Raw genomic sequence first — 94401 nt, 5'->3', positions numbered from 1 at the left:
CCGGCGCCGTGCCCTGGCCCTCCTGGAAAATTCTCCGAGAGAACCTTCGTGAGGAAGTCAGGGAGCAAGCGTTATGCGCCGAATAGCACAGAATTCGTGGGGATCCTTCAGGAGTGATTCCCCCTGTGACAGCCGCGCATCCAGGGCAGCCGCGGAAATGGAGCCCGTGTTGCCACCGCTGGTGCCACCGCTAAAGCCGGACGCACGCCGGTTTCGGCCATTGGGCTTCTGCTGATAGGCCAGTCCGGTACCGGGAATACCGGCATGGCCATGCACGCCGCTCGGTCCCACGCTGAGGCTGGCACCGCGTGGACCCACCGAGAGGCCCAGGCCCCGCTTGCTCAGATTCAGCCGGATTCCCGGTGCGAGCATGATACGACGTCGAAAGCGAAAGCCCACGGCAGCCTCTCAAGACGGTAGATGCAGACAGCTCAACAGTGTAGCGAGTTCAGAAGGCCGAAGGCAGGTATCCCCTTTGCGCCGCTGAGCCTGGAAGCTCTTTTTGAATCCGTGGCTCAAAGGCGACATCATTCCTCGCTCTGTCGTCGGTGATCTGCAAGGTGAGGGTCTGCCACTCATCGTGACCGATGCCTGGGATGCCCAGGGGGACGTAAACACGATCGTCTAGGATGAAGTCATCGAGCGGCAGTTAGCGGAGTTGCGAGGTATCTTCCAGAGTGTCGGTGGCGGCGTTGTAGACCGCGCACAGCTCGGTGTCGTGGAAGCGATTTAACACTTGGGCTGGGGTGAATCTCCAGCGGATGCTTTCGATTCCCGGCGGTTGCCGGGGGCTTAGGCATGCTGCGGGAGATTGAGACGGGTATCGAGGGCAAAAGGCTCTTCTAAAACGACTTCAAACAACACTTGGGCTAGAGTCGGGCTCATCACGATATTTTGGCTGTGCCGTGACACGGTAGACGGCACGATGATGAAGGGGTGTAGATCCAAAAGTGAATCCCCATACGTTTGTTGCCCCTGTCCCGGCGACCCCGGGATCAGCCAGTTTGGATTCGGCAACGACGCTGGCGTTACTACATGCACCTGAGATGTGTCGAGGATGCGCAAGCACAGGAGCACATGCGGGACGGTATCCAGGGACTTGAACCCCTTGTGCGCAGCGACCTCCAGAATGGCCGTAGCCGGGTCAATCGATCCGTACACTGCAGGCTTGCCCTTCGAGTTCCAGCGACCGCCGCCCAACTCGGCACCGATACCGCTGTCCCAGGTCTCAATGTGACGCTTACGCTCCAGTCGCCACAAATGGATATCACCGGCTGGCGCGTTGTCAACCATCAGGTGTAGACCCCGTAGTCCATGCGGGTCAGGAAATCATCAACAAGCTCGTAGCCCACTTGGGTAGTGATCAGGTCAATCGGCTTGCGCCCTTCCAGCCCCATGGCCGGCGTGTTCATCCAACGCTGGGCTTCCTCGCGATCGCCGAAGACATCCTCCGCCTTGGTGAGGATCTTGGCCAGCCGCCAGGTCCGGCTGCTTTGCTCCGCAGTGAGCGGCGCTGGGTTCTTCACGCGGCGATACAGGGTTCGCTCGGAGATGCCGATCACCTTGAGGGTCATTTCCTTGTTGTAGTGCGTAGTGAGCGACTCGACGAAGTAGATGATATCTTGAGACGGCAAGCCTTTCTCGATCATTTCGTGGATCTCGAAAGCCGTGTGCGTATTGGTGGCTCGGCCGCCCGTCAATCGCTTCAGCGTCCGCTCCAGGATGTTGAGCTCTTGTTCTTCATGTTTGTCGGCGACAGTCATGGTGTTGCCCTCCTGTCTCTGCCATTTGACACAAATATAGCGCCACAGGGCGGGCACGTCGAGCTTGCCCGACTCGTTTTCCAGGCTTGATGAGCCAGGCCCTGTGCTTGTGGCGTATCAATCGGGGCGAGCCCCAGCCTCGGCGCTGCCGACAGGACTTTATGTCGCTGCAGACACATCTACGCTATACTTGTTTCTACAGACACAGATCGGGAGACGGGAGCCATGGCGGTCCTGGAAGCTCAAGCCCAAGACAAGGCGAAATGCGCAGCCGGCCTAAAGGCCGCCGTCGCCATCCTCGAAAAGTGGGGGGCCACTGGCGAGCAGACCACAGCGATCCTGCGCGTCTCCCGCAGCACCTATGCCCGGGCCAAACGTCGCGATCCTGAATGGCGGGTCAGCTTGGATGAAGACCAGCTCACGCGGATCAGCCTGATACTGAATATCCATGCCGCTCTGCGGGTGATTTTTGACAACCCCGAGAACATCTATGGCTTTATGGCAATGGCCAACCATAACGCCTACTTCAATGGCCGCTCACCCCTGTCGATCATTGCTAACGGCGGGATTCTCGAGCTCTATGAGGTATTCCAGCGCATCGACAGCTTGCGGGGCGCTCAGTGGTGAGACGTGGGGATCTACCGCGCCTGCCGCCCAGTGCTTGCCAAGGGTATCGGCTGGCGAACTCCAAATACCCGCCGATCGAATTGTTCGATGACGTCTCAAGTGCCGAAGAGTTCGAGATGCTCTACCAAATCCAGGCGATAACGAACCCTCGGCTGAAGGCCGAAGTGGGTGAGATTGGGCTTATACCGACCACTGAAATCCCATTTGGGATTCCAGGCTGCTCCTATGCCACTGCGCCCTTCACCCATCTGGCTCAGGAGGGCTCTCGGTTCAGCCATGGTCGGTACGGGGTGCTCTATATCGCCGACAAAATAGACACAGCCTTAGCTGAAGTTCGGCATCATCAGGAGGCCTATTGGCGGAACCTGCCGGATCTGAGCTATGACCGCTTCGTCTTCCGTGGCCTACTGTGCCACTTCAATGAAGACGGGTTGATAGATTGCCTGACGGTCCCAAAAGAAGACCCCATCTATGCCCCTGATGACTATCACGCCTCCCGAGAGCTGGGAGAGGCCGCAAAGGCTGCCAACGCCCCAGGGCTTCGCTATCACTCTGTGCGACACCCCGGGGCTGTCTGCTGGGGGCTGATGACTCCCAGACCCGTAACGTCCATCGTCCAGACTGCTCACTACGAGATGGTCTGGAATGGGTCAATCTCCGCAATAAGCCACCTCTCCTATCCGTGACAGGCACGCTTGTCTTATGAACGAATACAACTATACGATAGCTAAACCGATGCACTAGTCGAACCCGCCAGCATCGTCGTTGGTGATGAACATCAGGCAGTCGATAAACACCATAAACTGGTCATTAATGTCATCTGCCAATATATTTCTTCTATTCATTCCCATTTATCAATTGACTGTGAGAATCAACGAGGACGCCACTGGACGGCAATGAAGATCGCCCCAACGATGGATAAAGTCTGGCCGATCGAAAGCTTTTGAAGATTCACGACGTCACCGATTGCAGTATCTGTGCCAGGGCTAATCAGTAGCAGATAAAGGCCTATCGCCATACAAGTGATGCCAAGGACGCCCAGCACAAAGTTTTCCGGCTTGCCGGCATGAGAAGAGTGCGCAGTAGATGCCTGCTCAGCCATGGACTGAACTTTCTGTGACGCAGTCTGCCCGGATGGCAGACCTACTTTCCCTGTAGTGTTGACAAAGGGGGCGCCATTGAGTGTCTCTATCTGGCCAATGTCGACAGTCGGCGCCTTCAAGCTGAAAGCCTTTAGAGCTTTCTTTTTATTGTCAGCACGTGTTCTCACCTCCACCAGTTCGTCTGTTGTTTTATCACGGTATTCAAATAAAAAGACCCGCATATATTCTCCATAGATCGATTTTCAATTATTCGCTAAAGCTTACGGTTCGACTGGCGCCACTCCCACCGTCTTTCCCGCCCCGACCTCATACCCGCTGACCAGCACATAGCGGCTGCCGCGGCGGTGGCTGGCCCACTTGCCGCGGTAGAAGCGCTCGTCGCGCAGCTGCCGCCAGTAGGGCGAGACCGTGTGTGGGGCGGTCATGGCAACCCGCAACTCCCTGTCCTCGCGGTCGACGCCGACCTGGGCGAAGGGCACGCCGCGTCGCGCCTCGGGATGCTTGTTCTTCATCCACGCCGGCACGCCGCTCGACAGCGCCTCGGGATAGGCGGAGAGGTACATGCCCAAGGAGAGCACGTAGCGCACCACCTCGCGCAGGATCATGCCCTCCTCGTCCGCCAGCGGCTGGGCCCGCCCGCCGGCATACGCGATGGCCTCGCGGTTGATGAAATCGGTGATCTGGCTGGGCTTGAAGGCGCCGCGCAGCATGGTGGGGTTGAGGCTCGGCTTGTCATCCAGCGGGTTATGGATCGCCACGATCAGCCAGGGATCGCCGATGCCCTTCATGTCCACGCCGTGCGGATTGTTGTGGGCGCTCAGGAAACTCTCGTAGCGGTCGGGCAACGTGGTCGAGTCCACCCAGGCGACCAGGGCACCATCGACCTGGTGACCGTGGAAGGTCTGCCTGGCCGGGAACGACAGCGTGCTGAACTCCCAGGGCCACGACCAGGCGTCGCCCTGAACCTTGCTGAGCTGCACCGTCTGCAGCCATTCCGACAGCGACGGCTCCGGCACCACCACCCTGCCCTCGCGGCCGTGATGCCACTCCAGCATCAGGATCTCGCCGTTGATGGAGTGCACCATCTGCTCGTCGTGCACCATTTCACGAAAGATCTCGGCCTCGACCTTGGGTTTCTTCGGCAGGCCCAACATCTTCATCACCGAGCGGACGTAGCGTCGGGTGAAGCTGGGGTAGTGGCGGTAAGTGGCCTGGGTCATGCGCAGCTCGTCGATCGTCTCGCCCCATCAGCACGCAGGCGGTCAGGTGGCCTGTGTCATGCGCGGCTCGTCGAGGGGGCTCATGCCTTCGCCACCTTCACGGCCGTGCCGGTAGCCACCAGGAACAGCATCGACTTGCCGCCGCCGGAGATCTCGCTGTAGTCGAGGTCGATGCCGATCACCGCATTGGCGCCCATCTCCCCCGCTTCTCGACGCAGCTCGTCCAGGCAGGCCACCCGCGCGTCACGCAGGGCGTCCTGGGACGACTTGTTGCGGCCACCGAAGAAGTCCCGGAAGCCGGCGAACATGTCCTTGAGGATGTTCATCCCGAACACACACTCGGCGGAAACGATATCGATGTGCTCGGTGACGCGGTAGCCCTCGAGGTGCGAGGAGGTGGTGAGGATCACGCGATCCGACATGAGGGGCTCCTTTCGTAGTTACGTTACCTGATCCGGTCGAGCGACAACCGCTGACCCGACCGAAAACTCATGACTAGCATGGCGGTTTTAAAGCCATGTGCAAGGCTCATCCCCCCGAGAAACTTCACAGCGCCTCCCCCCGTGGCCTGCGGCGTCCCACTCCATGAAGCGGATAACACTTCACTGGAACTGACGCGCATCTCCTGGCGCGGCCACACAGGAGCAAGCGAAACAGTCGAGTTGACTACTCTTGTCAGCGAGCTTGGCTGAAACAAACCGGACCACTGATTGAATCATTGGAATCTTACCACCATAATTGGCGCCAATACTCACCAAGGCAAGGTACCCCATGTCAATTCTCAGCACCTACTTGCAGAAAGAACAGCAGCTCAAGCAGCTTCAGGAAGAGCTGGACAAGCTGAAGAACGACGAGCGCCTCAAGACCGAGCTGGACTTCAAGCACCACCTCGAGACGCTGATGCGCGAATTCGACAAGTCCGCGGCAGATGTCATCAAGCTGCTGGACCCCACCCTGGAGGCTGGCCAGGACTCCAGCACTGCCAAGGGCTCGGGTCGTGCCAAGCGCAAGCTGAAGATCTACCAGAACCCCAACACCGGCGAAACCGTCGAGACCCGTGGCGGCAACCAGAAGACACTGAAAGCGTGGAAGGAAGAATATGGTGCCGAAACCGTCGAGAGCTGGCTGGTGAGGACTGAGGACTAACGCCCCCGCTCCCCTTCCTGCCACGGATGACAGGAAGGGCACTTGTCGGAGAAAATTGGGAATTTGGCAGATGCAGGTATAGCACCTGCACTCTGCAAAAAATTTTAGAGAAAAGCGAGAAATTTTCTCGACAGCCGTGCGTTGTTAGGCAACTTAATCACTCAAATCCGACCACTCAGAATTCACCCACTCAAGTAATTTTTTCTCCCTTTCTTCTATTTCTTTTTGAGACCAGTCATCACAAACCAATATCTCTTGAACCATTCGTAGACCTTCAGACTTTCTATAAACACCTTTCTTTGCTATAAAACCCTGTATTTTAGCTTCGCTATTTATCGATTGAGGCAATAGTATAAGATTTCCAATCCCATTAACGATTAATTCATAACGACCGTCAGGATCAGTCTTTCCATCCCATGCGCCACCTGGTTCAGGATTCTGAGGCATAACATGTTCAATACTTTCATTTGCTGATCTTGCCTGCCATATTGCAGCTTTTATTTCCTCGTTTACGACTGCTTTCACACCTGCCTTCTTCGCCAGATGCTCTTCATAACGCCATAGAAGGTAGCGCACTACTTCTTGATTCCCATCATATATATCTTTTCCTTTTAGTTCTTCCTCAACTGCACGTTCAATGGGGTAGTCAAAACCAATATCCCGAAGCGCAGACATTATTTCACTATATCTTGATGCGCCACCAGACTTATTCATGATCTTATTTGCTAAACGAACATAGTCTCCCACCTTAGATCTCGAATCTTTAGCAAAGAGCCCATATATCCTAAATGTAACTTTCTCCCATTGCTCTAAAAGTTTTAATCTTTCATTCTCTGTGACCGAATCTGTTAGTGAAATTGCTACAGCTAAAACTCTAGCCTGCAATACATCTGTTACGGGGCCAAGATGAATGTTGGACTGAAGCTTAACAAGCTTCTCTGCGACACCCAGAATCCTGTTACTTATTTTTACAGTGTCGTCAGATGAAGAGCATGCATTGGTCAAGGATGCCAGTGCAGACTCTGCTTTTTGGGGCTTTCCCGATTCCGTGCCCGTGTAAAGTGTCGCAGTGACTCTTAGGATTTCTTGGCCTGGAACTGGGTATCTTGAAAGTTCTTTATATATGTTTCCCCAAAGATCATTCAGCTCTTCAATGTAACTCGCACGAGACTCATCGGTTTTAGCTTTTTCGAACGCTATACCCATCAAGGAGCTTTTACATTTATCCAGCCAGTCCACTGCCAGCCCACGTGAATTTAAGACTTCAAAAAGACTATACACCACTCTTGAGTCGTCGGTATCAAAAACAACAAACCCCAGCTTGTTCCTGATTATTCGCAAAAGAGAGAGTGAATCACCATAATCTTCCGTCCATTTTTCAACGAATTGATTGCACTCCCTGACCCCTTGAAATATATTTCTATCTGCGTGAGTGGCAACCTTGTCTTTAGCAGGAAAAACCCCATCACGAATAAAGTTATTGAAAATATGCTTGTTCGTATTATTCGTTTGAAGCAGGATGAGATTTCCATCAGATTTTACAATTATTTTTCCGAGCTCATCCTTCTCCTCACCTACCCCCAAAGCCAGGTGGACACACTTAAGCAAAATTATAAGCGTGGTTAACCTTTGTTGACCATCTACAATATCATAAAGCCTATACTCCTTAGATCCGATTTCTTTTACTTCATCTGTTTGATAGCAAACAACCGTTGCCATAAAATGATCACGATCCACATCTTTTTCTTTCAACTGTTTTATATCGGCAAACAAGTCGTTACGTTGCTTCGCCCCCCACGAATAGTACCTTTGGTACTTGGGTATTCTAAATACTCTATCAGCGAACAATGCGTTCAAATTTTTATATTTTGGCTCTATCATTTACATCCCTTAATTTCTATCAATTAGCATCGAGTAGTCTTGAAAGATATCAGACTGCGCGCTCCATAATTGGATAAGCGTGTTGGCACGTTCATCCAGAAAAATGCAACCTCCCACTATCCTCGCAAGGCTTTGACCTTGAATAACATTCACTAGAATCAGGCTATATAACCAAGATTCATGAGTCTGCTGGGTTTTTTAGAAAGTGGGCTTTGCGCTGAGTCTCTTCAGCCAGTGCCTCACACCTTCACCCTGACCAGCTCTTCCCACCGCGTCGTGTACCTCGGCGTCCTCCGTTCACACCTTAGCGCCCAGGCGTTGCCTTGTCTCGGTAAACCCAGGCGCACCGTATCCCGGCCCAGCTAGCGGTTCAGCTTGTCCACGGTGGCCATCAGCCGCTGGCTGCGCTGCCGTTCGGCCTCACTCTGCGGCGTCTCGTCCAGGGAGAGCTGGCGATTGGCGTCGGCGGTGAGGTCGAGCAGCATCACGCCGGCCTTCTGGTAGCGGTAGCCTGCAAGGAAGATCGCCTGCAGGCCTTAAGCGGCGGCCTCGGCGATCTCGCGGGTGTCGTCGGTGGGCCGTGCCAGCGGCACCACCATGCTGTTCCGGTATTGCGGCTGATCGAGCTGGAAGCGGTTGGTGTTGACGAACACCTTGAGATTAGCCAAGGGATAGGGCATGGGCTGAGACGCTACTTCAAAATACGCAAAATCCGCAGAAGGCTCACAAGCGAGACGCCCGCCAGCAGGGCGACGGCGCCGGCGAAGGCCATGCCGGCCGTCGCCAGGCCGAAGGCGCGCGCCGCCAGCCCGATGCCCACCACCGGAATCGACAGGGCCAGGTAGGCGACGATGAAGAAGGTCGCGGTGACGCTGCCTCGCTGATTGGCGGGACTGGCCTGCACGACGGCTCCCAGGCCGGCACGAAAGGCCATGCCCTGGCCGAGACCGCCGATCAGCGCGCCAAGCATGAAGAGCGCCAGGCACGCCATCCCGATGCCGACACCCACCAGCGAGGCACCAAGGATCACCCCGACGCAACCCAGCGGCAGCCGCCAGGAGGCCGGGAAGCGCTCTTGCAGGAGCTGCCCGAGGGTCGAGGCGAAGAACACCGAGCCTGCCACCAGCCCGGCAAGCGCCAGGTTGTCGTGGCCGAGCACGCCAATCATGAAGGCCGGTGCGGTGGCGGAGAAGAAGCCCAGCAGGGCAAAGCCCGCGAAGCCGGCGATCGCCGCCGGCAGGAAGATCGCGCGAACCTCCTGCGGCACCTGCAACCGCTGCAGCCGGAGGCTCGGCCGCGCCGGCCGAATCACGGTCTCTGGCGCCTTGAGCACCATCAGCATCGCGAGCACGGCCAGCACCAGATGCACCCCGTAGGCCAGGTGCAGCGGCCAGGGCAGGGTCTCGACCAGCAGGCCGGCGAGGATCGGCCCCAGCCCCAGGCCGCCCATGTTGACCGCGGTGGCCACGAAGGCCGCGCGTCGCGGCCAGGCCGAGGGGGCCAGCTCCATCACCGCCACCGTGGCGGTCGCGGTGAAGATGCCGGCGGACACCCCCGAAATGAAGCGACCGACCAGCAGGCTCGATAGGCCGTCGCTGGACAGGAAGATCAGGTCGCTGATCACCGCCGCCGCCAGCCCGGCGCCCAGCATCGGGCGACGCCCGAGCTGATCCGACCAGCGCCCGGTGGTCACCAGAGCCCCCATGACTCCCAGTGCATAGAAGGCGAAGATCACCGTGATGGTCAGCTGGGAGAAACCGAAGCGCGCCTGATAGATCGGGTACAGGGGCGTGGGCAGGGTGGTGCCCAGCATGGTGATCAGAAAGGTCAGTGCTATCCCCAGGAAGGGCAGCGCCGATTCCGGGGCGCGGCGATCGCCGGCAGTGGTCATGGTCTCTCCTTGGATGAACAGGATCGGCGCCACTTCAGGCAGACACCGGCGCCACGCGTCCCCGCCAGCGCGATGAGGAAGATCGACAGGCCGGCGCTGCCAACGGGCGATGCGAAAACGGGCGATGCAAAAAAGGAGCGCCATTATTCCAGAGACCGGCCGGCAATGCGCGGATCGTTGCTGGTGGGGCAGACGACGGCCGGGGTGGCTACAGTCGCACCATCATTGTGTGCGATACTCCGCCCTTTCTGCCGCCGCTCACCATCCGTTGTAACGTCAGGGACCCCTGCTCATGGCCCAAGGTACGCTGTTCATCGTTTCCGCTCCCTCCGGCGCCGGCAAGACCAGCCTGGTGCGCGAGCTGATCGAAAGCCTCGACGGCATCCAGGTCTCGGTCTCCCACACCACCCGCGAGCGCCGCGCGGGCGAGGTGGACGGGGTCAACTACCACTTCGTGGACGTGCCGGCCTTCGAGGCGATGATCGAGCACGGCGACTTCTTCGAGTACGCCCGGGTCTTCGACAACTACTACGGCACCTCGCGCCGCACTGTGGAGGCGATGCTCGCCGCCGGCCAGGACGTGATCCTGGAGATCGACTGGCAGGGCGCCCGCCAGGTTCGCCAGCAGCTGCCCGATGCCGTCTCGGTGTTCATCCTGCCCCCCTCCCGAGAAGAGCTGGAGCGTCGGCTGGCCAGCCGCGGTACCGACGAGCACGCGGTGATCGCCCGGCGCATGCGCGATGCGGTGGAGGAGATGACACACTACGACGAGTACGACTACCTGGTAATCAACGACGACTTCACCACCGCCCTGCGCGAGCTGCAGGCGCTGGTCATCGCCCGTCGCCTGACCCGCGAGCGGGTGAACGAGCACCACGCCCCGCTGCTCGCCGAGCTATTGTCTTAACTTCAGCCGCGGCACTTGTCTTGACTTCAGCCGCGGCGCTTGTCCTGACCCCGCCGCGGCGCTTGTCAGGGCAACCGGGCGTCGCGTAATCTATCTGGTCTACCCATTGGTGGAATTCCCGGGGCGTTCCCACGTCGGCCGGGGTTTTGCCCGTCAGCATCATTCAGGAAGGCATCCATGGCACGTGTTACCGTCGAAGATTGTCTGGAAAACGTCGAAAACCGCTTCAAGCTGGTGATGATCTCCACTCACCGTGCCCGCCAGTTGGCCCGCGGCTCCCGCGACGCCCTCTTACCCTGGGAGAACGACAAGCCCACGGTCATGGCCCTGCGCGAGATCGCCGAGGGGCTGGTCGACGCCAGCGTGCTCAACGAGCCCATCGAGGCGGCGCCGGTGCGCGTGCGGACCGAGTTCGAGCCGGGCACCCACGTCGAGGAGTGATCCTGGCCGCATGTTCACCATCGATGACCTGGCCGACCGACTCGGCGGCTACCTTCCCCAGGACGAGATCCGGCAGGTCAGGCGTGCCTTCTACTATGCCGAGCAGGCCCATGATGGCCAGCGCCGCCGTTCCGGCGAGCCCTACGTCACGCACCCCCTGGCGGTAGCGAACATCCTGGCCAACATGCACATGGACCATCAGAGCCTGATGGCCGCCATGCTGCACGATGTCATCGAGGATACCGGCGTCTCCAAGAAGGCGCTGGGCGAGCAGTTCGGCCAGCCCGTCGCCGAGCTGGTCGACGGCGTCTCCAAGCTGACCCAGATCACCTTCGAGGACAAGGCTGTCGCCCAGGCCGAGAACTTCCAGAAAATGGTGCTGGCGATGTCCCGGGATATTCGGGTGATCATCGTCAAGCTCGCCGACCGCCTGCATAACATGCGCACCCTGGGCGCCCTGCGCCCCGAAAAGAAGCGCCGCATCGCCCGCGAGACCCTGGAGATATACGCCCGCATCGCCAGCCGGCTGGGCATCAACACCATCCGGGTCGAGCTTGAAGACCTCTCCTTCCAGGCCCTCTACCCGATGCGTGCCGAGCGCATCAAGCGCGCCGTCTCCAGCGCCCGGGGCCATCGCCGCTCGACGATCCGCCAGCTTCAGACCAGCCTGCAGCAGAGCCTCGATGACGAGGGTCTGCCGGGAACGGTGATCGGTCGACAGAAGCACCTGCTGTCGATCTACCGCAAGATGCGCGACCAGCGCAAGTCCTTCGCCGAAATCATGGACGTGTTCGGTTTTCGCATCATCACCGAGGACGTCGACAGCTGCTACCGGATCCTCGGTGTGGTGCACAACCTCTACAAGCCGGTGCCGGGTCGTTTCAAGGACTACATCGCCATTCCCAAGGCCAACGGCTACCAGAGCCTTCATACCACCCTGTTCGGTCGTGGCGGCATGCCCATCGAGGTGCAGATCCGCACCCGCGAGATGGAGGCCCTGGCCAACAACGGTATCGCCGCCCACTGGCTCTACAAGGCCGGCCAGACCGAGCATCCCATCGCCCAGGGCAGCCATGCCAGGGCCCGCGCCTGGGTCAAGGGCTTGCTGGAGATGCAGCGCCACGCCGGCGACTCACTGGAGTTCATTGAGCACGTCAAGAACGATCTCTTTCCCGACGATATCTACGTGTTCACGCCCAAGGGCGATATCATGGAGCTGCCCCAGGGCGCCACGGTGATCGACTTTGCCTACAGCGTGCACACCGATATCGGTAACAGCTGCATCGCCTGTCGCATCGACCGCCACCTGGCCCCGCTCTCCACCCGCCTGGAAAGCGGCCAGACCCTGGAGATCATCACAGCGCCGGGAGCGCGCCCCAACCTGGCCTGGCTCAACTTCGTGGTCACCGCAAAGGCGCGTTCGGCGATCCGCCACGCACTCAAGCATCAGCAGCACACCGAGGCGGTGCAGCTAGGCCGGCGCCTGCTCAACAAGGCGTTGGCCAGGTTCGAAACCAGCCTGGAGGAGTTGCCCGAGGGTCTGCTCGACAGCCTGCTGGAGGAACATTCGCTCAAGAGCGCTGAGAGCCTGCTGGAATCCATCGGGCTGGGCACCCGGGTCGCTCATGTGGTGGCCCGACGGTTGGTCGACCTGCAGCAGGGCGAAACAGGCGAACCCCTGGAGCATCCGGAGCGCACTCAGAGGCCAATCATGATCAGCGGCGCCGAAGGCATGGTGATCAAGTTCGCTCGCTGCTGCCGTCCGCTGCCCGGCGATCCGGTAATCGGCCACCTCTCGGTGGGCAAGGGTATCGTGGTTCACCGCAGCGATTGCCGCAATATCGCCGAGCTCAGAAACGATCCCGACAAGCTGTTCCCCCTGGAATGGTCCGATAACATCACCGAGGACTTCCCCGCCGCCCTGCGCCTGGAGATGGAAAGCCGCCGCGGCCTGGTGGCGGAACTCGCCGCCCTGGTCACCGATGCCGGCGCCAACATCGAGCGCATCGGCATCGAGGAGCGCGACGCGCGGCTGTCGATCGTCAACCTCATCCTCTCGGTACGCAACCGCGTGCACCTGGCGCGCATCATCAAGCGCCTGCGCAACCTCGCCCATGTAGGCCGCATCACCCGCCTCGGCAACTGAACCCTTTCCGTCCGCCGGCCGCATGAGGCGGCAGGCGGGCTGCTTTCCCATTTCGCGATGCTGGACTGAAAGGAGCACCACCATGAGCAACAAGGCCGTGATCAACACCGACCAGGCGCCCGCCGCCATCGGCCCCTACTCCCAGGCCATCAAGGCCGGCAACACCATCTACCTCTCCGGCCAGATACCCCTGGACCCGGCCACCATGGTGCTCGTCTCCGACGACGTCGAGGCCCAAGCGCGCCAGGTCTTCACCAACCTCAGGGCCGTCTGCGAGGAGGCCGCCGGCACCCTGCAGGACGTGGTCAAGCTCAACCTCTACCTGGTCGAGCTGGACAATTTCGCAGTGGTCAACAAGGTAATGGAGGAGTTCTTCGAGAAGCCCTACCCGGCCCGCGCCGCCATTGGTGTCAAGGCGCTGCCCAAGGGGGCGCAGTTCGAGGCGGAAGGGATCATGGTCATCGGCGACTAAGGCGAAGCAGTGAGGCTCTTCCTGGCGCTGGAGCCACCCGAGACGCTGCGCCAGCGGCTGGGCGAGCTGGCCGAACTTGCCCAGGCCCGCTGCGGCGGGCGGCGCGTGTCGGATGCGAGCCTGCACCTGACGCTGGCCTTTCTCGGCGAGGTCGAGGAAGAGCGAGCCAGCGAGCTGGCCGAATGGGTTGGCGCCGTGGCGATACCACCTGGCGAGTGGGGCCTGGACAACTGGGGCTGCTTTCGTCGCCCCGGCATCGTCTGGGTAGGAGGCCAGTCGCTAGCGCTGGAACGGCTCCATGCCTCACTGTGGGATGGGCTGGCTTCGTTCGGTTTCAGCAACAGGCCAGAGCACTTCGTGCCCCATGTCACCCTGCTGCGCCGCGCCCGCCGGCTGGAGACCCTGGGCCTGCCCGCACTCGACCTGGCCTGGCCCTACCGACGGCTCTCGCTGGTGCGCTCCTTCACCGAGAACGACGGGCCCCGCTACGAGACCCTGGCCCGTTCGCCGGCGGCCTGATCAGCCGTCGTTTCTATCACGCCCTTTCGGGCAGGAAGCCCCCTGCCTTCAGCACCTGGGCATAGCCCTCGCGGAAGCTAGGATAGCGGAAGCGATAGCCGCTCTCGATCAGCCGGGCATTGTCGCAGCGCTTGCTGGCGCGGCGGCGCAGTGGCGACTGGATGGTCTCGGTGGCCTCGACCCTGAGCTGCTTCGCCAGCCAGGCCATCACCTCGTGCAGCGGGGCCGGCTCGCAGTCGCTGGCAAGGTAGAGCGCCTCGAGCGGCTCGCCAGCCAGCTGCCGGCCGATCAGATGCGCCAGCACCCCGGCGCAGTCGTCACGGTGGATGCGGTTGGAATACATGACGGGGCTCGACGGGGCGATGCGTCCCTCGCCCACCTGGCGAATCAGGCGGTCACGACCCGGGCCGTAGATGCCCGAGAAGCGCACCACGGTGCCCGACAGGTCATGCTCGATCAGCGCCTGCTCGGCCTCGCGCATCAGCAGGCCCGAGAAGCCCGAGGGCTCGGCGGGGCTGGTCTCCTCGACCACCTCACCTTCGCGCTGGGCGTAGACGCTGGTCGAGGAGACGAAGAACACCCGCCCGGGCGCCGTGTCACGGCGGGCGAACTCGGCCAGTACCGCGGTCAGACCATCGAGGTAGGCGGCGCGATAGGCCGCCTCGTCGAAGCGGTCGGCGCTGACCGCGTAGACCAGGGTATCGGCGTCCGGCAGCCCGGCCAGGGTGGCCGGGTCGCTCAGGTCGACCGCGACGGCCTCCAGCCCGCTGCCTTCCAGTGCGCGCGGATTGCGTCGCGCCCCGATCACCCGGTGCCCCGCCTCGCGCAGCTCGCGCCCCAGGGCCATGCCGATGTCGCCACAGCCCAGAATCAGTGTCGTCGTCTTCACCTTTCCCTCGCCCCCTGATAAAAAGTCCCTATTGGCATTATTGTGTCCCTGTGCATTGAGCGAGGTCACTGGGACCTTCACCCGTTTCGGAAGAGGATGCCTGTCGGCACCACCATGACTCTAACAGAACTCCGCTACATCGTGACACTGGCCCAGGAGCGCCACTTTGGACGCGCCGCGGAGCGCTGCTTCGTCTCCCAGCCGACGCTGTCGGTGGCCGTCAAGAAGCTCGAGGAAGAGCTCGGCGTGGCGCTGTTCGAGCGCTCGAAATCCACCGTGCAGGTCACCCCGATGGGGGAGCGGATCGTCGAGCAGGCCCAGCGCGTGCTGGAACAGAGCAGCGTGATCAAGGAGCTGGCCACGGCCGGCCGCGACCAGCTGGCGAGCCCGCTGCGCATCGGTGCCATCTACACCATCGGCCCCTACCTCTTTCCGCACCTGATCCCGGAACTCTCCCGGCGTGCGCCGCAGATGCCGCTCTACATCGAGGAGGGCTTCACCGGCAACCTGCGTCGCAAGCTCAGGAGCGGCGAGCTCGATGCGATCATCATCGCGCTGCCCTTCACCGAGACCGACGTGGTCACCAAACCGCTCTACGAGGAGGCCTTCGAGGTGCTGCTGCCGGCCGACCACCATTGGGCCGAGCGCGAGAGCATCGACAAGGAGGACCTGCTGGAGGAGCGCCTGCTGCTGCTCGGCGAGGGCCACTGCTTCCGTGACCAGATCCTCGAGGCCTGCCCGGCGATCAGCCACCAGCTCGCGAGCCCCTCCAACACCCTCACCGCCGAGGGCGGCTCACTGGAGACCATCCGCCACATGGTCGCCTCGAAGCTCGGCATCACCGTGCTGCCCCGCTCTGCCATCGGCACCGGCCACTACGAGAGCGGCATGCTGATCAGCCGCCCCTTCACCGCCCCGGCACCCGCGCGGACCGTGGCCATCGCCTGGCGCGCCAGCTTCCCGCGGCCCCGGGCCATCGATGCCGTCACCGACGCCATCGCGCGCTGCCGCCAGGCAGAGCTCGAACCGGCATGAGTGAGCTCGACGCACCCATCACGGAGCTCAAGGGCGTCGGCGAGGCGCTGTCGCTCAAGCTGGCCCGGCTGGGCGTCGAGCGCGTCAGCGACCTGCTGTTCCACCTGCCGCTGCGCTACCAGGACCGCACCCGCATCACCCCCATCGCCACCCTGCGCGCCGGCCACGAGGCCGTGGTGGAGGGCGAGGTGGTGGCCGGCGAGGTGGTGCGCGGTCGGCGCCGCAGCCTGCTGGTACGCCTGCGCGACGGCTCCGGGATCCTCAGCCTGCGCTTCTTCCACTTCTCCCCGGCACAGCAGCAACAGTTCCAGCCCGGGGTGCGCGTGCGCGCCTTCGGCGAGGCCCGCGCCGGCGCCACCGGCCTGGAGCTCTATCACCCGGAGTACCGCCTGCTGGCCGGCGGCGAAGCGCCGGTAGAGGACCACCTGACGCCCATCTACCCGGCGACCGAGGGCCTCCATCAGACCCGCCTGCGGGCGCTGATCGACCAGGCCCTGGCCCGCCTGGATGCCGCCCCGGAGGCCCTCCCCGATGGCATTCCCGCGCCCCTGCGCCAGCGCTTCGGCCTGCCCGAGCTTCACCACTGCCTGGACACCCTGCACCGCCCGCCGCCGGAGGCCGACGCCGAGCAGCTGGCGGCCGGCCGGCACCCGGCGCGTCGCCGCCTGGCCCTGGAGGAGCTGCTCGCCCACCGCCTCAGCCTGCAGGAGGTGCGCCAGCGCATCCAGGAGGACGGCGCCCCGGCGCTGCCCGGCGGGCGCAGCCTGCAGGCGCGCTTCCTGACCCAGCTGCCCTTCTCGCTGACCGGCGCCCAGCGCCGGGTGCTCGACGAGATCGCCGCCGACCTGGTACGCCAGGTGCCGATGCTGCGCTTGGTGCAGGGCGACGTGGGCTCGGGCAAGACGGTGGTCGCCGCCATGGCGGCGCTCTCGGCCATCGCCGCCGACTGCCAGGCGGCGATGATGGCCCCCACCGAGATACTGGCCGAGCAGCACTACCGCACCTTCAGCGCCTGGTTCGAGCCGCTGGGCATCGAGGTGGCCTGGCTGTCCGGCAAGCTCAAGGGCAAGGCGCGCCTGGACACCAAGGCGGCCATCCGGGACGGCCGGGCGCGCATGGTGGTGGGCACCCACGCGCTCTTCCAGGGCGACGTGCACTTCCAGCGCCTGGGGCTAGCGATCATCGACGAGCAGCACCGCTTCGGCGTGCACCAGCGCCTGGCGCTGCGCGAGAAGGGCGAGGCCGGCGGCCTGACGCCCCACCAGCTGGTGATGACCGCCACGCCGATCCCGCGCACCCTGGCGATGAGCGCCTACGCCGACCTGGACGTCTCGGTGATCGACGAGCTGCCCCCCGGTCGGACCCCGGTGAAGACGGTAGTGATGCCCGACGAGCGCCGCCCCGAGGTGATGGCGCGCATCCGCCATGCCTGCGCCGAGGGCCGCCAGGCCTATTGGGTCTGCACGCTGATCGAGGAGTCCGAAGTACTGGAGTGCCAGGCCGCCGAGGCGACCCGCGACGAGCTCGTCGAGACCCTGCCGGAGCTGGCCATCGGCCTGGTCCACGGCCGCATGAAGCCCGCCGACAAGGCCACGATGATGGCGGCCTTCAAGGCCGGCGAGCTGGACCTGCTGGTCGCCACCACGGTGATCGAGGTGGGGGTCGACGTGCCCAATGCCAGCCTGATGATCATCGAGAACCCGGAGCGCCTGGGCCTCTCCCAGCTCCACCAGCTGCGCGGTCGGGTGGGACGCGGCGCCACCGAAAGCTTCTGCGTGCTGCTCTATCACCCGCCGCTGTCGGCGCACTCCCGGGAGCGCCTGGCGGTGATGCGCGAGACCACCGACGGCTTTCGCATCGCCGAGAAGGACCTCGAGATCCGTGGCCCCGGCGAGGTGCTGGGCACCCGCCAGACGGGACTCGCGCAGATGAGAGTCGCCGACCTGGAGCGCGACGCCGACCTGCTGGACCGCGTGGCTCCCCTGGCCGAGGCGCTGCTCGCCGAGCATCCCCAGACCAGCCGCCCGCTGATCCGGCGCTGGCTGGGAGAGGAAGCGGGGCGCTACGGGCAGGTGTGAAAGCTGGAAGCTGGAAGCTGGAAGCTGGAAGCTGGAAGCTGGAAGCTGGAAGCTGGAAGCTGGAAGCTGGAAGGCAGCAGATTGCCTCCGCCATCTGAGTCAAGGCTCTTTCTTCCAGCTTCCAGCCGCGAAGCGGCGCTCTTCAAGCTTCAAGCTTTTTACAGGTGTTTGAGGAGCCGCTGCAACTTCTGCAGGTCGCCGGAGTCGCCGACCAGGCGCACGCTGCCGGCCATCATGCCGTCGAGAAAGGCCTGCTGGGTGGGTTTCTTGAGGACCTTGATGGCCGTGGCCTCGTCCGCGAAGCGCAGTTCCAGGTCGAGATCCACCGGCAGGCCACGGCCCGCATGGATACCGCGGGGCGACATGCGGTAGTGGCGGGCGATGGAGAGATCCTCGGTGGCGATGCCCCAGTCGAGGCCACGCATCTCGCCGAGCAGTTCGCGGAACCGAGCCTTGCGGCGCAGGGCACGCTTGAGCATCAGCCCGAGCAGCCACAGCATCAATCGCAGCTTCATATTGGTTCCGCCCCCGGGAAGAGAGTGTGAGGCGACCCGCACGGGACGGGCCGCAATGCCTTACTTCGCCACGGCGTCCTTGAGGCCCTTGCCCGGCTTGAAGGCGACGGTCTTGCTGGCCGGAATGGTCAGCGGCTGGCCGGTCTGGGGGTTCTTGCCGGTGCGCGCGGCGCGCTCGCGCACGCTGAAGGTACCGAAGCCGATCAGGGAGACATCCTGCCCCTGAGACACACTTCCTGTGATCTCATCGAGAATGACGTTGAGCACCTGGCTCGCCTTGTCCTTGGAAAGATCGGCACGCTCGGCAATCGCCGCGGCGAGTTCTGGCTTGCGCATACAGCCCTCCTGGTATTGGCATCATGATGCCGGCGATCACCACCGGCGGTGTTGTTACGGCACATGAGTTGTTACGGCACATGACCTGTCGGTCCATCACGCGCATGCCGGCTCACTCGATCCCGGGGCCTCGTGGCGCAGACGGGGAGATCTCGGGAAGCGACATGCGGATGATGCCGGTCCTCAACGCCGCTGCCTTGCCGGCTCGCTGTCCGCGGCAGGCCCCGTCGTTGACGCAACTAGCCTAGCAACGGCGGCGCGGCTCGCGCCAGTTCGACTTTCCGACGGACGCAGCGTCCTGTCAACGCAAATCCGATCAAACGTCCGTCCTCTGCCTCGGCCAGGGCGGTCAGGTCACCGCCTTCGCCTTCGAGGCGCCAGCGGAACGGGGGATGGGCCGGCGGAAGGGCCACCACCGGCAGCAGGGGCGTCTTGACCAGCACCGGCCAGGGGCCATAGGTCACCGCGGTGGGGGTGCCGGTCAGGGTCCGGGCCAGGGCCTTGGCACTGGCCAGCAGCGGCTGCACGTACATGGCATTGACGCCGTCGACGCAGGCCGCATCGCCCAGGGCATGGATGCCCGGCGCCGAGGTGGCCAGATGCCGGTCGGTGTGGATGCCCGCCTCGCTGACCGTGATCCCGGCCGACTCGGCCAGGGCGGTACGCGGCCGCAGCCCCGTGGCCACCAGCACCAGGTCGGCCGACAGCGAGTCGCCATCGTCCAGTTCCAGGCCGACACAGGCGACGTCGGCCCCCAGGGCCACCAGCTGCCGTCCGCTGTGCAGCACCATGCCGGCCTCGCGGAAGGCCTCGCCCAGGGCGCGGCCCAGGGGCTCCGGCACCAGGCGCGGCAGGGGGGCCGGCTCCGGGGCGACCAGTTCGACGGCGTGGCCGCCGGCGGCGAGGTCATTGGCGAACTCGCAGCCCACCAGGCCAACGCCGATGATCGCCACACGTGCCGGCCTGCCCAGCGCCTCCAGGGTCGTGTGGAAGGCGCGGTAGTCGTCCAGGTCATTGACGCTGAAGACCCGGTCGGCCACAGCGTCGGGCACCCTGAAGGGGTGCACCGGCGCGGCGCCGGTGGCCAGCACCAGCTCGCTCCAGGGCAGGGTCTCGCTGCCGATGGTCAGGATGCGTTCCACCGGGTCGATGGCCTCCACCCGGGTGTGGGTGCGCACCACGGCGCCGAGCTCGTCGGCGACCTCCAGGGCCGAGCGGGCCGCCAGGCGCTGCGGCGGCAGGCGCTTGGCGAAGCCGGTGGAGAGCAGCGGCTTGGAATAGTCATCGCCGCTGTCGGCGGTGATCAGCGTCATCGGTCGCGCCGGGTCCTGCGCGCGCAGCTGACGCAACAGGCCCAGCCCCGCCATGCCGGAACCGATGATGGTCAGGGGAGCGCTCATAGGCCTCATCGATCGGGAAAGAGTGATGGGGCAGCATGGTACACTAGCTGCCCCGAAATCGACGCGGAGAGAGACGGTGAGCAACGGCCCGGGAAGCAATCCCCGCTGGCGCCCCCTGGCGGCGGCGCGCCCTGCCATGAGTGCTGCCTGGTGGCAGTGGGTCGCCTCCCGCGACTCGCTTACCGCCCGGCTGGTCAGCGCCGGCGGCCAGCGGCCCTTCCGGGTCCGGCTGCTGGACCAGCGCCTCGGACGGCCGCGGCGCGACGAGGCGCTGGCCCTGGGCCTGCCCCCGGCCCGCCATGCCTGGCTGCGCGAGGTGGCACTGTGCCTCGACGAGCGCCCCTGGGTGGTGGCCCGTTCGGTGGTGCCGCTCTCCGGGCTGCACGGCCAGCGGCTCGATCGCCTCGGCGAGCGCTCGCTCGGCAGCTGGCTGTTCCGCCAGCCGGACCTGGCGCGCGGCCCCCTCGAGGTCAGCGCCGACCCGGCCCCCTTCCACGCCGCCTCGGGCCCCTGGGCGCGCCGCTCGCTGTTCCGCCACCGGCGCTTCGCCGTGCTGGTCCAGGAATTCTTCCTCGAGCGCATGGCGGATGACCTCGGGCTGCCTTCGCGCTAGGCTCTGGGCCAACCGCCGACTTCACGAGGTAGAGATGGATCGATCCCTGATGCACCCCAGGGGCCTGGCCCGGGTGCCCGACTTCCTGCACCTGACACGCCTCGACCGCCCCATCGGCACCTGGCTGCTGATGTGGCCCACCCTGTGGGCCCTGTGGGTCGCCGCCGAGGGCCTCCCCGGCCGCAAGGTGCTGCTGATCTTCGTGGCCGGGGTCTACCTGATGCGCGCCGCCGGCTGCGTGGTCAACGACTACGCCGACCGCCACTTCGATGGCCACGTCAAGCGCACCCGGAACCGCCCCCTGGCCACCGGGCGGATCAGCGAGGGCGAGGCCCAGGCGCTGTTCCTGATGCTGGTGATGGCCGCCTTCGTGCTGGTCTGGTTCACCAACCTCTTCACGGTGATGCTTTCGGTGGTGGGGGTGGTCCTGGCCTTCATCTACCCCTTCATGAAGCGCTACACCCACCTGCCCCAGGCCTTCCTCGGCGCGGCTTTCTCCTGGGCGATCCCCATGGCCTTCGGTGCCGTGCTGGGCACGTTGCCGCCGGTCGCCTGGCTGCTGTTCGCCGCCAACGTGGCCTGGACCGTGGCCTACGACACCGAGTACGCCATGGTCGACCGCGACGACGACCTGAAGATCGGCATCAAGTCCACCGCCGTGCTGTTCGGCCGCGCCGACCGGCTGATGATCGGCCTGCTGCAGGGCCTGACTCTGGGGCTGCTGGCCTGGGCCGGATGGCTGCTGGCGCTAGGGGGCTTCTTCTGGCTGGGGCTGGCCGCCATGGCGGCGACCTTCGTGCACCAGCAGTTCCTGATCCGCGAGCGGGACCGGGACCGTTGCTTCCAGGCCTTTCTCAACAACCACTGGTCGGGCCTGCTGGTCTTCGCCGGCCTCGCGCTCTCCCTGTGGCCGACGCTGAACGGCGGCTGAGCGAGCGACAGGCCGGACCTGTCACGCTATTGTCATCATGACGTGCTGTCATCGTCATCGATCTGTCATTGACCACGAGGCTCCGGGATGACCGCCAAGACCGTACTGATCGTCGATGATGAGGCGCCGATCCGCGAGATGATCGCGGTGGCGCTGGAGATGGCCGACTATCGCGTCCTCGAGGCGGATAATGCCCAGGAGGCCCACGCCATGGTGGTCGACCACCAGCCCGACCTGGTGCTGCTCGACTGGATGATGCCCGGGACCAGCGGCATCGAGCTGGCCCGTCGCCTGAAGCGCGAGGAGGCCACCGCCGAGCTACCGATCATCATGCTCACCGCCAAGGGCGAGGAGGACAACAAGATCCAGGGACTCGAGGCCGGGGCCGACGACTACATCACCAAGCCCTTCTCGCCGCGGGAGCTGGTGGCGCGCCTCAAGGCGGTGCTGCGCCGCACCACGCCGCGGGGCATCGAGGATCCGGTGGAGATCGCCGGGCTGCTGCTCGACCCGGTCAGCCACCGGGTCAGCGTCGATGGCCACTCGCTGGAGATGGGGCCCACCGAATACCGCCTGCTGCAGTTCTTCATGACCCACCAGGAACGCGCCTACACCCGCGGTCAGCTGCTCGACCAGGTGTGGGGCGGCAATGTCTATGTCGAGGAGCGTACCGTGGACGTGCATATCCGCCGCCTGCGCAAGGCGCTGGGCGAACCCCATCACCAGCTGATCCAGACCGTGCGTGGCACCGGCTACCGGTTCTCCGCCAAGGGCTGACATGGGGCGGCTCTGGCGACGTGAGTTCTGGCGCCTGGCGACCCTGGTCGCCGCCGGGGCCCTGGTCGGCTGGCCCTTCTCCATCCCTACGGCCGGCATCGCCGCCGGCCTGCTACTCTGCCTGACTTTCCACCTGCGCCAGCTGCACGCCCTCTACCAGTGGCTCACCCTGCGCCCCCAGGAGGAGCCCCCCGCCAGCAGCGGCCTGTGGGGCGAGCTGTTCGACCGCCTCTACCGCTACCAGAAGAGCCAGCGCCTCACCCAGCAGCGGTTGCGGGCCACCTTGCAGCGCATCCAGGAGTCCTCCGAGGCGATGCGCGACAGCGTGGTGATGCTCGACCGCCACGGCGACCTGGAGTGGTGGAACAGCGCCGCCGAACGCATGCTGGGCCTCAAGCCCCAGCTCGACCGCGGCCAGCACATCACCAACCTGCTGCGTGACCCGCGCTTCGTCGACTACTTCCATGGCCGCGACTATCGCGAGCCGCTGACCCTGCCCTCGCCCATCGACGAGACGCTGATCCTGCAGTTCCAGATCACCCTCTACGGCGACGACGAGCGCCTGGTGATGGCCCGGGACATCACCCGACTGCATCGCCTGGAGCAGATGCGCCGGGACTTCGTGGCCAACGTTTCCCACGAGCTGAGGACCCCGCTGACCGTGCTCGCCGGCTACCTGGAGACCTATGGCGACATGGCCGGCCAGCTGCCGCCGCGACTGGGCCGCGGCCTGTCGCAGATGAAGGCCCAGACCGACCGCATGCAGAACCTGGTCAACGACCTGCTGCTGCTGTCACGGCTGGAGATCGACCAGGGCGGGCGCGATGACACCCCGCTGGCGATGGGCGAGCTGCTTGCGGCCGTGCAGAGCGACGCCGCGGCGCTCTCCGATGCTCGCCAGACCATCGGGGTGGAGGTCGAGGAGTCTCGTGCGCTGCTCGGCAACGAGCAGGAGATCCGCAGTGCGCTCTCCAACCTGGCCTTCAATGCCGTGCGCTATGCCGGGGAGGGGCGCCATATCGTGCTGCGCTGGCGCTCCCATGGCGAGGGCGCCTGCCTGGAGGTGGAGGACGACGGCGAGGGCATCGACCCGGTGCACCTGCCGCGCCTCACCGAGCGCTTCTACCGGGTCGACAAGGGGCGCAGCACCGCCACCGGCGGCACCGGCCTGGGGCTGGCCATCGTCAAGCACGTGCTGCTGCGCCACGACGCCCGGCTGGAGATCGACTCCCGCCCCGGGCGCGGCGCCACCTTCCGCTGCGTGTTCCCCGCCGAGCGCCTGCGCGACACGACCGAGAACGCTCAGCGCGCCTGAGGCGGACCGCCCTGCGCCGTGTCGGCCTCGAGGCCGCGGTAATGGCGCTCCCACATCAGCACCGCGGCGGCCACGGCGCCGGGTAGCAGCAAGAGGTTGGCCAGCGGAATCCAGGTGATCAGGGTCACCCAGCCGCCGTAGGTGAGGGTGGGCCACCAGCGGGCCTTCAGCCGGCGACGCATGTCGCGGAAGCCGACCTTGTTGTTGTCCATGGGGTAATCGAGGTAGGTGATCGCCATCATCCAGGCCGAGAAGGCCGCCCACAGCAGCGGCGCGATCAGGTTGACCACCGGGATCCAGCTGAGCACGAAGAGCAGGGCCATGCGCGGCAGGATGTAGCCCAGCTTGACGAGCTCGCGTCCCAGGGCGTCCACGGCGGTTTTCGCCAGCCCGCGGTCGTCCAGCGGCGGCCGCCCGGTCGCCTCCGCCTCCACCCGGGCGGCCAGGAAGCCGTAGAAGGGCGCGGCGATCAGGTGGGTCACCAGGGTGAAGGTGAAGAACACGATCAGCACCAGGCTGACCACGAAGAGCGGCCAGATCAGCCAGGAGAGCCAGTCCAGCCAGCCGGGAACCATGGCCATCCAGCCGTCCAGCCAGCCGCCGAAGTGGCCCAGCACGTACCAGAGCATGCCAGCGTAGACCAGCAGGTTGACGACTATCGGCAGGAACACATAGCGCCGCAGGCCGCGGGAGTAGACCAGGCGGGTCCCGCGGGTCAGCGCCGTCAAGGCATCGAGCATCTCAACGTCTCTTGCTATCGCAGTAACAGGCATCGTTCGGGGCTGATCCGACGACAGCTCCCGAAGTGTCGGACCATCGAGGAGGCGCTGTAAACCCTTCCATGGGCGCTACCGACGCCATCCCTGGCGTAGGACCTCCTCTTCGAGCTGTCCCCGGCGCCCCTTACCTAGGGGCGGCGGCCTGGGTCATTGAGGGTCAATCGCGGGGTGCGGTCAACCCTTGCCCTCGAGCATATCCTTGTCGAGATCCTCGGGGTCGGTGTGGCGGATATCAAGCCCCTTCACCAGGTAGACCACGTATTCGGCCAGGTTGTTGGCGTGGTCACCGATGCGCTCCAGGGCCCGCAGGATCCACATCACGCTGAGGACCGATGAGATCGAGCGGGCATCCTCCATCATGAAGGTCATCAACGAGCGCATGGCACTCTTGTACTCGTTGTCCACCTCCTCGTCCTCGTGGACCAGCTTGAGCGCCAGCTCGGTGTCGAGGCGGGCGAAGGAGGTCAGGGCATCGCGCACCATACGCCGCACGTGCTCGCTGATCATGCGCACCTCGACGAAGCCACGGTTGCCGTTGTCGGCGTCGATCAGATCGATGGCGTTGCGGGCGATCTTGCTCGCCTCGTCGCCGATGCGTTCCAGGTCGGACGCGGCGCGAATCACCGCCAGCACCAGGCGCAGGTCGGAGGCGGTCGGCTGGCGCCGCGCCAGCACCTGGGTGCACTCCTCGTCGATCTTGATCTGCATGTCGTTGACCGCGCGGTCGTTGGCGACCACCCGCTGGCCGAGTTCGGAGTCGCTCTCGAGCAAGGCGGCCACGGCGTCCTGGACCTGCTTCTCGACCAGGCCACCCATGGCCATCAGGTGAGTCTTGAGTTCCTCGAGCTCCTGGTTGAACTGCCGGGAGATATGCTGGCTGTGGATGTCGCTGGTAATGTCCATGGGACCTCTCCTTGGGGCCGGCCGTCAGGCCATGCGCCCGGTGATGTAGTTCTCGGTACGCCGCAGGCGCGGATTGGTGAACAGGGTGTCGGTGGGGCCATATTCCACCAGTTCGCCGTCCTGCAGGAAGGCGGTGTAGTCGGAGACCCGCGCCGCCTGCTGCATGTTGTGGGTGACCAGCACCAGGGTCAGGTGCGACTTCAGGTTGCGGATCAGCTCCTCGATCTTCAGCGTGGAGATGGGATCGAGCGCCGAGGCCGGCTCGTCGAGCAGCAGCACCTCGGGGCCCACCGCCAGGGTGCGGGCGATCACCAGGCGCTGCTGCTGGCCCCCGGAGAGCGACCAGGCCGAGGCACGCAGGCGGTCCTTCACCTCGTCCCACAGCGCCGCCGAGCGCAGCGCCCACTCGATGATGTCGTCGCGCTTGCGCTTGCTCAGCCCCCCCTGCAGACGCAGGCCGAAGGCCACGTTGTCGTGGATCGACATGGGGAAGGGATTGGGCGCCTGGAACACCATCCCCACCCGCCGACGCAGCTCGGCCACACCCACCTCTGGCGCGTGGATGTCCTGCCCCTCCAGACGGATCTCGCCCTTGCGCACCACCTCGTCATTGAGGTCGTGAAGCCGGTTGAACACCCGCAGCAGGGTCGACTTGCCGCAGCCGGAGGGACCGATAAAGGCCGTCACCCGATGGCGTGGTATGCGCAGCGTCAGGTTGCGCAGCGCCGGCGTGTCCCCGTAGGCAAGACTCAGCTCCCGAATGGCCAGGCTGCTGGCCGCGGGGGAGAAGTCGATGACCGCCGCCGGGTGGGGCGACGGGCGCAGGTCCTGGACGAATGGCATCGAGGCTCCCGGGTGGCGCGACGGTACTGGGCTCATCGACGGCTGAGCGCCCCGTGACGCGTATTGAGATGATGACGCAGAAATATTGCAGTCAGGTTAAGCACCAGGATCACCAGCACCAGCAGCAGCGCCGTGGCATAGACTAGCGGCATCGCCGCCTGGACATCGCCGCCGTGGAAGGCCGCATCGAAGATATGGTAACCGAGGTGCATGAACTTCCTGTCAAGATGCAGGAAGGGAAAGTCGCCGTCCACCGGCACCTGGGGCGCCAGCTTGGCCACGCCCACCAGCATCAGCGGCGCCACCTCGCCGGCGGCGCGCGCCACGGCCAGGATCACCCCGGTGAGCATGGCCGGCGTGGCCATGGGCAGCACCACCCGGGTGAGCATCTCCAGCCGGGTGGCCCCCAGCGCCAGGGCGCCTTCACGCTGCTGGTCGGGGACCCGCGCCAGCCCCTCCTCGGTGGCCACGATCACCACCGGCAGGGTCAGCAGGGCCAGGGTCAGCGAGGCCCACAGCAGCCCGCCGGTGCCGAAGGTCGGCGAGGGCAGGGCCGCGTCGAAGAACCATTCGTCCAGGGTGCCGCCGATGCCGTAGACGAACACCCCGAGGCCGAAGACGCCATAGACGATGGACGGCACCCCGGCGAGGTTGCGCACGGCGATCCGCACCAGCCGCGTCAGCCGGCCCTGGTGGGCCACCTCGTTGAGGTAGATGGCGGCCAGCACCCCGAAGGGCGTCACCAGGATCGACATCAGCATCACCATCAGCACGGTGCCGAAGATCGCCGGCCAGACGCCGCCGGCGGTATTGGCCGCCCGCGGACCCTCCGAGAGGAAGCGCCAGACGCCCTCGCCCCAGGCGGCCAGCTTGTCGAGCGGCGACATGGCGTTGGGCCGCCGCCCCCCTAGTACCTGCGCCAGCGGCACCACCAGTCGCCCGCCGTCGGCGGTCTCCAGGGTCAGCTGGCCGCCCTCCATGGCCGCCTGCAGTTCGCGCAGCCGGGTATTGGCCATGGCCAGCTCGCGGTCCACATCGGCCCCGGCCTCAAGGGCGCGGACCCGCGGCAGGATGACCTCGTCGCGCAGGGTGTCTCGGGCCTGGCGCAGCGCGGCCAGCTCGGCCAGACGGGTCTCGAGGGCCGCCCAGGCGGCCTCGCCCTCGACCCGCTGCCCCGTCGCGCTTTCCAGCGTCGCCAGCCGGCCGATCGCTTCCCCCCAGCGGCGACGCTCCAGCACCACCAGGTCGGGCGGATGGCTGACCGCGGCGATGGCCGACACCGCCACCCAGTCCCAGCGGGTGCCATCCAGGTCGCGGTTGCCGGTCCGGTAGAGCCGTTCACGCCCCGTCCCCTCCGGCAGCGGGACCTCGCGGACCCGCTCGCCGGCAAGCTGTCGGCCATCCTCGAGCACCACCAGGGCGATGGGGGCGGGCCAGAAGTGGCCGAAGCCGCGAATCGCCAGCAGCGAAAGCAACGCCAGCAACGCCAGCAGTGAGAGCGCCACGCTGCCCGCCGCCAGCCAGGCGCCAAGGCCCTCGCCGCGGGGCACTCGTGCCCGTGCGCTGTGAGCCGGCCTCATGCCCCGTTCCCCAGCCGCCGGTAGCGCCGGCGCAGGCGGGTCCGCACTAGCTCGGCCAGGGTATTGACCAGGAAGGTGAAGACGAACAGCAGCAGGGCGGCCAGCAGCAGCAGTCGATAGTGCAGGCCGCCGGGGCCCGCCTCCGGCAACTCGATGGCGATGGTGGCCGCCAGGGAACGCAGCCCGTCCAGGGGGTTCCAGGTCATCAGGGCCGCATTGCCACTGGCCATCAGCACGATCATGGTCTCGCCTACGGCCCGCCCGGCGCCGATCATCACCGCCGAGAAGATCCCGGGGGACGCCGCCGGCAGCACCACCCGCCACAGGGTCTGCCAGCGGGTCGCCCCCAGTGCCTGAGCGCCCTCGGCGAGGCTGCGCGGCACCCCCGAGAGGGCGTCCTCGGCCAGCGCATAGATGCTGGGCATCACCGCAAACCCCATGGCCATGCCGACGATCATGGCATTGCGCACGGCGACGTCGAGCCCCAGGCGCACGTCCAGCCAGTGGCGCAGGTCACCGCCGAACGCCCAGGCCTCGAGCCACGGCGAGAGCGCGTGGGCGGCGGCCAGGACCAGCAGCAGCCAAGGCAGCAGCCACAGACCCGCCCAGCCCAGCGGCATCGCCTGCTGCAGGCGCGGGGGCAGGCGCGACCAGAGGCCGCCGGCGAGCAGCAGCCCGGGCACCAGCAGCACCAGCATGGCCAGGACGTCCGCCAGGTGGCGCTCCACCCAGGGGGCGAGCACCAGACCGGCGACGAAGCCGATCACCACCCCGGGCAACGCCTCCATCAGCTCCAACGTCGGCTTCAGGCGGCTGCGCAGGCGCGGCGCCATGAAGAGTGCCGAATGGGCGGCTGCGCCCAGGGCCAGGGGCACGGCGATCAGCAGGGCCCAGGCCGCCGCCTCCAGGGTGCCCCAGGCCAGCGGCACCAGGCTGACCCGGGCCGCCTCGTCTGCCGCCAGGGTGGCGGTGGGGTCCCAGCGATAGCCGGCCGGGACATCCGCCCCCTCCTGGGGCAACCAGAGGGCCTGCTGGCTGACCGTCTGCGTCCCGCCGGTGGGCCAGAACAGCGGCACCACCTCGATCGCCAGGAAGACGCCGATGGCCAGCAGCGCGGCAAGCACGCCGATGCCGCCCGCGGTGACCAGCACGGTGGCCAGACGATCGCGCCCCTGACGCAGGCGGCGTCGAACGGGAGACGGGGGAAAGGAGTCGGACATGACCGGGCCTGCGCGAAACGGGGGTACTAACGGAATCGTACGACAGTGTGATGACAGCGAGATGACAGCATCAGCGGCCGGTCTCGTCCAGCGCCAGCCCGCGTCGCTGGCGCAGCCGCCTCGCCTCGGGCAGGGCCACGAAACCCAGCTCCTCGACGATCGCCTGCCCGGCCGGCGACAGCACCAGGTCGAGGAAGGCGCGCTCGGCGGCCGGCAGGGACTCGCCAGGGGGCAGGTTGAGGTAGAGGTAGAGGTCGCGGGACAGCGCATAGTCGCCGCGCCGCACCGCCTCGGGGTCGGGGAAGTGGCGCGTCCCCGAGGCATCGCGGCGCGCCAGGGCCTTCACGCCCGGCGTGAGGTGGTTGAGCCCGGCGTAGCCGATGGCCCGCGGGTCTTCTGCCACCGCCGCCACCACCGCGGCCGACCCCGGGTACTCGTTGATCTCGGGACGGAAGTGACCGTCGCACAGCGCGATCCGCCGGAACAGCCCCTGGGTGCCGGACGCCGCATTGCGGCCATGCAGGCGGATGCGCCCCTCGGGCCTGTCGAGCCCCAGCTGTCGCCAGCGCTGGATCCCCTCGCGCGCCCCGCAGCGCCGGGAGTCGGAAAAGATGGCATCCAGCTCGCGACGCCCCAGGCTCTCGAGGGGGTTGTGGCGATGGACCACGACCACCAGGGCGTCCCGGGCCACCGCCAGTTCCCGCGGTGGATAGCCGTGGCGTTCGATGAAGGCCCGCCGCTCGGCCTCGTTCATGGGGCGCGACATGGGCCCCAGCCGGGTGGTACCGGCCACCAGGGCCGGCGGCGCGCTGGCCGACCCGCTGGCCTGCAGCTGCAGGCGGATGCCGGGATGCTGGCGGGTCAGCGCCTCGCCCCAGCGCAGCATCAGTCCCGCCATGGTATCGGAGCCTACGGCGCCCAGGGTCCCGGCGATTTCCTCGGCCCTGGCCGGTGCCTGGGGCAGGCAGAGCACGACCAGCAGCAGCCAGGGGACCAGCCAGCGAGAGAGGACGGCAGACATGACGGCTCCTCGATGAGGGGAGATGAAGGAGGTTCTCGACCGGCGACGGGACATCGTGTCGCAGCGGTGGTGGAGACATGGCCTCGACGTATACCATGGAGCACCGATAAACACCCCACAACAACAACCCGAGTTGCTCAGCCTTCCATGACAGACATCGACGATATCCCCGCTCCCCAGGGTCAATTGACCCTCAAGCTGCTGGCCAGTCGCCAGGATACCAACCTGCACGGCGACATCCCCGGCGGCTGGCTGGTCGCCCGCATGGACGAGGCCGCCGAGGTGGCCGCCGGCCGCGAGGCGCTGGGCCGCACGGCCAACGTCGCCATCGAGGCCATGGACTTCCTCTGCCCGGTGCGGGTGGGCTCGATGGTCAACATCTTCACTCGGGTCAGCGAGATCGGTCGCAGCTCGATCAAGATCGACGTGGAAGTGTGGATCCGTGCCCCCCATGAACGCGATCCCGACGAGTTGCACAAGGTCACCGAGGCCCGCTTCGTGATGGTCGCCCTGGACGACAACGGGCGGATCCGTGCCGTCCGCCAGGGCGACTGACGCCGCCGTCGAGCGGCATCTCCCGCCGGAGCGAGAATGGGCGCCGCAGGGGCGCCCATGGCAGGGTGGCGAGTGAGGCCTGGCCTCAGGCGCCGACCTTCTCCCGGGTCTTCAGGTAGGCGAACTCGCCCACGTCGGTGAAGCGCTGCACCTTCTGCTGGAAGGCGGTGTAGGAGTCGTAGACCTTCCGCGACTCCTCGTCGGCTTCCACCTGCTTCTGGAGCACCTCCCGGGAGGAGGCATAAAGCGCTTCCAGCACCTCATCCGGGAAGGTGCGCAGCTCCACGCCGTGCTCGCTGACCAGGGTATCGAGCGCCTCGGCGTTGCGCACCGCGAACTCGCTGATCATCGCCAGGTTGGAGGCCATGGCTGCCTCGCTGACCACCGCCTTGAGGTCGTCGGGCAGGGCGTTCCAGGCCTCCAGGTTGACCGTGCCCTCGATGATGGCGCTGGGCTCGTTCCAGGCCGAGGTGTAGTAGTACTTGGCCACCTGGTGCAGGCCGAAGGCCAGGTCGTTGTAGGGCCCGACCCAGTCGGCGGCATCCAGCACCCCGGTCTGCAGTGAGGTGAAGATCTCAGACCCCGGGATGTTCACGGTGGTCACGCCGATGCCGTTCATGGCCTCGCCGGCCAGCCCCGGCAGGCGCAGCTTGAGCCCCTGCATGTCCTCCAGCGAGTTGATCTCCTTCTTGAACCAGCCGGCCATCTGGGTGCCAGTGTTGCCCACCGGAAAGGGCTTGAGGTTGTGCTTGGCGTACACCTCATCCCACAGCGCCTGACCGCCGCCATGGTAGAGCCAGGCGTTGGTCTCGGTGGTGGTCATGCCAAAGGGCACGGCGGTGAAGAACTGAGAGGCCAGGGTCTTGCCGCGCCAGTAGTAGGAGGCGGAGTGGCCCATCTGGGCGGTGCCCTCGCCCACCGCGTCGAACACCTCCATGGCCGGCACCAGCTCGCCCGCGCCGTGCACGCGGACCTTCATGCGGCCACCGGAGAGGCGCTCGATGCGCGCGGCGAAGTCGTTGGCCCCGGTGCCCAACGCCGGGAAGTTCTTGGGCCAGGAGGTCACCATGTCCCAGGTGATGGTCTGCTGGGCGCTGGCCGTGGAGATGAAGGGGGTGGCGGCGCCAGCGGCGGCACCAGCGCCAAAGGTCTTGAGGCTGTTCTTGAGAAAGAGGCGACGTTGCATGCGAGCGTGACTCCAGGAGGATTATTGTTCCCGCAGTGCCTGCGGGCTGAGGCGTGTCCGCTCACGAGTATGCGTCAAGGCCGAATTGCCCGGCAAGCGACTGCACCTGACGTCAACGTCAACGAAAATCAGAGCGGCGTCAGTTTGGCGAACCCCAGCACCAGCCACTTGTCGCCCTCGCCCTCGAAGCTGACCTGGACCCTGGCACGCTCGCCCTCCCCCTCGGCGTTGAGGATCACCCCCTCGCCGAACACCGGATGGCTGACCCGCTGGCCCAGCGAGAGCGACGGCAGTTCATCGCCCCCGTCGACAGAGGTCTGCCGCGAGAGCCCCACGGCCGGGCGGGCGGTCACCGGCCGCGAGATCTGGCCGCGCAGCCGTACTTCCTCGAGATACTCCTCGGGCAGTTCGCGCAGGAAGCGCGAGGCGCGCTGGAAGGTCTCCTTGCCGTGCAGGCGACGCAGCTCGGCATGGGTCAGGTAGAGCTTGCGCATGGCACGGGTCAGGCCCACGTAGCAGAGTCGCCGCTCCTCCTCCAGGCGCCCCGGCTCCTCCATGGACATCTTGTGCGGAAACAGGCCCTCCTCGACCCCGGCGATGAACACCACCGGGAACTCCAGGCCCTTGGCCGAGTGCAGGGTCATCAGCTGCACGCAGTCCTCGAACTCGTCGGCCTCGTGGTCGCCGGCGTTCAGCGCCGCCTCGGAGAGGAAGGCCTCCAGGGCCGCGGCCCCCTCGCCGGCCTCGGGGGGCTCGAAGCTCTCGCCCTGGGTAAACGCCTTGGCGGCGGTGACCAGCTCCTCGAGGTTCTCGACCCGGGCCTGCCCCTTTTCGCCCTTCTCGCTGCGATGGTGCTCGACCAGGCCGCTGCGCTCGATCACGTGATCGATGATCTCGTGGAGCGCCAGGCCGGCGGTGTCGTTGTCGAGGCGCTCGATCAGCTCGGCGAAGGCGCGCACCGCCGTGGCGGCCCGCCCCTTGAGCGAGGCATCCAGCAGGCTGTCATGCAGCGCCTGCCACAGCGACACCTCGCTCTGCCGGGCGCGGCTGCGCAGCACCTCCACGGTGCGGGTGCCGATGCCCCGGGCCGGGACGTTGATCACCCGCTCCAGGGAGGCGTCGTCGTCACGGTTGAGCAGCAGCCGCAGGTAGGCCAGGGCGTTCTTGATCTCCAGGCGCTCGTAGAAGCGCTGGCCGCCGTAGATGCGGTAGGGCACGCCCTGGCGGATCAGCGTCTCCTCCAGCACCCGGGACTGGGCATTGGAACGGTAGAGGATGGCGATCTCGCGCCGGTTGAAGCCCTCCTCGACCTTCTCGCGGATGGTGTCGACGATGAAGCGCGCCTCGTCCAGATCGTTGAAACCCGAGTAGACGGAGATCGGCTCGCCCCTGGCGCCCTCGGTCCACAGCTCCTTGCCCATGCGTTCGCTGTTGTGGCGGATCAGGGCATTGGCGGCCTCGAGGATGGCGCTGGTGGAGCGGTAGTTCTGCTCCAGTCGCACCGTCTTGGTGCCGGGGAACTCCTGCTCGAAGCGCCGGATGTTCTCGATGCGTGCCCCGCGCCAGCCGTAGATCGACTGGTCGTCGTCGCCCACCACGGTCATCGGGGTCTGCATGCCGGTGAGCAGCTTGAGCCAGGCGTACTGCAGGGTATTGGTGTCCTGGAACTCGTCGACCAGTACATGGCCGAAGCGCGCCTGGTAGTGGGCCAGCAGCGCCGGGTTGTCCCGCAACAGCTCGAGGCTTCGAAGCAAGAGCTCGCCGAAGTCCACCAGGCCGCCACGCTCACAGGTCAGCTGATAGCGCTCGTAGAGCTCGACCATCTGGGCCAGGTAGGCATCGCCATGGGCATCGACCTGGTGGGGGCGTAGCCCCTCCTCCTTGCAGCCGGAGATGAACGACTGCACCTGGCGCGGCGGGAAACGCTCGTCGTCGATGCGGTGGTCCTTGAGCAGCCGCTTGACCAGCCGCAGCTGGTCGTCGCTGTCGATGATCTGGAAGTGCTGGGGCAGCCGGGCATCCTGCCAGTGGGTGCGCAGCAGGCGATGGGCAATGGAGTGGAAGGTGCCCACCCAGACATTGCGCAACGAGATGCCCAGCAGCGCCTCCAGGCGGGTGCGCATCTCGCGGGCCGCCTTGTTGGTGAAGGTCACGGCGAGCACGGCGTAGGGCGAGAGCCCCTCGGCCTGCATCAGCCAGGCGATGCGATGCACCAGCACCCGGGTCTTGCCGGACCCGGCCCCGGCCAGCACCAGCATGTTGCCCTGGGGCGCACTGACGGCCTCGCGCTGGGCCGGGTTCATGTGATCGAGAATCGCCGTGACGTCGTCCATGGGGAAGGCATCGCTGCTCGGAAAATGGGCGAACAGCTTATCATATGCCCCCGCCTCGGCGCGGGAAGCCGTAAGCCGTAAGCCGTAAGCCGTAAGCCGTAAGCCGTAAGCCGTAAGCTGGGACTCTACCCAAGTTCACCAGCGGCAACGATTTTTACTTATAGCTTACAGCTTGAAGCTTATGGCTTCGGTTCGGGGAAGCGCAGCGGGTTGAGGCTCTTCTTCACTTCGCGAAGCTGCTCGGCGAGTTTCGGGCCGCGGGTCTTGGCCACGCCCACCGCCAGCACATCGACCAGCACCAGGTGGGCGATGCGCGAGCTCATCGGCGTATAGATCTCGGTGTCTTCGTGGACATCGATGTAGAGCGGCAGCGTGACCTCCTCGGCCAGCGGCGAACCGCTGGGGCAGAGCCCGATCACCGTGGCGCCAGACTCGCGGGCCAGGCGCACGCTGGCCACCAGCGCCCGGGTGCGGCCGGTCTGGGAGATCGCCACCACCACATCGCCCTCCTTCAGGGTCACCGCCGACATGTTCTGCATGTGCGGGTCGGTGTAGGCCGCGGTGGATATCTGCAGGCGGAAAAACTTGTGCTGGGCATCGGCGGCCACGGCCCCGGAGGCACCGAAGCCGTAGAACTCCACCCGGTTGGCCATCGCCAGTGCATTGATGGCCTGGCTCAGGGCCTCGTTGTCGAGACGGTCGCGCACCGAGAGCAGGGTACCCACGGTGGAATCGAAGATGCTCTGGGAGAATTCCGCCACCGAGTCGCTGTCGTTCATCGAGAACTGGGCGAACTGGCTACCCGAGGCCAGCATCTGCGCCAGCTGGAGCTTGAAGTCCTGGAAACCGTTGCATCCCAGGGCGCGGCAGAAGCGCACCACGGTGGGCTCGCTGACCTTGGCCTCGGTCGCCAGGTCGACGATGCGCATGTGGATCACTTCCTCGGGCTGGCGCAGCACGAAGCGCGCGACCTTCTGCTCGGAGCGGCGGAAGTGCTCCATACGACGTCTCATCTCATCGAACAGGGCGCGGCTCACGCGGGACTCCTTGCGGACTTGCCTTCCCGCCACGAGGGCGAGGCAGCGGAAAGATGGGCGGATTCATGCTTACAGTATGCCCCAAGCCGGCGGACGATGCGCACTTCCATCCGGTGCCCGCGCATCGGTGCCCGCGCGCGGCCGGGCGCCATGTCAGCCGGCGAGCGTTGGCACAGCGTTGTGCGTTCGCCGCAGGCGCCGTCATCATTCTGTCAAGTGGGGTATAGTAAGAAGTGCAGTATCGCGAGTCTTTTAGGAGAGTCGATCATGCGCAATGTCGAACGGTTATCCTCCCTCAAGAGTGAGCTTCTCGACATCTTCATGAGCATGGAAGTCGTCGAACACGAGCAACGTTCACGCACCGCCGCCCAGCGCAACCTGCGTGCCCGGCGCGGCATCGAACTGCACAAGGAATTCAAGCGACTGACCCGGGACATCGCCCCACTTCCCGACGAGGAACTGGCAGACGAGGAACTGGCGGAAGACGAGATGCACTGACGACGCATCACGCAACGAGCCCCGCCGGGGCGGGGCTCGTCGGGGGCTCGCTGCGCCGGAGCGTCCGGCGCACCCGGCTCAGAGGCTCGAGACGAAGACCAGGATCACGCCGGCCGGGGCCACGAAGCGTGACACCACGGTCCACAGCGTCGCCTGCCCGCCGGAGAGGTTCAGCTCGGCCGCCACGCTGGCGCGGTCGAGCCGCCAGGCCACGAACAGGATGGCTCCCAGGCCGGTCAGCGGCAGCAGGAACTTGCTGGTCAGGGTGTCCAGGAAGTCGAAGATGTTCAGGCCCGCAATCGACAGCTCGCTCCAGACGTTGAACGACATCAGCGCCGCGATGCCCAGCGCCCAGACCGCCACGCCGCCGACCAGGGTGGCGGACACGCGTGAGAGCGGAGTGCGCTCCTCCATCAGTTCCACCACCGGCTCCAGCAGCGAGATCGCCGACGTCAGCGCGGCGAAGGTCAGCAGCAGGAAGAACATCAGGCCGAGAATCATGCCACCGGTCATGTTGCCGAAGGCCAGCGGCAGGGTGACGAAGATCAGGCCGGGCCCCTCGCCCGGGCTCAGGCCATTGGCGAAGACAATGGGGAAGATGGCCAGGCCCGCCAGCAGGGCGATGGTGGTATCCAGGATGATCACCGTCCGGGCCGTTCCGATCAAGTTGACGTCCTCGCCCAGGTAGGAGCCGTAGGCCATCATGATGCCCATGCCCAGCGACAGGGTGAAGAAGGCCTGTCCCATGGCCGCCAGCACCACCTCGCCGGTGACCGCGCCCCAGTCGGGGCTGAACATGAAGGCCAGCGCCTCGCCGAAATGGCCGGTGGTCATGCCATAGCCCACCAGCACCAGCATCAGCATCAGCACCACCAGTGCCGGCATCAGGGTGCGCACGGCGCCCTCAAGGCCCTTGGTAACGCCGCGGGCGACGATGAAGATCACCAGCGCCATGAAGGCGGTATGCCATAGGGTCAGCGCCACCGGATTGCCCAGCAGGCCGGTGAAGATCTCGCTGACGCCATCCGCATCCTGACCGGTGAAGGCGCCGGTCACCGAACCAAGGGTATAGGAGAGCGACCAGCCACCGATGACGCTGTAGAAGGAGAGAATCAGGAAGGCGGCCAGCACCCCGGTGGCCCCGACCAGCGCCCAGGCGGGCAGTCGGCCATTCCTGCGGGCCAGGACGACCATGGAATTGATCGGGTTCTCCTGGCCACGGCGGCCGATCAGCCATTCCGCTACCAGGATCGGCAGGCCCACCAGGGCCACACAGGCCAGGTAGATGAGCACGAAGGCCGCGCCTCCGCTGTCACCCACCATGTAGGAAAACCGCCAGATATTGCCTAGCCCCACCGCCGAACCGGTGGCAGCCAGGATGAAGGCCATCTTCGATGACCACTGTGCGTGGGAGAGTTTCGACATGTTTCACCCTGAGAGTACGTGTCGCCAACGGCCGATCTGGCGCGATGACGGCTTGTGCTTGTCATTGCCACGTCCAGGGCGCCATGGTTCACACGACGCCGTCCAGAGCATGACAGGATCCAGGCAGGATCGCTGCCGTGTCGCACCTCGCGCGTTCCAGGCCGGTGCGGCAAGGAGCGGGAGAGGACCGGGTGCCAGATATTCGCAAGATCCACGCGGATTATGCGCAGGATCCAGTCAATATCCATGATATTGGCACGCCGAACCGTAAAACTATCCGATCAAACGCTCGATGACCAGCCATGGCGGGGAGATTCTCGCCCCGACTTTGGACGTAGGGCGATGGTCTGAAGCTCTGTCAGAAAAGCCTCGCCTGGCGCTCGCCTTCGAAGGCCTCGAGGGGAGAAAGTAAACAGTGTTCACAAAGCCGGGAAGACAGGCGATACGCCAGTTTCAACGCTCCGCGAACGTCCGGGGTATGCACCATCCGGTAAGAGGTTTTCCCCTGATTTATCCACAGGATGAGGCGTTCAATCAAGGGGGTGAAACAGCGCTCGTTGATCTCGTGATTGACATGCTCGATAAAACGCACCAGTGGGCAGCCTCCCGTGGAAAGCACGTGTAATGGGGCTCTCGGCTTTTCGGCCTCGTCATGCAGGAGCCCCGAGAGGGCCTACGGCGAGGTGGCGAAGAGCGGTCTCACGTCGAGCGTCGCGCGGTTCGCGCCGTAAGTTATCAACATTCGGTTGAGGGCCTTCTCGGCTCGTCCCTTGTGGAAGAATTCCCGGGACAGCTGAACCATCATCGGGCCGAGCCGTGCATCCAGCGGCCTCACTCCACGGTGACGGACTTGGCCAGGTTGCGCGGCTGGTCCACGTCGGTGCCCTTGAGCACCGCCACGTGGTAGCTGAGCAGCTGCAGCGGCACGGTAAAGAGGATCGGCGCCAGCGCCTCGTGCACATGGGGCAGGCGCAGCACGTGCACGTGCTCCTCCTCGTTCAGCCCCACCTGCTCGTCGGCGAAGACGAAGAGCTCGCCGCCACGGGCGCGGACCTCCTGGAGGTTGGACTTGAGCTTGTCGAGTAACTCGTCATTGGGCGCCACGGAGATCACCGGCATCTCGCTGTCGACCAGCGCCAGCGGACCGTGCTTGAGCTCGCCCGCCGGGTAGGCCTCGGCATGAATGTAGGAGATCTCCTTGAGCTTGAGCGCGCCCTCCAGGGCGATGGGGAAGTGGGCGCCGCGGCCCAGAAAGAGCGCATGGTGCTTCTCGGCGAAGGCCATGGAGAGCCGCTCGATGGCCGGATCCAGCTCGAGCACCCGGGCCACCAGGCCGGGCAGGCCACGCAGTGCCGTCACCAGGTCGGCCTGGACGCGCTCGTCGAGCCCCTTCGCCCGGCCCAGTGCCAGGGTCAGCAGCATCAGGGCGGTGAGCTGGGTGGTGAAGGCCTTGGTGGAGGCCACGCCGATCTCGGGCCCGGCCTGGGTCATCAGGGTCAGGTCCGACTCGCGCACCAGCGAGCTGCCCGGCACGTTGCAGATCGCCAGGCTGGCCAGATAGCCGCGCTCTCGGGCGAAGCGCAGTGCCGCCAGGGTATCGGCGGTCTCGCCGGACTGGGAGAGGGTCACGAAGAGGGTCCCCTCGGGTACCACCACCTGGCGATAGCGATACTCCGAGGCGACCTCCACCTGCACCGGCACCCCGGCATAGCGCTCCAGCCAGTAGCGGGCCACCATGCCGGCATGGTAGCTGGTGCCGCAGGCGACGATATGGATCTGCTTCGCCTGGTGGAAGAGTGCCTCGGCCTCGGGGCCGAAGCTCTCGATCAGCGCCGAACGCTCGCCCAGGCGCCCCTCTAGGGCGGCCGCGATCACCATCGGCTGCTCGTGGATCTCCTTGAGCATGAAGTGGCGATAGTCGCCCTTGCTGGCCGCCCCGTCGCCATGCTCGAAGGTCTGGACCTCACGCTCGACCGGCATGCCCCGGGCATCGAACACCTCGATGCGACCGCCGGCGGAGAGGCGCACCGCATCGCCCTCCTGGAGGTAGATGAAGCGGTCGGTGACCTGCAGCAGGGCCAGGGGGTCGGAGGCCAGGAAGGCCTCGTCGATGCCCACCCCCACCACCAGCGGGCTGCCCTTGCGGGCGCCGATGACGACGTCGGGTTCCTCGGCATGGATCACCCCCAGCGCATAGGCGCCGTCCAGCCGGGCCAGTACCCGCCGAACGGCGGTGAGCAGGTCACCGGCCTGGCGGCTCTCGCGCTCCAGCAGGTGGGCGATCACCTCGGTGTCGGTCTCGGAGGTGAAAGCGTAGCCCTCGGCCGCGAGCTCGCGCCGCAGCGCCTCATGGTTCTCGATGATGCCGTTGTGCACCACCGCCAGCCGCTCGCCGGACTGGTGGGGATGGGCATTCGCCTCGCTGGGGCGGCCATGGGTCGCCCAGCGGGTATGGGCGATCCCGCTGCGTCCCGGCAGCGGCTCGGCGACCAGGCGCGCCTCCAGGGCCGCCACCTTGCCCAGGGCGCGCCGCCGCTGCAGGCGGCCCTCCGGGGCGAGCACCGCCATGCCGGCGGAGTCATAGCCGCGGTATTCCAGGCGCTTGAGCCCCTCCAGCAGGATGCCCTGGACGTTGCGTTCGGCAACGGCACCGACGATTCCACACATATGACCTCTCCTCAGGGTTCCTGGCGCTTGGTCGGCCGCGGCCAGTCGGCCTTGCTGACCTGGCGGCCCCGGGAGACGGCCAGGGCGTTGTCGGCGACATCCTTGCTGATGGTCGAGCCGGCACCCACGGTGGCGCCACGGCCGACGCTGACCGGCGCCACCAGCGCCGTGTTGGAGCCGATGAAGGCCTCGTCGCCGATCTCGGTGCGGTGCTTGTTGACGCCGTCGTAGTTGCAGGTGATGGTTCCGGCGCCGACGTTGACATCGTGCCCCAGCCGGGCGTCGCCCACATAGCTCAGGTGGTTGATCTTGCTGCCCTCGCCCACCTCGACGTTCTTGGTCTCGACGAAGTTGCCGACCTTGGCTCCCACCGCCAGCCGCGAGCCGGGCCGCAGCCGGGCGAAGGGGCCGATGCGATTGCGGCCGGCCACCACCGCCCCGTCGAGGACGCTGTGGGGCTCGATCACGCTCTCGGCGCCGACATGGCTGTCGCGGATCACGCAGTGGGGCCCGATGCGCACCCCCTCGCCCAGCTCCACCTCGCCCTCGAAGACGCAGCCCACGTCGATCTCCACGTCATGGCCGCAGGTCAGGCGGCCGCGCACGTCGAGGCGCGACGGGTCGGCGAGGGCCACCCCTTGCTCCATCAGTCGCTCGGCGATGTCGTGCTGGTGGGTGCGCTCCAGGCGGGCCATCTGGGCACGGTTGTTGACGCCCTCGACCTCCAGCGGTCGCGCCGGCTGGGCGGTGGCGATGCTCACGCCCTCGGCGGCGGCCATGGCGATGATATCGGTCAGGTAGTACTCGCCCTGGGCATTGTCGGCGGAGAGACGCGGCAGCCAGCGCCGCAGCTGGGCGGCGGTCATGGCCATGATGCCGGTATTGCACTCGCGCACGGCCCGCTCGGTCTCGGAGGCATCCTTGTGCTCGACGATGGCCACCACCTCACCGGCGGCGTTGCGCAGGATGCGCCCGTAGCCCGCGGGGTCCTCCAGGGTCACGGTGAGCAGGCCCAGGTGCCGCTCGTCGACGTGGGCCAGCAGCTCGACCAGGGTCTCGCGGCGGATCAGCGGCACGTCGCCGTAGAGCACCAGCACCCGGCCCTCGCCGAGCGCCTCCAGGGTCTGGGCCACGGCATGGCCGGTGCCCTTCTGCTCGGCCTGCAGGGCGAAGTGCACCCGGCAGTCGGCCAGTGCCTCGCGGACCTGCTCGGCCCCGTGGCCCACCACCACATGGGTGCGCTCGGCCTCGAGCCCCCGGGCGGTGTCGATCACGTGACGCACCATCGGCTTGCCGGCCAGCCGGTGCAGCACCTTGGGCCGGGTCGAGCGCATGCGGGTTCCCTGCCCCGCTGCCAGTATCACCACGTCGAGCGTCATCATGACTCCTTGTGCTGGTTCATCTCATCCCACCTATTCTAGGGGGCGTCCGACCTCCGCCGCCATGCCGGCCTTCGGGCCCTCGACCACCGTCACGCCCAGCTCGTCGAGGGTCGTGCGGCCGAATCGCTCGGCGAAGGCCGGGCTCGCCAGGCTCGTCCATCCCTCCCCCTGGCGCGCCAGCATCAGCACCTGGAGCCCCCGTTCCCGGGCCATCGCCATGCCTGCCTCCTCGCCCAGCACCAGCAGCGCGGTCGCCCAGGCATCGGCCCAGGCGTCGGAGGGGTGGACAACGCTCACCGAGGCCAGGCGATGCTCGATGGGGCGACCGGTGCGGGGATCCAGGGTGTGGGAATAGCGCTGACCGTCCTCCTCGAAGTAGTTGCGATAGTCACCGGAGGTCGCCACCGCGATGTCCTCCAACGGCAGCACATGCTGGGCCTCCTGGGGGCCATCCCGGGGGACCTCGACGCCGATGCGCCAGGGTGCGGACTCGGCGTCGCGATGGCCGCGCACCCTGACCTCGCCCCCCAGATTGACCAGGTAGTCCTCGAGACCCTGACCATCGAGATAGGCCGCCACCCGGTCGGTGGCATGGCCCTTGGCGACCCCGGAGAGATCGACGAAGACATCGCGCAGGCGGCGAGCCTGCAAGGCCTGCTCGTCGATCTCCAGGCTGCCGGGGCCTATCTCGGCCAGTCGTTTGGCCAGGGTAGCCTCGTCCGGTACCTCGCGGGGGCGTGCCTCGGGGCCGAAGCTCCACAGGTTGACCAGCCCGCCGATGGTCATGTCGAAGGCCCCACCGCTGGCCTCCGACACGGCCTGGCCGATGGCCATCACCTCGATCAGGTTATCGGAGAGGGGTTGCCATTCACCCAGTGGCGCCTGATTGAACAGTACCAGCTCGGAATCCTTGCGCCAGGTCGACATGGCGGCATCCACCGACTCGAGCTCGGCCAGGATGCCTGTCTCCAGTGCGTCGAGCTCCCGCTGGGTCAACGGATCGGCGATGGTCACCTGGTAGAAGGTGCCGAAGGTCTCTCCCTCCAGGGTCACCGGCGAGTCCAGCGGCCGGTCGCGTTCGGAGCAGGCTACCAGCGGAATGCACAGCAGCAGCAGCCACAACAGACGTCTCACGCTCATGGGGGAGAACCTCCGAATAGCCAGATCAGGGCCACACCCAGCACCAGGCGGTAGACCACGAAGGGCTGCATGCCGATGCGCTTGATGAAGACCAGGAAGAAGTGGATGCAGAGATAGGCACTGACGCCGGAGAGCAGCGCCCCCATGATCAGGGCGCCCCAGTCCACCGGTCCGGGGGCGCCGGCGAGCCCGACGATCTCCAGGCCACCGGCCAGCACGATCACCGGGATCGACAGCAGGAAGGAGAAGCGTGCCGCCCCCTCCCGATTCAGGCCCAGCAGCAGCCCCGCGGTCATGGTGATGCCGGAACGGGAGGTGCCGGGGATCAGCGCCAGGGCCTGGGCCAGACCGATCCAGAGGGCGTCCTGCCAGCTCAGGTGGTACTCGTTTCGCGAGCCGCGGCGTCGCCAGTCGGCATAGGCGAGCAACAGGCCGAAGACGATCAGGCCGCCGGCGATGACCAGCGGCGAGCGCATGACGACCTCGATGGTGTCCTGGAAGGCCAGCCCCGCGAGCCCCACCGGGATGGTGGCCAGGATCACCCACCAGGCGAGTCGCGCCTCCTCATCGGTGCCGCGCCCCGCCACGCTGCGGCACCAGCTGGTGGTCATGCCGACCAGCTCATGGCGGAAGTAGAGCACCACCGCGCTCAGGCTGCCGATGTGCAGGGCGACATCGAAGGCCAGGCCCTGGTCGCTCCAGTCGGTGAAGATCGGCACCAGGATCAGGTGGGCGGAGCTGGAGATCGGCAGGAACTCGGTCAAGCCCTGAACGATCGAGAGGACAACGATCTGTAGCCAGTCCATGAAACGGTCCATGTGGGTGGAAGGCGCCGACATCTCGACGGAAGCAGAGGATACACATCCGCGGCCCGGCTGTCCGCCGTCGCCGGATCAGACGCCCGACAGCATGGCGGTGGCGAAGCCGAAGTAGATCACTACCCCCGAGGCATCGATCACGGTGGTCACCAGCGGCGCCGAGGCGGTGGCCGGGTCCCAGCCCAGGCGGTCGAGCACGAAGGGCAGGCACATGCCCAGCAGGCTGCCGAACAGCACAATGCAGATCATGCTCACCGCCACCACCATTGCCACCGCCTCGCCGCCGCGCATCACCCCGATGGGCGCCACGGCCAGCGCCATGGTCAGCCCCAGTGACCCGGCCACCAACAGCTCGCGGCCCAGCAGCTTGCCCCAGTCCTTGACGCCCACGTCGCCGGTGGCCATGCCGCGCACCATCAGCGTGGCGGCCTGGGCGCCGGCGTTGCCGCCGCTGCCGATCAGCAGCGGCAGGAAGAACACCAGGGCCACCTGGGCGGCGATGGTCTCCTCGAAGTAGGCGATGCCGGCCCCGGAGAAGAGATTGCCGAACACCAGCAGCACCAGCCAGGTGACCCGCTTACGGTAGAGACTCCACAGCGGCACCCGGCTGACCCCGTCCTCCAGCGCGCCGATGGACATCCCCTTGTGGATATCCTCGGTGGCCTCGGACTCGACCACGTCCATGGCGTCGTCATGGGTGACGATGCCCACCAGGCGTCGTTCGGCGTCGACCACCGGCAGGGCCAGCAGGTCGTAGCGGGCGACGGTCCGCGCCACCTCCTCCTGGGCCTCGTCCACGCTGGCGCTGATCACGTCCTTGATCATCAGGTCGTCGATCAGGGCCCCGGGGCGCGACACCATCAGTTGGCGCAGCGACAGGGTGCCGGCCAGGCGCCCTTCCAGGTCGATGATATAGAGCTGGTAGACCGTCTCGGCATCCGGGGCCGTCTGACGCACCCGCATCAGGGCACGGGAGACGGTCATCCCCGTCGGGATGGCCACGTAGTCCGAGGTCATGATCGCCCCGGCGGTGCCCTCCTCGTAGCTGGCCAGCCGCTTGAGCTCCTCGCGCTCGCGGTGGGCCATGCGTCGCAGCAGCGCCTCGCGACGATCCTCGTCCAGCACCTTGAACAGGTCGGTCCGCTCGTCGGAGCCCATCTCCTCGAGCAGCAGCAGCAGCGCCTTGTCCTCCATCGCCTCGGCGACCGCCCGTTGCTCCTCACCGGGCAGGTAGCCCAGCACATTGGCACGCCGTTCGAGGGACAGGCGGTCGAGCAGGGCCAGGGCCACCGCCAGGCCCTCCTCTTCCTCGCCCAAGGCGTCCTCGACGATCTCACCGATGTCCGCCGCACGCAGCTCGCGCAGCAGCACCCCGAGCCGCTCGGTATTCTCTTCCTCCAGGGCGGTCAACAGCGCCGTGCGATGTGGCTGCAGGGTGTCATCGAGGGACATGGCTATGCTCCTGTGATCGCCGCGTCGTTGGCCGGCCGAAAGCGAGGAAGGGTCAGGCACTGGCCAGGAACGACAACGCCCCCCGGACGCTGGGTGCGGGGGGCGCAGTCGACGGCACGAGGCTGGATCAGCCCTTGCCGGCCTTCTTGCGCAGTTGCTGAATCGTACGCAGCTGCGCCATGGCTTCGGCCAGTTCGGCCGAGGCGCGGCTGTAGTCGAGCTCAGCGGACTTGTCGCTCATGACCTTCAGCGCCTGCTGGCGGGCCTCCTCGGCCGCGGCCTCATCCAGGTCGTCGGCACGCACGGCGGTGTCCGCCAGCACGGTGACCACATCGGGCTGCACCTCGAGGAAGCCGCCCGAGACGTAGAAGTGATCTTCCTCACCTCCGCCATGGACGATCCGTACCGGACCCGGCGATAGCTCGGTGAGCAGCGGGGCGTGGCCGGCCAGGATCCCGAGATCCCCCATGCGACCGGCTGCCACGATCTGCTCGGCGGTGCCGGAGTAGATCGATGACTCGGCGCTGACGATCTCGCACTTGAAGCTTTTCGTCATTATGACGTCTCCCAGGTGGAGGGATTACTTCATCTGGTTGGCTTTCTCGACGGCTTCGTCGATAGTCCCCACCATGTAGAAGGCCTGCTCCGGTAGCTCGTCGTACTCGCCGTCGAGGATGCCCTGGAAGCCACGGATGGTGTCTTTCAGGGACACGTACTTGCCGGGCGCCCCGGTGAACACCTCGGCCACGAAGAATGGCTGCGACAGGAAACGCTGGATCTTGCGCGCCCGGTAAACGGACAACTTGTCCTCGTCGGACAATTCATCCATGCCCAGGATCGCGATGATATCCTTGAGCTCCTTGTAGCGCTGCAGCACGTTCTGCACGCCACGGGCGATGTTGTAGTGCTCCTCGCCGACGACCAGCGGGTCGAGCTGACGCGAAGTGGAGTCCAGCGGGTCGATGGCCGGATAGATCCCCAGCTCGGCGATCGAGCGCGCCAGTACCACGGTGGCGTCCAGGTGCGAGAAGGTGGTCGCCGGCGACGGGTCGGTCAGGTCGTCCGCGGGCACGTAGACGGCCTGCACGGAGGTGATCGAGCCGGTCTTGGTGGAGGTGATGCGCTCCTGGAGCACACCCATCTCCTCGGCCAGGGTCGGCTGGTAGCCCACTGCGGAGGGCATCCGGCCCAGCAGGGCAGAGACCTCGGTACCGGCCAGGGTATAGCGGTAGATGTTGTCGATGAACAGCAGCACGTCGCGGCCTTCATCGCGGAACTTTTCGGCGATGGTCAGGCCGGTCAAGGCCACGCGCAGGCGGTTGCCGGGCGGCTCGTTCATCTGACCGTAGACCAGCGACACCTTGTCGATGACGTTGGACTCGGTCATCTCGTGATAGAAGTCGTTACCCTCACGGGTACGCTCGCCGACCCCCGCGAACACCGAATAGCCGCTGTGCTCGGTGGCGATGTTGCGGATCAGCTCCATCATGTTGACGGTCTTGCCCACGCCGGCGCCGCCGAACAGGCCGACCTTGCCGCCCTTGGCGAACGGGCAGACCAGGTCGATGACCTTGATGCCGGTCTCGAGCAGCTCGTTGGAGGCCGCCTGGTCGGCGTAGCCCGGCGCCTTGCGGTGGATCGGCATGCGCTCGTCCTCACCGATCTCGCCCGCCTCGTCGATGGGCTCGCCCAGCACGTTCATGATGCGGCCCAGGGTCGCCTTGCCCACCGGCACGGAGATAGCGGCACCGGTACCGGTGACCTCCAGGCCCCGCTTGAGGCCTTCGGTCGTGCCCATGGCGATGGTGCGCACCACGCCGTCACCCAGCTGCTGCTGAGTCTCGAGAACGGTCCCGGTGTCCGAGACCTTCAGCGCGTCGTAGACCTTGGGCACATCGTCCCGCGGAAACTCTACGTCAATCACCGCGCCGATGATTTGTACGATACGTCCGCTCATCTTGGTTCCTCTCAAATACCTGCAAATGAAACCTGCTTGCCGGGAGGGCATTGCCCTCCCCGACGCTAAACGGCGGCGGCGCCACCGACGATCTCGGAGATTTCCTGGGTAATGGCCGCCTGACGGGCCTTGTTGTACACCAGCTCCAGGTCGTCGATCAGATTGCCGGCGTTGTCGGTGGCACTCTTCATGGCGATCATGCGAGCGGCCTGCTCGCAGGCCACGTTCTCGACCACCGCCTGATAGACCTGCGCCTCGACGAAACGCACCAACAGGCTATCCAGCAGCGCCTTGGCATCCGGCTCATACAGGTAGTCCCAGCTACCGGGACGCTTGTTTTCCTCGTTGGACGCTTCCGCCCCCATCTCGGCGGACAGGGGCAGCAGCTGGCGAACCACCGGCTTCTGGGTCATGGTGTTGACGAACTCGTTATACACCACGTACAGGCGGTCCAGCTGGCCCTCGTCATAGGCATCCAGCATGACCTTCGCGCTGCCGATCAGGTCCTCCGCATCGGGCGCCTCGCCCAGGCCACTCTTGGCCGCGACGAGGTTGCCGCCAAACTTGCGAAAGAAGCTGGTGGCCTTGCTGCCCAAGGCACAGAAGTCGAGTTCCGCGCCCTGGTCACGCTGGGCCTTGGCATCCTTCACCACGGACTTGAACAGGTTGACGTTGAGGCCACCGCACAACCCGCGGTCGGAGGAGACCACGATGTAGCCGACCCGCTTGACCTCGCGCTTGTCCATCCACGGATGCTTGTACTCCGGGTTGGCATCGGCGACATGGCCCACGACGTTGCGGATCTGCTTGGCATAGGGCTGGCTGGCCTTCATCCGGTCCTGTGCCTTGCGCATCTTCGACGCAGCCACCATTTCCATGGCGCTGGTGATCTTCTGCGTGTTCTTGATGCTCCCGATCTGGGTGCGTATCTCTTTTGCAGCTGCCATAGCGATCTACCTTATCGTTCGTGGCCCTCAGAAAGCTCCAGGGCCCGCCCCGGAGGAGCAGGCCGTCGGCATTACCAGCTCTGAGTGGCCTTGAACTTCTCGAGACCCTGCTTCAAACCATCCTTGATCTCGTCACTGTAGTCGCCGGACTGGTTGATCGTGTCGAGCAGATCGGCGTGCTCGGACTTCATGAAGTCCTGCAGCGAACGCTCGAAGTCCAGCACCTTGTTGACCTCGACATCCTCCAGGTAGCCCTCGTTGGCGGCGTACAGGGAGAGGGCCATCTCGGCCACGGACATCGGCGAGTACTGATTCTGCTTCATCAACTCGGTGACGCGCTGACCATGCTCGAGCTGCTTGCGGGTAGCCTCGTCCAGGTCGGAGGCGAACTGGGCGAAGGCCGCCAGTTCACGGTACTGGGCCAAGGCCAGACGCACGCTGCCGCCGAGCTTCTTGATGATCTTGGTCTGGGCCGAGCCACCGACACGGGACACCGAGAGGCCGGCGTTGATCGCCGGGCGGATGCCTGAGTTGAACAGGTCGGTCTCGAGGAAGATCTGACCGTCGGTGATGGAGATCACGTTGGTCGGCACGAAGGCCGAAACGTCACCGCCCTGGGTCTCGATGATCGGCAGGGCCGTCAGCGAGCCGGTCTTGCCCTTCACCTCGCCATTGGTGAACTTCTCGACGTAGTCGACATTGACGCGCGCGGCACGCTCGAGCAGGCGGGAGTGGAGGTAGAAGACGTCACCCGGGAAGGCCTCGCGGCCGGGCGGACGGCGCAGCAGCAGGGAGACCTGGCGATAGGCCACGGCCTGCTTGGACAGATCATCGTAGACGATCATCGCGTCTTCACCGCGGTCGCGGAAGTACTCGCCCATGGTGCAGCCGGAGTAGGCGGCGAGAAACTGCATCGGGGCCGGATCGGCGGCACCGGCGGCGACCACGATGGTGTGTTCCATGGCGCCGTGCTCCTCGAGCTTGCGCACCACGTTGGCAATGGTCGACTGCTTCTGGCCGATGGCCACGTAGACGCAGGTGACGCCCTTGCCTTTCTGGTTGATGATGGCATCGATGGCAATGGCCGACTTGCCGATCTGGCGGTCGCCGATGATCAGCTCACGCTGGCCTCGGCCGATCGGCACCATGGCGTCGATGGACTTGAAGCCGGTCTGAATCGGCTCGTCGACGGACTGACGAGTGATGACACCGGGGGCGACCTTTTCCACTGCGTCGGTCAGCTTGGTATTGAGGTCGCCCTTGCCGTCGATGGGGTTGCCCAGGGCGTCGACCACGCGGCCGGCCAGTTCGGGACCCACCGGCACCTCGAGGATGCGCCCGGTACACTGGGCGGTCATGCCCTCTTCGAGCTGCAGGTAATCGCCAAGGACCACGACGCCGACGTTATCGCGCTCGAGGTTGAGCACCATGCCGAAGATGCTGCCGGGGAACTCGATCATTTCACCGAACATCGCGTCCTCGAGGCCGTGCACTTTCACGATGCCGTCGGAAACGCTGACGATGGTGCCCTGATTGCGGGATTCGGATGCGACATCCAGCTTCTCGATACGCTGCTTGATGATGTCGCTGATCTCGGAAGGATTCAGTTGCTGCATGCCATGTCCCTCAAACTCAGGCGGAAAGGGCCTCGTGGAGGCGGTTCAATCGACCACGTACCGACCCGTCGATGACGGTGTCGCCGGCGCGCAGGATGACGCCTCCCAGGAGGGTGGAATCCACCTGAGTGGTAATGGAGATTTCGCGGTTCAGACGCTTGGCCAGTGCACTCGCGAGCTTGTCCTGCTGCGCATCGTCCAGCGGGAAGGCAGAGACGATATTCACGTCCATGCGCTTCTCCTGCTGGGCCTTGAGCAGCGCAAACTGCTCGGCGATGGCCGGCAGGGCCGCCAGGCGGCCCTTTTGGCCGACGAGCCGCAGGAAATTGCGGACGGCGTCGCTCATGGCGTCGCCACAGACATCGACGACCACATCGGCCTTTTGGGTGCTCGACAGGCTCGGGTTGCCGAGCACGCGGCGTTGCATGTCGTCGTCTTCGACGACAAGCGCCGCGGTCTCCAGCATCCCTGCCCAGTCATCCAACGACTTCTGCGCAACAGCGTACTCGAAGGCCGCCTTGGCGTAAGGTCGCGCGACGGTAGACGTTTCCGCCATGGGTCACCTCCTCAAAGCTCTTTGGCGAGTTTGTCGACGAGCTTGCCGTGTTGCTTCTCGTCGATGGAGGATTCCAGGATTCGCTCCGCACCCAAGATGGCGAGTCGCGATACCTGTACACGCAGCTCATCCTTCGCGCGGTTCACTTCCTGCTCAATCTCGGACTTGGCGCTAGTGATCATGCGCTCGCCTTCCTGGCGGGCCTGCTCACGTGCCTCGTCGATCATCTGGTTGGACCGCTTGTGGGCCTGCTCCAGGATTTCGGCCGCCTGCTCCTTGCTCTCACGCAGCGTCTCATTGACCTGTTCTTCGGCCAGTTCGAGATCGCGTGATGCACGGCTGGCAGCATCCAGGCCATCGGCGATCTTCTTCTGACGTTCCTGCAGAGCCTGCGTGACCGGAGGCCAGACAAACTTCATGCAGAACCAGACGAAGAACGCAAAGGCGATAGCCTGGCCGATCAGGGTTAGGTTCAGGTTCACGCCAGCACCTCTCGCGTCACAGGTTTGGGGTTATCGTCACGACGGGTCTTGCGACCGTCGTGCGTTAACCGACAAACGGGTTGGCGAAGGTGAAGAACAGCGCGATACCCACACCGATCATGGTCACGGCGTCCAGCAGGCCGGCGACGATGAACATCTTGACCTGCAGCATCGGGATCATTTCCGGCTGGCGTGCGGCGCCTTCCAGGAACTTGCCGCCCAGGATACCGAAGCCGATAGCGGTGCCGAGGGCACCCAGGCCGATCAGCAGGGACACGGCGATCGCGGTCAGACCCAAAACTTGTGCTTCCATGGTGGTTCTCCAGTTTCAGTCGAGTGGTTTATGGGTTGATGGTCTAGCAGGTTGAGAGATGGTCAGTGCTTTTCAACCGCCATCGCAAGATAGACGATGGTCAGCATCATGAAGATGAAGGCTTGCAGGGTGATGACCAGGATATGGAACACCGCCCAGGTGAAGTGCAGGGGCAGCTGCCAGAGACCGATCATCGCGATCAGGATGAAGATCAGTTCGCCGGCATAGAGATTGCCGAAAAGACGCAGTGCCAGTGAAATCGGCTTGGCGATCAGGGTCACCGTCTCGAGCAGGAAGTTGACCGGCACGAACAGCGCCTGCACCAACTTGTTCGGGGAGTTGAACGGGTGCAGGGTCAGCTCGCCGATGAAGCCCGAGAAACCCTTCTCGCGGATGGTGTAGAAGATGAGCAGGGCGAAGACCGACAGTGCCATGCCCAGGGTGGCGTTGACATCGGTGGTCGGCACCACCTTGAAGTAGACGTGCGCGGGATCAGCCCCGAACATGACCCCCACCTTCTGGGCCAGCATCGGCAGGAAGTCCACCGGCACCAGGTCCATCAGGTTCATCAGGAAGACCCAGCAGAAGATCGTCAGTGCCAGCGGCGCGACCAGCTTGCTGTTGCCGTGGAAGGTGTCCTTCACGGAGTTGTCGACGAACTCGACCATCAGCTCGACAAAGTTCTGCACCCCGCCCGGAATCCCTGTGGTTGCGGCCTTGCCAACCTTTCGAAACAGCCACAGGAACACCAAACCGAGACCGATGGACCAGCCCAGGGTGTCGAGATGCAGGGCCCAGAACCCCATATCGGAGGCCTCCTGGGCGGAATGGGCAATCGACCAACCGTTTTCCGGGTGGTACCCGAAGGTCAGGTTCTGCAGGTGGTGCTGGATATACTCCGTGGGAGTCGGATTGTTGCCTGCCATGAGCTGCCTCGATTTCAGGTGTGTGACGGACGCTGCATCAGCCAGGGACTCAGCCAGTGCGCGAACAGCGTCACCACGTATGCGCCAAAGAAGAAAGCGGGGTTAGAGGGGGGCACTGAGATGAACACCAATGTGAACAATGCCGCCGTCAAACCAAACTTTCCAGACTCAGCCTTGTAGAAGCTGTTGACGATCTGTTTCGTGTACCGAGCGCCCTGGTAGCGGAACATGCGCCAGGCAAAATAGGCGTTGGGAAGCAAGGCCACCGCCCCACCAAGCAATGCCGACATGGCAACCGGCACACCACCTAGCCATGCACCGAAACTCGTCATCAGGCTGGCCGTGACCAGCTGGGCCAGAAGCAGGTTCTGGAAGCGTGGAGGCTTGATGCTGGCTGCCATCGGCTTACCCCTGAAGTTGCCACGTCACTGCGCCTTGAAGTACCCCATGACCACCAGGGCAGCGCCATTGGACAGTCCGGCGCGATTATAGGGAAGCCCCCACCAGGCTTCAACCAAGAAAGCCGCCAACGCGCGCGATATCGCATTGGTCTACGACTAAATGTCGATAAATTCGGCCACTATGCTTAGCGTGCGAAGAGACTCGCACTACCGGTCACACCATCGGTCAGCGGATGTGCTCGAGGATGCCATCGAGCTCATCGAGGCTGGCGTAGCGGATGGTCACCCGTCCCTTGCCGCCCCGCCCGTGCTGGATCTTCACCGGCGCCCCAAGCACCTCGGCGAGTCGCGTCTCGAGGCCGGCCACGTCCGCGGACGGCGCCTCGCGCCGCGGCTTGGCGGGCTCCCCGTTGGCCAGGCGCTTGACCAGCGCTTCGGTGTCACGGACCGTGAGATCCTTGTTGACCACCTCATGAGCGGCCTTGCGCTGATGCGCCCCGGAGAGGGCCAGCAGCGCCCGGGCGTGGCCCATGTCCAGGTCACCGCGTTCGAGCAGCGTCTGTACCTCGGGGTCCAGCGTCAGCAGCCGCAGCAGGTTGGCCACCTGGGCACGGGAACGGCCCACGGCATCGGCCACCTGCTGCTGGGTGAGGGCGAACTCCTCGAGTAGCTGCTTGAGGGCCATCGCCTCCTCGACGGGGTTAAGGTCCTCGCGCTGAATGTTCTCGATCAGCGCCAGCGCCAGGGCCACCTCGTCGCTGACCTCGCGGATCACCGCGGGGATCATGTCGAGCTCGGCAAGCTGGGCGGCGCGCCAGCGACGCTCGCCGGCGATGATCTCGTAGCGCGCCTCGCCGACGGGACGGACCACGATGGGCTGCATCACGCCCTGGGCACGAATCGAATCGGCCAGCTCCTCGAGGGCCTCGGGCTGGATGTCACGACGCGGCTGGTACTTGCCGCGGGTGAGCTGCCCCAGTGGCAGCCGTTCGAGGCGCTCCTCGGCGGGGCTCTCCGGCGATTCCGCGACCGGCGTGGCCTCGCTCGTATCGACCTCGGGCAGGTCAAGGCTTTCACGACGGCGGGCATTGGCACCGATCAGGGCATCCAGGCCGCGTCCCAGGGCGCGTTTACGCGTCATCGACATTCCCTCATCACTACCTGCGGTATTCGGCGGCCGGCCTACAACGACAGGCGCCGGATCAGTTCCTTGGCCAGCACCCGGTGGGCCTGGCTGCCGCGCGAGAAGCGGGCATACTTGGTCACCGGCAACCCGTGGCTCGGGGCCTCGGCGACCCGCACATTGCGCGGGATCGTGGTCTTGAGCAGTGCATCGCCGAAGTAGTCGCGCAGCTGCTTGCTGATGTCGCGGGTCAGGCTGTTGCGAGCATCGAACATGGTGCGCAGGATCCCATAGATCTCGATCTGGGGATTCACGCTATCCTTGATCTGCTCCACGGTGTCGAGCAGCGCCGACAGCCCTTCCAGGGCGTAGAACTCGCACTGCAAGGGGATCAGCACGCCGTCGGCGGCGGTCAGGGCATTGACGGTGAGCATGTTCAGCGACGGCGGACAGTCGATCAGCACCACGTCATATTCGCCGGCCACCTCCTCCAGGGCCTTGACCAGGCAGCGCTCGCGCCCCTCACGGCGGTCGAGCAGCTCGACCTCGGCGGCGGTCAGATCGCCGTTGCCGGGCAGCAGCGCATAGCCCGCCTGCGGACAATCGAGGATCACCTCGGTGGGCCGCTTCTCGCCCAGCACCACGTCGAGCACGCTGCCATCCAGATCATGCTTGTCGGCGCCGCTGCCCATGGTGGCATGTCCCTGGGGGTCCAGGTCGACCAGCAACACGCGGCGATCCAGGGACGCCAGGCTGGCGGCAAGGTTGACGGCGGTGGTGGTCTTGCCCACGCCGCCCTTCTGGTTGGTCAAGGCTATGATCTTGGTCACGGGCAACTCCCTTGCTGGGGAAACAGACGCCTCTGTGTCAGGCCTGGGTCACGTCCCGGTGTTGAAGGACCACGAGCTGTCGGCCGCCGTTCTCGTAGGGCACCGCGAGGTCGTGTCGTGCCGCCACGACGATGTTCTCGGGCAGTTCGGCCAATTCATCATCCACGGCGGGGCCCTTCATGGCGAGCCATTCACCACCGGGGGCCACCAGGCTCGCGGTCAGCGCGATGAAATCGACCAGGCTCGAGAAGGCCCGCGAGATCACCTGGGCATGGCCCCCGGCGATGGGCTCGAAGGCTTCGACCCTCGCCTGTACCGGCGTGACGTTGCCCAGGCCCAGCTCCATCACGGCCTGGCGCTGGAAGCGTACCTTCTTGCCGTTGCTGTCGAGCAGCGTGACGGAAAGACTCGGCTCGAGGATCGCCAGCACCAGGCCCGGCAGGCCCGGTCCCGAGCCCACGTCGAGCAGCTCCGGTCCCCGGATGAAGGGCAGCACCGCGGCACTGTCGAGGAGGTGGCGGGTCACCATCTCCTCCGGCGTGCGTACCGCGGTGAGGTTATAGGCGCGGTTCCACTTGTGCAACAGTCCCACCAGCGCCAGCAGTTGATGGCGCTGCTCCCCCTCCACGGCGATACCCAGCGCCGCCAGCCCGCCGTCCAGGCGAGCCTCGAGGCTCCGCTCGCCTGACGTCATGCGCTGGCCGCCCGGCTGTCGTCGAGCAGCCGGCGTTTCTTGAGGTGGATCAGCAGGATCGAGACCGCCGCCGGGGTCACGCCGGAGATACGCCCGGCCTGGGCTAGGGTCTCGGGACGCGTTTCCTCGAGCTTCTGGCGAATCTCGTTGGATAGCCCCTCGACGCGCTGGTAGTCGAGATCATCGGGCAACGGCGTGGCCTCGTGGCGCTTGAGCTTGTCGATCTCATTCTGCTGTCGCTCGATGTAGCCCTGGTACTTGGCCTGGATCTGCACCTGGTCGGCCGCCGCCTCGTCCTCGACCGCTTCCCCCTCGATGCCGGGCAGGTCGGCGAGGTCGCCATAGGCGAGCTCCGGGCGCCGCAGCAGGTCCATCAGGCTGTATTCGCGAGAAAGCGGCGTGCCGGTCCTGGCCTCGACCCGAGCGGCGGCGGGGGACCCCGGCTGCACCCAGCTGGCCCGGAGACGCGCGCTCTCGCGCTCCACCGTCTCGCGCTTGGCCGCAAAGGCCGACCAGCGGGCATCATCGACGAGTCCCAGTTCGCGACCGGTCTCGGTGAGCCGCATGTCGGCGTTGTCCTCGCGCAGCAGCAGGCGGTATTCGGCCCGCGAGGTGAACATGCGGTAGGGCTCCTTGGTCCCCAGGGTGATCAAGTCATCGACCAGCACGCCCAGGTAGGCCTCGTCACGGCGCGGTGACCAGGCCTCCAACCCACGGGCCCGCCGAGCGGCATTGAGGCCGGCCAGCAGCCCCTGGGCACCCGCCTCCTCGTAGCCGGTGGTGCCATTGATCTGGCCGGCGAAATACAGGTTGTGGATAAACGTCGTTTCCAGCGAGTGGCGCAGGTCCCGGGGATCGAAGAAGTCGTACTCGATGGCGTAGCCCGGCCGGGTGATATGGGCGTTCTCCAGCCCCGTGATGGAGCGAACCACCTGCAACTGCACGTCGAAGGGCAGCGAGGTGGAGATGCCGTTGGGGTAGAGCTCGTGGGTATCGAGCCCTTCCGGCTCGACGAACACCTGGTGGCTGGCCTTGTCAGCGAAGCGATGCACCTTATCCTCGATGGACGGGCAGTAGCGTGGCCCGACCCCCTCGATCACCCCCGAGTACATCGGCGAACGATCCAGGTTGGCGAGGATGATCTCGTGGGTGCGCTCGTTGGTGTGCGCGATATGACAGCTCGCCTGGCGAGGGTGCATCTCGCGGTTGCCGAGGTAGGACATCACCGGCGTCGGGCTGTCGCCGGGTTGCTCCTCGAGGCGCGAGAAATCGACGCTCTTGCCATCGAGCCGGGGCGGCGTTCCCGTCTTCAGGCGGTCGACCCTGAACGGCAGCGACCGCAGCCGTTCGGCCAGGGCATTGGAGGGTGGATCGCCGGCGCGGCCGCCACGGCTGGTGTCGAGGCCGATATGGATCACCCCGCCGAGGAAGGTTCCGGTGCACAGCACTACGGTCTCGGCCAGGAAGCGGATGCCGGTCTCGGTGACCACGCCACGCACGCTATCGCCCTCGACGATCAGGTCGCCCGCCGCTTGCTGGAACAGGGTCAGGTTGGCCTGGTTCTCCAGCATGCTGCGGATCGCGGCCTTGTAGCGGACTCGGTCGGCCTGGGCCCGCGTGGCCCGAACCGCCGGCCCCTTGCGGGCATTGAGCACGCGAAACTGGATACCTCCCAGGTCGGTTGCCAATCCCATGGCACCGCCCAGCGCATCGATCTCCTTGACCAGGTGGCTCTTGCCGATCCCGCCGATGGCGGGATTGCAGGACATCTGGCCGAGGGTCTCGATGTTGTGGGTCAGCAGCAGGGTCCGGCAGCCCGTCCGGGCCGAGGCCAGGGCGGCTTCGGTTCCGGCATGGCCGCCGCCGATGACGATGACGTCAAAGCGGTCGGGATACTCCAAGGGTCACCTCGTGGCGCATGGCGCCGATATTGCAGTCAGGAGTGGAAATCAGCGGGCCAGTATAAACCTCCTGTGGGTAATCGTCAGGGTTTTCCACACCCGATTGACCATGCCGGCGATCGCTGGCTCTCTTCATAAACAATTAAACAGAATATAAAGAGAAGTTCTGTTGTTGTAGTAACTACTGGTGTGGACATTTTCCGTGGATAACCATATAAGTGGCATTATTTTCAAGTACTTGCGCTGTTGACTTCTGTTGGGACAGACGGGTGACTGGCTGCGGATGAGGAGCCGGGAGCCTGTGGACGGAAAGCTTGCTTATCCACAGCGCGACTCGGACACCGCTTGTCCACCGTTGCCTACCTGGCTTGTCACCGTGACTGTGAACAACCTGCGATGATCCGTCCATTGCCCAGCACGGCGGGAGCTAGAGGCTGATTGGGTCCGGTTTTCCGGAGTTTCTGTCCACAGACAAAAAAAGGCCCTGTCGATAACGACAGGGCCTCTCCAGAACACTGCGAGGAAGGGAGAATCAGTGCTTGAGCACCCTCGAAAGGAACTGCTGGGTCGGTTTGTTGCGGGGGTGATCCAGGACCTCTTCGGGGGGGCCCTCCTCGGCGATCTCGCCCTGGTGGATGAAGATCACCCGGTCGGCGACCTCCCGTGCGAAGCCCATCTCGTGGGTGACGATCATCATGGTCATGCCCTCTCGCGCCAGCTCACGCATGGCATCGAGGACCTCGCCGATCATCTCCGGGTCGAGCGCCGAGGTCGGCTCGTCGAACAGCATCAGGCGCGGCTCCATGGCCAGGGCACGTGCCAGGGCTACACGCTGCTGCTGACCGCCGGAGAGCTGTCCGGGATGTTTGGCCGCCTGGTCGCTGATGCCGACCCGCTCGAGCAGTCGTTCGGCCGTCTCGACGGCATCCGCACGGCTCCAGCCACGCACCTTCATGGGCGCCAGGCTGACGTTGTCGAGCACGCTCAGGTGCGGGAAGAGGTTGAACTGCTGGAAGACCATGCCGACCTCGGTGCGGATCTTCTGCAGCGCCGCCGAGGCCTTGCCGTAGGGCACCAGTTGGCTGCCATCGACCTCCAGATAGCCCTGCTGGAACTCCTCGAGGCCGTTGATGCAGCGGATCAGTGTCGACTTGCCCGAGCCGCTGGCACCGATGATCACCACGACCTCGCCGGGGGAGACCGCCAGGTCGATGTCCTTCAGCACGTGTAGGTCACCGAAGTGCTTGTTGACCTTGTCCATGCGCACGATGGGGTCGGCGCCGGAAGGGGACTTGTCTTGGTTCATGTCGCGCGTTCCTTATTGTCCGACCAGGCCCCTGCGCTCCAGCTGGCGTAGCGCAAACGAGAGGGTCAGGGTGATCGCCAGATAGAGCAGGGCGACCATCAGGTAGACCTCCAGGGCGTTGAAGGTGGTGGCGATATAGACCTGGCCCTGGCGGACCAGCTCGCCGACCCCGATCACCGAGAACAGCGAGGTGTCCTTGATGCTGATGATGCCCTGGTTACCCAGCGACGGGATCATGCGCCGGAAGGCCTGGGGCCAGATGATGTAGCGGAAGGTCTGGCGGCGTGACAGGCCTAGCGACAGGCCTGCCTCGCGCTGGCCGCGCTCGATGGACTGCACGCCGCCGCGCACGATCTCCGAGATGTAGGCGCCGGAGTTGACGGCGATGGCGGCGATACCGGCCACCAGGGCGTTGATCGGGCCGCCCAGCAGCTGCGGCAGGCCATAGAAGATGAACAGCACCTGCACCAGCACCGGGGTGCCGCGGAAGATCTCGATGTAGGCCACGGCCGGGATCTTCAGCCATGCGAGGCGACTGATGCGCAGCAGGCCGAAGAGGATGCCGATCAGGAAACCGATGGCCAGGCCACCGAAGGAGATCAGCAGGGTATAGGGGATACCCTTGAGCAGGAAGGGAATGGAGGCAAAGGCCGCCTGCCAGTCGAATTGGAAGGTGACGTCCACAAGGTTTCTCCGTCAAGACGCAGGGGTGACGACAGGGGGGAGCGTGCCGGATTCGCAACGCAACGGGGCCGGGCACTCGACCCGGCCCCGCGATCACGCGATCAGGAGGCGAAGGGCATCATTCGCCGCTGGCGCTACCGAACCACTTGGCGTGGATCTCGTCGTAGGTGCCGTCTTCCTTCATCTCGGCCAGGGCCTCGTTGACGGGCTCGACCCACTCGCTGCCCTTGACGAAGACGATGCCGTACTGCTGGCCCTCGTAGAGATCCCCCACGACCTTGACGCGACCCTCGCCACGGGTCTTGGAGAAGTAGCCGACGTTGGGAGCATCGTAGAAGACGGCATCGACACTGCCGCCGAGCAGGGCCATGTACATGTCGCTGCTGCCCGGATAGGGGGTGATGTCGGCCTCGTCGCCCAGGTTCTCATCGAGGAAGTCGTAGCTGGTGGAGCCGACCTTGGTGCCGATCTTCTTGCCCTTCAGGTCCTCGATCCCCTGGACGCTGTCGTCGTTGGCACCGATCAGGATCCGCAAGCCGCTGTCGTAGTAGGGGTCGGAGAAGTCGACGATCTCGGCACGCTCCTCGGTGATGGTGATGCCGGCGATGGCGATGTCGACGTTACCGGTCTGCACGGCGGGGATGATGCCGTTGAAGTCCATCGTGCGCAGGTTGTACTCGAAGCCGGCACGCTCGGCCAGCTCGCTGATGATGTCCATATCGAAGCCGACCATCTCGCCGGTCTCCTGGTCCATCATCTCGAAGGGCACGAAACTCGGGTCGGTGACGACTTCGAGGACGTGGTTGTCGGCGTTGGTCATACCGGAAAGCCCTAGCCCGAAAGCGACGCTGGCGGCCAGGGAGGCGGTCTTCAGTTGGCGTTTCATACGATTCCCCATGGAAGAATTTATTGTGGAGTACGCCTTAAACCATGGCGAGTTCCCGGGGAAGCGTCAAGTGGAGGGAAAAGCGTGTTGTCGGCGGTGAGCCAACGCTGGCGGTCAGACCATGAAGGAGGCGCCGCAGCCGCAGGTGGTGGTGGCGTTGGGGTTCTGCACCAGGAAGCGGGCACCAGCCAGCCCTTCCTCGTAGTCGACGGTGGAGCCGACGAGGTACTGGTAAGAAAGCGGGTCGACCACCAGGGCCACCGGGCCGAACTCGACGAGGGTGTCGTCGTCGGCGACCTCATCGGCGAAGTCGAAGCCGTACTGGAAGCCCGAGCAGCCACCACCGGTGACATAGACCCGCAGTTTGAGCCGGGGATTGCCCTGTTCCTCGATGAGCGCCGCGAGACGGGCACGGGCCCCGTCCGAGAGCAACAAGGGGGTGGGAACGAAGGATTCGGCACCGCTCATGGGTGACCTCCCCTGGATCGATGAATGTCTTGCCAGTGGGGATTATCCACAATCCCCAGCAAAAGGGTCAACTTTGTTGGAGAGCGACCTTCTCCCGGCGCCCTTTGGAGTTTAGATTTGACGGCTGCTGTCAGGGCATGATGGCCGGGGCGTCGAGGCCGGCCAACTCGTCGAGGCCGAACATCAGGTTGAGGTTGTGCACGGCCTGCCCCGAGGCGCCCTTGACCAGGTTGTCGATCACCGAGAGCACCACCACGGTGTCGCCGTCACCGGGACGGTGGACCGCCAGGCGGCAGAGGTTGGCCCCCTTCACGCTGCGTGTCTCGGGATGGCTGCCGGCCGGCATCACGTCGACGAAGGGCTCATCGGCGAAGCGCCGCTCGAAGAGCGCCTGGAGATCGCCAGGGTCGGCGGTCAGGCGGCCGTAGAGGGTGGCGTGGATGCCACGGATCATCGGTGTCAGGTGGGGCACGAAGGTCAGCCCCACCGGGCCTCCGGCGGCTTCGGCCAGTCCCTGGCGGATCTCCGGCAGATGGCGGTGGCCCGAGGCGCCATAGGCCTTCATGGACTCGCTGGCCTCGGCCAGCAGCGAGGGCACCTTGGCGCTGCGGCCGGCCCCGGTGACGCCGGACTTGCAGTCGGCGATGACCCGGTTAGCATCGATCACTCCCGCCTCCAGCAGTGGCAGCAGGCCGAGCTGCACGGCGGTGGGATAGCAGCCGGGCACGGCGATCAGGCGTGCCTGGCGGATGCGCTCGCGGTTGACCTCGGGCAGGCCGTAGACCGTCTCGCCGAGCAGCTCGGGTGCGCCGTGGGCCTGGCCGTACCAGCGGGCCCACTCGTCAGTGTCGCGCAGCCGGAAGTCGGCCGAGAGGTCGATGACCCGGGTGCCCCTGTCGAGCAGCTCGCCGGCCAGGGCATGGGCCACGCCGTGGGGGGTGGCGAAGAACACGGCATCGCAGCGTCCCAGCCGGTCGGCATCGGGCTCACTGAAGGCCAGGTCGTCGTAGTGGCCGCGCAGGTTGGGGTAGAGCTCGCTGACGGCCATGCCGGCCTCGGAGCGTGAGGTGATGGCATCCACCGTCACGTCGGAGTGACGGGCCAGCAGCCTGAGCAGTTCGACGCCGGTGTAACCGGTGCCGCCGACGATTCCGACCTTGATCACGATGGTCTCCTGAGGTTGGTGACGTGACGCTGGGACCTGTGTCCCCGGATATGATACACAAGATAGACGCGACCTACCCAGGCTCAGCCTGGCGGGTCCCCCCCGCAAGGCCGAACAGGATCGTCGCCGTGCCGCGTCTCTCGCTACCCGACTTCAGCTTGGAAGGCTTCCGTCGCCAGTTGGCCAATGTCGATGCCCTGCCGCAGCTCTGCGTGCTGGGTGTGGTGTCGGGCCTGGTGACGGGCGGGCTGATGGTGGTGTTTCGCCTGTTACTGTCCCTGGGTGGCATGCTGCTGTTTCCCGGCGGCGATCCCGAGGCTTTCGAGGCCCTGTCACCGGCTCTGCGGGTGCTGATGCCCCTGGCCGCGGCGGTCCTGATCGGCCTGTGGCTCTTTCGCCTGCCGCCTGAGAGGCGGCGTATCGGCGTGGTCCACGTCATCGATCGGTTGACCTATCATCAGGGGCGCTTTCCGCTGCGCAACTGGCTGACCCAGTGGTGGGTGGGCGTGGTGTCGGTGATCGGCGGGCTTTCCGCCGGTCGCGAGGGAGCGGCGATCCACCTGGGAGCGGCGGCCTCCACCGGCCTGGGGCAGTTCCTGCGCCTGCCCCACAACAGCCTCAGGGTGCTGGTGGCCTGCGGTACGGCGGCGGGCATCTCGGCCTCGTTCAATACGCCCATCGCCGGGGTCATCTTCGCCATGGAAGTGGTGATGATGGAATACACCATCATCGGCTTTATGCCGGTGATCCTGGCCTCTTTCATGGGCGCCGTCGTGGCCCAGCTGGTCTACGGGCCCGAACCCGCCATCGGCATCCCCGACCTGCACCTGAGATCCCTGCTGGATCTGCCATGGATCCTGGCCACTGCCCTGCTGATCGGGCTGCTGGCTGCCCTCTTCGTGCATGTGGCCCGAGGGCACGAGCGGCTTCAGCGCCTGCCCATGGCGCCGCGTTTCGCCCTGGCGGCGCTGGCGGTGGCCGGGGTGGCCTGGTGGTACCCCGAGGTGCAGGGGATGGGCTACGACACACTGCAGCAGACGCTAGGCGGGGCCGTCGCGGTAGACGTGCTGCTGGCGGTGGCCATCGGTAAGCTGCTGCTTACGGCCTTCACCGTGGCATGCGGCATCCCGATCAGCATCATCGGCCCCACCCTGGTGATCGGCGGTGCGGCCGGTGCCCTGTGTGGCCTGGCGGGCCAGGTCTTGCTACCGATGGGGGCCTCGGCACCCGAGGTCTATGCCCTGTTGGGCATGGCCGCCATGATGGGGGCCGTGCTGCAGGCGCCCCTGGCGGCCCTGATGGCCCTGCTCGAGCTCACCCACAATCCCTCCATCATCATGCCGGGGATGCTGGCGGTGGTGGTGGCCAGCCTCACGGCGCGGCAGCTGAGCCGCAGCCAGGGGTTCTTCCTCTCCCTGACTCGCCAGGGGCTGCATCCGCTGCAGCAGCCCCTGATGCAGGCGCTGTCCCGGGTCTCGGTGCCGGCGGTGATGGAGCGTAGCCTGGTGCGCACCTCGCGCATGGTGACCCATGATCAGGCCAGTGCTCTTCTCGAGTCCAATCCCGCCTGGGTGCTGATCGAGCGTTCCACGGACGACAAACCTCCCTTGGCGCTCAAGGCGGCCGACCTGGCCCGCTGGCTGCTGGAACACGACACGCCCGAGTCGGAGGACGATAGCGCCCTGCTGGACCTGCTGGAGATCCCCGGCCAGCGCCTGGACATGGCGCCGATCCACCTGCAGGCGACGCTCTCCGAGGCCTTCGAACGGCTCAATGACAAGGCGCTGGATGCCCTCTACGTGGAGCACGGTCACCGGCCGAAGCAGAAGCGGATTTCCGGTATCATCACCCGTGACGCCATCGAGCGCTATTACCGCTTTTCCGATTCGACCCACGGCTGAGGAGTCGTCATGTATCTGTGGATGAAGGCCCTGCACCTGGTGGCCATGGTGACCTGGTTCGCTGCCCTGTTCTATCTGCCGCGCCTGTACGTCTACCACGCCATGGCCCGGGACAGGGGAGAGCAGCAGGCCATCGATCACTTCCTGGTCATGGAGCGCAAGCTCTACCGCGGGATCATGACCCCGTCGATGATCGCCGTACTGCTGTTCGGGGGGGGCCTGCTGGTGCTCAATCCCGGCTGGCTCACCCAGGGCTGGATCCATGCCAAGCTACTGCTGGTGGTGCTGCTGGTGGGCTATCACCATCTTTGTCTGATCTACCTGAAGCAGTTCGCCGAAGTGCGCTGTCGACGCGGTCATGTGTTCTTCCGTTGGTTCAACGAGCTGCCGGTGATCGCCCTGCTGCTGATCATCTTCCTGGCCGTGCTGAAGCCGTTCTGATGGCCGGGCCCCCTGAACTGACGCCCCACCTGCCGACGGTGTTGGTGCTGTCCGGTCACGACCCCACCGGTGGCGCCGGCCTGGTCGCCGATAGCGAGGCGGTGGCTGCCTGCGGCGGCTGGGCGCTGACCGTGCCCACGGCGCTGACGGTGCAGAACTGCCGGGACGTGAGCGCGGTGAGGCCCGTGTCCGCCGCTGACCTGGGCGCCATGGTGGCGGCGCTGGATGAATTCGAGATCGCCGCGATCAAGATCGGCCTGGTGCCGGATGGCGCCGTGCTGGATGCCGTGGTGGATATCCTGCGGCGTCGACCCGGGGTGCCGGTGGTGATGGATCCGGTCCTCAGGGCCGGCGGTGGCAGTGACTTGTCCACAGCCGAGCTCATCGATGCCATGCGTCGCCATCTGCTGCCGCGAGTGGATGTCCTGACCCCCAACCGGCAGGAGCTGGCCCGGCTGGCGGGGACCGAATTCGGCGATGACACCGAGCGGGCGGTGACGCTGATGTCCCTCGGTTGCCAGGCCCTGCTGGTCACCGGCACCGACCACCCCGCGCGACGGGTTCCGGCCGATCGGGTGGAGCATACCCTGCATGCGCCGGAGCTCAGCCGGCAGTGGACCTGGCCGCGACTCGCGGGGCGCTTCCACGGTTCGGGCTGTACCCTGGCGAGTGCGCTGGCGGCGCGCCTGGCGGCGGGCGAGTCACTGGTCACGGCCTGCGAGCAGGCGCAGGCCTTCACTTGGCAGGCGCTGGCCCGCGGCTGGCAGCCGGGACATGACCAGTGGCTGCCACGGCGCCTCTGGCAGTTGCCGACGAGGCCCTCCTTTCTCGCCATCGACGCTACGCCGCCGCCGGGATGACGGGACGGGCTGGTCATCGCCCCCCTGGCAGACGAGAATGGGACGAAGCCGGCAGAGGAGCGGGCAAGCGTCATTCGACGACATTCACCGACACTTCACCGCCCGCCACAAGGTTATACACAGAACTATCCACAGCCCGCCTGGTCGGGCACGCATCAACAGGGCAAGAGGTTGACATGACCACATCCGCACAGCTCTTCGAGCAGGCCTGCCGCCACATTCCTGGCGGGGTTAACTCGCCGGTTCGCGCTTTCAAGGGAATGGATCGTCCTCCGGTGTTCATGGAGCGTGCCCGGGGCGCCTATCTCTTCGATGTGGAAGGCAAACGCTATGTCGACTACGTCGGCTCCTGGGGGCCCATGATCACCGGCCATGCCGACCCTGAGGTGCTGGGCGCGGTGCGCGAACGGCTCGACAACGGCCTCTCCTTCGGCACCCCCACGGCCATCGAGACCACCATGGCCGACCTGATCTGCGAGATGATCCCCACCATCGAGATGGTGCGCATGGTCAATTCCGGCACCGAGGCCACCATGTCGGCGATCCGCCTGGCACGGGGCTATACCGGCCGCGACAAGATCGTCAAGTTCGAGGGCAACTACCACGGCCACTCCGACTCGTTGCTGGTCAAGGCCGGCTCGGGTGCCCTGACCCACGGCGAACCCAGTTCCCCCGGGGTGCCGGCCTCCTTGGCCGAGCACACCGTGACCCTCTCCTATAACGATCCCGATGCCGTCGAAGAGTGCTTCGAGGAGATCGGCAGCGAGGTGGCCTGCATCATCGTCGAGCCGGTGGCCGGCAACATGAACTGCATCCCCCCGCAGCCGGGCTTTCTGGAGACCCTGCGCCGCGTCTGTGACCAGTACGGCAGCGTGCTGATCTTCGACGAGGTGATGACTGGCTTCCGCGTGGCGATGGGAGGGGCCCAGGCCCACTATGGCATCGAGCCTGACCTCACCTGCCTGGGCAAGATCGTCGGCGGCGGCATGCCGGTGGGCGCCTTCGGCGGTCGTCGCGAGATCATGGAGATGATCTCGCCGCTCGGCCCCGTCTACCAAGCGGGCACCCTCTCCGGCAACCCGCTGGCCATGGCGGCCGGCATCGCGCTGCTCGGGAAGCTACGCCAGCCGGGCTTCCACGACGCCCTGGCGCAGCGGGTCGAGACCCTTTGCCACGGGCTCCAGCAGAGGGCCGATGCCGCGGGTATCGACATGATCACCCAGCGTGCCGGCGGCATGTTCGGAGTCTTCTTCACCGGCCAGAGCCGGGTCGACAACTTCGCCCAGGCCACCGCCTGCGACGGCGATGCTTTCCGTCGCTTCTTCTCCTTGATGCTCGACCAGGGGGTCTACCTGGCGCCATCGGCCTTTGAGGCCGGCTTCATGTCCAGTGCTCATGCTCCGGAGGACATCCAGTTGACCCTGGACGGTGCCGAGAAGGCATTTGCGGCGATGCAGCGGGCCTGAGATTCCACCCTCCATAGCGGGAGACCCCAGATGCGCCAGACACATGCCGAACATGCGGCCTTCTGCGAGGAGGCGCTGCAGCTGGAGGAGTTGGTCGACCGGCTGGTGGCCTTCCATCGCCACTCGTCCGGAGCGGCCCACCCCGAAGATGCCGGGCTGGTTGCCTTCCGCGAACGACTCGACGGGGAAGTGGCGGCCATCGAGCCACTGCTTGCTGGGGAGGAGGATCGCCAGCGTCTGGCCTGTCTTCGGCAGTGGCTCGAGCAGGATCTCGCGCGGCTGGCACCGGTCTTCCTGGCCCGCCGGGAGCACATGCTGGCGGCCAGCTGGGCCGTCGCGCATCCTGACAGTCGGCTCTGCGACCAGGGTCGGGTGCTGCTGGCCAATGCCATCGGCCGGGACCTCCAAGGCACCGGGGGCGATGGCATCGTCGACCCGGGCAGCGACCTGGCCGCGCTGCTGGTGGGGCTGGAATCCCATGGCGAGGCCGGCCTGGCTCGCCAGGCCCTCGATGGCTACCTGCGCCGCTCCGGGGACTACGAGCTGGCTCGCCTGCTCTCGGTGTTTCGTGTCGTCGAGGCTCTTTCCGGTGCGCGGCGCGCCCTGCAGCGCCATCAGGCGGCCGGTGAGGATGGCGAACGCCCTGCCCTGCTGGCTGAGACCATGCGGGAGTGCCGGGGCTACCTGGACCTGGCGGAGGCCTATGCCGAGTTCCGTTTCCCGCCGCTGATCATCGGCATCGGTGTCTCGGGCAGCGGCAAGAGCCGTTTCACCCGGACCCTGGTCGGTCGCCTGGGCGCCGTTCGCCTTTGCTCGGATGTGGAGCGGCGACGGCTTCATGGCATCGATCGACAGGCGGTCGTGATGGAACCGCCTGTGGACATCTTTTCCCGGGAGGCTTCCGAGCGCACCTACCGCAGTCTGGCCGAATGTGCCGGCGCGCTGCTGGAGGCGGGATTCCCGACCTGCGTCGATGGCACCTTCCTGAAGCGCGAGCAGCGCGATCTCCTGCGCCAGCAAGCCGAGGCCCGGGGCCTGCCGGTGTTGCTGGTTAGCTTCGAGGCCGATGAGGCCACCCTGCGCCGGCGCATCGACAAGCGCGCCCGGCGCCACGGCGTCCCGGTCGAGCAGAGCCTCGCCATACTGGCGCGTCAGCGGGCCGATATCGAGGCCTTCGGCGACGAGGAACGCCTGCACCTGCTGCACCTCGATACCACGGCGGACAACGCCGCCGAGACCCTGGCGGGCTTGATCCAGGATCACGTGCGGTTGACCTGAGGACCGCTCAGGAGGTCAGGAGGGGTGAGGCGAGCCCTGGCGGGAAGCGTCGCGCTGGCGGCGCCCCACCAGAGGTGGCGGGGCACCGAGGTTCTGGCGGGCCCAGTTCACCGCTTGGAGGCGGTTGTGCACCTTGATCTTGCGGAAGATGTTGTAGAGATGGGACTTGACGGTGTGCTCGCTGACGAACAGCTGGTCGGCGATCTCGATGTTCGAGGCCCCCGTCCCCAGCATGGCGATGATCTCCAGCTCCCGGTGGGTCAGGCCGCAGACCGGCCGATAGGAGTTAAGCTGCTGGCGGCGAAAGAACTGAATCATTCGCGTCATCAACGAGCGTGACATCCACAGGTTGCCTTCCAGCAGGATCGAGAGCCCCTTGCAGATCATGTCCAGCGAATCGCTGCGGTAGAAGACGCCCTGCAGGTTCATGGCCGAGAGGACCTCGACGGCATGCTCCTCGTCTCTAAGGTTGAAGGCGGCCAGTGACATGTCACTGGCCTCGGCCGCCCTGACATGCCACTGCTGCATGGTGGCCTCGTCGATATGATCCGCATCGAGCAGCACCACGGTCGGTGCGGTGTCCTTGCCCTTCCACTCCGTTCCCGGCGCGACGACCGAGACCGGGCAGTCGAGCTGATCGTGGAGATAGTTGATGAAGAGTTGTGACTGAGGGTTGTTGGCGGTGACCAGCAATACCAGGCTCTTCCCCTGTTCCATGGTCCTAACCCCTTCGCAAGGCGCGGTTAAGTTTCTGATGAGGCAATCAGCCATTCGTGGCACAAGCGCCACACTGGCTATTAGTCTCGGACAGAATGTAATTTTTCGTTACGAACGTTTGGTTATAATTAAATATACTTATGCGCCCTTTTGCTTCTATGTGGACCGATAAGTTGGCCGATCAAGCACTTGCCCCCTGAAAAGGGTTAGGCCACTCCTCTCTCCGAGACCGTTTGTCAAGGAAATTAAGCTTGGTGCTCGGGGTTTCGCGGTTCGATATCTCATGATTTGGCATGAAAAAAGACATCTAAATGGATGACATGCTTCCATACTCCCTGGCCCGACCGTTTCCCCTGCCGGTCTCGGCTCGTAGAATGGGTTATCCCTGACCGTTTGGAGAACCGACCATGACCCCAGCTCTGCTGGTCCTGGCCAGTGGCAATGTCGGCAAGCTGCGCGAGTTCCACCAGCTGCTCGCCCCGCTGGGCGTCGACGTGCGCCCCCAGGCCGACTATGGCGTGGCCGACGTCGCGGAGACCGGCCTGACCTTCGTCGAGAACGCGCTGCTCAAGGCCCGGGAAGCCAGTCGCCTCAGCGGGTTGCCTGCCCTGGCCGATGATTCCGGCCTGGAGGTCGATGCGCTGAACGGGGCGCCCGGCATCTACTCCGCGCGCTATGCGGGCGAGCCGAAGAGCGATCAGCGCAACAACGCCCGGCTGCAGGCGTCCCTCGCGGAGATGTCGGAGGGGTGTCGCCGGGCCCGTTACTGGTGCGTGCTGGTGCTGCTGCGTCATGCCGAGGACCCGGTGCCGCTGATCGTGCAGCGTAGCTGGGAAGGCGAGATCCTGCAGGCTCCCCGCGGTGAGGGGGGCTTCGGCTATGACCCATTGTTCTGGCTCCCCGACCAGGGAGCGAGTGCCGCCGAGCTCAGCGCCGAACAGAAGAACCGGCTCAGCCATCGCGGGCGGGCCCTGCAGGCGCTGGTGGCGGCGATGGGCGCTGGGCAAGACCAGCCATGAGTCCTTCTTCTTCGCCATTGGCCGGCGTGCCGCCGCTGTCGCTCTATCTTCACGTGCCCTGGTGTGTGCGCAAGTGCCCCTACTGCGACTTCAACTCCCATGGGGTCGGACGCAGCGCCGAGCTGCCCGAGGCGAGCTACCTCGAGGCGCTGATCGCGGATCTCGAGGCTGACCTGCCGCTGGTCGCGGGGCGCGAGCTGGTCAGTATCTTCATCGGCGGCGGTACTCCAAGCCTGATGTCGGCCGGTTTCTACGAGCGGCTGCTACAGGCCGTGGCGAGCCGGCTTCCGCTGGCAGCCGACATCGAGATCACCCTGGAAGCGAATCCCGGTACCCTGGAGCGGGGACGTTTCGCCGGCTACCGGGCGGCGGGGATCAACCGCCTGTCGCTGGGCGTGCAGAGCTTCCAGGACGCGCAACTGGCGGCGCTTGGGCGTATCCATGGCGGTGACGATGCCGTGGCGGCCGTCGAGGAGGCGCGTCAGGCGGGCTTCGACAACCTTAACCTCGACCTGATGCACGGCCTTCCGCAACAGACGCCGACGCTGGCGCTGGCCGATCTCGACCAGGCCCTGTCGCTCTCTCCTGAGCATCTGTCCTGGTACCAGCTGACCCTGGAGCCCAATACCGAATTCCACGCCTTTCCGCCTGAGCTGCCCGTGGAGGAGGTCCTGTGGGACATCCAGGACCTGGGGCACGAGCGCCTGGAGGCCGCCGGCCTCGAGCGCTATGAGATTTCCGCCTATGCCCGTGCTGGTCTGAGCTCGCGACACAACCTCAATTACTGGCGCTTCGGCGACTATCTGGGGATCGGGGCCGGTGCCCATGGCAAGCTCAGTGTCCCGGGAGCCGAGGGCCTGCAGATCCAGCGCCGCTGGAAATCGCGGCTGCCCGAGGCCTATCTGCGCCGGGTCAACGACCCGCGGGGTTTCGTGGCAGGCCGCGCCGATATCGACGAACACGAGCTGCCGCTGGAATTTGCCATGAATGCCCTGCGCTTGGTGGAGGGAGTGCCCCTGTCGACCTGGAGGGCCCATACCGGACGCGGGTCGCGTGCGTTGCTTTCCAGGCTGGTCACGGCCCGTAAAAAAGGACTTCTTGTGGAAGATGCCGACTGGCTTAGGGCATCACCTCAGGGTCTACTATTCTTGAACGAGATGCTGGCTCTGATCGATGATAAGTGAGCCAGTGAAGGATGACACGCGCCAACCCAAGGAGAAGAGGACACCATGATCAGATCCATCCGACTGATGGCACCGCTGGCCGCCGCCGCGCTGCTGGTAGGTTGTACCACCACCGATCCCTATACCGGACAGACTCAGCGTAGCCAGACCGGAACGGGTGCGGCCATCGGCGCCGCCGTGGGCGCCGCTGCCGGTGCCCTCAGTGGTGACGGCAGCACCAGCCGCCGCGATCGTGCCCTGATCGGCGCCGCCGTGGGAGCCGCCGCCGGCGGTGGCATCGGCGCCTACATGGATCGTCAGGAGCAGCAGCTGCGTCAGAGCACCCAGGGCACCGGTATCGGGGTCGATCGTCGCGGTGACGACATCGTGCTCAACATGCCGAGCGAGGTGACCTTCGCCTTCGACTCCAGCGACCTGACCCCCAATGCGCGCAACGCCCTCAATGACGTGGCCTCGGTGCTGCAGCAGTACCCCGATACGCGGGTCAACATCGCCGGCCATACTGACAGCACCGGCGACGCCGGCTACAACCAGCGACTCTCGGAGCGCCGTGCCGACTCGGTGGGCAACTACCTGGCCCAGTCCGGCGTATCGCGCAACCGCTTGAACATGCGCGGCTATGGCGAGAACCAGCCGGTGGCCAGCAACGACTCCGATCAGGGCCGGGCCCAGAACCGTCGGGTGGAGGTCACCCTGTCGCCCATCGAGGACCGCTTCCAGCAGCAGTAACTCGGCTTACTGAAGCCGTACCACCCGGGCCCGTCACTGCCGTGCAGTGGCGGGCCTTCTCGTCCTGCCGACTCACGGATCTCCTTTCATGCTTTCCTATCAGCATGCCTATCATGCGGGCAATTTCGCCGACGTTCACAAGCATCTGATGCTGTTCGCGGTCATCGACCACTTGTTACGTAAGAAATCACCCATTACGTACATGGATACCCATGCTGGTCGCGGCCTCTACCCGCTGGCGGCCGAGGAGACCGCGCGGCTCGGTGAGTATCGTGAAGGCATTGCCCGGCTATGGCAGGCGAGGGCGCGCCTGGGTGACGACCCGCTGCTCGGCGACTGGCTCGCCGCTGTCGGGCGGGTCCAGGCGCGGGACGGCCGGCTGGACCACTATCCTGGCTCGCCCTGGTGGCTCTCGGACCGCTTGCGTGCCAGTGACCGGCTGATGCTCTTCGAACTGCACCCCGGTGAGCATGGTCACCTGGCTCGCCAGACACTGCCCGACAATGTGCAGCGCATCCATGGCGACGGCCTCGAGGGGCTGGTGAAGCGCCTGCCGGTGGCCACCCCGCGGCTGTGCGTGTTGGTCGACCCCAGCTACGAGCGCAAGGCGGAGTATGGCGAGGTGGTTGATGCGGTGCTCGAGGCCATGCGCCGGGCCCGACATGCCATCGTGCTGGTGTGGTACCCCCTGCTGCCGCTCGGCCGCCATCGTGAACTGCTGGAAGGGCTGCGCGAGGGCGGCCTGCGCAAGATCTGGCGCAGCGAGCTGAGGCTGCGCGAGGCGGAGGAGGGCGAGCGGGGCATGGTCGGCAGCGGCATGCTGGTGATCAATCCGCCCTGGGGGCTGGATACGCGGCTGGAAGCCGCCATGCGCCAGGTCACGCCGCTGCTGGGGGCGACCTGCCGCCATACTGGTGACTGGTGGGTGGAGGAATAGCAGGGCAATCGTAGTTGGGTCTAGCGAGGGGCGCCGGGGACAGGTCGAAGAGGGGGTCCTACGCCAGGGATGGCGTCGGTAGCGCCCAGGGATGGGTTCACAGCGCCCCCTCGCAGACCTGCCGACGGATCAGCCCCAAGCCACAACGCTAACTGCAAAAGCCCTAGGGGGAGTAGGGGGCTACTTGCCGATGCAGAAACTGCCGAAAATCTCGCCCAGCAGATCATCCGCGCTGAACTCCCCGGTGATCTCCCCCAGGGCCTGCTGAGCGTCGCGCAGGTCCTCGGCAAGCAGCTCACCGGCCCCGTAGCCGGCGAGCTGTGCCTCGCCGTTGCCGAGGGCCTGGCGGGCCCGGTCCAGGGCCTCGATGTGCCGGCGCCGGGCCGAGAAACGCCCTTCGGTGGTGGCGGCATAGCCCATCACCGACTTGAGGTGCTCCTTGAGGCTATCCACTCCCGCGCCGCTCCTGGCCGACAGCCGGATCACCGGAGTGGCGGTGTCAGCATCGATGCCGGGGGCTTCGTGGCTGGCGTCGATCTTGTTGCGCACGAGCGTCAGCCGCGAGGGGTCCCGAAGGCGTGCGACGAATTCGGGCCAGATGGCCATGGGGTCGATGGCCTCGGTGGTGGCGGCATCCACCAGCAGCAGCACCCGATCGGCCTTCTCGATCTCTTCCCAGGCCCGGGCCACTCCGATCTTCTCCACCGCGTCCGGGGTATCGCGCAGCCCGGCCGTGTCGATGACGTGCAGGGGCATGCCATCCAGGTGGATATGCTCACGCAGCACGTCGCGGGTCGTGCCCTCGATGTCGGTGACGATGGCAGTGTCCTGCTCGGTTAGCGCATTGAGCAGGCTCGACTTGCCGGCATTGGGACGTCCGGCGATCACCACGCTCATGCCTTCCCGCATCAGGGCCCCCTGACCGGCCGCGGTCCGCACTTCGGCCAGGGCCGACTGGACCGCGGCCAGCCGGCTGGCGACATGCCCGTCGGCGAGGAAGTCGATCTCCTCCTCGGGGAAGTCGATGGCCGCCTCGACATACATGCGCAGCTCGATCAGCCGCTGGACAAGTGATGCCACGCGACGCGAGAACTCGCCCTGCAGGGAGCGCAGGGCGTTCTCGGCCGCCCCCCGGGAACTGGCTTCGATCAGGTCGGCGATGGCCTCGGCCTGGGCCAGATCCAGCTTGTCGTTGAGAAAGGCGCGCTCCGAGAACTCCCCGGGGCGGGCGAGCCGTGCCCCCAGCTGTACGCAGCGCTCGAGCAGCAGGTCCATGATCATCGGGCCGCCGTGACCCTGCAGTTCCAGGACGTCCTCGCCGGTGAAGGAGTGGGGACCGGGGAAGAACAGCGCGATGCCCTCGTCGATCACCGCGGATTCGCCGCGAAAGGGACCATAGTGGGCGTATCGTGGGGCGGGACAGTGACCGATCATGGCTTCGGCGAGCGTCGTGCAGGCGGGGCCGGAGACGCGGATGATGCCCACGCCGCCGCGTCCCGGTGGCGTGGCCAGGGCGGTGATGGTGTCCTGATCATGGAGACTGGCGGTCATCGGAGGCACCTCTGCTAGAAGGGAGATATTGTCCGGGGCGGGCCCCGTAAACGCCAGACCCCCGCCGGGGCGGGGGTCTGGAGGTGGCAGAGGAGCACCGCGCTACTTGGTCTTCATGCCCTTGCCGATACTCGGGTCGGCCTCGATCTTGCGGGTGATCGTGTACTGCTGAACGATGGAGATGCAGTTGTTGACTACCCAGTAGATGACCAGGCCCGCCGGGAACCACAGGAAGAAGAAGGTGAAGACGATCGGCAGCATCTTCATGATCTTCGCCTGCATGGGATCCGGAGGCGTCGGGTTGAGCATCTGCTGGACGAACATCGAGGCGCCCATCAGGATCGGCAGGATGAAGAACGGATCCTTCACCGACAGGTCCTGGATCCAGAACATGAAGGGTGCGTGACGCAGCTCCACGGATTCCAGCAGCATCCAGTAGAGGGCGATGAACACCGGCATCTGCACCAGGATCGGCAGGCAACCGCCCAGGGGATTGATCTTCTCCTTCTGGTAGAACTTCATCATCTCCTGGGACATCTTCTGGCGGTCGTCGCCGAACTGCTCCTTGAGGCGCTGCATTTCCGGGCCCAGCTTGCGCATGCGGGCCATGGACTTGTAGGCCTTGGCGGAGAGCGGCCACAGCGCTGTCTTCACCAGCATGGTCAGCAGGATGATGGACCAGCCCCAGTTGCCGATCAGGTCGTGGATATGGTCCAGCAGCCAGAACAACGGGTTGGCGATGAACCACAGCCAGCCGAAGTCCACCGTCAGCTCCAGGTGGGGGGCCACGGCTTCCAGCCGCTCCTGCACCTTGGGCCCCATGTAGAGGGTTGCCCCCAGTATCCCCTCCCCGTTGCCTGCCACGCTGCTGGTGGGGCCGGCGAAGGCGGCCACATTGCGGCTGCGGGCGTCGGTGGTGGCGTAATAGAGGTTCTGCTGGTTCTGAGGGGGGACCCAGGCCGAGGTGAAGTAGTGCTGGATGATGGCGACCCAGCCGCCTTCGACGTCGCGGTTGTTGAAGGCGCCTTCCTGAATCTCCTCGAAGCTGACTTTCAGATAGCGATCCTCCGGGGTGGAGTAGGCGGCGCCGAGATAGGAGCGCATGCCCATCTTGGGACCGCTGGAGGGGTCGCTGCTGTTGTCGCGGGCCAGCTGGCCGATGAAGCGAGCCGTGACCGGCTCCGCGGTGTTGTTGGCCAGGAAGTAGTTCACGTCCACCGCGTAGCTGTCACGCTCGAAGGTGAAGCGCTTGATCACCTCCACGCCATTCACCTCGGCGGCCAGGTCGACCTCGAGGCGCTCGTCGTTCTTGCCCAGCCGATATTCGGTCGCCTCGGGGGTGAAGGTGATGCGGCCTTCGTGGCCCTCGAGCTGAAGGCCGGAGCGCGCCACATAGCTGCGACTCTCGCTGTCGGATAGCAGCACATAGGGCCGTTCGGAATCGAGGCTGAAGCGATGTTGGGGCAGCGCGGCATAGACGATGTCCCCGCCCTGGGGGTCGATGCGTACATCGAGCACGTCGGTGACGACGGCGACCAGATCACGGCTGCCCGACGCAGAGGCGGGCTCGCCGGGAATCTCTCCGGTCATGTCGTCCGCCGAGCCGTTGGTCGCGGGTACCGAGAGATCATCGCTACCCGAGGAGGCCGGGTCCTGGCGAGCCCCTTCCGGGGCACTGCTCGTGACGGCGGGAGCTTGCGGCTCAGGGGCCACCTGTCCGTAGTCCTGATTCCACTGGACGATCAGCAGGTAGGCGAGTATCGCCAGGGGAATTACGAGGAGAAGTCGTTTTACGTCCATGAGGGGTCTGCCCGATGGGTAGTGAACATTCCGATGGCGCAACGCAGGTCGCACACCCGAGATACACGAAAGCCTGCCGGAGGCAGGCTGGATAACGCGTGCAGGCTGGCGGCATTCGATACGTCAGCGTGGAGGGTCGCAGCGCAGATGGCAGTGGTGATGCTCATGCGGGCTCCGGGATGCACTGGCACGCTGGGGTGCCGGTCATCGTTCGCGACCCGCGTCACCGCTCTCCTGGATGAGCAAGTCCTTCCCGTGGGACGACTTGCGCGCCTCTCGCTCCAGGCGACGCCACATCCCGTGGAGCTGGCGATGCACAGTGGCATTGTCCAGTTCATGGACTCCTCGTCTTGCCAGCACCACGATATCCACCGAGGGCAGGCGATGCTGCTGAAGCCGGATGGAGTCACGCACGATGCGCTTGAGGCGGTTTCGGTCGACGGCTCTGCGGACGTTCTTCTTGCTGAAGATCAAACCGAGTCGCGGATGACCTCGCTCATTGGGAGAGGCCAGGGCCATCAGCCCCTTGCCGTGGACCTTGAATGCAGCCGTTTCGAAGACACGTCGATAATCCCCGGCTGTCAGCAGTCGCAACTGCTGGGGATAGCCCTGAGTGGACACGCGAGGGCCGCGGTCAGGCGCTCAGACGCTTGCGGCCCTTGGCACGGCGACGGGCCAGTACGGCACGACCATTCTTGGTGGCCATGCGCGCACGGAAGCCATGCACGCGCTTGCGCTTGAGGACGCTGGGCTGAAAAGTACGTTTCATAACTCGTTATTCCCACGTGGTTTTCGGTACGAATCGATCATTCGGAGGCATCCGGATGCCGCTGGCGGCTCCGGGGGTATTCGGTTCAAGACCGGAAATTGTAGTGATTTCAGCCTCGGGGTGCAATTCTTCCGTGCGTCTCGACAGAGCTATCGCAGATAGCAGCACTGCTCGGGGCCGATCCGTCGGCAGGATGTGGTGCCTGGCTGTCCGGTCGTTGAGGCCCCAGGCGATCATCGCCGGGGATCTGGCCCTGTTATCACTATTGGGGATATGTATTGTGAGTAATCCTTTATAGTCTATTAATATCAATATGTTGCTGATAATGTTTTGCTGTGGACAAGGTGGGGATGCCGCGGGGACGGCCTGTCCCGGCCGTCGGCCGGGCAGGCCGAATTCGTGGGTTCCGACATCGGCAGCACGCGGTTTCTCGGTGGGTTGCAGAGGGTTTTCCACAGATCACGTCACGGCGAGGGGCGTGTGGATAACCCGCCGCCTGGGCGATACAATAGGCGGTCGTTTTCAATGCAATGGTGAGGTCGCGTGTCACTGGCTCTTTGGCAACAATGTCTGGATACCCTGCAGGCCGAACTGAGTTCTCAGCAGTTCAATACCTGGATCCGTCCGCTTCAGGCGGAGGAAGGGGAGTCCAACCAGTTGCGCCTGCTGGCGCCGAATCGCTTCGTGCGTGACTGGGTCAGCGACAAGTATGCCAAGCGGATCAGCGAGCTGATGCGCGAGCTCTCGCCCGCCAAGCCGCCGAAGGTGGTGCTGACCGTCGGCAGTCGCCGCGCGGCGCCGAACCCTCAGCCTCGTGAGCTGGGCAATCCCGTCTCGGCGGCTCGTGTCCCCGTCGCCCCGGCGGTTCAAGTGACGCCGCGGGGGGATGTGGGGGACGAGCGCGAGATCGATCAGCTGCGCGAGGAAAGAAGCGGCCAGCGACGTGGCGGCGAGCGCCAGGTGCAGGTGGAAGGGAGCCTCAAGCACAATAGTGGCCTCAATCCCAATTTCACCTTCGAGACCTTCGTCGAGGGCAAGTCCAACCAGCTGGCCAGGGCTGCCTCCCGTCAGGTGTCCGAAAATCCCGGCGGCGCCTACAATCCGTTGTTCCTCTATGGGGGGGTCGGCCTCGGCAAGACCCACCTGATGCATGCCGTGGGCAACGCCCTGGCGACGCGACGCCAGAATGCGCAGGTGATCTACCTGCATTCCGAGCGCTTCGTGGCCGACATGGTCAAGGCGCTTCAGCTCAACGCTATCAACGACTTCAAGCGCTTCTATCGCAGCGTCGATGCCCTGCTGATCGATGACATCCAGTTCTTCGCCGGCAAGGAGCGCTCGCAGGAAGAGTTCTTCCACACCTTCAATGCGCTGCTCGAGGGCGGCCAGCAGATGATCCTGACATCTGATCGATATCCCAAGGAAATCAGTGGGGTAGAGGAGCGCCTGAAGTCGCGCTTCGGCTGGGGGTTGACGGTGGCCATCGAGCCGCCGGAGCTGGAGACTCGGGTGGCGATCCTGATGAAAAAGGCCGATCAGGCCAAGGTCGACTTGCCCCACGACGCCGCCTTCTTCATTGCCCAGAAGATCCGCTCCAACGTGCGTGAGCTGGAGGGTGCCCTGAAGAAAGTGATCGCCGACTCTCACTTCATGGGCAAGACGATTACCCAGGACTTCATCCGCGAATCCCTTAAGGACCTGCTGGCCCTTCAGGACAAGCAAGTCGGTGTGGACAATATCCAGCGCACCGTGGCCGAGTACTACAAGATCAAACTTGCCGACCTGCTCTCCAAGCGCCGTTCGCGCTCGGTGGCCCGGCCCCGGCAGGTCGCCATGGCCCTGGCCAAGGAGCTGACCAACCATAGCCTCCCGGAGATCGGAGATGCCTTCGGTGGCCGCGATCACACCACGGTACTGCATGCCTGCCGCAAGGTGAAGGCATTGCAGGAGGAGAGCGCGGATATCCGCGAGGACTACAAGAATCTGCTGCGGCTGTTGACCAGCTGAACGGAACACCAGCGGTCGGTCGCCGGCCTCAATTCCTCCAGGACAAGTAGTGGAGCCGACATGAAATTTTCCATCTCCCGAGAAGCGCTGCTGCGCCCGTTGACGCTGGTTGCCGGCGTGGTGGAGCGACGCCAGACCCTTCCGGTACTCTCCAACGTGCTGATTCAGGTCGACCAGGATCAGGTGTCCCTTACCGGCACCGATCTCGAGGTAGAGCTGATCGGTCGCACCGCCGCCAGCCTGGTGGAGGAGCCGGGATCGGCGACGGTGCCTGCCCGCAAGCTCATGGATATCTGCAAGTCATTGCCGGACCAGTCGGAGATCCAGCTATCCCTCGAGGAGGGCAGGGCGGTACTGCGCAGCGGTCGCTCGCGCTTCACCCTCTCGACCCTGCCGGTGGCCGAGTTTCCCAATATTGAGGATGACCCGGGCAACGTCGAGCTCAGTCTGCCGCGGGGCACCCTGAAACATCTGATCGATGCGACCTCCTTCGCCATGGCCCAGCAGGACGTCCGTTATTACCTCAATGGCATGCTGCTCGAGCTGGGCCACAATCTGGTGCGCACCGTGGCCACCGACGGCCATCGCCTGGCCGTCTGCTCGCGTCCGGCAGAGATCCAGGTGGAGCCCGCCCAGAAGTTGATCGTGCCGCGCAAGGGGGTCCTGGAGCTGGTGCGCCTGCTCGATGATGGCGAGGAGCCGGTGAGTCTGACCCTCGGTGCCAGCCATGTGCGGGCCCATACCGGAGACTTCACCTTCACGTCCAAGCTGGTGGATGGCAAGTTCCCCGACTACGAACGGGTCGTGCCACGCGGTGGTGACAAGGTCATCATCGCGGACCGTGCCGAGCTGCGTCAGGTGCTGTCGCGTACGGCCATCCTCTCCAACGAGAAGTACCGCGGCGTGCGCCTGAATCTCGAGGAGGGCAACCTACGGGTGATGGCCAACAACCCCGAGCAGGAAGAGGCCGAGGAGAACGTCGCCATCGAGTACAGCGGGCCGGCCATGGAGATCGGCTTCAATGTCGGCTATCTCGTCGACGTGCTCGGCGTGCTGGACGAGGATCGGGTGCAGATGACCCTGGCCGACCCCAACAGCAGTGCGCTGATGGAAGAACCCGGCGGCGGCGATGCCATGTACGTCGTCATGCCGATGCGTCTTTGATGCGCCGGCTGGTGGTGCCCGTGCCGGGCGCCACCACCGCCATAGTCGATCCTGCCTGATGCCTCTCGAACGCCTCGCCTTCCACGGCCTGCGCAACCTGCAGGCCGTGGACATGACCCCGGGCCCACGCATCAATCTGTTCACCGGGGCCAACGGCAGCGGCAAGACCAGCCTGCTGGAAGGGATTCATGTCCTCGGCATGGGGCGTTCCTTTCGCGCCCGCCAGCTGCGTCATGCCGTCACTCACGATGCCGACGCCATGACGTTGCATGGCCGCCTGTCCGGCGATCCGGCGGTGACCATCGGCATACGCCGGCATCGCGAGGGTGGCGAGCGGGAGATGCGCCTGGCGGGTGAGCGTCTGGAACGCGTCTCGCGCCTGGTGGAGACCCTGCCGCTGCAGCTGATCAATCCCGATGCCTTCCGTCTCCTGGAGGGGCCGCCGGTCGGCCGCCGCGAGTTTCTCGACTGGGGCGTGTTTCACGTGAAACATGACTTCCTCGATGTCTGGCGACGCTTTCGGCGCGCGCTGAAACATCGGAATGCCCTTCTCAGGCATGGTAGAATGACAGATGCTTCCCTGGATGCCTGGGAACAGGAGCTGGTGCACTGGAGCGACCGCTTGGACGGCATGCGTCGCGAATGGGTCGGGATGTTCCTGCCGGTGTTCGAGGACACGCTGGCCGAGCTGGTCGCGCTACCCGGGCTGACGCTGCGCTATTCGCGCGGCTGGGACCGCAAGCGTGAGCTCGCGGACATCCTTGGCCACGGACGCGACACCGATCGTCATATGGGCTTTACCCAGCAGGGGCCGCAGCGAGCAGAGCTGGGTATCCGTCTCGGCAAGCGTCCGGCGGTGGAAGTGCTCTCCCGCGGTCAGCAGAAGCTGGTGGTGAGTGCCCTGAAGCTGGCCCAGGGGCGCCTGCTCGAGCAGGTCACCGGCCGCACCTGCATCTACCTGATCGACGACCTGCCTGCCGAGCTGGACCTCGAGCATCGCCGAGTATTCTGCGGCTGGCTGGAGCGCATGCGCTGCCAGGTGTTCATCACCAGCGTCGACCCCGATGCCTTGGCGGGCCTCTGGCAGCCGGACACCCAGGTGGCGATGTTCCACGTGAAACATTCCGAATCGGGGCAGGGACAGCTGCTGCCAATGGACAGACAGACTTCATGACGGAGTAGTCAATGAGCGAACAGGCTTACGACTCATCGAGCATCAAGGTCCTCAAGGGGCTGGATGCCGTACGCAAGCGGCCGGGCATGTACATCGGCGACACCGACGACGGCACGGGCCTGCACCACATGGTGTTCGAACTGGTGGACAACTCCATCGATGAAGCCCTGGCCGGGCATTGCAGCGAGATCCGGGCCATCATCCATCCCGACGAGTCGGTGACCGTGACCGACAATGGCCGCGGCGTCCCGACCGATCTCCACGAGGGAGAAGGCGTGTCGGCGGCTGAGGTGATCATGACGGTGCTGCATGCTGGCGGCAAGTTTGACGACAACTCCTACAAGGTCTCCGGCGGCCTGCACGGCGTGGGGGTCTCGGTCGTCAATGCCCTGTCCGAGGAGCTGAAGCTGACCATCTGGCGTGCGGGCCAGGTACACGAACAGATCTATCATCATGGTGTGCCCGATGCCCCGCTGGCGGTGGTGGGCAAGACGGAGAAGAGCGGAACCCGCGTGCACTTCCGCCCCTCGACCGAAACCTTCCACAACATCGAGTTCCACTACGATATCCTGGCAAAGCGGCTCAGGGAGCTCTCCTTCCTCAACTCGGGTGTGGCCATCCGCCTGATGGATGAGCGCAGCGGAAAGGAGGAGTTGTTCCACTATGAGGGTGGCCTCAAGGCCTTCGTCAATTACCTGAACACCAACAAGACGGTGCTCAATCCGGTGTTCCACTTCAATGCCGAACGCGACGACGGCGTCGGAGTGGAAGTGGCGATGCAGTGGAATGATACCTTCTCCGAGAATATCTTCTGCTACACGAACAATATCCCTCAGCGGGATGGCGGCACCCACTTGGCCGGCTTCCGCGCGGCACTGACCCGCTCGCTGAACCACTATATCGAGGCCGAGGGGCTGCTCAAGAAGTCCAAGGTCAACACCTCCGGTGACGATGCCCGCGAGGGTCTGACCGCGATCATCTCCGTGAAGGTGCCGGATCCGAAGTTCTCCGCCCAGACCAAAGACAAGCTGGTCTCCTCCGAGGTCAAGACCGCGGTGGAGCAGGAGATGGGCCGGCTGTTTTCGGAATATCTGGTCGAGAAGCCCAATGAGGCCAAGGCCATCGTCAACAAGATGCTGGATGCGGCCCGGGCCCGCGAGGCGGCGCGTAAGGCGCGTGACATGACGCGCCGCAAGGGAGCCCTGGACATCGCGGGCCTGCCCGGCAAGCTGGCCGACTGCCAGGAGAAGGACCCCAGCCTCTCTGAGCTCTTCCTCGTCGAGGGTGACTCGGCTGGCGGCAGCGCCAAGCAGGGGCGGGATCGTCGCACCCAAGCGATCCTGCCCCTCAAGGGCAAGATCCTCAACGTCGAGAAGGCGCGCTTCGACAAGATGCTCTCCTCGGCCGAGGTCGGCACTCTGATCACGGCCCTGGGCTGCGGTATCGGCCGCGAGGAGTTCGATCCCGACAAGCTGCGCTATCACTCCATCATCATCATGACCGATGCTGACGTGGACGGGTCACACATCCGGACCCTGCTGCTGACCTTCTTCTTCCGCCAGATGTCGCAGCTCATCGAGCGGGGGCATGTGTTCATCGCCCAGCCGCCGCTCTACAAGATCAAGCGCGGCAAGCAGGAGCTCTATCTCAAGGACGAGCAGGCGATGGTCGACTACCTGACGACGACCGCACTCGACGGGGCCCGGCTGCATGTCAACGCGGATGCGCCCGGCATCGGCGGCTCCCAGCTGGAGGCCCTCGTCAACCAGTATCGTGACGTGATGAAGCGCATCGATCGTCTGTCGCGCGTCTACCCCAATGTGGTACTGCGCAAGATCGTCCATGCGGCGCATCTCGACGGCGAGCAGAGCCTGCGCGACCGCGTCACCATGCAGAACTGGATCGAGTACCTGCAGGGCGAGATGGATGCGCTGGTCTCCTACGAAGGAGGGCCGCGTTATACCTTCCGCCTCGAGGAGGAGGACGAGCGTGGCGTCTTCCTCCCGGCGGTGACGCTGACGGCCCATGGCGTCACTACCGACTATGTCTGGGGTATCGATTTCTTCACCAGTGCCGATTATTCCGCCATGGCAGGCCTGGGTGGGACACTGGATGGCCTGATGGAGGAGGGCAGCTATGTGGCTCGCGGGGAGCGACAGAAGCCCGTCGCGACCTTTTATGATGCCCTGGCATGGCTGATGGCCGAGGCCCAGCGTGGCCTCTCCATCCAGCGCTACAAGGGGCTGGGCGAGATGAACCCGGATCAGCTCTGGGAAACGACCATGAACCCGGATACCCGTCGCATGCTGCGGGTCTCCATCGAGGATGCGGTTGCCGCCGACATGATGTTCAATACGCTGATGGGTGACGAGGTCGAACCCCGGCGCGACTTCATCGAACGCTATGCGCTTGTGGCCAACCTGGATATCTGATATCCGAGGCAACATGTTCCACGTGAAACATCACACCGCCTGAGTGCAACACAACGACAAGGCCGGCCATGAGGGCCGGCCTTGTCGCATTCAGCGTGCTGTCTTTCTGGCCGGACGGCTTTGCTCGTCGCTGTCTCCCCGGGCCAGAAGCCAATCCACGAAGGCGGCCAGGTCATCGAAGACCATCGCGCCGTCGAGCCCTTCCCCCTTTTCCTCCGTCCGGCGACCCTTGCCGGTGCGGACCAGCACCGGCTTGCAACCCAATGGCTCGCCGGCTTGCAGGTCGCGCAGGCTATCGCCGACCATCCAGCTGCCGCTAAGATCCTCCATCGATAATGCCTCCCGGACTTCTTCCAGCAGGCCAGGCAAGGGTTTGCGGCACCCACAGCCGTCATCCGGCCCATGAGGACAGTGGGCGATATGGGCAATCTCCCCGCCGGCCTCGCGAACCAGTTCGCGGAGCCGGTCATGGATGGCCTCTAGCATCTCCACGTCATAGTAGCCGCGGGCAATGCCGGACTGGTTGGTAGCGACGGCCACCGTCCATCCGGCACGGCTGAGCCTGGCGATGGCCTCGATGGCGGCAGGGTAGGGGATCCATTCCTCCAGGGACTTCACGTACTCGTCGGAGTCCTGGTTGATGACGCCATCGCGGTCGAGGATCACGAGCCGGTCGGCTGCGGGCATGGTGGCAGTTTCCTAGGGTGGATTGTCTTTGCAGCAGGAGTGTTTCACGTGGAACATCGTCTGCCAAGAGGCCAAGAGGCCAAGAGGCCAAGAGGCCAAGAGGCCAAGAGGCCAAGAGGCCAAGAGGCCAAGAGGCCAAGAGGCCAAGAGGCCAAGAGGCCAAGAGGCCAAGAGGCCAAGAGGGCAGAGCATCGTCTGCTTGAGCCAGCCCCTAGCTCCGTCTTGGGTGTTTCACGTGAAACAGCGCCATCCGGCCATGAAAAAGGCCGGCGATTGCTCGCCGGCCTCGGTGTCACCTGGAGCTCTTGTTACTGCTGGAGCAGGGCGATATCCGCCACCTCCAGGAAGAGGGCCTGGAGGCCGGCGAGCAGGGCCAGGCGGTTGCGGCGCACGGCAGGCTCCTCGGCCATGACCATGACCTGGTCGAAGAAGGTGTCCACCGGCTCCCGCAGGCCAGCCAGGGAGTCCAGTGCCTCGCTGTAGCGAGCCTCGGCGAAGAGTGGCATCACCGCCTGACGATGCGACGCCAGGGCGTCGTAGAGGGCCTTCTCGGCGGTCTCCTGGAGCAGGCCGGCTTCGACCTCGGTGGTGCCGTCGTGCTGCTGCTTGGTGAGGATGTTGGAGACCCGCTTGTTGGCGGCGGCCAGGGCCGCGGCCTCCTCGCGGCGAGAGAAGCCCTGGACGGCGCGCAGGCGACGCGCGAAGTCGAGGGGCTGGGTCACCGGACGGGCACGCACGGCGAGGTAGACCTCGGTATCGATACCCTCGTCGCGTGCCCAGGCGCGGAAGCGGTCGAGCATGTAGGTGAGCACTTCGTCCACTAGCCCCTCGGCGTAGGGCAGTTCCTGGTGCTGCGCCGCGGCAAGCTCCAGCAACTCCCGCAGGTCGAGGGCCAGCTTGCCCTTGACCAGGATGTTGATCACGCCGATGGCGGCGCGACGCAGGGCGAAGGGGTCCTTGGTACCGCTGGGGCGCTGGCCGATACCGAAGATGCCGGTCAGGGTATCAAGACGATCGGCCAGCGCCAGGGCCAGGCCGGTGCGGGTCCGGGGGATCGCATCGCTGGCGAAGCGGGGCAGGTACTGCTCTTCGAGGGCCTGGGCCACCTCGGTGGCCTCCCCGTCGTTGACCGCATAGTAGTGGCCCATGATGCCCTGGAGCTCAGGAAATTCGAGGACCATCTCGGTGACCAGATCGCACTTTCCGAGCTCCGCAGCGCGTCGTGCCTTGGCTACGTCACCGTCGATGCGACCGGCGATGAAGGCCGCAACGGCGGCGCTGCGATGCGCCTTGTCGGCCAGAGTGCCGAGCCGCTTCTGGAAGACCACGCCGGCCAGCTCCGGGGCCCGGTCCGCCAGCGGGCGGCGGCGATCGGTGTCGTAGAAGAAGGCGGCATCGGCCAGGCGCGGACGGATCACCTTCTCGTTGCCCTGAATGACCTGCTCCGGCTGGTGGCTGTCGATGTTGGCGATGGTGATGAACAGTGGCTTGAGGCAACCCTCGTGGTCGAGCAGGTGGAAGTATTTCTGGTTGGCCTTCATGGATGAGATCAGGCATTCGGCGGGCACCTCGAGGAAGCGCTCGTCGAAGCTGCCGGTCAGCGCCACGGGCCACTCCACCAGGCCGCTGACCTCGACGAGAAGTGCCTCGTCGATCACGGCCGTGGCGTCCTGGACCTCGGCCTCGGCCAGCACCTGTTCGCGGATGCGCTCGCGGCGCTTGTCGCGGTCGGCCAGCACCCAGGCGTGTTCCAGGGCGCCGAGGTAGTCCTCGGCGTGGGCCAGCTCGATGGGCGCCGGCGCGTGAAAGCGGTGGCCGCGGGTGGTGCGTCCTGCCTGCAGGCCCAGGGCGCTCGCCTTGACGACCTCGCTACCGTAGAGCATGACCAGCCAGTGGACGGGGCGGGAGAACTCCACCCGGGAGGCCCCCCAGCGCATGTTCTTGGGCACCGGCAGGGCGCCGATGGCCTTCTCGACGATGGCGGGGAGCAGGGCCGTGGTGGTCTCGCCCTGTTGCTGCTCGCGGTAACCGAGCCAGGTGCCCTTGTCGGTCTCCAGATGGATCAGTGCCTCGACACCGACGCCGCAGGAGCGGGCGAAGCCCTCGGCGGCTCGTGTCGGCTGGCCCTCCTTGAAGGCGGCAGCCAGGGCCGGGCCACGACGCTCGACCTCGCGGTCGGGTTGCTTGTCGGCCAGTTCGCGCACCTGGACGGCCAGGCGTCGCGGGCCGCCATGGGCGAGGACCTCGCCGAAGTCGATGTCGGCCTCGACGAGACCCCGGCGGATGCCCTCGGCAAGGGCGTCGGAAAGCTCATCGATGGCGGCCGGTGGCAGCTCCTCGACGCCCAGTTCGACCAGTAGGGTATTGGCAGCCATCAAACGTCTCCCTGTTCGGCAAGCAGTTCGCAGCGCAAGGCCTCGGGGGCCAGCGGGAAGCCGGCGGCCTTGCGCGAGTCAAAGTAGGCCTGGGCCACGTCACGGGCCATGGTGCGCACGCGCAGGATGTAGCGCTGGCGTTCGGTCACCGAGATGGCGTGACGGGCATCTAGCAGGTTGAAGGTGTGCGATGCCTTGAGCACCTGTTCGTAGGCGGGCAGCGGCAGGCTGGCATCCAGCAGCTTGGTGCACTCGCGCTCCTGGTGGTCGAAGGAGGCGAAGAGGAAGTCGACGTCAGCGTGCTCGAAGTTGTAGGCCGACTGCTCGCGCTCGTTCTGCAGGTAGACGTCGCCGTAGGTGACGCGGCTGCCATCCGGTGCCACCGCCCATACCAGGTCGTAGACGCTGTCGACATCCTGCAGGTACATGGCGATCCGCTCCAGGCCGTAGGTGAGCTCGCCGGTGACCGGGTAGCACTCCAGGCCGCCGGCCTGCTGGAAGTAGGTGAACTGGGTCACCTCCATGCCGTTGAGCCACACCTCCCAGCCCAGGCCCCAGGCGCCGAGGGTGGGGGACTCCCAGTTGTCCTCGACGAAGCGGATGTCATGGACCAGCGGGTCGAGCCCCAGGTGCTTCAACGATCCCAGGTAGAGTTCCTGCAGGTCGGAAGGGGAGGGCTTCATGACGACCTGGAACTGGTAGTAATGCTGCAGGCGGTTGGGATTCTCGCCGTAGCGGCCATCGGTGGGGCGGCGGGAAGGCTGCACGTAGGCCGCGTTCCAGGTCTCGGGGCCGATGGAGCGCAGGAAGGTGGCGGTGTGGAAGGTGCCGGCGCCCACCTCCATGTCCAGGGGCTGGAGGATCACGCAGCCCTGCTCGGCCCAGTACTGCTGCAGGGCGAGGATCAGGCCCTGGAAGGTTGTCACGTCTGGCGTCGACGGGGGTGTCGAGAGAGTCATTGGAAGCACCGTTGGCCATGAATTCACGAGCCGTCAAGTATACAATCACCGGAAGATCGGTTATAGGCGCAGGCCCGGAGACGAGAGGATTCCCATGATCGTAGTAACAGGCGGGGCCGGCTTCATCGGCTCGAATCTGGTCAAGGCACTCAATGCCCGCGGCCGCGACGATGTGCTGGTGGTCGATGACCTCAGCGATGGTACCAAGTTCGTGAACCTCGCCGACTGCACCCTCGGCGACTACCTGGACAAGGATGACTTCCTCACCCGGGTGAAGGCGGCGCTGAATGGCGAGGAGTCGCACCTGCCGCCCATCGAGGCCATCTTCCACGAAGGCGCCTGCTCGGATACCACCGAGTGGGACGGTCGCTTCATGCTCGAGAACAACTTCGAGTACTCCAAGGTGCTGCTGCACTTCTGCCAGCGCGAGGGCATACCCTTCCTCTACGCCTCCTCGGCGGCCACCTACGGGGGCAGCGAGGTGTTCTTCGAGGCCCCGGAGCACGAGAAGCCGCTCAACGTCTACGGCTACTCCAAGCTGCTGTTCGACCAGTACGTGCGTGCCCGCCACGACGACTTCACCAGCCAGGTGGTGGGCTTCCGCTACTTCAATGTCTACGGCCCTCGGGAACAGCACAAGGGCAAGATGGCCAGCGTCGCCTACCATCACCATACCCAGATCAGCGCCGGCCAGAACGTGAAGCTGTTCGGTGCCTGGGAGGGCTATGAGGCCGGCATGCAGAGCCGCGACTTCGTCTATGTGGGCGACGTGGTGGACGTCAACCTCTGGTTCCTGGACCACCCCGAGGCCTCCGGCATCTTCAACCTGGGCACCGGCCGCGCCGAGCCCTTCAAGGCCATCGGCGAGACCGTGGTCGACTACTATGGCCGCGGCAGGATCGAGTACATCGACTTCCCCGAGGAACTCAAGGGTCGCTACCAGAGCTATACGCGCGCCGACATCAGCCGCCTGCGCGAGGCCGGCTACGATGGCGAGTTCCGTACCGTGGCCCAGGGGGTGCGCGAGTACCTGGAGTGGCTGAATGGCTGAGGCCCTGCAGGTGCCGGTGCCTCGAGAGCCTCGCATCCTGGTGGTCGGGCCTTCCTGGGTCGGCGACATGGTCATGGCGCAGAGCCTCTTCAAGACCCTGAAGGCGAGGCAGCCGGGCAGCCGGATCACCGTGGTGGCCCCCGCCTGGTCGCGGCCGATCCTCGAGCGGATGGACGAGGTCGACGAGGTGGCCAGCCTCGAGGTGGGGCATGGCCAGTTCGGCCTGGCCACCCGGCGGCATCTCGCCCGCTCCCTGCAGGGGCGCTTCGACCATGCCATCGTGCTGCCGCGCTCCTGGAAGTCGGCGCTGGTGCCCTTCCTGGCGCGTATCCCGCAGAGAACCGGCTTCACGGGGGAGCAGCGCCTGTGGCTGCTCAATGACCGCAGGCGGCTCGACAAGGCGGTACTGGACCAGACCGTCAAGCGCTTCGTGGCCCTGGGGCTTCCGGTGGAGGAGGCCGCCCGGGGCGACTTCCCGATACCCCGGCCCCGGCTGCGCCTGGACACCGAGAACCTGGTCGAGCGCCGTGTCGAACTGGGTCTCTCGTCGCGTCCGGCCATCGGCATGATGCCGGGGGCAGAATATGGTCCCGCCAAGCAGTGGCCGCTCGCCTATTTCCGGGAGCTGGCGAGATCGCTGGTGGTGGAGGGGTTCGAGGTCCGTGTGCTGGGAGGTCCCAAGGACGTGGAGGCCGGCGAGGTGATCGCCGATGCGCTTCCCCACACCCACAACCTGTGCGGCAGGACGCGGCTGGCGGATGCCGTCGACCTGCTAGGTGACTGCCAGCAGGTGGTGACCAACGACTCCGGGCTGATGCACGTGGCGGCCGCGGTAGGAGCCCGGGTACAGGCCATCTACGGCTCCTCATCGCCGGCCTATACGCCACCCCTGACCGAGAATGCCGAGGTGCACTATCTCGGCCTCGACTGTTCGCCCTGTTACCAGCGCACCTGCCCGCTGGGCCATACCAACTGCCTGAAGCAGCTCATGCCCGAGCGAATCCTGCAGGCAATGCTGGCGAGCTAGGGCAACTCCTCGGGTGCCTCCGGCGCCTGGTCCTCGGGGGTCTCGACGACCTGTTCGACGACCGGCTCCGGGGGCGGCGGCGGGCCCTGCGGCGGCGCCAGGCCTTCCCACAGACGCTCCTGGAGGGCCGTCTCCTCCCTCAGGCGGGCATTGAGGGTATCCAGCCCGTGTTCCTCGACCAGGGTCGGCTCGGCGGAGAGCAGCGACACCCCCAGCCCCGCGCGATGCCAGTCGATGACGAAGCCCATGGCCTCGAGCATCGTGGGCAGGAGATCCATGGTCGAAGCCTCGACCTCGAGCCGGCGCGGCTCGAGCTGTTCCCCCAGCAGCATGAAGGTATTGTCCCGCTCCCCGGTGACCAGCTGTTCCCAGGCGGAGACGCGCATGGTCAGGTGGTCGCTGGCGACCACCACCAGGGTGTTCTCCAGCAGGCCTTCATCCTCGAGCCGCTCGACCAGCCGACGGGCCAGCCAGGCCGAGCATTCCACCGAATAGAGGATGTCCACGCCGTCGAACTCGCCCTGGCGCTCCCGGCAGTCGCGCGCCGGGTAGCCATGGGGGGCATGGCCGGTGATGCTCAGGTTGACCAGTCCCCAGGGGCCGTCCTGGCGTTCCAGCCGGCGGATTTCCTCGACGGTGAGCTCGTAGAGCGTATCGTCATACAGCCCCCAGCTATTCATGTAACCGGGCTTCTCGAGCCGTGGTTCCAGCTCCTCCCGCCCCAAGACCCTGTCGAAGCCGTGGTCCCGGTAGAAGACCCCCTTGCCGGCGAAACGGGTGCTGGCCCCGCCCATGTAGGAGAGGGCGTAGCCCTTGTCGGCGAGCAGGTCGCCCAGGCAGTCGACGCCCGGCACCACCTTGCCGAGGGGTTCGAACTGGCTGTCATGCAGCAGGCCGGCCGGCATCAGTGGCGTGCCGCACTGGCTGGCGATCATGCCGGCCATGGTCCAGCCGGTGTTGTCGACCTGGCGGACCCCCTCGAAGACCACGGCCTTCTCGCCCAGGGCCTCCAGGTGGGCATAGGCCTCCCCGAAGCGCTCCCGGTCGGTGTAGGTGCGCTCGAGGCTCTCCAGGTAGAGCAGCAGCAGGTTGGGCGGGTCGCGAGGGGCGTCGAGGATGACCGGCTCGACATACTGACGGTCCAGCCAGGCGCCATCGTCGGTGACGATGGCTACGCCGCGTTGCCCGATGCCATAGAGCATGGGGTTGCCTGCCAGCAGGGCCAGGGCCAGCAGGCGTTCCGTCAGCCGCCAGCGATGGTCGACCCGCACCAGCCAGGTGAAGGAGGCCAGCAGCAGGACCATGCTCAGGGTGTAGAGGATGGCGGCAATGATGCGCTCACCGCCGCCATGCTCTTCCATGCCGGCCTGGAGGTGGAAGAATACCGCCCCGAGATCGACCTTGCCGAAGCTGTTGGCCAGGAAGACGTAGAGCCCCCAGAGGGCGATCGGGAACAGCGACCAGGGCCAGACCCTGCGCACGGGCCGGGAAGTCCGTGGCGCGCCCCAGCGCCAGCAGCGGGCCAGCAACAGCCATCCGCCGGTGATTGGCACCATGCTCCAAAGCGGAATGCGGGGCAGCGCGGCTACGGCAAACCCCAGCCACAAACCGATGACGAGCAGGGCCCACCAGCGGGGATGGCGGAGGTGGGTGAGGGTATTGGGAGGCTTCATGACCTGACCGGCGTTTGGCTATTCGACCAGCTTACCAACTCATGTTGATTGATAGGAGGGCAACCATCATGACTTGTCTGTATGGCCTTCCTCTTCATACAGTTCGTTGAGCTTCGCGTATTTCATGTAAGCATGAAATGCCGTGGTCATGGCAACGGTTAAGCCATCGGCGCCCTGGAAGATACCACCTTTCATTATTAGTTTGCGAAAGGCTGCGCTTGCGGCGTGTAGAGCCGGCCGTGAGACGGAGGGGCTGAGGCCACGATCTTTCATGGCCCAGGCATCCCGGGTGGATAGCTGGTTTATGCGTTGAATCCAGTGGGTGAGGTTTTCATAAGTGAAGTGACGGATATGGGCATCCGTATGTTTCACTTTTGGAGTCTGAACCGCGGAGTGAGCCTTCTTGGGAAGGTAACCTGAGGTCTTGCGGTTATAAAGTCTGACGACCTTGTCAGGGTAGAAACCGGCTGCCTTGATCCAGTGTTTGCCGCAGAAGTTGCGGCGGTTGAAACTGTATGCCACCGAAGCATCATCTAGAGACAAGCCGTGAATAGCCGTGATTGCATCATCTTCGAGTCGTTCATCGGCATCCAGGGCGAGGATCCAGTCGTTGCGCGCCCGGGGCACGGCGAAGGCCTTCTGAGGGCCGTCGCCGAGGTAGGGCTGATGGATGACGGCGGCCCCCTTGCGCTCGGCGATCGCCACGGTGTCGTCGCGGCTGCCCGAGTCCACGATGATGATCTCGTCACAGACGGGCGTCAGCGAGGCGATGCAGTCGGTAATGTTCTCCGCCTCATCGAGGGTAATGATGATTCCGGTGATCGGCGTCATTGGCTCGTCTCGCGGGTCGGGAAGTAGCGAAGGTGGTCGGCGATGTGGTTCGCTGCCGCCTTCAGGTCGATGCTGTCCATGTCGCGCTCACCGGCCCCGGGTGGCGGGCAGAAGGCCAGCCGGTGGGCCTCGGCATTGCAGGTCTGCCAGCGCAGCGGGGTGGCCGAGCGACGGGACGGATAGAAGCCCACGGTGGGGCGGTCCAGGCAGCCGGCGATGTGCAGGGGGCCGGTGGAGCCGGCGATGAACAGGTCGGCGGCCGACAGGCTGAGGGCGAAGTCATCGAGCCCGCGGCGGGGCGGCAGCAGGCCTGCCGTGACTCCTTCGCCGACCAGGCGCTCGCGGAGTCTGTCGGCCGCGGCCTCCTCGCCCGGGCCGGCGGTGAGCACCCAGGCCGGGGCGGGGCGACTCGCCTCAGCCAGTCGCGCTTCCACGCCCTGTACCAGGGTCGCATAGCGCTCGAGGGTGAGGTTCACGGCCGAGCCGCCGCTGCCGGGATGCAGGAAGAGCCAGGGTCGCGAGCCGTCCAGCCCCAGCTCATCGGCAATACGCTCCCGCTGCGCCGCGCGAGTCCCCTCGGGAAGTGGCCAGTAGGGCGGCTCGGGGCGTGCCGGCACAGCGAGCCCGAGTTCCGCCAGCAGGGTCTCGGCCAGCTCCATGTTGTAGAGGTACTCCGGCTTCTCGGAACGCGACCTGCGCTGGGTGACTCGGCGGTTGTAGAATAGCTGCGCCCACTTGGTGGCCGGGGCGAGGCGCAGGGGAATGCCGGCCCGCCAGCCCAGCCAGCCGATGCGCGGGGTGGAGAAGAGCGTCAGCAGGGCGTCGAATCGCGCCTCGCGCAGGCGCTGCAGCAGCGTCCGGCGCCCCGCTCGGCCGCCGGCGTCACCGGGGTCGATCAGCACCTCGTCGATCCAGGGGCACTGCCTGGCCAGCGGCGCGGTGTAGGCGGGAACCAGCACGCTGACATGGGGCGCTGCATCGACGGCCTTGAGGCAGGCCAGGGCCGGCCAGGCGAGCATGAAATCCCCGAGCTTGTCGTTGCGAACCACCAGTAGGTGAGGGCGGTCGCCGTCACCGCCGGCAGGGCGAAGTGTCATCATCCGGGCTCCCGAGCCCCGCAACCGCAATGAAGGAGACCTTCGTGTCCCGAAAGGTCATGCATATCTGCCTCTCGAACGGCTGGGGCGGACTGGAAATGTATCCGTCGCGCATTATACCCGAGCTGAGGCGACAGGGGTGGGAGGCCCATGGCCTGGTGCTGGCCGGTTCCCGGGTGGCGGCCAGCATCGAGGAGTCGGGCGTCACGCCCTTGACGGTGCCCTCCCGGGGCCGGGCCCTCCTGGCGGCGCCCAGAATCCTGCGTTATCTGAAGCACCATGATATCCGCATGGTGCATTGTCACAAGTCCAGCGATCTGCGCCTGGCAGCCCTGCTGGTGACCCTGCGTCCCTCGCTGCGACTCTTCTTCACCGACCACATGGGGGTCACGCGTCCCAAGAAGGATCCCTACCACCGCTGGGCCTACGGCAAGGTAACGCGCCTCTTTTCCATCAGCGAGACGACGCGGCAACGCAACCTGGCGGCCTTCCCGTTGCCGCCTGGGCGCATCCGCCGGCTCTACCTGGGCATCGACCCGGCACCCTATGTGCCGCACCTCACCGAGACCGAGCGACAGGCGCTGCGCGACGCGCTCGGTATCCCGCCGGGGGCGGTGGCGATAGGCCTGGCAGGCCGGCTGACGCCGGGCAAGGGTCAGGGCATCTGGATCGAGGCGCTGGGCGGGCTCTCCGAGCGCTATCCGGCGCTGGCCTGGCACGGGGTGCTCATCGGCGGGCTGACCGCCGCAGAGGGCAGCAGCGAGGCCTTCGTGGCCGAGCTGCGCGACCGCGTAGCCGAGCTCGGCGTGGGCGAGCGGCTGACCTTCGCCGGCTTCCGGGCGGACCTGCCGAGGCTGTTCGAGGCCCTGGACATCGTCTGCGTGCCGTCGCGCAACGAGGCCTTCGGCCTGACGGTGATCGAGGCGATGGCCGCCGGCAAGGCCGTGGTCGGTGCCGACAGCGGGGCCATTCCCGAGCTCATCGACGGCGCGACGGGTCGCCTTGCCGCCCCCGATGATCCCCTGGCCTGGCGTGACGCCATGGGGGAGCTGGCCGGGGACGCCGCGCTGAGGCATCGCCTGGGGGAGGGGGCTCGAGAGAAAGTGAATGCTCACTTCACCCTGGCGACCCACGTGCAGGGCCTGGTGGAGGCTTATGCCGACGCCTTGGCGGATGTGCCATAGGCTTCGCGGATGGACGCCATGGCGCCGGGGGCACCGAACTTCACCAGCGAGCGTTCGAGACGCGCCAGGTTGCCCGCCTGCCAGGTGCCCTTGGGGCGCAGCCGGCAGCGGTCGAGGTCGATCAGCCATACCTTGCCCTGCGGGTCGACCAACAGGTTGCGGGCGTTGAGGTCGACGTGATCGAGGCCGGCATCATGGAAGCGCCGGATGGTGGTGCCGACGCGCGCCAGCAACGTGGTGTCGGCATCGCCCCGCTGCAGGAGGTCTGCCAGGGCGCGGGCGCCGGGGATGCGCTCGGTGATCAGGGCGGCGTCGTAGGTGAGGCCATGGCGGGTCACCCGAGCGGCGACCGGCCGAGGGACGGGCAGGCCGCGCGCATGCAGGTCGGCAGTCAGGCGACACTCGCGAAAGGCGCGAGTCCGCTCCAGGCCGGTCCACAGGTAGCGGTCGTCGCTGAACCGGGCGATGAGGCCGCCGCGACGATAGGGCCTGAGCACCCACTGGGCTCCCGCCGCGAAGGGGCTGGCATCCAGGAAGAGGCTGGCCCCGCGCCCCGGGGCCTCGCCGATGACCCAGCCGGCGTCGCGCCAGTAGGCGGGATCGAAGCCGCGTGGGGGGATGGGCGGCGCCGTTTGTGACGCCCGGTCGGCGTCACATAAACTGTCCGCATCATATAGAATGAAAATCTTTCCCGCTCGATACGTTGCCAACCGCATGAAGCATCCTCTGCCCGCCCGACCCCAGCATATCTGTGTACTGCGGCTCTCCGCCCTGGGCGATGTCTGTAACCTGGTGCCGACGGTGCGCGCCCTGCAGCGCCAGTGGCCCGAGGCGAGGCTCACCTGGATCATCGGCAAGGGCGAGCACAGTCTACTGGCGGGCCTCTCCGGGGTCGAGTTCGTCGTCTATGACAAGGCGACGGGGCTCGCCGGCATGCGCGCCCTGTGGCGCGAGCTGGCCGATACCCGCTTCGACGTGCTGCTGCACAT

At 65.6% G+C, this 94401-nt stretch carries 93 protein-coding genes (1 of these 93 cut by a window edge); 33 read left to right on the top strand and 60 right to left on the bottom strand.

Going from position 1 to position 94401, the window contains the following annotated elements:
• Nucleotides 1–57 precede the first annotated feature (57 nt).
• The 3 genes from OP497_RS06425 to OP497_RS06415 form a co-directional block, all read right to left on the bottom strand.
• Nucleotides 58–399: a DUF4236 domain-containing protein gene (locus OP497_RS06425; RefSeq protein WP_280547301.1), complete on the bottom strand. Its 342-nt coding sequence runs from the start codon at nucleotides 397–399 to the stop codon at nucleotides 58–60.
• A 393-nt stretch (nucleotides 400–792) separates the two neighbouring features.
• On the bottom strand, nucleotides 793–1293 hold the full coding sequence (locus tag OP497_RS06420; protein ID WP_280547299.1) for an RES domain-containing protein: 501 nt from the start codon (nucleotides 1291–1293) through the stop codon (nucleotides 793–795).
• Nucleotides 1293–1763, bottom strand: a complete 471-nt coding sequence (locus tag OP497_RS06415) for an antitoxin Xre/MbcA/ParS toxin-binding domain-containing protein (protein WP_280547298.1) — start codon at nucleotides 1761–1763, stop codon at nucleotides 1293–1295. The genes OP497_RS06420 and OP497_RS06415 overlap by 1 nt, the downstream gene beginning before the upstream one ends.
• A gap of 225 nt (nucleotides 1764–1988) precedes the next feature.
• Here OP497_RS06415 and OP497_RS06410 point away from each other — a divergent pair, with 225 nt between their 5' ends.
• Both OP497_RS06410 and OP497_RS06405 read left to right on the top strand, forming a co-directional pair.
• A complete protein-coding gene (locus OP497_RS06410) occupies nucleotides 1989–2390 on the top strand; it encodes an antitoxin Xre-like helix-turn-helix domain-containing protein (protein WP_280547296.1) in 402 nt (133 codons plus the stop codon).
• Nucleotides 2391–2506: 116 nt separating this feature from the next.
• Nucleotides 2507–3076: an RES family NAD+ phosphorylase gene (locus tag OP497_RS06405; protein ID WP_280547294.1), complete on the top strand. Its 570-nt coding sequence runs from the start codon at nucleotides 2507–2509 to the stop codon at nucleotides 3074–3076.
• Nucleotides 3077–3261: 185 nt separating this feature from the next.
• On the opposite strand, the gene OP497_RS06400 is transcribed toward OP497_RS06405, so the two are convergent.
• The 3 genes from OP497_RS06400 to OP497_RS06390 all read right to left on the bottom strand — a co-directional run bounded on the left by OP497_RS06400 (nucleotide 3262) and on the right by OP497_RS06390 (nucleotide 5135).
• The gene (locus tag OP497_RS06400; protein WP_280547293.1) at nucleotides 3262–3714 is read right to left on the bottom strand and encodes a hypothetical protein; all 453 of its coding nucleotides are present in this window, start codon (nucleotides 3712–3714) and stop codon (nucleotides 3262–3264) included.
• 39 nt (nucleotides 3715–3753) lie between these two features.
• Nucleotides 3754–4713: a hypothetical protein gene (locus OP497_RS06395; protein WP_280547292.1), complete on the bottom strand. Its 960-nt coding sequence runs from the start codon at nucleotides 4711–4713 to the stop codon at nucleotides 3754–3756.
• An 80-nt stretch (nucleotides 4714–4793) separates the two neighbouring features.
• Nucleotides 4794–5135, bottom strand: a complete 342-nt coding sequence (locus tag OP497_RS06390; protein ID WP_280547291.1) for a YbjQ family protein — start codon at nucleotides 5133–5135, stop codon at nucleotides 4794–4796.
• A gap of 349 nt (nucleotides 5136–5484) precedes the next feature.
• On the opposite strand from OP497_RS06390, the gene OP497_RS06385 reads away from it, so the two are divergent.
• On the top strand, nucleotides 5485–5859 hold the full coding sequence (locus OP497_RS06385) for a histone-like nucleoid-structuring protein, MvaT/MvaU family (protein ID WP_280547290.1): 375 nt from the start codon (nucleotides 5485–5487) through the stop codon (nucleotides 5857–5859).
• Between the two features lie 153 nt (nucleotides 5860–6012).
• Here OP497_RS06385 and OP497_RS06380 read toward each other — a convergent pair whose 3' ends face one another.
• The 4 genes from OP497_RS06380 to OP497_RS06365 all read right to left on the bottom strand — a co-directional run bounded on the left by OP497_RS06380 (nucleotide 6013) and on the right by OP497_RS06365 (nucleotide 9631).
• A complete protein-coding gene (locus OP497_RS06380) occupies nucleotides 6013–7740 on the bottom strand; it encodes a DUF262 domain-containing HNH endonuclease family protein (protein ID WP_280547289.1) in 1728 nt (575 codons plus the stop codon).
• A gap of 362 nt (nucleotides 7741–8102) precedes the next feature.
• Complete coding sequence (locus OP497_RS06375) at nucleotides 8103–8228, bottom strand: hypothetical protein (RefSeq protein ID WP_280547288.1); 126 nt, start codon at nucleotides 8226–8228, stop codon at nucleotides 8103–8105.
• 48 nt (nucleotides 8229–8276) lie between these two features.
• Complete coding sequence (locus OP497_RS06370) at nucleotides 8277–8420, bottom strand: hypothetical protein (RefSeq protein ID WP_280547287.1); 144 nt, start codon at nucleotides 8418–8420, stop codon at nucleotides 8277–8279.
• Nucleotides 8421–8431: 11 nt separating this feature from the next.
• A complete protein-coding gene (locus OP497_RS06365) occupies nucleotides 8432–9631 on the bottom strand; it encodes an MFS transporter (RefSeq protein ID WP_280547285.1) in 1200 nt (399 codons plus the stop codon).
• Nucleotides 9632–9923: 292 nt separating this feature from the next.
• Between OP497_RS06365 and gmk the strand changes: the two genes are divergently transcribed.
• The 5 genes from gmk (at nucleotide 9924) to thpR (ending at nucleotide 14116) form a co-directional block, all read left to right on the top strand.
• A complete protein-coding gene (gene gmk / locus OP497_RS06360; protein ID WP_280547284.1) occupies nucleotides 9924–10538 on the top strand; it encodes a guanylate kinase in 615 nt (204 codons plus the stop codon).
• 177 nt (nucleotides 10539–10715) lie between these two features.
• The gene (rpoZ, locus tag OP497_RS06355; RefSeq protein ID WP_280547282.1) at nucleotides 10716–10979 is read left to right on the top strand and encodes a DNA-directed RNA polymerase subunit omega; all 264 of its coding nucleotides are present in this window, start codon (nucleotides 10716–10718) and stop codon (nucleotides 10977–10979) included.
• A 10-nt stretch (nucleotides 10980–10989) separates the two neighbouring features.
• Entirely contained in the window at nucleotides 10990–13125 is a 2136-nt protein-coding gene (locus OP497_RS06350; protein WP_280547280.1) for a RelA/SpoT family protein, read from the top strand.
• Between the two features lie 82 nt (nucleotides 13126–13207).
• Nucleotides 13208–13597: a RidA family protein gene (locus OP497_RS06345; RefSeq protein WP_280547278.1), complete on the top strand. Its 390-nt coding sequence runs from the start codon at nucleotides 13208–13210 to the stop codon at nucleotides 13595–13597.
• A 9-nt stretch (nucleotides 13598–13606) separates the two neighbouring features.
• The gene (gene thpR / locus OP497_RS06340) at nucleotides 13607–14116 is read left to right on the top strand and encodes an RNA 2',3'-cyclic phosphodiesterase (RefSeq protein ID WP_280547277.1); all 510 of its coding nucleotides are present in this window, start codon (nucleotides 13607–13609) and stop codon (nucleotides 14114–14116) included.
• Between the two features lie 16 nt (nucleotides 14117–14132).
• On the opposite strand, the gene OP497_RS06335 is transcribed toward thpR, so the two are convergent.
• A complete protein-coding gene (locus OP497_RS06335; protein WP_280547276.1) occupies nucleotides 14133–15005 on the bottom strand; it encodes an SDR family oxidoreductase in 873 nt (290 codons plus the stop codon).
• Between the two features lie 114 nt (nucleotides 15006–15119).
• Here OP497_RS06335 and OP497_RS06330 point away from each other — a divergent pair, with 114 nt between their 5' ends.
• Together OP497_RS06330 and recG are read left to right on the top strand one after the other, a co-directional pair.
• Nucleotides 15120–16040 (top strand): hydrogen peroxide-inducible genes activator, encoded by a 921-nt coding sequence (locus OP497_RS06330; protein WP_280547275.1) that lies wholly within the window; start codon nucleotides 15120–15122, stop codon nucleotides 16038–16040.
• A complete protein-coding gene (gene recG / locus OP497_RS06325; protein WP_280547274.1) occupies nucleotides 16037–18118 on the top strand; it encodes an ATP-dependent DNA helicase RecG in 2082 nt (693 codons plus the stop codon). The genes OP497_RS06330 and recG overlap by 4 nt, the downstream gene beginning before the upstream one ends.
• A 158-nt stretch (nucleotides 18119–18276) precedes the next feature.
• Here recG and OP497_RS06320 read toward each other — a convergent pair whose 3' ends face one another.
• The 3 genes from OP497_RS06320 to OP497_RS06310 all read right to left on the bottom strand — a co-directional run bounded on the left by OP497_RS06320 (nucleotide 18277) and on the right by OP497_RS06310 (nucleotide 20369).
• Nucleotides 18277–18633 (bottom strand): hypothetical protein, encoded by a 357-nt coding sequence (locus tag OP497_RS06320; protein ID WP_280547273.1) that lies wholly within the window; start codon nucleotides 18631–18633, stop codon nucleotides 18277–18279.
• Between the two features lie 60 nt (nucleotides 18634–18693).
• Complete coding sequence (locus tag OP497_RS06315; protein WP_280547271.1) at nucleotides 18694–18969, bottom strand: HU family DNA-binding protein; 276 nt, start codon at nucleotides 18967–18969, stop codon at nucleotides 18694–18696.
• A 239-nt stretch (nucleotides 18970–19208) separates the two neighbouring features.
• Nucleotides 19209–20369 (bottom strand): FAD-dependent oxidoreductase, encoded by a 1161-nt coding sequence (locus OP497_RS06310; RefSeq protein ID WP_280547270.1) that lies wholly within the window; start codon nucleotides 20367–20369, stop codon nucleotides 19209–19211.
• 136 nt (nucleotides 20370–20505) lie between these two features.
• Here OP497_RS06310 and OP497_RS06305 point away from each other — a divergent pair, with 136 nt between their 5' ends.
• The 4 genes from OP497_RS06305 to phoR all read left to right on the top strand — a co-directional run bounded on the left by OP497_RS06305 (nucleotide 20506) and on the right by phoR (nucleotide 24005).
• Entirely contained in the window at nucleotides 20506–20982 is a 477-nt protein-coding gene (locus OP497_RS06305; RefSeq protein WP_280547304.1) for a chorismate lyase, read from the top strand.
• A 34-nt stretch (nucleotides 20983–21016) separates the two neighbouring features.
• Nucleotides 21017–21913, top strand: a complete 897-nt coding sequence (gene ubiA / locus OP497_RS06300; RefSeq protein WP_280547269.1) for a 4-hydroxybenzoate octaprenyltransferase — start codon at nucleotides 21017–21019, stop codon at nucleotides 21911–21913.
• A gap of 87 nt (nucleotides 21914–22000) precedes the next feature.
• A complete protein-coding gene (phoB, locus tag OP497_RS06295; RefSeq protein WP_280547268.1) occupies nucleotides 22001–22690 on the top strand; it encodes a phosphate regulon transcriptional regulator PhoB in 690 nt (229 codons plus the stop codon).
• A 1-nt stretch (nucleotide 22691) separates the two neighbouring features.
• Complete coding sequence (gene phoR, locus OP497_RS06290; RefSeq protein ID WP_280547267.1) at nucleotides 22692–24005, top strand: phosphate regulon sensor histidine kinase PhoR; 1314 nt, start codon at nucleotides 22692–22694, stop codon at nucleotides 24003–24005.
• On the opposite strand, the gene cysZ is transcribed toward phoR, so the two are convergent.
• The 6 genes from cysZ to OP497_RS06260 all read right to left on the bottom strand — a co-directional run bounded on the left by cysZ (nucleotide 23993) and on the right by OP497_RS06260 (nucleotide 30351).
• On the bottom strand, nucleotides 23993–24745 hold the full coding sequence (cysZ, locus tag OP497_RS06285; RefSeq protein WP_280547266.1) for a sulfate transporter CysZ: 753 nt from the start codon (nucleotides 24743–24745) through the stop codon (nucleotides 23993–23995). The genes phoR and cysZ overlap by 13 nt on opposite strands.
• Nucleotides 24746–24958: 213 nt before the next feature.
• Nucleotides 24959–25687 (bottom strand): phosphate signaling complex protein PhoU, encoded by a 729-nt coding sequence (gene phoU, locus OP497_RS06280; RefSeq protein ID WP_280547265.1) that lies wholly within the window; start codon nucleotides 25685–25687, stop codon nucleotides 24959–24961.
• Between the two features lie 24 nt (nucleotides 25688–25711).
• Nucleotides 25712–26530, bottom strand: a complete 819-nt coding sequence (gene pstB / locus OP497_RS06275; protein WP_280547263.1) for a phosphate ABC transporter ATP-binding protein PstB — start codon at nucleotides 26528–26530, stop codon at nucleotides 25712–25714.
• 32 nt (nucleotides 26531–26562) lie between these two features.
• Nucleotides 26563–28110, bottom strand: a complete 1548-nt coding sequence (gene pstA, locus OP497_RS06270; protein WP_280547261.1) for a phosphate ABC transporter permease PstA — start codon at nucleotides 28108–28110, stop codon at nucleotides 26563–26565.
• The gene (locus tag OP497_RS06265; RefSeq protein ID WP_280547260.1) at nucleotides 28107–29330 is read right to left on the bottom strand and encodes an ABC transporter permease subunit; all 1224 of its coding nucleotides are present in this window, start codon (nucleotides 29328–29330) and stop codon (nucleotides 28107–28109) included. The genes pstA and OP497_RS06265 overlap by 4 nt, the downstream gene beginning before the upstream one ends.
• Before the next feature lie 70 nt (nucleotides 29331–29400).
• Nucleotides 29401–30351: a phosphate ABC transporter substrate-binding protein gene (locus tag OP497_RS06260; RefSeq protein ID WP_280547259.1), complete on the bottom strand. Its 951-nt coding sequence runs from the start codon at nucleotides 30349–30351 to the stop codon at nucleotides 29401–29403.
• Between the two features lie 147 nt (nucleotides 30352–30498).
• Here OP497_RS06260 and OP497_RS06255 point away from each other — a divergent pair, with 147 nt between their 5' ends.
• Nucleotides 30499–30906, top strand: coding sequence for an acyl-CoA thioesterase (locus OP497_RS06255; RefSeq protein ID WP_280547258.1), 408 nt, complete (start codon nucleotides 30499–30501; stop codon nucleotides 30904–30906).
• 85 nt (nucleotides 30907–30991) lie between these two features.
• Here the strand turns inward: OP497_RS06255 and OP497_RS06250 are convergent, their stop codons facing one another.
• The 3 genes from OP497_RS06250 to hexR form a co-directional block, all read right to left on the bottom strand.
• The gene (locus tag OP497_RS06250; protein ID WP_280547256.1) at nucleotides 30992–32092 is read right to left on the bottom strand and encodes a TRAP transporter substrate-binding protein; all 1101 of its coding nucleotides are present in this window, start codon (nucleotides 32090–32092) and stop codon (nucleotides 30992–30994) included.
• 128 nt (nucleotides 32093–32220) lie between these two features.
• Nucleotides 32221–34425: a DNA helicase II gene (uvrD, locus tag OP497_RS06245; RefSeq protein WP_280547255.1), complete on the bottom strand. Its 2205-nt coding sequence runs from the start codon at nucleotides 34423–34425 to the stop codon at nucleotides 32221–32223.
• Between the two features lie 179 nt (nucleotides 34426–34604).
• Complete coding sequence (gene hexR / locus OP497_RS06240; RefSeq protein WP_280547253.1) at nucleotides 34605–35462, bottom strand: transcriptional regulator HexR; 858 nt, start codon at nucleotides 35460–35462, stop codon at nucleotides 34605–34607.
• Between the two features lie 267 nt (nucleotides 35463–35729).
• Here hexR and OP497_RS06235 point away from each other — a divergent pair, with 267 nt between their 5' ends.
• A complete protein-coding gene (locus OP497_RS06235; RefSeq protein WP_280547252.1) occupies nucleotides 35730–35960 on the top strand; it encodes a hypothetical protein in 231 nt (76 codons plus the stop codon).
• 78 nt (nucleotides 35961–36038) lie between these two features.
• On the opposite strand, the gene OP497_RS06230 is transcribed toward OP497_RS06235, so the two are convergent.
• The 25 genes from OP497_RS06230 to argC all read right to left on the bottom strand — a co-directional run bounded on the left by OP497_RS06230 (nucleotide 36039) and on the right by argC (nucleotide 61099).
• A complete protein-coding gene (locus OP497_RS06230) occupies nucleotides 36039–37385 on the bottom strand; it encodes a sodium-dependent transporter (RefSeq protein WP_280547251.1) in 1347 nt (448 codons plus the stop codon).
• Between the two features lie 358 nt (nucleotides 37386–37743).
• Nucleotides 37744–37977 (bottom strand): hypothetical protein, encoded by a 234-nt coding sequence (locus tag OP497_RS06225; RefSeq protein WP_280547250.1) that lies wholly within the window; start codon nucleotides 37975–37977, stop codon nucleotides 37744–37746.
• A gap of 239 nt (nucleotides 37978–38216) precedes the next feature.
• Nucleotides 38217–40052: a glutamine--fructose-6-phosphate transaminase (isomerizing) gene (glmS, locus tag OP497_RS06220; protein ID WP_280547248.1), complete on the bottom strand. Its 1836-nt coding sequence runs from the start codon at nucleotides 40050–40052 to the stop codon at nucleotides 38217–38219.
• Between the two features lie 11 nt (nucleotides 40053–40063).
• Complete coding sequence (gene glmU / locus OP497_RS06215; RefSeq protein ID WP_280547246.1) at nucleotides 40064–41431, bottom strand: bifunctional UDP-N-acetylglucosamine diphosphorylase/glucosamine-1-phosphate N-acetyltransferase GlmU; 1368 nt, start codon at nucleotides 41429–41431, stop codon at nucleotides 40064–40066.
• A 33-nt stretch (nucleotides 41432–41464) separates the two neighbouring features.
• A complete protein-coding gene (locus OP497_RS06210; RefSeq protein ID WP_280547245.1) occupies nucleotides 41465–42574 on the bottom strand; it encodes an FAD:protein FMN transferase in 1110 nt (369 codons plus the stop codon).
• Nucleotides 42571–43380 (bottom strand): undecaprenyl-diphosphate phosphatase, encoded by an 810-nt coding sequence (locus tag OP497_RS06205; RefSeq protein ID WP_280547244.1) that lies wholly within the window; start codon nucleotides 43378–43380, stop codon nucleotides 42571–42573. Before OP497_RS06205 ends, OP497_RS06210 begins: the two co-directional genes overlap by 4 nt.
• A gap of 87 nt (nucleotides 43381–43467) precedes the next feature.
• Entirely contained in the window at nucleotides 43468–44844 is a 1377-nt protein-coding gene (gene mgtE / locus OP497_RS06200; protein WP_280547242.1) for a magnesium transporter, read from the bottom strand.
• A gap of 127 nt (nucleotides 44845–44971) precedes the next feature.
• Nucleotides 44972–45400: a F0F1 ATP synthase subunit epsilon gene (locus OP497_RS06195; protein WP_280547240.1), complete on the bottom strand. Its 429-nt coding sequence runs from the start codon at nucleotides 45398–45400 to the stop codon at nucleotides 44972–44974.
• Between the two features lie 24 nt (nucleotides 45401–45424).
• Nucleotides 45425–46801, bottom strand: coding sequence for a F0F1 ATP synthase subunit beta (gene atpD, locus OP497_RS06190; protein ID WP_280547238.1), 1377 nt, complete (start codon nucleotides 46799–46801; stop codon nucleotides 45425–45427).
• A 65-nt stretch (nucleotides 46802–46866) separates the two neighbouring features.
• Complete coding sequence (gene atpG / locus OP497_RS06185) at nucleotides 46867–47748, bottom strand: F0F1 ATP synthase subunit gamma (protein ID WP_280547237.1); 882 nt, start codon at nucleotides 47746–47748, stop codon at nucleotides 46867–46869.
• A gap of 71 nt (nucleotides 47749–47819) precedes the next feature.
• On the bottom strand, nucleotides 47820–49364 hold the full coding sequence (gene atpA / locus OP497_RS06180; RefSeq protein WP_280547236.1) for a F0F1 ATP synthase subunit alpha: 1545 nt from the start codon (nucleotides 49362–49364) through the stop codon (nucleotides 47820–47822).
• Nucleotides 49365–49380: 16 nt separating this feature from the next.
• Nucleotides 49381–49920, bottom strand: coding sequence for a F0F1 ATP synthase subunit delta (locus OP497_RS06175; protein WP_280547234.1), 540 nt, complete (start codon nucleotides 49918–49920; stop codon nucleotides 49381–49383).
• Between the two features lie 11 nt (nucleotides 49921–49931).
• The gene (locus OP497_RS06170; protein WP_280547233.1) at nucleotides 49932–50402 is read right to left on the bottom strand and encodes a F0F1 ATP synthase subunit B; all 471 of its coding nucleotides are present in this window, start codon (nucleotides 50400–50402) and stop codon (nucleotides 49932–49934) included.
• A 64-nt stretch (nucleotides 50403–50466) separates the two neighbouring features.
• Nucleotides 50467–50715 carry a F0F1 ATP synthase subunit C gene (gene atpE / locus OP497_RS06165; protein ID WP_071943354.1) on the bottom strand — a complete coding sequence of 83 codons (249 nt, stop codon included), beginning with the start codon at nucleotides 50713–50715 and terminating at the stop codon, nucleotides 50467–50469.
• 62 nt (nucleotides 50716–50777) lie between these two features.
• On the bottom strand, nucleotides 50778–51641 hold the full coding sequence (gene atpB, locus OP497_RS06160; RefSeq protein WP_280547232.1) for a F0F1 ATP synthase subunit A: 864 nt from the start codon (nucleotides 51639–51641) through the stop codon (nucleotides 50778–50780).
• A 14-nt stretch (nucleotides 51642–51655) separates the two neighbouring features.
• Nucleotides 51656–52042, bottom strand: coding sequence for an ATP synthase subunit I (locus tag OP497_RS06155; RefSeq protein ID WP_280547230.1), 387 nt, complete (start codon nucleotides 52040–52042; stop codon nucleotides 51656–51658).
• A 226-nt stretch (nucleotides 52043–52268) separates the two neighbouring features.
• A complete protein-coding gene (locus OP497_RS06150) occupies nucleotides 52269–53183 on the bottom strand; it encodes a ParB/RepB/Spo0J family partition protein (protein WP_280547229.1) in 915 nt (304 codons plus the stop codon).
• 41 nt (nucleotides 53184–53224) lie between these two features.
• Nucleotides 53225–53995 (bottom strand): ParA family protein, encoded by a 771-nt coding sequence (locus OP497_RS06145; protein ID WP_280547227.1) that lies wholly within the window; start codon nucleotides 53993–53995, stop codon nucleotides 53225–53227.
• A 37-nt stretch (nucleotides 53996–54032) separates the two neighbouring features.
• Nucleotides 54033–54689 (bottom strand): 16S rRNA (guanine(527)-N(7))-methyltransferase RsmG, encoded by a 657-nt coding sequence (gene rsmG, locus OP497_RS06140; protein ID WP_280547226.1) that lies wholly within the window; start codon nucleotides 54687–54689, stop codon nucleotides 54033–54035.
• Nucleotides 54686–56590 carry a tRNA uridine-5-carboxymethylaminomethyl(34) synthesis enzyme MnmG gene (gene mnmG / locus OP497_RS06135; protein ID WP_280547224.1) on the bottom strand — a complete coding sequence of 635 codons (1905 nt, stop codon included), beginning with the start codon at nucleotides 56588–56590 and terminating at the stop codon, nucleotides 54686–54688. The genes rsmG and mnmG overlap by 4 nt, the downstream gene beginning before the upstream one ends.
• 532 nt (nucleotides 56591–57122) lie before the next feature.
• Nucleotides 57123–57896: an amino acid ABC transporter ATP-binding protein gene (locus OP497_RS06130; protein ID WP_280547223.1), complete on the bottom strand. Its 774-nt coding sequence runs from the start codon at nucleotides 57894–57896 to the stop codon at nucleotides 57123–57125.
• 12 nt (nucleotides 57897–57908) lie between these two features.
• Nucleotides 57909–58580 (bottom strand): amino acid ABC transporter permease, encoded by a 672-nt coding sequence (locus OP497_RS06125; RefSeq protein ID WP_280547222.1) that lies wholly within the window; start codon nucleotides 58578–58580, stop codon nucleotides 57909–57911.
• Between the two features lie 118 nt (nucleotides 58581–58698).
• Nucleotides 58699–59466 carry a transporter substrate-binding domain-containing protein gene (locus tag OP497_RS06120; protein ID WP_280547221.1) on the bottom strand — a complete coding sequence of 256 codons (768 nt, stop codon included), beginning with the start codon at nucleotides 59464–59466 and terminating at the stop codon, nucleotides 58699–58701.
• A 114-nt stretch (nucleotides 59467–59580) separates the two neighbouring features.
• Entirely contained in the window at nucleotides 59581–59934 is a 354-nt protein-coding gene (gene erpA / locus OP497_RS06115; protein ID WP_280547220.1) for an iron-sulfur cluster insertion protein ErpA, read from the bottom strand.
• A 130-nt stretch (nucleotides 59935–60064) separates the two neighbouring features.
• The gene (gene argC, locus OP497_RS06110) at nucleotides 60065–61099 is read right to left on the bottom strand and encodes an N-acetyl-gamma-glutamyl-phosphate reductase (RefSeq protein WP_280547219.1); all 1035 of its coding nucleotides are present in this window, start codon (nucleotides 61097–61099) and stop codon (nucleotides 60065–60067) included.
• Between the two features lie 128 nt (nucleotides 61100–61227).
• Between argC and OP497_RS06105 the strand changes: the two genes are divergently transcribed.
• The 5 genes from OP497_RS06105 to OP497_RS06085 all read left to right on the top strand — a co-directional run bounded on the left by OP497_RS06105 (nucleotide 61228) and on the right by OP497_RS06085 (nucleotide 67045).
• On the top strand, nucleotides 61228–63000 hold the full coding sequence (locus OP497_RS06105) for a chloride channel protein (protein WP_280547217.1): 1773 nt from the start codon (nucleotides 61228–61230) through the stop codon (nucleotides 62998–63000).
• Between the two features lie 9 nt (nucleotides 63001–63009).
• The gene (gene hemJ / locus OP497_RS06100; protein WP_280547216.1) at nucleotides 63010–63441 is read left to right on the top strand and encodes a protoporphyrinogen oxidase HemJ; all 432 of its coding nucleotides are present in this window, start codon (nucleotides 63010–63012) and stop codon (nucleotides 63439–63441) included.
• The gene (locus OP497_RS06095; protein WP_280547215.1) at nucleotides 63441–64301 is read left to right on the top strand and encodes a hydroxymethylpyrimidine/phosphomethylpyrimidine kinase; all 861 of its coding nucleotides are present in this window, start codon (nucleotides 63441–63443) and stop codon (nucleotides 64299–64301) included. The genes hemJ and OP497_RS06095 overlap by 1 nt, the downstream gene beginning before the upstream one ends.
• Nucleotides 64302–64477: 176 nt before the next feature.
• Nucleotides 64478–65767, top strand: coding sequence for a glutamate-1-semialdehyde 2,1-aminomutase (hemL, locus tag OP497_RS06090; protein WP_280547214.1), 1290 nt, complete (start codon nucleotides 64478–64480; stop codon nucleotides 65765–65767).
• A 30-nt stretch (nucleotides 65768–65797) separates the two neighbouring features.
• On the top strand, nucleotides 65798–67045 hold the full coding sequence (locus OP497_RS06085; RefSeq protein ID WP_280547212.1) for a bifunctional aminoglycoside phosphotransferase/ATP-binding protein: 1248 nt from the start codon (nucleotides 65798–65800) through the stop codon (nucleotides 67043–67045).
• Nucleotides 67046–67060: 15 nt separating this feature from the next.
• Here OP497_RS06085 and OP497_RS06080 read toward each other — a convergent pair whose 3' ends face one another.
• The gene (locus OP497_RS06080) at nucleotides 67061–67762 is read right to left on the bottom strand and encodes a LuxR C-terminal-related transcriptional regulator (RefSeq protein WP_280547211.1); all 702 of its coding nucleotides are present in this window, start codon (nucleotides 67760–67762) and stop codon (nucleotides 67061–67063) included.
• 407 nt (nucleotides 67763–68169) lie between these two features.
• Between OP497_RS06080 and rdgB the strand changes: the two genes are divergently transcribed.
• The 4 genes from rdgB (at nucleotide 68170) to rlmJ (ending at nucleotide 71631) form a co-directional block, all read left to right on the top strand.
• Nucleotides 68170–68781 (top strand): RdgB/HAM1 family non-canonical purine NTP pyrophosphatase, encoded by a 612-nt coding sequence (rdgB, locus tag OP497_RS06075; protein WP_280547210.1) that lies wholly within the window; start codon nucleotides 68170–68172, stop codon nucleotides 68779–68781.
• On the top strand, nucleotides 68778–69965 hold the full coding sequence (gene hemW, locus OP497_RS06070; RefSeq protein ID WP_280547209.1) for a radical SAM family heme chaperone HemW: 1188 nt from the start codon (nucleotides 68778–68780) through the stop codon (nucleotides 69963–69965). The genes rdgB and hemW overlap by 4 nt, the downstream gene beginning before the upstream one ends.
• 45 nt (nucleotides 69966–70010) lie before the next feature.
• Complete coding sequence (locus tag OP497_RS06065) at nucleotides 70011–70694, top strand: OmpA family protein (RefSeq protein WP_280547207.1); 684 nt, start codon at nucleotides 70011–70013, stop codon at nucleotides 70692–70694.
• A gap of 88 nt (nucleotides 70695–70782) precedes the next feature.
• Complete coding sequence (gene rlmJ, locus OP497_RS06060; RefSeq protein ID WP_280547206.1) at nucleotides 70783–71631, top strand: 23S rRNA (adenine(2030)-N(6))-methyltransferase RlmJ; 849 nt, start codon at nucleotides 70783–70785, stop codon at nucleotides 71629–71631.
• 180 nt (nucleotides 71632–71811) lie between these two features.
• Here rlmJ and mnmE read toward each other — a convergent pair whose 3' ends face one another.
• From mnmE to rpmH, 4 genes are all read right to left on the bottom strand, one after another.
• Nucleotides 71812–73182, bottom strand: a complete 1371-nt coding sequence (mnmE, locus tag OP497_RS06055) for a tRNA uridine-5-carboxymethylaminomethyl(34) synthesis GTPase MnmE (RefSeq protein ID WP_280547205.1) — start codon at nucleotides 73180–73182, stop codon at nucleotides 71812–71814.
• A 102-nt stretch (nucleotides 73183–73284) separates the two neighbouring features.
• On the bottom strand, nucleotides 73285–74982 hold the full coding sequence (gene yidC / locus OP497_RS06050) for a membrane protein insertase YidC (protein ID WP_280547204.1): 1698 nt from the start codon (nucleotides 74980–74982) through the stop codon (nucleotides 73285–73287).
• A 204-nt stretch (nucleotides 74983–75186) separates the two neighbouring features.
• A complete protein-coding gene (rnpA, locus tag OP497_RS06045; RefSeq protein WP_280547203.1) occupies nucleotides 75187–75603 on the bottom strand; it encodes a ribonuclease P protein component in 417 nt (138 codons plus the stop codon).
• Between the two features lie 13 nt (nucleotides 75604–75616).
• Nucleotides 75617–75751, bottom strand: a complete 135-nt coding sequence (gene rpmH / locus OP497_RS06040; RefSeq protein ID WP_010626003.1) for a 50S ribosomal protein L34 — start codon at nucleotides 75749–75751, stop codon at nucleotides 75617–75619.
• 543 nt (nucleotides 75752–76294) lie between these two features.
• Between rpmH and dnaA the strand changes: the two genes are divergently transcribed.
• From dnaA to gyrB, 4 genes are read left to right on the top strand one after another with little or no spacing between them, the layout of a single operon-like run.
• Nucleotides 76295–77758, top strand: a complete 1464-nt coding sequence (dnaA, locus tag OP497_RS06035; RefSeq protein WP_280547201.1) for a chromosomal replication initiator protein DnaA — start codon at nucleotides 76295–76297, stop codon at nucleotides 77756–77758.
• A gap of 60 nt (nucleotides 77759–77818) precedes the next feature.
• Nucleotides 77819–78922, top strand: coding sequence for a DNA polymerase III subunit beta (dnaN, locus tag OP497_RS06030; protein WP_280547200.1), 1104 nt, complete (start codon nucleotides 77819–77821; stop codon nucleotides 78920–78922).
• Between the two features lie 58 nt (nucleotides 78923–78980).
• Nucleotides 78981–80096 carry a DNA replication/repair protein RecF gene (gene recF / locus OP497_RS06025; RefSeq protein WP_280547199.1) on the top strand — a complete coding sequence of 372 codons (1116 nt, stop codon included), beginning with the start codon at nucleotides 78981–78983 and terminating at the stop codon, nucleotides 80094–80096.
• An 11-nt stretch (nucleotides 80097–80107) separates the two neighbouring features.
• Nucleotides 80108–82528 (top strand): DNA topoisomerase (ATP-hydrolyzing) subunit B, encoded by a 2421-nt coding sequence (gene gyrB, locus OP497_RS06020; RefSeq protein WP_280547198.1) that lies wholly within the window; start codon nucleotides 80108–80110, stop codon nucleotides 82526–82528.
• 90 nt (nucleotides 82529–82618) lie between these two features.
• On the opposite strand, the gene gmhB is transcribed toward gyrB, so the two are convergent.
• The 3 genes from gmhB to glyQ all read right to left on the bottom strand — a co-directional run bounded on the left by gmhB (nucleotide 82619) and on the right by glyQ (nucleotide 86549).
• Nucleotides 82619–83215 carry a D-glycero-beta-D-manno-heptose 1,7-bisphosphate 7-phosphatase gene (gene gmhB / locus OP497_RS06015; RefSeq protein WP_280547197.1) on the bottom strand — a complete coding sequence of 199 codons (597 nt, stop codon included), beginning with the start codon at nucleotides 83213–83215 and terminating at the stop codon, nucleotides 82619–82621.
• Nucleotides 83216–83523: 308 nt separating this feature from the next.
• Nucleotides 83524–85590, bottom strand: a complete 2067-nt coding sequence (gene glyS / locus OP497_RS06010) for a glycine--tRNA ligase subunit beta (RefSeq protein ID WP_280547196.1) — start codon at nucleotides 85588–85590, stop codon at nucleotides 83524–83526.
• Nucleotides 85590–86549: a glycine--tRNA ligase subunit alpha gene (gene glyQ, locus OP497_RS06005; RefSeq protein WP_280547195.1), complete on the bottom strand. Its 960-nt coding sequence runs from the start codon at nucleotides 86547–86549 to the stop codon at nucleotides 85590–85592. Before glyQ ends, glyS begins: the two co-directional genes overlap by 1 nt.
• Nucleotides 86550–86643: 94 nt before the next feature.
• Between glyQ and rfaD the strand changes: the two genes are divergently transcribed.
• Both rfaD and waaF read left to right on the top strand, forming a co-directional pair.
• Nucleotides 86644–87600, top strand: a complete 957-nt coding sequence (gene rfaD, locus OP497_RS06000) for an ADP-glyceromanno-heptose 6-epimerase (protein ID WP_280547194.1) — start codon at nucleotides 86644–86646, stop codon at nucleotides 87598–87600.
• On the top strand, nucleotides 87593–88627 hold the full coding sequence (gene waaF, locus OP497_RS05995) for a lipopolysaccharide heptosyltransferase II (RefSeq protein ID WP_280547193.1): 1035 nt from the start codon (nucleotides 87593–87595) through the stop codon (nucleotides 88625–88627). The genes rfaD and waaF overlap by 8 nt, the downstream gene beginning before the upstream one ends.
• On the opposite strand, the gene OP497_RS05990 is transcribed toward waaF, so the two are convergent.
• The 3 genes from OP497_RS05990 to OP497_RS05980 all read right to left on the bottom strand — a co-directional run bounded on the left by OP497_RS05990 (nucleotide 88624) and on the right by OP497_RS05980 (nucleotide 92228).
• Nucleotides 88624–90300 (bottom strand): sulfatase-like hydrolase/transferase, encoded by a 1677-nt coding sequence (locus OP497_RS05990; protein WP_280547192.1) that lies wholly within the window; start codon nucleotides 90298–90300, stop codon nucleotides 88624–88626. The genes waaF and OP497_RS05990 overlap by 4 nt on opposite strands.
• A 66-nt stretch (nucleotides 90301–90366) precedes the next feature.
• Entirely contained in the window at nucleotides 90367–91131 is a 765-nt protein-coding gene (locus OP497_RS05985; protein ID WP_280547190.1) for a glycosyltransferase family 2 protein, read from the bottom strand.
• Nucleotides 91128–92228, bottom strand: a complete 1101-nt coding sequence (locus OP497_RS05980; RefSeq protein WP_280547189.1) for a glycosyltransferase family 9 protein — start codon at nucleotides 92226–92228, stop codon at nucleotides 91128–91130. The genes OP497_RS05985 and OP497_RS05980 overlap by 4 nt, the downstream gene beginning before the upstream one ends.
• Nucleotides 92229–92272: 44 nt before the next feature.
• On the opposite strand from OP497_RS05980, the gene OP497_RS05975 reads away from it, so the two are divergent.
• On the top strand, nucleotides 92273–93412 hold the full coding sequence (locus OP497_RS05975) for a glycosyltransferase family 4 protein (protein ID WP_280547188.1): 1140 nt from the start codon (nucleotides 92273–92275) through the stop codon (nucleotides 93410–93412).
• Here the strand turns inward: OP497_RS05975 and OP497_RS05970 are convergent.
• On the bottom strand, nucleotides 93382–94128 hold the full coding sequence (locus OP497_RS05970; protein ID WP_280547187.1) for a 3-deoxy-D-manno-octulosonic acid kinase: 747 nt from the start codon (nucleotides 94126–94128) through the stop codon (nucleotides 93382–93384). The two genes, OP497_RS05975 and OP497_RS05970, sit on opposite strands and share 31 nt — an antisense overlap.
• Between OP497_RS05970 and OP497_RS05965 the strand changes: the two genes are divergently transcribed.
• Nucleotides 94127–94401, top strand: partial view of a glycosyltransferase family 9 protein gene (locus OP497_RS05965; RefSeq protein ID WP_280547186.1) — the 5' end (the start) only. Its footprint extends 823 nt past the window's final position; only the first 275 of its 1098 coding nucleotides appear in the window; its start codon is at nucleotides 94127–94129; its stop codon lies beyond the right edge, outside the window. The genes OP497_RS05970 and OP497_RS05965 overlap by 2 nt on opposite strands.

This window comes from Halomonas sp. 11-S5, assembly GCF_029889825.1.
In the GTDB taxonomy this organism is placed as follows: Bacteria; Pseudomonadota; Gammaproteobacteria; order Pseudomonadales; family Halomonadaceae; genus Halomonas.
Note: the sequence above shows the minus strand (reverse complement) of the source record. Positions and strands in the feature narration are given on the sequence as shown.

Bases quoted from the DNA above. Each gene is read 5' to 3' on its own strand.
- OP497_RS05985 (WP_280547190.1), bottom strand. From the start codon at position 91,131: ATGACGCCGATCACCGGAATCATCATTACCCTCGATGAGGCGGAGAAC.
- OP497_RS06155 (WP_280547230.1), bottom strand. From the start codon at position 52,042: ATGGCAGCCAGCATCAAGCCTCCACGCTTCCAGAACCTGCTTCTGGCC.
- OP497_RS06395 (WP_280547292.1), bottom strand. From the start codon at position 4,713: ATGACCCAGGCCACTTACCGCCACTACCCCAGCTTCACCCGACGCTAC.
- hemL (WP_280547214.1), top strand. From the start codon at position 64,478: ATGACCACATCCGCACAGCTCTTCGAGCAGGCCTGCCGCCACATTCCT.
- OP497_RS06085 (WP_280547212.1), top strand. From the start codon at position 65,798: ATGCGCCAGACACATGCCGAACATGCGGCCTTCTGCGAGGAGGCGCTG.
- phoB (WP_280547268.1), top strand. From the start codon at position 22,001: ATGACCGCCAAGACCGTACTGATCGTCGATGATGAGGCGCCGATCCGC.
- mgtE (WP_280547242.1), bottom strand. From the start codon at position 44,844: ATGTCCCTCGATGACACCCTGCAGCCACATCGCACGGCGCTGTTGACC.
- OP497_RS06120 (WP_280547221.1), bottom strand. From the start codon at position 59,466: ATGAAACGCCAACTGAAGACCGCCTCCCTGGCCGCCAGCGTCGCTTTC.
- pstB (WP_280547263.1), bottom strand. From the start codon at position 26,530: ATGCCATTCGTCCAGGACCTGCGCCCGTCGCCCCACCCGGCGGCGGTC.
- OP497_RS06230 (WP_280547251.1), bottom strand. From the start codon at position 37,385: ATGTCGAAACTCTCCCACGCACAGTGGTCATCGAAGATGGCCTTCATC.
- rpmH (WP_010626003.1), bottom strand. From the start codon at position 75,751: ATGAAACGTACTTTTCAGCCCAGCGTCCTCAAGCGCAAGCGCGTGCAT.
- hemW (WP_280547209.1), top strand. From the start codon at position 68,778: ATGAGTCCTTCTTCTTCGCCATTGGCCGGCGTGCCGCCGCTGTCGCTC.
- atpG (WP_280547237.1), bottom strand. From the start codon at position 47,748: ATGGCAGCTGCAAAAGAGATACGCACCCAGATCGGGAGCATCAAGAAC.
- phoR (WP_280547267.1), top strand. From the start codon at position 22,692: ATGGGGCGGCTCTGGCGACGTGAGTTCTGGCGCCTGGCGACCCTGGTC.
- OP497_RS06195 (WP_280547240.1), bottom strand. From the start codon at position 45,400: ATGACGAAAAGCTTCAAGTGCGAGATCGTCAGCGCCGAGTCATCGATC.
- gmk (WP_280547284.1), top strand. From the start codon at position 9,924: ATGGCCCAAGGTACGCTGTTCATCGTTTCCGCTCCCTCCGGCGCCGGC.
- gyrB (WP_280547198.1), top strand. From the start codon at position 80,108: ATGAGCGAACAGGCTTACGACTCATCGAGCATCAAGGTCCTCAAGGGG.
- OP497_RS06250 (WP_280547256.1), bottom strand. From the start codon at position 32,092: ATGCAACGTCGCCTCTTTCTCAAGAACAGCCTCAAGACCTTTGGCGCT.
- hemJ (WP_280547216.1), top strand. From the start codon at position 63,010: ATGTATCTGTGGATGAAGGCCCTGCACCTGGTGGCCATGGTGACCTGG.
- OP497_RS06260 (WP_280547259.1), bottom strand. From the start codon at position 30,351: ATGTCTGCCGTCCTCTCTCGCTGGCTGGTCCCCTGGCTGCTGCTGGTC.
- recG (WP_280547274.1), top strand. From the start codon at position 16,037: ATGAGTGAGCTCGACGCACCCATCACGGAGCTCAAGGGCGTCGGCGAG.
- cysZ (WP_280547266.1), bottom strand. From the start codon at position 24,745: ATGCTCGATGCCTTGACGGCGCTGACCCGCGGGACCCGCCTGGTCTAC.
- OP497_RS06390 (WP_280547291.1), bottom strand. From the start codon at position 5,135: ATGTCGGATCGCGTGATCCTCACCACCTCCTCGCACCTCGAGGGCTAC.
- OP497_RS06400 (WP_280547293.1), bottom strand. From the start codon at position 3,714: ATGCGGGTCTTTTTATTTGAATACCGTGATAAAACAACAGACGAACTG.
- OP497_RS06130 (WP_280547223.1), bottom strand. From the start codon at position 57,896: ATGAACCAAGACAAGTCCCCTTCCGGCGCCGACCCCATCGTGCGCATG.
- OP497_RS06065 (WP_280547207.1), top strand. From the start codon at position 70,011: ATGATCAGATCCATCCGACTGATGGCACCGCTGGCCGCCGCCGCGCTG.
- gmhB (WP_280547197.1), bottom strand. From the start codon at position 83,215: ATGCCCGCAGCCGACCGGCTCGTGATCCTCGACCGCGATGGCGTCATC.
- glmU (WP_280547246.1), bottom strand. From the start codon at position 41,431: ATGACGCTCGACGTGGTGATACTGGCAGCGGGGCAGGGAACCCGCATG.
- OP497_RS06320 (WP_280547273.1), bottom strand. From the start codon at position 18,633: ATGAAGCTGCGATTGATGCTGTGGCTGCTCGGGCTGATGCTCAAGCGT.
- OP497_RS06310 (WP_280547270.1), bottom strand. From the start codon at position 20,369: ATGAGCGCTCCCCTGACCATCATCGGTTCCGGCATGGCGGGGCTGGGC.
- rpoZ (WP_280547282.1), top strand. From the start codon at position 10,716: ATGGCACGTGTTACCGTCGAAGATTGTCTGGAAAACGTCGAAAACCGC.
- OP497_RS05980 (WP_280547189.1), bottom strand. From the start codon at position 92,228: ATGACACTTCGCCCTGCCGGCGGTGACGGCGACCGCCCTCACCTACTG.
- OP497_RS06405 (WP_280547294.1), top strand. From the start codon at position 2,507: ATGCTCTACCAAATCCAGGCGATAACGAACCCTCGGCTGAAGGCCGAA.
- uvrD (WP_280547255.1), bottom strand. From the start codon at position 34,425: ATGGACGACGTCACGGCGATTCTCGATCACATGAACCCGGCCCAGCGC.
- mnmE (WP_280547205.1), bottom strand. From the start codon at position 73,182: ATGACCGCCAGTCTCCATGATCAGGACACCATCACCGCCCTGGCCACG.
- recF (WP_280547199.1), top strand. From the start codon at position 78,981: ATGCCTCTCGAACGCCTCGCCTTCCACGGCCTGCGCAACCTGCAGGCC.
- erpA (WP_280547220.1), bottom strand. From the start codon at position 59,934: ATGAGCGGTGCCGAATCCTTCGTTCCCACCCCCTTGTTGCTCTCGGAC.
- OP497_RS05990 (WP_280547192.1), bottom strand. From the start codon at position 90,300: ATGAAGCCTCCCAATACCCTCACCCACCTCCGCCATCCCCGCTGGTGG.
- OP497_RS06265 (WP_280547260.1), bottom strand. From the start codon at position 29,330: ATGTCCGACTCCTTTCCCCCGTCTCCCGTTCGACGCCGCCTGCGTCAG.
- OP497_RS06365 (WP_280547285.1), bottom strand. From the start codon at position 9,631: ATGACCACTGCCGGCGATCGCCGCGCCCCGGAATCGGCGCTGCCCTTC.
- OP497_RS06305 (WP_280547304.1), top strand. From the start codon at position 20,506: ATGAGTGCTGCCTGGTGGCAGTGGGTCGCCTCCCGCGACTCGCTTACC.
- OP497_RS06150 (WP_280547229.1), bottom strand. From the start codon at position 53,183: ATGACGCGTAAACGCGCCCTGGGACGCGGCCTGGATGCCCTGATCGGT.
- rlmJ (WP_280547206.1), top strand. From the start codon at position 70,783: ATGCTTTCCTATCAGCATGCCTATCATGCGGGCAATTTCGCCGACGTT.
- waaF (WP_280547193.1), top strand. From the start codon at position 87,593: ATGGCTGAGGCCCTGCAGGTGCCGGTGCCTCGAGAGCCTCGCATCCTG.
- OP497_RS06385 (WP_280547290.1), top strand. From the start codon at position 5,485: ATGTCAATTCTCAGCACCTACTTGCAGAAAGAACAGCAGCTCAAGCAG.
- atpE (WP_071943354.1), bottom strand. From the start codon at position 50,715: ATGGAAGCACAAGTTTTGGGTCTGACCGCGATCGCCGTGTCCCTGCTG.
- OP497_RS06350 (WP_280547280.1), top strand. From the start codon at position 10,990: ATGTTCACCATCGATGACCTGGCCGACCGACTCGGCGGCTACCTTCCC.
- OP497_RS06410 (WP_280547296.1), top strand. From the start codon at position 1,989: ATGGCGGTCCTGGAAGCTCAAGCCCAAGACAAGGCGAAATGCGCAGCC.
- pstA (WP_280547261.1), bottom strand. From the start codon at position 28,110: ATGAGGCCGGCTCACAGCGCACGGGCACGAGTGCCCCGCGGCGAGGGC.
- OP497_RS06315 (WP_280547271.1), bottom strand. From the start codon at position 18,969: ATGCGCAAGCCAGAACTCGCCGCGGCGATTGCCGAGCGTGCCGATCTT.
- glmS (WP_280547248.1), bottom strand. From the start codon at position 40,052: ATGTGTGGAATCGTCGGTGCCGTTGCCGAACGCAACGTCCAGGGCATC.
- phoU (WP_280547265.1), bottom strand. From the start codon at position 25,687: ATGGACATTACCAGCGACATCCACAGCCAGCATATCTCCCGGCAGTTC.
- glyS (WP_280547196.1), bottom strand. From the start codon at position 85,590: ATGGCTGCCAATACCCTACTGGTCGAACTGGGCGTCGAGGAGCTGCCA.
- glyQ (WP_280547195.1), bottom strand. From the start codon at position 86,549: ATGACTCTCTCGACACCCCCGTCGACGCCAGACGTGACAACCTTCCAG.
- OP497_RS06345 (WP_280547278.1), top strand. From the start codon at position 13,208: ATGAGCAACAAGGCCGTGATCAACACCGACCAGGCGCCCGCCGCCATC.
- rsmG (WP_280547226.1), bottom strand. From the start codon at position 54,689: ATGACGTCAGGCGAGCGGAGCCTCGAGGCTCGCCTGGACGGCGGGCTG.
- OP497_RS06235 (WP_280547252.1), top strand. From the start codon at position 35,730: ATGCGCAATGTCGAACGGTTATCCTCCCTCAAGAGTGAGCTTCTCGAC.
- OP497_RS06205 (WP_280547244.1), bottom strand. From the start codon at position 43,380: ATGGACTGGCTACAGATCGTTGTCCTCTCGATCGTTCAGGGCTTGACC.
- OP497_RS06330 (WP_280547275.1), top strand. From the start codon at position 15,120: ATGACTCTAACAGAACTCCGCTACATCGTGACACTGGCCCAGGAGCGC.
- OP497_RS06095 (WP_280547215.1), top strand. From the start codon at position 63,441: ATGGCCGGGCCCCCTGAACTGACGCCCCACCTGCCGACGGTGTTGGTG.
- OP497_RS06415 (WP_280547298.1), bottom strand. From the start codon at position 1,763: ATGACTGTCGCCGACAAACATGAAGAACAAGAGCTCAACATCCTGGAG.
- OP497_RS06210 (WP_280547245.1), bottom strand. From the start codon at position 42,574: ATGAGCGTGAGACGTCTGTTGTGGCTGCTGCTGCTGTGCATTCCGCTG.
- ubiA (WP_280547269.1), top strand. From the start codon at position 21,017: ATGGATCGATCCCTGATGCACCCCAGGGGCCTGGCCCGGGTGCCCGAC.
- atpA (WP_280547236.1), bottom strand. From the start codon at position 49,364: ATGCAGCAACTGAATCCTTCCGAGATCAGCGACATCATCAAGCAGCGT.
- OP497_RS06380 (WP_280547289.1), bottom strand. From the start codon at position 7,740: ATGATAGAGCCAAAATATAAAAATTTGAACGCATTGTTCGCTGATAGA.
- atpB (WP_280547232.1), bottom strand. From the start codon at position 51,641: ATGGCAGGCAACAATCCGACTCCCACGGAGTATATCCAGCACCACCTG.
- dnaN (WP_280547200.1), top strand. From the start codon at position 77,819: ATGAAATTTTCCATCTCCCGAGAAGCGCTGCTGCGCCCGTTGACGCTG.
- rfaD (WP_280547194.1), top strand. From the start codon at position 86,644: ATGATCGTAGTAACAGGCGGGGCCGGCTTCATCGGCTCGAATCTGGTC.
- OP497_RS06080 (WP_280547211.1), bottom strand. From the start codon at position 67,762: ATGGAACAGGGGAAGAGCCTGGTATTGCTGGTCACCGCCAACAACCCT.
- OP497_RS06420 (WP_280547299.1), bottom strand. From the start codon at position 1,293: ATGGTTGACAACGCGCCAGCCGGTGATATCCATTTGTGGCGACTGGAG.
- atpD (WP_280547238.1), bottom strand. From the start codon at position 46,801: ATGAGCGGACGTATCGTACAAATCATCGGCGCGGTGATTGACGTAGAG.
- OP497_RS06255 (WP_280547258.1), top strand. From the start codon at position 30,499: ATGACAGACATCGACGATATCCCCGCTCCCCAGGGTCAATTGACCCTC.
- OP497_RS06370 (WP_280547287.1), bottom strand. From the start codon at position 8,420: ATGCCCTATCCCTTGGCTAATCTCAAGGTGTTCGTCAACACCAACCGC.
- OP497_RS06175 (WP_280547234.1), bottom strand. From the start codon at position 49,920: ATGGCGGAAACGTCTACCGTCGCGCGACCTTACGCCAAGGCGGCCTTC.
- yidC (WP_280547204.1), bottom strand. From the start codon at position 74,982: ATGGACGTAAAACGACTTCTCCTCGTAATTCCCCTGGCGATACTCGCC.
- OP497_RS05970 (WP_280547187.1), bottom strand. From the start codon at position 94,128: ATGCGGTTGGCAACGTATCGAGCGGGAAAGATTTTCATTCTATATGAT.
- rdgB (WP_280547210.1), top strand. From the start codon at position 68,170: ATGACCCCAGCTCTGCTGGTCCTGGCCAGTGGCAATGTCGGCAAGCTG.